Source organism: Kitasatospora sp. NPDC001664 (assembly GCF_053596675.1).
On record NZ_JBSFGS010000001.1, the window covers coordinates 108,052 to 221,540 of the forward strand.

Annotated in this window: 97 protein-coding genes and 1 riboswitch (2 of these 98 only partly in view); of the genes, 47 read left to right on the top strand and 50 right to left on the bottom strand. The window is 73.4% G+C overall.

Translation table 11 applies throughout. The annotated features are described in order from the left end of the window. The 9 genes from ACWCYY_RS00605 to ACWCYY_RS00645 form a co-directional block, all read right to left on the bottom strand. Positions 1-791 carry the 5' portion of a type III PLP-dependent enzyme gene (locus ACWCYY_RS00605; RefSeq protein ID WP_345279088.1) on the bottom strand. The gene continues 388 nt to the left of window position 1, outside the view, so only the first 791 of its 1,179 coding nucleotides appear in the window; it begins with the start codon at positions 789-791; its stop codon lies off the left edge, out of view. Further along, positions 791-2,500: an IucA/IucC family protein gene (locus ACWCYY_RS00610; protein ID WP_449794649.1), complete on the bottom strand. Its 1,710-nt coding sequence runs from the start codon at positions 2,498-2,500 to the stop codon at positions 791-793. The genes ACWCYY_RS00605 and ACWCYY_RS00610 overlap by 1 nt, the downstream gene beginning before the upstream one ends. Beyond that, positions 2,497-3,693 carry an MFS transporter gene (locus ACWCYY_RS00615; protein WP_449794650.1) on the bottom strand — a complete coding sequence of 399 codons (1,197 nt, stop codon included), beginning with the start codon at positions 3,691-3,693 and terminating at the stop codon, positions 2,497-2,499. Before ACWCYY_RS00615 ends, ACWCYY_RS00610 begins: the two co-directional genes overlap by 4 nt. Next, positions 3,690-5,471 (bottom strand): IucA/IucC family protein, encoded by a 1,782-nt coding sequence (locus tag ACWCYY_RS00620; protein ID WP_449794651.1) that lies wholly within the window; start codon positions 5,469-5,471, stop codon positions 3,690-3,692. The genes ACWCYY_RS00615 and ACWCYY_RS00620 overlap by 4 nt, the downstream gene beginning before the upstream one ends. Further along, on the bottom strand, positions 5,468-6,664 hold the full coding sequence (locus ACWCYY_RS00625) for an ATP-grasp domain-containing protein (RefSeq protein WP_449794652.1): 1,197 nt from the start codon (positions 6,662-6,664) through the stop codon (positions 5,468-5,470). Before ACWCYY_RS00625 ends, ACWCYY_RS00620 begins: the two co-directional genes overlap by 4 nt. An 84-nt stretch (positions 6,665-6,748) precedes the next feature. Further along, complete coding sequence (locus ACWCYY_RS00630; protein ID WP_380150525.1) at positions 6,749-7,735, bottom strand: ABC transporter substrate-binding protein; 987 nt, start codon at positions 7,733-7,735, stop codon at positions 6,749-6,751. Positions 7,736-7,832: 97 nt separating this feature from the next. Then, on the bottom strand, positions 7,833-8,645 hold the full coding sequence (locus ACWCYY_RS00635) for an ABC transporter ATP-binding protein (RefSeq protein ID WP_380150524.1): 813 nt from the start codon (positions 8,643-8,645) through the stop codon (positions 7,833-7,835). Next, complete coding sequence (locus tag ACWCYY_RS00640; RefSeq protein ID WP_345283393.1) at positions 8,642-9,697, bottom strand: FecCD family ABC transporter permease; 1,056 nt, start codon at positions 9,695-9,697, stop codon at positions 8,642-8,644. Before ACWCYY_RS00640 ends, ACWCYY_RS00635 begins: the two co-directional genes overlap by 4 nt. Then, the gene (locus tag ACWCYY_RS00645) at positions 9,697-10,656 is read right to left on the bottom strand and encodes a FecCD family ABC transporter permease (protein WP_449794840.1); all 960 of its coding nucleotides are present in this window, start codon (positions 10,654-10,656) and stop codon (positions 9,697-9,699) included. Before ACWCYY_RS00645 ends, ACWCYY_RS00640 begins: the two co-directional genes overlap by 1 nt. Positions 10,657-10,843: 187 nt before the next feature. Here ACWCYY_RS00645 and ACWCYY_RS00650 point away from each other — a divergent pair, with 187 nt between their 5' ends. Next, the gene (locus tag ACWCYY_RS00650) at positions 10,844-11,623 is read left to right on the top strand and encodes an iron-sulfur protein (RefSeq protein ID WP_449794653.1); all 780 of its coding nucleotides are present in this window, start codon (positions 10,844-10,846) and stop codon (positions 11,621-11,623) included. A 303-nt stretch (positions 11,624-11,926) separates the two neighbouring features. Here the strand turns inward: ACWCYY_RS00650 and ACWCYY_RS00655 are convergent, their stop codons facing one another. Next, entirely contained in the window at positions 11,927-13,123 is a 1,197-nt protein-coding gene (locus ACWCYY_RS00655; RefSeq protein ID WP_449794654.1) for an MFS transporter, read from the bottom strand. 267 nt (positions 13,124-13,390) lie between these two features. Continuing rightward, entirely contained in the window at positions 13,391-14,134 is a 744-nt protein-coding gene (locus ACWCYY_RS00660; protein ID WP_449794655.1) for a MerR family transcriptional regulator, read from the bottom strand. A 178-nt stretch (positions 14,135-14,312) separates the two neighbouring features. Between ACWCYY_RS00660 and ACWCYY_RS00665 the strand changes: the two genes are divergently transcribed. Genes ACWCYY_RS00665 through ACWCYY_RS00675 form a run of 3 tightly spaced genes read left to right on the top strand, consistent with a single transcriptional unit; the run spans position 14,313 to position 17,718 of the window. Then, entirely contained in the window at positions 14,313-15,890 is a 1,578-nt protein-coding gene (locus tag ACWCYY_RS00665) for a flavin-containing monooxygenase (protein WP_449794656.1), read from the top strand. Continuing rightward, positions 15,887-16,840 carry an alpha/beta fold hydrolase gene (locus ACWCYY_RS00670; protein ID WP_449794657.1) on the top strand — a complete coding sequence of 318 codons (954 nt, stop codon included), beginning with the start codon at positions 15,887-15,889 and terminating at the stop codon, positions 16,838-16,840. The genes ACWCYY_RS00665 and ACWCYY_RS00670 overlap by 4 nt, the downstream gene beginning before the upstream one ends. Next, positions 16,837-17,718 (top strand): SDR family oxidoreductase, encoded by an 882-nt coding sequence (locus ACWCYY_RS00675; RefSeq protein WP_449794658.1) that lies wholly within the window; start codon positions 16,837-16,839, stop codon positions 17,716-17,718. Before ACWCYY_RS00670 ends, ACWCYY_RS00675 begins: the two co-directional genes overlap by 4 nt. Before the next feature lie 86 nt (positions 17,719-17,804). Here the strand turns inward: ACWCYY_RS00675 and ACWCYY_RS00680 are convergent, their stop codons facing one another. From ACWCYY_RS00680 to ACWCYY_RS00700, 5 genes are all read right to left on the bottom strand, one after another. Further along, positions 17,805-18,236, bottom strand: coding sequence for a hypothetical protein (locus tag ACWCYY_RS00680; protein WP_449794659.1), 432 nt, complete (start codon positions 18,234-18,236; stop codon positions 17,805-17,807). A gap of 135 nt (positions 18,237-18,371) precedes the next feature. Beyond that, on the bottom strand, positions 18,372-19,013 hold the full coding sequence (locus tag ACWCYY_RS00685) for a hypothetical protein (RefSeq protein WP_449794660.1): 642 nt from the start codon (positions 19,011-19,013) through the stop codon (positions 18,372-18,374). A 12-nt stretch (positions 19,014-19,025) separates the two neighbouring features. After that, positions 19,026-19,937, bottom strand: coding sequence for a DUF6895 family protein (locus tag ACWCYY_RS00690; protein WP_449794661.1), 912 nt, complete (start codon positions 19,935-19,937; stop codon positions 19,026-19,028). Further along, positions 19,934-20,614, bottom strand: coding sequence for a hypothetical protein (locus ACWCYY_RS00695; protein WP_449794662.1), 681 nt, complete (start codon positions 20,612-20,614; stop codon positions 19,934-19,936). The genes ACWCYY_RS00690 and ACWCYY_RS00695 overlap by 4 nt, the downstream gene beginning before the upstream one ends. 238 nt (positions 20,615-20,852) lie before the next feature. After that, entirely contained in the window at positions 20,853-21,053 is a 201-nt protein-coding gene (locus ACWCYY_RS00700; protein WP_345283373.1) for a hypothetical protein, read from the bottom strand. A 161-nt stretch (positions 21,054-21,214) separates the two neighbouring features. Between ACWCYY_RS00700 and ACWCYY_RS00705 the strand changes: the two genes are divergently transcribed. Both ACWCYY_RS00705 and ACWCYY_RS00710 read left to right on the top strand, forming a co-directional pair. Beyond that, positions 21,215-21,988, top strand: a complete 774-nt coding sequence (locus tag ACWCYY_RS00705; RefSeq protein WP_345283371.1) for an SDR family NAD(P)-dependent oxidoreductase — start codon at positions 21,215-21,217, stop codon at positions 21,986-21,988. A gap of 121 nt (positions 21,989-22,109) precedes the next feature. Continuing rightward, positions 22,110-23,957, top strand: a complete 1,848-nt coding sequence (locus ACWCYY_RS00710) for an ABC transporter ATP-binding protein (protein WP_449794663.1) — start codon at positions 22,110-22,112, stop codon at positions 23,955-23,957. Here the strand turns inward: ACWCYY_RS00710 and ACWCYY_RS00715 are convergent. After that, entirely contained in the window at positions 23,930-24,598 is a 669-nt protein-coding gene (locus ACWCYY_RS00715; RefSeq protein ID WP_345283368.1) for a lysophospholipid acyltransferase family protein, read from the bottom strand. The two genes, ACWCYY_RS00710 and ACWCYY_RS00715, sit on opposite strands and share 28 nt — an antisense overlap. 131 nt (positions 24,599-24,729) lie before the next feature. After that, positions 24,730-25,758, bottom strand: a complete 1,029-nt coding sequence (locus tag ACWCYY_RS00720) for a helix-turn-helix transcriptional regulator (protein ID WP_345283366.1) — start codon at positions 25,756-25,758, stop codon at positions 24,730-24,732. A 99-nt stretch (positions 25,759-25,857) separates the two neighbouring features. Between ACWCYY_RS00720 and ACWCYY_RS00725 the strand changes: the two genes are divergently transcribed. Further along, a complete protein-coding gene (locus tag ACWCYY_RS00725) occupies positions 25,858-26,442 on the top strand; it encodes a TIGR03086 family metal-binding protein (RefSeq protein ID WP_449794664.1) in 585 nt (194 codons plus the stop codon). 178 nt (positions 26,443-26,620) lie between these two features. On the opposite strand, the gene ACWCYY_RS00730 is transcribed toward ACWCYY_RS00725, so the two are convergent. Further along, positions 26,621-27,649: a glycosyltransferase family 2 protein gene (locus tag ACWCYY_RS00730; RefSeq protein ID WP_380150523.1), complete on the bottom strand. Its 1,029-nt coding sequence runs from the start codon at positions 27,647-27,649 to the stop codon at positions 26,621-26,623. Between the two features lie 451 nt (positions 27,650-28,100). Here ACWCYY_RS00730 and ACWCYY_RS00735 point away from each other — a divergent pair, with 451 nt between their 5' ends. From ACWCYY_RS00735 to ACWCYY_RS00750, 4 genes are all read left to right on the top strand, one after another. After that, positions 28,101-28,955 carry a hypothetical protein gene (locus tag ACWCYY_RS00735; protein WP_449794665.1) on the top strand — a complete coding sequence of 285 codons (855 nt, stop codon included), beginning with the start codon at positions 28,101-28,103 and terminating at the stop codon, positions 28,953-28,955. Between the two features lie 141 nt (positions 28,956-29,096). After that, positions 29,097-29,366: a hypothetical protein gene (locus tag ACWCYY_RS00740; RefSeq protein WP_380150520.1), complete on the top strand. Its 270-nt coding sequence runs from the start codon at positions 29,097-29,099 to the stop codon at positions 29,364-29,366. Positions 29,367-29,588: 222 nt separating this feature from the next. Next, a complete protein-coding gene (locus ACWCYY_RS00745; protein ID WP_380150519.1) occupies positions 29,589-30,011 on the top strand; it encodes a YjbQ family protein in 423 nt (140 codons plus the stop codon). Positions 30,012-30,085: 74 nt separating this feature from the next. Next, positions 30,086-30,307: a hypothetical protein gene (locus tag ACWCYY_RS00750; RefSeq protein ID WP_449794666.1), complete on the top strand. Its 222-nt coding sequence runs from the start codon at positions 30,086-30,088 to the stop codon at positions 30,305-30,307. Between the two features lie 31 nt (positions 30,308-30,338). Here ACWCYY_RS00750 and ACWCYY_RS00755 read toward each other — a convergent pair whose 3' ends face one another. From ACWCYY_RS00755 to ACWCYY_RS00775, 5 genes are all read right to left on the bottom strand, one after another. Beyond that, positions 30,339-30,941 (bottom strand): hypothetical protein, encoded by a 603-nt coding sequence (locus ACWCYY_RS00755; RefSeq protein WP_449794667.1) that lies wholly within the window; start codon positions 30,939-30,941, stop codon positions 30,339-30,341. A 60-nt stretch (positions 30,942-31,001) separates the two neighbouring features. Next, positions 31,002-31,961, bottom strand: coding sequence for an endonuclease/exonuclease/phosphatase family protein (locus tag ACWCYY_RS00760; RefSeq protein ID WP_449794668.1), 960 nt, complete (start codon positions 31,959-31,961; stop codon positions 31,002-31,004). A gap of 173 nt (positions 31,962-32,134) precedes the next feature. Next, complete coding sequence (locus tag ACWCYY_RS00765; RefSeq protein WP_449794669.1) at positions 32,135-35,314, bottom strand: AAA family ATPase; 3,180 nt, start codon at positions 35,312-35,314, stop codon at positions 32,135-32,137. Beyond that, the gene (locus tag ACWCYY_RS00770) at positions 35,311-36,480 is read right to left on the bottom strand and encodes an exonuclease SbcCD subunit D (RefSeq protein WP_449794670.1); all 1,170 of its coding nucleotides are present in this window, start codon (positions 36,478-36,480) and stop codon (positions 35,311-35,313) included. Before ACWCYY_RS00770 ends, ACWCYY_RS00765 begins: the two co-directional genes overlap by 4 nt. Before the next feature lie 94 nt (positions 36,481-36,574). Then, on the bottom strand, positions 36,575-36,904 hold the full coding sequence (locus tag ACWCYY_RS00775; protein WP_345289065.1) for a hypothetical protein: 330 nt from the start codon (positions 36,902-36,904) through the stop codon (positions 36,575-36,577). 159 nt (positions 36,905-37,063) lie between these two features. Between ACWCYY_RS00775 and ACWCYY_RS00780 the strand changes: the two genes are divergently transcribed. From ACWCYY_RS00780 to ACWCYY_RS00790, 3 genes are all read left to right on the top strand, one after another. Next, positions 37,064-37,954, top strand: coding sequence for a hypothetical protein (locus ACWCYY_RS00780; RefSeq protein ID WP_449794671.1), 891 nt, complete (start codon positions 37,064-37,066; stop codon positions 37,952-37,954). Between the two features lie 157 nt (positions 37,955-38,111). After that, a complete protein-coding gene (locus tag ACWCYY_RS00785) occupies positions 38,112-38,708 on the top strand; it encodes a hypothetical protein (protein ID WP_449794672.1) in 597 nt (198 codons plus the stop codon). Between the two features lie 228 nt (positions 38,709-38,936). Continuing rightward, positions 38,937-39,695 carry an SGNH/GDSL hydrolase family protein gene (locus ACWCYY_RS00790; RefSeq protein ID WP_449794841.1) on the top strand — a complete coding sequence of 253 codons (759 nt, stop codon included), beginning with the start codon at positions 38,937-38,939 and terminating at the stop codon, positions 39,693-39,695. Between the two features lie 85 nt (positions 39,696-39,780). On the opposite strand, the gene ACWCYY_RS00795 is transcribed toward ACWCYY_RS00790, so the two are convergent. Together ACWCYY_RS00795 and ACWCYY_RS00800 are read right to left on the bottom strand one after the other, a co-directional pair. Further along, positions 39,781-40,908, bottom strand: coding sequence for a polysaccharide deacetylase family protein (locus ACWCYY_RS00795; protein ID WP_449794673.1), 1,128 nt, complete (start codon positions 40,906-40,908; stop codon positions 39,781-39,783). A 244-nt stretch (positions 40,909-41,152) separates the two neighbouring features. Beyond that, a complete protein-coding gene (locus ACWCYY_RS00800) occupies positions 41,153-42,961 on the bottom strand; it encodes an AMP-dependent synthetase/ligase (RefSeq protein WP_345289060.1) in 1,809 nt (602 codons plus the stop codon). Between the two features lie 332 nt (positions 42,962-43,293). Between ACWCYY_RS00800 and ACWCYY_RS00805 the strand changes: the two genes are divergently transcribed. The 5 genes from ACWCYY_RS00805 to ACWCYY_RS00825 all read left to right on the top strand — a co-directional run bounded on the left by ACWCYY_RS00805 (position 43,294) and on the right by ACWCYY_RS00825 (position 48,639). Further along, positions 43,294-46,200, top strand: coding sequence for a nitrate- and nitrite sensing domain-containing protein (locus ACWCYY_RS00805; RefSeq protein WP_449794674.1), 2,907 nt, complete (start codon positions 43,294-43,296; stop codon positions 46,198-46,200). Next, complete coding sequence (locus ACWCYY_RS00810; RefSeq protein WP_345283233.1) at positions 46,197-46,622, top strand: roadblock/LC7 domain-containing protein; 426 nt, start codon at positions 46,197-46,199, stop codon at positions 46,620-46,622. Before ACWCYY_RS00805 ends, ACWCYY_RS00810 begins: the two co-directional genes overlap by 4 nt. Positions 46,623-46,629: 7 nt before the next feature. Continuing rightward, positions 46,630-47,007 (top strand): DUF742 domain-containing protein, encoded by a 378-nt coding sequence (locus ACWCYY_RS00815; RefSeq protein WP_345283229.1) that lies wholly within the window; start codon positions 46,630-46,632, stop codon positions 47,005-47,007. Further along, positions 46,988-47,587: a GTP-binding protein gene (locus tag ACWCYY_RS00820; protein ID WP_449794675.1), complete on the top strand. Its 600-nt coding sequence runs from the start codon at positions 46,988-46,990 to the stop codon at positions 47,585-47,587. The genes ACWCYY_RS00815 and ACWCYY_RS00820 overlap by 20 nt, the downstream gene beginning before the upstream one ends. Positions 47,588-47,982: 395 nt before the next feature. After that, positions 47,983-48,639, top strand: coding sequence for a winged helix-turn-helix domain-containing protein (locus tag ACWCYY_RS00825; protein WP_380150515.1), 657 nt, complete (start codon positions 47,983-47,985; stop codon positions 48,637-48,639). A 55-nt stretch (positions 48,640-48,694) separates the two neighbouring features. Here the strand turns inward: ACWCYY_RS00825 and ACWCYY_RS00830 are convergent, their stop codons facing one another. Then, complete coding sequence (locus tag ACWCYY_RS00830; RefSeq protein WP_380150514.1) at positions 48,695-49,684, bottom strand: aldo/keto reductase; 990 nt, start codon at positions 49,682-49,684, stop codon at positions 48,695-48,697. Positions 49,685-49,764: 80 nt separating this feature from the next. On the opposite strand from ACWCYY_RS00830, the gene ACWCYY_RS00835 reads away from it, so the two are divergent. The 4 genes from ACWCYY_RS00835 (at position 49,765) to ACWCYY_RS00850 (ending at position 59,547) form a co-directional block, all read left to right on the top strand. Further along, positions 49,765-50,307: a group III truncated hemoglobin gene (locus ACWCYY_RS00835; RefSeq protein ID WP_449794676.1), complete on the top strand. Its 543-nt coding sequence runs from the start codon at positions 49,765-49,767 to the stop codon at positions 50,305-50,307. 36 nt (positions 50,308-50,343) lie between these two features. After that, a complete protein-coding gene (locus ACWCYY_RS00840) occupies positions 50,344-54,015 on the top strand; it encodes a BTAD domain-containing putative transcriptional regulator (RefSeq protein ID WP_449794677.1) in 3,672 nt (1,223 codons plus the stop codon). A gap of 242 nt (positions 54,016-54,257) precedes the next feature. After that, positions 54,258-58,136, top strand: a complete 3,879-nt coding sequence (locus ACWCYY_RS00845; RefSeq protein WP_449794678.1) for a Pls/PosA family non-ribosomal peptide synthetase — start codon at positions 54,258-54,260, stop codon at positions 58,134-58,136. Positions 58,137-58,167: 31 nt separating this feature from the next. Then, positions 58,168-59,547, top strand: a complete 1,380-nt coding sequence (locus ACWCYY_RS00850; RefSeq protein WP_449794679.1) for a M1 family metallopeptidase — start codon at positions 58,168-58,170, stop codon at positions 59,545-59,547. Between the two features lie 372 nt (positions 59,548-59,919). On the opposite strand, the gene ACWCYY_RS00855 is transcribed toward ACWCYY_RS00850, so the two are convergent. After that, entirely contained in the window at positions 59,920-62,073 is a 2,154-nt protein-coding gene (locus ACWCYY_RS00855; protein ID WP_449794680.1) for an MMPL family transporter, read from the bottom strand. 201 nt (positions 62,074-62,274) lie between these two features. Between ACWCYY_RS00855 and aspT (ACWCYY_RS00860) the strand changes: the two genes are divergently transcribed. The 4 genes from aspT (ACWCYY_RS00860) (at position 62,275) to ACWCYY_RS00875 (ending at position 68,302) form a co-directional block, all read left to right on the top strand. Beyond that, positions 62,275-63,948, top strand: coding sequence for an aspartate-alanine antiporter (aspT, locus tag ACWCYY_RS00860; protein WP_449794681.1), 1,674 nt, complete (start codon positions 62,275-62,277; stop codon positions 63,946-63,948). A 22-nt stretch (positions 63,949-63,970) separates the two neighbouring features. Next, positions 63,971-65,671, top strand: a complete 1,701-nt coding sequence (aspT, locus tag ACWCYY_RS00865; RefSeq protein WP_345286539.1) for an aspartate-alanine antiporter — start codon at positions 63,971-63,973, stop codon at positions 65,669-65,671. Between the two features lie 11 nt (positions 65,672-65,682). Further along, positions 65,683-67,332 carry a bifunctional aspartate transaminase/aspartate 4-decarboxylase gene (locus ACWCYY_RS00870; RefSeq protein ID WP_449794682.1) on the top strand — a complete coding sequence of 550 codons (1,650 nt, stop codon included), beginning with the start codon at positions 65,683-65,685 and terminating at the stop codon, positions 67,330-67,332. A 106-nt stretch (positions 67,333-67,438) separates the two neighbouring features. Next, entirely contained in the window at positions 67,439-68,302 is an 864-nt protein-coding gene (locus tag ACWCYY_RS00875; protein WP_345286535.1) for a universal stress protein, read from the top strand. Positions 68,303-68,337: 35 nt separating this feature from the next. On the opposite strand, the gene ACWCYY_RS00880 is transcribed toward ACWCYY_RS00875, so the two are convergent. Further along, positions 68,338-68,955, bottom strand: a complete 618-nt coding sequence (locus ACWCYY_RS00880; protein WP_345286534.1) for a TetR/AcrR family transcriptional regulator — start codon at positions 68,953-68,955, stop codon at positions 68,338-68,340. A gap of 131 nt (positions 68,956-69,086) precedes the next feature. Between ACWCYY_RS00880 and ACWCYY_RS00885 the strand changes: the two genes are divergently transcribed. The 4 genes from ACWCYY_RS00885 (at position 69,087) to ACWCYY_RS00900 (ending at position 71,955) form a co-directional block, all read left to right on the top strand. Further along, complete coding sequence (locus ACWCYY_RS00885) at positions 69,087-69,890, top strand: SDR family NAD(P)-dependent oxidoreductase (RefSeq protein ID WP_449794683.1); 804 nt, start codon at positions 69,087-69,089, stop codon at positions 69,888-69,890. Between the two features lie 100 nt (positions 69,891-69,990). After that, on the top strand, positions 69,991-70,617 hold the full coding sequence (locus tag ACWCYY_RS00890; RefSeq protein WP_345286530.1) for a Pr6Pr family membrane protein: 627 nt from the start codon (positions 69,991-69,993) through the stop codon (positions 70,615-70,617). Positions 70,618-70,651: 34 nt separating this feature from the next. After that, the gene (locus tag ACWCYY_RS00895; protein ID WP_345286528.1) at positions 70,652-71,146 is read left to right on the top strand and encodes a SigE family RNA polymerase sigma factor; all 495 of its coding nucleotides are present in this window, start codon (positions 70,652-70,654) and stop codon (positions 71,144-71,146) included. Beyond that, positions 71,143-71,955, top strand: coding sequence for a hypothetical protein (locus ACWCYY_RS00900; protein WP_449794684.1), 813 nt, complete (start codon positions 71,143-71,145; stop codon positions 71,953-71,955). The genes ACWCYY_RS00895 and ACWCYY_RS00900 overlap by 4 nt, the downstream gene beginning before the upstream one ends. On the opposite strand, the gene ACWCYY_RS00905 is transcribed toward ACWCYY_RS00900, so the two are convergent. The 5 genes from ACWCYY_RS00905 to ACWCYY_RS00925 all read right to left on the bottom strand — a co-directional run bounded on the left by ACWCYY_RS00905 (position 71,952) and on the right by ACWCYY_RS00925 (position 77,947). Then, positions 71,952-72,758: an SMP-30/gluconolactonase/LRE family protein gene (locus tag ACWCYY_RS00905; protein WP_449794685.1), complete on the bottom strand. Its 807-nt coding sequence runs from the start codon at positions 72,756-72,758 to the stop codon at positions 71,952-71,954. The two genes, ACWCYY_RS00900 and ACWCYY_RS00905, sit on opposite strands and share 4 nt — an antisense overlap. Before the next feature lie 70 nt (positions 72,759-72,828). Next, positions 72,829-74,877, bottom strand: coding sequence for a right-handed parallel beta-helix repeat-containing protein (locus tag ACWCYY_RS00910; protein WP_449794686.1), 2,049 nt, complete (start codon positions 74,875-74,877; stop codon positions 72,829-72,831). A gap of 53 nt (positions 74,878-74,930) precedes the next feature. Continuing rightward, a complete protein-coding gene (locus ACWCYY_RS00915; RefSeq protein ID WP_345280297.1) occupies positions 74,931-75,677 on the bottom strand; it encodes an SDR family NAD(P)-dependent oxidoreductase in 747 nt (248 codons plus the stop codon). A gap of 14 nt (positions 75,678-75,691) precedes the next feature. Next, on the bottom strand, positions 75,692-76,747 hold the full coding sequence (locus ACWCYY_RS00920) for an enolase C-terminal domain-like protein (RefSeq protein ID WP_449794687.1): 1,056 nt from the start codon (positions 76,745-76,747) through the stop codon (positions 75,692-75,694). Positions 76,748-76,756: 9 nt separating this feature from the next. After that, complete coding sequence (locus tag ACWCYY_RS00925) at positions 76,757-77,947, bottom strand: ROK family protein (RefSeq protein ID WP_449794688.1); 1,191 nt, start codon at positions 77,945-77,947, stop codon at positions 76,757-76,759. A 411-nt stretch (positions 77,948-78,358) separates the two neighbouring features. Between ACWCYY_RS00925 and ACWCYY_RS00930 the strand changes: the two genes are divergently transcribed. The 6 genes from ACWCYY_RS00930 (at position 78,359) to ACWCYY_RS00955 (ending at position 86,714) form a co-directional block, all read left to right on the top strand. Next, positions 78,359-79,321: a TauD/TfdA dioxygenase family protein gene (locus ACWCYY_RS00930; RefSeq protein WP_449794689.1), complete on the top strand. Its 963-nt coding sequence runs from the start codon at positions 78,359-78,361 to the stop codon at positions 79,319-79,321. Between the two features lie 113 nt (positions 79,322-79,434). Further along, complete coding sequence (locus ACWCYY_RS00935) at positions 79,435-80,997, top strand: ABC transporter substrate-binding protein (RefSeq protein ID WP_345280289.1); 1,563 nt, start codon at positions 79,435-79,437, stop codon at positions 80,995-80,997. A 3-nt stretch (positions 80,998-81,000) separates the two neighbouring features. Next, positions 81,001-81,945, top strand: coding sequence for an ABC transporter permease (locus ACWCYY_RS00940; RefSeq protein ID WP_380150510.1), 945 nt, complete (start codon positions 81,001-81,003; stop codon positions 81,943-81,945). Between the two features lie 4 nt (positions 81,946-81,949). Further along, positions 81,950-82,786 (top strand): ABC transporter permease, encoded by an 837-nt coding sequence (locus tag ACWCYY_RS00945; RefSeq protein WP_449794690.1) that lies wholly within the window; start codon positions 81,950-81,952, stop codon positions 82,784-82,786. Then, positions 82,783-84,396 (top strand): dipeptide ABC transporter ATP-binding protein, encoded by a 1,614-nt coding sequence (locus tag ACWCYY_RS00950; RefSeq protein ID WP_449794691.1) that lies wholly within the window; start codon positions 82,783-82,785, stop codon positions 84,394-84,396. Before ACWCYY_RS00945 ends, ACWCYY_RS00950 begins: the two co-directional genes overlap by 4 nt. Then, positions 84,393-86,714: an arylsulfatase gene (locus tag ACWCYY_RS00955; protein WP_449794692.1), complete on the top strand. Its 2,322-nt coding sequence runs from the start codon at positions 84,393-84,395 to the stop codon at positions 86,712-86,714. Before ACWCYY_RS00950 ends, ACWCYY_RS00955 begins: the two co-directional genes overlap by 4 nt. Before the next feature lie 13 nt (positions 86,715-86,727). On the opposite strand, the gene ACWCYY_RS00960 is transcribed toward ACWCYY_RS00955, so the two are convergent. Both ACWCYY_RS00960 and ACWCYY_RS00965 read right to left on the bottom strand, forming a co-directional pair. Continuing rightward, positions 86,728-87,057 (bottom strand): MoaF-related domain-containing protein, encoded by a 330-nt coding sequence (locus tag ACWCYY_RS00960; RefSeq protein WP_345280284.1) that lies wholly within the window; start codon positions 87,055-87,057, stop codon positions 86,728-86,730. A 102-nt stretch (positions 87,058-87,159) separates the two neighbouring features. After that, positions 87,160-90,468: a carbohydrate binding domain-containing protein gene (locus tag ACWCYY_RS00965; RefSeq protein WP_449794693.1), complete on the bottom strand. Its 3,309-nt coding sequence runs from the start codon at positions 90,466-90,468 to the stop codon at positions 87,160-87,162. A gap of 225 nt (positions 90,469-90,693) precedes the next feature. On the opposite strand from ACWCYY_RS00965, the gene ACWCYY_RS00970 reads away from it, so the two are divergent. Together ACWCYY_RS00970 and ACWCYY_RS00975 are read left to right on the top strand one after the other, a co-directional pair. Beyond that, complete coding sequence (locus tag ACWCYY_RS00970; RefSeq protein WP_345280281.1) at positions 90,694-91,134, top strand: GNAT family N-acetyltransferase; 441 nt, start codon at positions 90,694-90,696, stop codon at positions 91,132-91,134. A gap of 112 nt (positions 91,135-91,246) precedes the next feature. Continuing rightward, positions 91,247-91,558 carry a hypothetical protein gene (locus ACWCYY_RS00975; protein ID WP_345280279.1) on the top strand — a complete coding sequence of 104 codons (312 nt, stop codon included), beginning with the start codon at positions 91,247-91,249 and terminating at the stop codon, positions 91,556-91,558. 59 nt (positions 91,559-91,617) lie between these two features. Here ACWCYY_RS00975 and ACWCYY_RS00980 read toward each other — a convergent pair whose 3' ends face one another. Then, positions 91,618-92,013, bottom strand: a complete 396-nt coding sequence (locus tag ACWCYY_RS00980; RefSeq protein WP_449794694.1) for a ribonuclease domain-containing protein — start codon at positions 92,011-92,013, stop codon at positions 91,618-91,620. Between the two features lie 203 nt (positions 92,014-92,216). On the opposite strand from ACWCYY_RS00980, the gene ACWCYY_RS00985 reads away from it, so the two are divergent. Together ACWCYY_RS00985 and ACWCYY_RS00990 are read left to right on the top strand one after the other, a co-directional pair. Continuing rightward, the gene (locus tag ACWCYY_RS00985) at positions 92,217-93,455 is read left to right on the top strand and encodes an esterase/lipase family protein (protein WP_345280275.1); all 1,239 of its coding nucleotides are present in this window, start codon (positions 92,217-92,219) and stop codon (positions 93,453-93,455) included. 167 nt (positions 93,456-93,622) lie between these two features. Further along, positions 93,623-93,790, top strand: a riboswitch (cyclic di-AMP (ydaO/yuaA leader). 6 nt (positions 93,791-93,796) lie between these two features. Further along, positions 93,797-94,978, top strand: a complete 1,182-nt coding sequence (locus ACWCYY_RS00990; RefSeq protein ID WP_449794695.1) for a glycoside hydrolase family 16 protein — start codon at positions 93,797-93,799, stop codon at positions 94,976-94,978. Position 94,979: 1 nt separating this feature from the next. Here the strand turns inward: ACWCYY_RS00990 and ACWCYY_RS00995 are convergent, their stop codons facing one another. Beyond that, entirely contained in the window at positions 94,980-95,447 is a 468-nt protein-coding gene (locus ACWCYY_RS00995) for a hypothetical protein (RefSeq protein ID WP_345280271.1), read from the bottom strand. 81 nt (positions 95,448-95,528) lie between these two features. On the opposite strand from ACWCYY_RS00995, the gene ACWCYY_RS01000 reads away from it, so the two are divergent. Beyond that, positions 95,529-95,846 (top strand): hypothetical protein, encoded by a 318-nt coding sequence (locus ACWCYY_RS01000; RefSeq protein ID WP_449794696.1) that lies wholly within the window; start codon positions 95,529-95,531, stop codon positions 95,844-95,846. Between the two features lie 31 nt (positions 95,847-95,877). Here the strand turns inward: ACWCYY_RS01000 and ACWCYY_RS01005 are convergent, their stop codons facing one another. Beyond that, positions 95,878-96,672, bottom strand: coding sequence for an IclR family transcriptional regulator (locus ACWCYY_RS01005; RefSeq protein ID WP_380150508.1), 795 nt, complete (start codon positions 96,670-96,672; stop codon positions 95,878-95,880). A 189-nt stretch (positions 96,673-96,861) separates the two neighbouring features. On the opposite strand from ACWCYY_RS01005, the gene aceB reads away from it, so the two are divergent. Then, positions 96,862-98,514 carry a malate synthase A gene (gene aceB, locus ACWCYY_RS01010; RefSeq protein ID WP_449794697.1) on the top strand — a complete coding sequence of 551 codons (1,653 nt, stop codon included), beginning with the start codon at positions 96,862-96,864 and terminating at the stop codon, positions 98,512-98,514. A 136-nt stretch (positions 98,515-98,650) separates the two neighbouring features. Next, positions 98,651-99,037: an allophanate hydrolase-related protein gene (locus ACWCYY_RS01015; RefSeq protein ID WP_449794698.1), complete on the top strand. Its 387-nt coding sequence runs from the start codon at positions 98,651-98,653 to the stop codon at positions 99,035-99,037. Here ACWCYY_RS01015 and ACWCYY_RS01020 read toward each other — a convergent pair. The 11 genes from ACWCYY_RS01020 to ACWCYY_RS01070 form a co-directional block, all read right to left on the bottom strand. After that, positions 99,015-99,938 (bottom strand): hypothetical protein, encoded by a 924-nt coding sequence (locus tag ACWCYY_RS01020; RefSeq protein WP_449794699.1) that lies wholly within the window; start codon positions 99,936-99,938, stop codon positions 99,015-99,017. The two genes, ACWCYY_RS01015 and ACWCYY_RS01020, sit on opposite strands and share 23 nt — an antisense overlap. A gap of 34 nt (positions 99,939-99,972) precedes the next feature. Next, positions 99,973-102,252 carry a PE-PPE domain-containing protein gene (locus ACWCYY_RS01025; RefSeq protein ID WP_449794700.1) on the bottom strand — a complete coding sequence of 760 codons (2,280 nt, stop codon included), beginning with the start codon at positions 102,250-102,252 and terminating at the stop codon, positions 99,973-99,975. Positions 102,253-102,306: 54 nt separating this feature from the next. Next, positions 102,307-102,990, bottom strand: a complete 684-nt coding sequence (locus ACWCYY_RS01030) for a response regulator transcription factor (protein WP_449794701.1) — start codon at positions 102,988-102,990, stop codon at positions 102,307-102,309. 9 nt (positions 102,991-102,999) lie between these two features. After that, positions 103,000-104,496 carry a sensor histidine kinase gene (locus ACWCYY_RS01035; protein WP_449794702.1) on the bottom strand — a complete coding sequence of 499 codons (1,497 nt, stop codon included), beginning with the start codon at positions 104,494-104,496 and terminating at the stop codon, positions 103,000-103,002. Positions 104,497-104,673: 177 nt separating this feature from the next. Beyond that, positions 104,674-106,056, bottom strand: coding sequence for an 8-oxoguanine deaminase (locus ACWCYY_RS01040; protein ID WP_345280256.1), 1,383 nt, complete (start codon positions 106,054-106,056; stop codon positions 104,674-104,676). Positions 106,057-106,118: 62 nt separating this feature from the next. After that, the gene (locus tag ACWCYY_RS01045) at positions 106,119-107,579 is read right to left on the bottom strand and encodes a nucleobase:cation symporter-2 family protein (protein ID WP_345280254.1); all 1,461 of its coding nucleotides are present in this window, start codon (positions 107,577-107,579) and stop codon (positions 106,119-106,121) included. Positions 107,580-107,843: 264 nt separating this feature from the next. Continuing rightward, positions 107,844-108,764 (bottom strand): factor-independent urate hydroxylase, encoded by a 921-nt coding sequence (pucL, locus tag ACWCYY_RS01050; protein ID WP_345280252.1) that lies wholly within the window; start codon positions 108,762-108,764, stop codon positions 107,844-107,846. A gap of 28 nt (positions 108,765-108,792) precedes the next feature. Beyond that, positions 108,793-109,128, bottom strand: a complete 336-nt coding sequence (gene uraH / locus ACWCYY_RS01055) for a hydroxyisourate hydrolase (protein WP_345280250.1) — start codon at positions 109,126-109,128, stop codon at positions 108,793-108,795. Between the two features lie 48 nt (positions 109,129-109,176). After that, positions 109,177-109,680 carry a 2-oxo-4-hydroxy-4-carboxy-5-ureidoimidazoline decarboxylase gene (gene uraD / locus ACWCYY_RS01060; protein WP_345280248.1) on the bottom strand — a complete coding sequence of 168 codons (504 nt, stop codon included), beginning with the start codon at positions 109,678-109,680 and terminating at the stop codon, positions 109,177-109,179. A gap of 217 nt (positions 109,681-109,897) precedes the next feature. Next, complete coding sequence (locus tag ACWCYY_RS01065; RefSeq protein WP_345280247.1) at positions 109,898-110,275, bottom strand: helix-turn-helix domain-containing protein; 378 nt, start codon at positions 110,273-110,275, stop codon at positions 109,898-109,900. Then, positions 110,272-110,526 carry a thiamine-binding protein gene (locus tag ACWCYY_RS01070; RefSeq protein WP_345280245.1) on the bottom strand — a complete coding sequence of 85 codons (255 nt, stop codon included), beginning with the start codon at positions 110,524-110,526 and terminating at the stop codon, positions 110,272-110,274. Before ACWCYY_RS01070 ends, ACWCYY_RS01065 begins: the two co-directional genes overlap by 4 nt. A gap of 180 nt (positions 110,527-110,706) precedes the next feature. Here ACWCYY_RS01070 and ACWCYY_RS01075 point away from each other — a divergent pair, with 180 nt between their 5' ends. From ACWCYY_RS01075 to ACWCYY_RS01085, 3 genes are all read left to right on the top strand, one after another. After that, the gene (locus ACWCYY_RS01075) at positions 110,707-111,546 is read left to right on the top strand and encodes a TIM barrel protein (protein WP_345280243.1); all 840 of its coding nucleotides are present in this window, start codon (positions 110,707-110,709) and stop codon (positions 111,544-111,546) included. A 37-nt stretch (positions 111,547-111,583) separates the two neighbouring features. Beyond that, on the top strand, positions 111,584-112,471 hold the full coding sequence (locus tag ACWCYY_RS01080; protein WP_345280241.1) for a 2-hydroxy-3-oxopropionate reductase: 888 nt from the start codon (positions 111,584-111,586) through the stop codon (positions 112,469-112,471). Positions 112,472-112,776: 305 nt separating this feature from the next. Beyond that, positions 112,777-113,489, top strand: partial view of a glycerate kinase gene (locus ACWCYY_RS01085; RefSeq protein WP_449794703.1) — the 5' portion only. Its footprint extends 412 nt past the window's final position; the window shows 713 of its 1,125 coding nt (coding positions 1-713); it begins with the start codon at positions 112,777-112,779; its stop codon lies beyond the right edge, outside the window.

A 113,489-nucleotide genomic window follows, 5' to 3' on the forward strand; every position in this document is an offset into this window, starting at 1 on the left:
TCGATCCGCAGGGTCAGGCCGGGATGCCGGTCCAGCAGCTCGGCCAGGCCCTTGCCGAAGGAGGTCCAGTCGAAGCGGGCGCACGGGTCGGCGTAGTCGACCGCCATGCCGCCGCCGACGTTGACCTCGTGCAGGAGGAAGCCGTGCTCCTCGGCCAGCGCCGCCGACCAGGCCACCACCCGCTCGGCCAGGCCGAGTTGGGCGTCCGCGTCCAGTCCGCTGGCCAGGTGGGCGTGCACGCCGCGCAGCCGCAGCCGCTCGAAACCGGGCTCCGCCAGCAGCCGGACGCAGCGCTCGACCAGCGCCGGGTCCAGGCCGAAGGAGGTGGGCCGGCCGCCCATGGCCAGCTTCACGCCGTCCAGCGAGCCGTCGGTGACGGGGAGGTTGGCGCGCAGCAGCACGTCCACCGGCTCGACCGCCAGCGAGGCCAGCAGGCGCAGCTCGTGCTCGCTCTCCACGTGCCAGCGCCGCACGCCCAGCTCCAGCGCGGCGGCGATCTCGGCCGGGGTCTTGCCCGGGCCGCCGAAGGCCAGCGGGTGGTCCGGCACGGCGGTGTGCACATGGGCCAGCTCGCCGCCGGAGGAGACCTCGTAGCCGTCCACCGCATCGGCCAGGGCGGCCAGCACCGGCTGCTCGGGGTTGGCCTTGGCGGCGTAGTACAGCTCCACCCGCCCGGGCAGCGCGGCCCGGACGGCGGCGGCGTGGGCGCGGAGCGCGGCCAGGTCGTAGACGTAGACGGGGAACTGCTCGGGCGTCAGGGACGCCACCAGCTGCGGGACGGACTCGGTCATCAGACGCTCCAGCTCAGTGCGAGGACGGACTCGCCCAGCGGTGAGGGCAGCGGGACGTAGCCGGCCTGGCGGTCCGCCTTGCGCGCCCAGCGGGTCATCAGGTTGGCCTTGGCGGGCAGCGGCACCCCGGCGAGCAGGGCGGCCAGCCGCGGCGGGCAGCCGTGCGCGTCGGCGTACTCGCCGAGCACGGAGCGGAGTTCGGCCCAGAAGGCGGCCTCCGACCCCGGGTGCAGGTCGGCCAGGGCGGAGACGAACTCGGAGAGGTGGTTGACCACCAGGCAGTACACCACCCGGTCCCAGCCGCGCTGGGCGTCATAGGTCATCGGCCCGGCCACCTCGGGGGGCAGGGCGGCGAGCAGGGCGGCGTTCTGCTCGGGGAGCAGCTTGGTGCCCTCCAGGTCGCGGTAGAGCACCTGGACGGGGTGGCCCGCGGCGTCCACGCCGAGCAGCACGTTCTGCAGGTGCGGCTCCAGCACCACGCCGTGCTCGAAGTAGGCGGAGAGCACCGGCGGCACCGCCAGGCGCAGGTAGGCGCCCCACCACTCCAGCGCCTCGGCCGGACCCGAACCGCTCAGCAGGGAGCCGAGCTGGGCGGAGCTGGTCGGGTACTCGTCGGCCACCGCGGCGGCCAGCAGGGCGGTGGTGCCCGGCTTCAGGTGGCGCTCCAGGCCCTCGCGGACGATCAGGCCGAAGCCCTCGAAGAGCGAGACGTCCACCTTCCCGTCGGGCCCGGGCAGGGCCAGGGTGCGGAACGCGGGCTCGCGCAGCATCGCGGCCTCGGGGTGCTGCTCGGCCAGCCGGGCGAAGGGCTCGGCCAGCAGCCGGGTGAGGGTGACGGCGCCGGTCAGCTCGTAGGCGGCGTTCTTGCGCAGGCAGTTGGTGATCCGCACGTTCAGGCTGAACTTGAGGAAGGCGCCCGCGCCGTGCAGGGTGCGCACCGAGGCGGTGGCGGTGAAGTCCTCGCCGCGCTCGCCGAGGTCGATCACGTCGCCGCGCCCGATCGCGGCGGTCAGGCCGGGGTGGTCGTGCAGGAGTTCGTACTGCCAGGGGTGGGCGGGCAGCAGGGTGTAGCCCTCGGGCACCTCGCCCAGCGAGTCCAGCAGGGTGAGCGCGCCGGGGTCGGCGGTGTCCTGGGCGATGTACTCGCTGCGCACCGCGAGGTGGCGCAGGCGGAACGCCGCCCGGGCCTCGGGGGCGTAGTCGTCCCAGGAACCGCGCTCGGCGTAGCGGGACTTGGGGGCGGGGTGGAAGCGGTGGCCGAAGACCAGGGCCTGTTCGGACTCCAGGTAGCGGTCCGGGCCGGCGGCGGGGCGGCGGTCCAGGCCGTGGGCCACCCCGGCGCGGCTGGAGGCCAGCTGGGTGAGGAACTCCTCGTTGGTCACGCCGGTGCGCAGCGTGAGCTCGGCCTCGACGTGCCCGGCCAGCTCCTGCCAGGTCAACTCCCGCTCCTCGCCCGGGCCTTCCTGGAAGACCGGGCCGGTGAAGCGGTGCGCGCCGACCAGGGAGGTGCGGCGCAGCGCGACCCGCAGGGTCACGCCGCGCCGGGGCAGGCGCAGGTGCAGCACGCCGTCGGCGACGGCGCTCTGGTGCTCGGGGCCGGAGACCTCGCGGAGCAGGCAGTTGAGCAGGGTGTGCGCCACCGCGTGGTCGGCGGTGGGGAGTTCGGTGGGCGCCACGGACCGGAGGTCGGTGTCGGCGGGAGAGGTCATCGGTGGCTCCGGCGGGAGAGGAGGGCGAGGAGGGCGGCGGCCAGCGCGGCGACGGTGCCCGTCAGCACGGGGGCGGAGGCACCGAAGGCGCCGTTGACCAGCGCGGCCACCACCCCGGCGGCGACCGCGCCGCCCTTGGAGACGAATTCGAGCGAGCCGAACATGCGGCCCGGGGCCCGGCCGCGCGCGGCCTCGGCGGCGAGCACCGAGAGGCAGACCAGACCGAGGGTCAGGCCGACGCCGAGCAGCAGGCGGGCGAGGGTGAAGGTGAGCAGGGAGTGGGCCGGCCAGTGCGCGGCCAGGCCGAGCGCGACGAAGCCGAGGCCGACGGCCATCCCGGTGCGCGGCCGGTCGGCGAAGCGGGTGTGGACCCGCCCGGCGGCGGCCAGGTAGCACAGGTGCGGCAGGGCGAACAGCAGGCCGGTGACGGTCCCGTTGACCCCGGGCATCCGCTCCTCGACCAGCGAGACCAGATAGGGGAAGGAGATGATGGTGGAGAAGACGAAGCCGAACTCGAGGGCGTAGAGCAGCTTGAGCGAGCCGGCCGGCTGCTCGGCGGTGCCGCTCGCGGCGGCCTTCTCCGGCCGCTCGGGGCAGGCCGGTTCGGGCAGCAGCGAGAGCAGCGCGGCGGCGGCCAGCGGCAGCACCGCCATCACCAGGTACTGCCGGTGCGGGGATATCCAGGGCGAGAGCGCGCCGACCAGGATCGGCGCGGCCACCAGGGAGGCCCGGGCGGCGCCCTGCATCAGGGTGAGCGCCTTGGAGAGCTGGGAGCCCTCCAGCGCCGCGGCCAGGTAGCCGTTGGTGGCGGCGAAGGTGCCGCCGAGGAAGCCCTGGAGCACCAGTGCCACGGTGAAGGCGGGCAGGCTGTCGGCCCACCCGGCCAGCAGGAAGGAGACGGTGAGCCCGAGTTGGGCCCGCAGCAGCAGCCGCTTGCGGCCGAAGCGGTCGGCCAGCCGGCCCCAGAGCGGGGCGCCCAGGCCGCTGAAGACCGTCGGCACGATGTAGAGGACCCCGGCCCAGCTGCCGTCCGCGTCGCCGAGCCCGGGCAGGATCGCGGTGAGGAAGGGCGGCAGGCCGAGCGCGGCGAAGGAGGCCACGAAGTAGCAGGCGGCCACGGCGTGCACCTGACGGCGGTCCAGCCCGGCCGGAGCCGGGACCAAGACGGCGCGCTCGGCGGCGGCGGTGGTCATCGGGCGTCCGCCCGGGTCCCGTCAGCGCCGCCGTCGGCCTCCCGGGCCACTGTTCCGGGAACCCCGGCCCCGGCCGGGCCGGCTCCCCGAAGTCCTTCCCTCAGCAGGTAGTTGGGCCCGGAGGTGTAGTGCTTGTTGATGTCGGCGGCGCCCGAGCGCTCCTTGCTGAGCAGCGACCCGGCGGTGACCATCGCCTTCACCGGCAGCCGCTCGGCCTCCAACAGGCCGGCCCGCAGGCCCTCGCCGGCCGGGCCGATCCGCTCGACCCCGTGCTCCAGGGTCTCCCGCAGCAGGCCGAGGGTCTCCTCCAGCGGTGCCCGGCCGTGCTCGGCCAGTCCGAAGGCCAGCGAGGCGGTGCACAGGTGCCCGGTGATGGTGGTGAACAGGTCGGTGATCGCCCGGTCGGTCTCCGAGAAGGTCCGCGGGTCGGTGAAGTCCGCCGTGTGGGCGGCGAGTTCGCCGATCCGGGCGGAGTTCACCCGGGGGCCGTCGTTGTCCTTGTACAGCAGCCGCAGCCGGGTGGCGCCGTCCACGGTGTCCAGCACCAGCGAGGTGTTCTGCTGGTGCGACTCCAATGCGAACCCCAGCCCGTACAGTGCGGTCTGCCAGTCGATCAGCAGCTCCAGCAGCGCCCGGTAGAGCGCGAGCGCCGAGCCGCCGTAGAAGCGCTCGGCGAGCAGGTCGATCACCAGCCCGCCGGGGGCCTCGGCCAGCAGCGAGGCCAGCGGCACCGTCACGGCCCGCTCCAGACCGGCCGGGTAACGCCGGGTCAGCACGGCCACCAGCTCGTGGCCGGTGTGCGCGTAGCCCTGCTCGTCGGCGTGCAGGATCCGCTCGGCGAAGCGCGGTTCGCGGGCCAGGACGGCCTCGATCAGCCGCTGCCCGGCCGCGCCGTCCTCCAGCACCCCGGGCTTGATGGTGCGCCGGTTGCGCAGGCCCAGGGTGGCGGTGGCCAGCGGCAGCTTGAGGTGCCACTCGGGGTGTTCGACCAGGGCGACGGTGCGCATCGACAGGGTGGGCACCACCTCCAGGTACGAGGGCCCGGCCAGCACCGCGCCGGGGGTGGCGGCCAGCGCGTCCGCGGTGCTCAGCGGGTGCACCGGGAGCGGCAGGTGGGTGCCGGTCAGTTCGCCCAGCCCCAGCCGCTCCAGGGTCGGCCACCAGGCGGGGCGCTCCCCGAGGGTGTCCACCGCGAGCGCGCCGGCCGGCACGGCCAGCCAGCGCAGCTCGAAGGAGGGGTGGAACTCCGGTGCGTACTGCCGCAGTTCGGCGTCGCTCAGGCCGGAGCGGCCGCGCGCGGTCGGGTATACCGGGTGGTCGAGGAAGGCGGCCAGGGTGTCGAAGGCGAGCGAGGCGCCGAGGCCCTCCCAGTGGGCGGGGTGCTCGCCGTGGCGCAGCGCCAGCAGGTCCAGCACCTGGCCGTGGACGGCCTCGTGCAGCTCCATGGTGGCCAGGGTCTGGCGGCACTCCTCGGCGAAGCCCCGGTAGCCGTCCCGGTCCTGCGGGTCGGCCAGCTCGGCCAGATGGGCCAGGACGTCGTCCAGTGCGGTGAGTTCGCGGCCGTCGGCCAGCAGCAGCGGCAGCCGGGCGGTCCACTCGCTCTGGAAGCCGTCCGGGCGGACCGGCAGGGCCAGCGTCCCGGCCCGCAGCCAGGCGCCGTCGGCGCGCTGCTCCAGGAGGCTCTGGGTGCGCAGGCCGAGCACGTCCTCGCGCAGCAGGGCGCCGAGCACCCGCAGGGTCAGCTGCTCGGCGGCGGTGTGCAGCCGGACGGCGCTCATGCGCCGATCTCCCAGCGGTTCGCGGCGATGAACTCCGCCACGGTGCGGTCCACCGACGCCTGGTCGGGGCCGACCGCCCAGACCATGCCGAGGTAGTCCCGGTTGGTGCCGTAGTGGTCGTGCTTCTCGCCCACCCCGCGCACCGGGCGGTAGGAGAGCCGGACGCCGTCGACCTCGCCGTCGTACGGGCCGGGGGCGGCGTGCAGGGTGCCGGCCCGGTCGGCCAGCACGCCCTCGTTGCGGGCGCGCTTGTCGGTGCGGGCGCCGAGGTCGGCGGGGAGGGGGACGCCGAGGTGCGCGTTGAGCACGTGCTCGAAGAACGGGATCTCCAGCAGCTCGGCCAGCATCAGGTCGCAGGTGTCGCCGATGGCGCGGTAGTTGACCTCGATCAGGCGGGCCCGGCCGTCGGCCTGCACCACGAACTCGGTGTGGCAGGCGCCGAGGTTCACGCCGACCGCGTCCAGCTGGGCGAGCACCTGTGCGGTGACCGCCTCCGGGTGCGCGGGGACGTAGAACAGCACCTCCTCGATGAAGTTCGGCGGCGGCGAGAGCCGGGTGTGGAAGCCGCCCAGCACGTGCCGGGTGGTGCCGTCGCCGAGCGTCTCCAGGGTGTACAGCTCACCGGTCAGGAACTCCTCGACCAGCAGTACCGCCCCGGCCCGGCGGCCGCGGATCTCCCGGACGGCGGCGGCCAGTTGCTCCGCGTCCTCGACCAGGGTGACGTCCTCGCTGGCCACGCCCTCGCGCGGCTTGACCACGCAGGGGAACGGCGGGGTGAGGGCGGCCGGGTCGTCCTCCGGGGCCAGCTCGGCGGACCAGACCTCGTCCAGCCCGGCGGCGGCCAGGTGACGGCGCAGCTCGCCCTTGTTCTTGGCCCGGAAGGCGGCCTTCCAGTCCTTGCCAGGCAGGCCGAAGTACTCGGCGGCCAGTGCGGTCTGCACCTGGAGGTGGTCGCTGTTGCTGAACACCGCGTCGGGGGCCGGGAGCTGCGAGATCAGCCCGATCACCTCGCGGTGGTCCTGCACCGTGCACTCCAGCACCTCGGGCGCGAACTCCAGGCCCTCGTAGGCGCGTCGGTGCGCCTCGGCGTGGTCCGTGAGCACGGTGACCGTCAGGCCCAGTCTCGCCGCGGCGGGCAGGAATCCCTGGGTGACGGAGTCGGTGGGGTTGAGCGCGAGCAGGTACATCCGCATGCCGGAAGGTCCTCTTCGGGGTGAGGGGGTGGCGGGGGGAGGCGTGGTGTGGGCACGCCTCCCCGAACGGCCGGGTGGGGGTGACTACTTGGGCGCCTCGACGCCGGCGGCCTTGGCGATGTCGCCGAGCATCTGCTCCGCGGCCAGCACGCCGATGCCCGACATCCAGGTCTCGTCCGGCACGTTGAAGACCTTGTTGTTCTTCACCGCGTTCAGGCCCTGCCAGACCGGGTTGGCCTGGGTCTCGGCCTGCTTGGTCTTGCTCGGGTCGGTGGCGACGGTGACGAAGACCAGGTCGGCGTCGGCCTGGCTGATCTGCTCGGTGGAGATGTCCAGGATGTTCTTGTCCACGTCCTGCGCCGCCGGGCGGTTCAGGCCGATGTCCTTCAGCACGGTGCCGGAGTAGGAGGACTTGGCGTAGAGGCGGGTCGGGCCGGCCACGAAGCGGACCACCGAGGCGGTCGGGGCGGTGCCGCCGTTCTTGGCCTTGATCTCCTCGCCGAGCTTCTTGGCCTTGGCCTCGTAGTCGGAGAGCTTCTGCTTGGCCTCGGCCTCCTTGCCCAGGGCCTGGGCGTAGAGGGCCAGGTTCTCCTTCCACGGGAAGCCCGTGGTCTCGGCGAACACGGTCGGGGCGATGGCGTTGAGCTTGTCGTAGACCTTCTCGTGCCGGACCTTCGAGGAGAGGATCAGGTCGGGCTTGAGGGAGGCGATCAGCTCCAGGTTGGGCTCGGCGCTCGGGCCGACGTCCTTGGTGCCGGTGACCTTGCCGGACAGGTAGGCCGGGAAGCCGCCCTCGGTCTTCAGGTGCGGGGCGACCGCGCCGACCGGGGTGATGCCCAGCAGGACCACGTCGTCCAGCTCGCCGCTGTCCAGCACCACGACCTTCTTGGGCTGGGTCTTGATCTCGGCGGTGCCCATGGCGTGCTTGACGCTGCGCGGGAAGACCGCGGCGTCGGCGGCCTTCGAGCCCTCGGCGGCCGGCTTGGCGTCGCCCGACGTGGCGCTGGAGCCGCAGGCGGCGAGCGAGACGGTGAGGGCGGCGGCCAGGAGGACGGCGGGGGTTCTGCGCATGACGGGTTCCTTGCTGTGAGAGGTTTCGGGCAGGGTGGGGCGACCGGCGGCGCGGCGGGGGAGCCCGGGCCGGGAGTTCGGGGGGGGTGGGGGTGCGTCAGACGCGCGCCGGGCGGCGGCTCCTGGCGCGGGGGACGACCAGCGGGGTGCCGGTCTCGGGGTCGGGGACGACCTGGCAGGGCACCTGGAAGACGCTCTCCACCAGCTCGGCGGTGAGCACCTCGGCCGGTGCCCCGGCGGCCATCAGGTGACCGTCCTTCAGCACCACCAGGTGGTCGGCGTACCGGGCCGCCTGGCCGAGGTCGTGCAGCACCATCACCACGGTGCGCCCGGCCTCCTCGTGCAGGTCGGCGACCAGGTCGAGCACGTCCAGCTGGTGGCGCAGGTCGAGGAAGGTGGTCGGCTCGTCCAGCAGCAGCAGATCGGTGTCCTGGGCCAGCGCGAGCGCGATCCAGGCCCGCTGCCGCTGGCCCCCGGAGAGTTGGTCCACCGGCCGGTCGCGCAGCTCCGCCGTCCCGGTCCGGGTCAGCGCCTCCTCGACGGCGGCCTGGTCGGCGGCCGACCAGGGGCTGAGCATCCGCTGGTGCGGGTACCGGCCGAGCCGGACCAGCGACTCCACGGTGATCGCCTCGGGGGTGACGGGCTGCTGCGGCAGCAGGCCGAGCCGCTTGGCCAGCGCACGGGCGGGCATCCGGTGGATGTCGGAGCCGTCCAGGGTGACGGTGCCGGCCGCCGGGGCCAGCAGCCGGGTGAGGCCGCGCAGGAGGGTGGACTTGCCGCAGGCGTTCGGGCCGACGATCGCGGTCACCGCACCACCGGGCAGGGTGAGGTCCAGGCCGTCGACGATCACGCGGTCGCCGTAGCGCAGCTGGAGACCGGCGGTGGCCAGCTGGTCGGGCTTGACGGTCATGCGTTCCTCCCCTGGGGCAGCCGCCCCTGGCGGATCATCAGGACCAGCAGCCAGGGCGCACCGAGGGTCGCGGTGACGGCGCCGACCGGCAGGCCGTGGACGGGCAGCAGGTTGAGCACCGCGTAGTCGGAGCCGAGCAGCAGCAGGGCGCCGGTGAGCGCGGTCAGGACGAGGGTGCCCGGGGTGGGCGGTCCGGCCAGGAAGCGGACCAGGTGCGGCACCGCCAGGGCGACGAAGGAGACCGGGCCGGTCAGCCCGGCGGCCAGCGAGGCCAGCGTGACGGTGAGCAGCAGCAGGGCCAGCCGGGTGCGGTGCGGGTCCAGCCCGAGGCCGCCGGCCGAGTCGTCGCCCAGGTCCAGCACCGCGACCTGACGGTTCAGCAGGAAGGCCAGCACGGTGAGCACGGCGATCGCGGAGCCGCAGAGCTGGATCTCGGTCCAGTTCCGCCCGTAGAGCGAGCCGGTGGTCCACTGCATCGCGGAGGAGGCCAGCTCGGCCGGGAAGCGGACGATCATCAGGTTGACCGCGGCCGCGAGACCGGACTGCACGGCCAGGCCGACCAGGACCAGCCGGGTGACGGCGATCTTCGAGCGCCAGGCGAAGCCGCCGAGCAGCAGCGCGGCCAGCAGGCCGCCGCCCAGCGCGGCCAGCGGGATGAGCAGTTGCGAGGCGCCCAGCGCCAGCATCAGCACCGCGCCGAAGGAGGCGCCGCCGGTCACGCCGACCACGTCGGGCGAGGCCAGCGGATTGCGGAACAGACGCTGCAGCAGCGATCCGGCCACCGCCAGCGCGGCGCCCGCGATCAGGGCGGAGACCACCCGGGGGGCACGGAACTCCTGCACCACCAGCACGTCGCCCGAGTCGCCCAGACCGACCAGCGCGCGCAGCGCGTCCAGCAGCGGGAGCTTCACCTGACCGGTGCTCAGGGCCAGCCCGGTGAGCAGCACCAGAGCGGCCGTCAGGGCCAGGCCGATCAGCAGGGTGCGGCGGCGCTGCCGGGCGAGGGCGCCGCCGCGCGGGGAGGTGGCGGGAGCGGTGAGGACGCTGGTCATCAGCGGGCCGCCTTCCGGGCCAGGACCGCCAGCAGCGGGGCGCCGAGGAAGGCCGTGACGATCCCGACCTCGATCTCCGAGGGGCGCACCACCAGGCGGCCGAGCACGTCGGCGGCGAGCAGCAGCACCGGGCCGCCGATCATGCAGCCGGGCACCAGCCAGCGGTGGTCGTTGCCGAGGAAGGGGCGGAGCAGGTGGGGTGCGGCCAGCCCGATGAAGGCCACCGGCCCGGCCACCGCGACGGCGGTACCGGCCAGCAGGATCACCGCGAGCCCGCCGAGCACCCGGATCCGGGCCACCGGGACGCCCAGCGACTGGGCCGTCTCGTCGCCGAGCGCCAGTGCGTTCAGCGCGGGGGAGACCAGCAGGGCCAGCACCAGGCCGAGCAGCAGCAGCGGCAGCACCGGGTAGAGCACGTCCAGGCTGCGGCCGCCGATCGAACCGGCCAGCCAGAACCGGGCCTCGTCCAGGGTGCGGCGGCTGGCCAGCATCACGGCCGAGGTCCAGGCGGTGAGCACGGCGGTCAGCACGGTGCCGCCGAGGGCCAGCCGGACGGGGTCCAGGTCGCCCGAGCGGCGGGCCATCGAGTAGGCCAGCACGGCGGCGCCGGCCGCACCTGCGAGGGCGAACCAGACGTACTCGATCGGCTGACTCAGCTTCAGGGTGAAGATGGCCACCACCACGGCCAGGCTGGCGCCGGCGTTGATCCCGAGGGTGGTGGGGGCGGCCAGCGGGTTGCGGGTGACGCCCTGGGCGACCGCCCCGGCCGCGCCGAGCGCGGCGCCGACCGCGAGCCCGATCACCGTGCGGGGGACCCGCAGGCCGGTGACCACGTCGGCGTCGCCTCCGGTGAGCCGCCCTGACAGCGCGTCAAGGACGGTGCCCAGCGGGATCGGTCGCGTCCCGAGGGCGAGGCTGAGCGCCGTGCACAGCACGAGCGCGGCGAGACCGACGAGCAGGACGAGGGATCGCCTGGCCGCGGAGGTCCGCTGCGCCGGGGCTGTGGACTCCGGCTGGTCGGTGGTGAGCACAGGTCAGGATCTTAGGTTAGCTTGCCCTAAGTGAGTCAAGCCGGGGCTCGGCTCTTTCTCATCTCGCCCCGATGTCTATAAGGTGAGGCTCACCTTATTCGATCTAGGAGATCCGATGCTCCAGGTGGTGCCCGCAGCGCCCTCCGAGGCCGCCCGGCTGGCCGACGTGCTGCGCGAGGTGGTCGACGTCTGTGGGACGCTCCGTGTCCGGATCATCGAATCCGGCCAGGACGGGCCGACGGCCCGTCAGGGCTGGCTCCCGGTCTCCGAACTCCCCTTCCGGATCGAGGACCTGATCGCCGGTGAGGTGACCCGGATCACGGAGGAGCACGGCGCCGTCCCCCGCTCGCACGTGGCCGCCTCCCGCCTGCTGCACCACTACCTCTGGTCCGCCTGCCTGCTCTTCACCGGCCCCTGGTACCTGACCGGCCGGATCCCGGCGATCGACCCGTCGCAGCTCTGGATCTCCCCCGCGACGGGGGACCTGACGCTCCGTCCGGGCTGCTCCGCCCCCGGCGACGAGGACGGGCTCCGGGCCGCGGTGGCCGCCCACGTCACCCCCGTGCTGGAGGCCTTCCGGCCGCACGTGAAGCGTGGGGACCGCGCCCTGTGGGGGATGGTGACGGACGACCTGGTCTCCGGCATCTGGTACCTCGGCCGGATGCTCGGCCAGGAGGAGCACGCCGCCCGCACCGCCGCCGCCGTCCTCCCCGGCTCCACCGCCCCCTTCCCCGGCGGCGCCGACTTCCGCCGCCTGCCCGGCACCGAGGGCCGCACCCACCTCACCCGGACCCGCCTCGGCTGCTGCCTCTACTACGCCGTCAGCCCGCCCACCGCCTGCGTGACGTGCCCCCGCACCCCCGACGCCGAACGCGTCCCCCGTCTGGAGGCTTGAACCGTCCGGCAGTTGACGGAGAGCGCGAGGCGGTCTGTGCCGGTCGCGGTTGTTTCCCTACCGTGGTGCTGTCCGGCCTCCGCCACTTCCTGAGGGCGGCGGAGGCCGGCCGCACCAGGCCGCGCCAGGCTGCGCCCCGCAGGGGCGCGAGGCTCTGCTGATCTGCCGCTCCGCGGCGTGGGCGCGCAGGGGAACGGCAACACGTGCAACTGGCTCGTCTGCCCCGATCTCACGCTGGTCCGCCTTCCGTACTCGCGCAGTTCCTCGCGCCCCTGAGGTCGCTGCCTTCCGGGTCGTCCGGCGTCAAGCGACAGCGGGGCGGTAGCGGTCGGCGGTGGCGGTCGTGGCGGTGAGGAGCAGGGCGCCGAGGGCGAAGCAGGCCGTCAGGGTGAAGGGCGCGGTGGAGCCGTAGGACTCCGCGAGGCGCCCGGCGGCCAGGGTGCCGGCGGCCTGGGCCAGGGTGATGGAGCTGACCAGGGCGGCCATCGCCTCGCCCAACCGGGCGGTGGGGACGGTCCGTTCGACCAGGCCGAACATCGTGATCATCTGCGGGGCGACGGCCAGCCCGAGGCCGCCGACCGCCAGGGCCAGGCCGGTCACCGTGGAGACCAGCAGCAGCGGCAGCGCCGCCGCGAGCAGCAGCCCCGCCGACACCCGCAGTCGCAGCGGCAGGTCCCAACGGGAGGGCAGGCCTGCGGTGATGACGCCCGCCACCGCGCTGGTGCCGCCCATCAGGCCGTAGACCAGCCCGGCTGCCCCCGGGTGTCCGAAGGCCTCAGCGGAGGCGGTGACCCCGACCTGGACCGAGCCGAAGCAGGCGCCGAGCAGCCCCATCCCGCCCAGCAGCAGCGCGTACGGCACGCTCAACAGCCGCCCGGGTGACCGCTGTTGGGTCGCGTGGCCGGGCGCCGCGGTGGGGTGGAGCGCGAACAGTGTGCCGCAGACCGCGACCAGCCCGGCCGCGACCAGCAGCCCCGCCGCCGGGTCGATGAGGGTGGCGAGCAGGCCGATCACGGCCGGCCCGGCCGTGAAGCTGATCTCGTCCACGGTGCCGTCCAGCGAGAGCGTCGCCGAGGTCAACTCCCCGTCGCCGTCGGCCAGTCGGATCCATCGGCTGCGCGAGAGCGGCCCGATCAGCGGCACCGAGAGTCCGATCAGGGTGGCGGCGGCGAGCTGCAGCGCGAAGGCGGCGTCCAGCCGGGAGCCGAGCACCAGGCCGAGGATCGCCAGCGCGTTGACGAGGGCGGCGGGCAGGCCGATCCGGCGCTGGCCGTGCCGGTCGGCCAGCCGGCCGACCAGCGGGCCGCCGGCCGCCTGGCCGAGGGCCAGCACGCCGGTCGCGGCCGAGCCGCGCCAGACGCTTCCGGTGTCGTGGGTGACCAGCAGCAGGGCGCCGATCGGGCACATCGCGTTGGGCAGCCGGCCGAGCGCGGACCAGAGCAGGACCCGCCCGCCGGTCAGCCGTGCGGCGGTCGCGAACGTGGAGAAGACAGCGGCCATCCCAGCCCCCCGGGAGTCCGGGCCGGTCTCGGGGCGCCCGCCTCCCGTCCACCGGCCCTGAGGAGTGGTCATCCCGCGGGTGCGTGACCCGACCCTAGGCAACGGGGGTCGGGTGAAGGAACAGTGCGATCACCCAAGCAGGACACCCCCTGACGGACCGTGACAGGGGGCGTCCTACGAACCGGACGGGCCGCGACCCCTCACGGGCCGCCCGGCAGGACTACTTAGGTAACCCTAAGTTGGCTCCGTCCCGGTGCGCAAGCCGTCTCAGGATTCGATCAGCGCCCGGTACTCCGCCGTCACCCGGCGGTCCATCGCGAGGCCGAACTGGGCGTCCGCCACCGAGCGGGCCAGCGGCCGCAGCCGCTGCACCTTCTCGGCCAGCCGGTCCACCTCACCGGGCGTCAGCTCCGCCACGTGCTCCAGTGAGCCGAGCAGTTGATCGCGGATCAGCGAGGTGAACGCCTCCGCCATCGCGTCCGCGTACTCCTGCGCCCTCCGGCTGACCGTCAGCACCGCCTCCAGCGGGACGCCCTCGGCGACCAGTTCCCGGGTGGCGTCCATCAGCCGGCGGCTGACGTGGGTGATGCCGTCCTCCTCGACCGTGACGTAGCCCTGGGCGATCGACTCGGCGGTGGTGGTCTCGGTCAGCTGCTCGCCGAAGGCGTGCCGCAGCTCGTCCCAGCTGAGGTGGACCGGGGTCTCGTCGGACCAGGGCGCGGTGATCGCGTCCCGCAGCCCGATCAGCCCGGCCACGTCCTGCCCGCTCTCCCCGGCCCCGATCAACTCGGCGATCCCGCCCAGGGTGTGGCCACGCTCCAGCAGTTCGCCGATCACCCGCAGCCGCTCCAGGTGCCGCTCCCCGTACCAGGCGATCCGGCCCTCCCGGCGGGGCGGCTGGAGCAGCTTGCGCTCCCGGTAGAACCGCAGCGTGCGGGAGGTGATCCCGGCCGCCCCGGCCAGCTCCTCGACCCGGTACTCGCGCTCTCCGCGCCGCTGCTCGATCTCCACGGCGCCCAGCATAGGCGCGGTCCGGGTCGACGGAACCACGGAAAACCGATGCCGTCCGCCTTCTTCCACTGAGTGTCAGCAAGGACTACCCTGCCAATCGCGCCAGCAATCACTGGCGCGGTTCTAATGGAGCGGAGACGCCCGCCCCCAGCGCTCCCACCCCACAGGAGGCCGACGCATGGCAGCCAGCCCCAAGCGCACTTCGCAGGTCCCCGCCCCGGCACCGGAGCCCGCGGAGGCCACCGCGGAGCGGGTCCCGCACGTCCGGGTCGCCGTGGTCGGCTCGGGCTTCGGCGGCCTCGGCGCCGGCGTCCGGCTGCGCCGGGCCGGGATCACCGACTTCGTGATCCTGGAGCGGGCCTCCGCGGTCGGCGGCACCTGGCGGGACAACAGCTACCCCGGCTGCGCCTGCGACGTGCCCTCGCACCTCTACTCCTTCTCCTTCGCGCCCAACCCCGAGTGGCCGCGCAGCTTCTCCTTCCAGCCGGACATCCGCGCCTACCTGGAGCGCGTCGCCGACACCTTCGGCCTGCGCCCGCACCTGCGCTTCGACGCCGAGGTGCTGGAGCTGCGCTGGGAGCAGGAGCAGAACCGCTGGCGGGTCACCACCGCGGCCGGCACCTGGACCGCCGACGCCGTGGTCTCCGCGGCCGGCCCGCTGGCCGACCCGCAGATCCCCGACCTGCCGGGCCTGAAGGACTTCACCGGCAAGGTCTTCCACTCCTCCCGCTGGGACCACGACTTCGACCTGACCGGCAAGCGCGTCGCCATCGTCGGCACCGGCGCCTCGGCCGCCCAGATCATCCCGGCCATCCAGCCGAAGGTCGGCAAGCTGACGGTCTTCCAGCGCACCCCCGCCTGGGTCCTGCCGCGCAACGACCGCGAGATCTCCTCCGCCGAGAAGTGGCTGCACGCGGCCCTGCCGCCCACCGGCAAGCTGCGCCGGGGCCTGCTCTTCGCACTCCGCGAGCTCCAGGTGGACGCCTTCGTCCGCCGGCCCGGCCTGCTCAAGCTGGTCCAGCAGCTGGCCGTGCGCAACATCCACCAGGGCATCCAGGACCCCGAGCTGCGGGCCAAGCTGACCCCGGACTACCGGATCGGCTGCAAGCGCATCCTGCTCAGCAACACCTACTACCCGGCGCTCGCCGCCGCCAACACCGAGGTGGTCGCCAGCGGCCTGCGCGAACTGCGCGGCTCCACCCTGGTCGCCGCCGACGGCAGCGAGCACGAGGTGGACGCGGTGGTCTTCGGCACCGGCTTCCACGTCACCGACATGCCCATCGCCCAGCGGGTGTTCGGCGTGGACGGGGTCAGCCTGGCCGAGGAGTGGAAGGACGGCATGGAGGCGCTGCGCGGCTCCACCGTGCGCGGCTTCCCCAACCTGTTCTTCGTCATCGGGCCCAACACCGGCCTCGGCAACAGCTCGATGATCCTCATGATCGAGTCCCAACTGAACTACCTGATCGACGCGTTGACCACGCTGGACCGGATCGGCGGCGGCGCCCTGCAGCCCACCGCCCGGGCCCAGCGCCAGTGGAACCTCGAACTCCAGCACAAGATGGACCGCACCGTCTGGTCCACCGGCGGCTGCCTCAGCTGGTACCTGGACGGCAGCGGCAAGAACACCGTGCTCTGGCCCGGTTCCACCAGCTCCTTCCGCCGTGCCACCCGCCGGATCGACCTCGCCGAGTACGAGGTGGTCCGCCGCCCGGCGGTGACCGTTTCCGTGACGGACCCTCAGGAGGCCCTCGCATGACCGCACTTCCGCCCGACTGCGTGATGCCCGTCCCCGCGGAGGAGTACCGGATCCGCTCGGAGGACGGCCACTGGATCCACGCCGCCGCCTTCGGCCCCGAGGACGCCCCGCTGGTCGTGCTGGCCCACGGCTGGACCTGCTCCACCCTCTTCTGGGCCCCGGTCATCCGGCGGCTCGCCGCCGACCACCGGGTGGTCGCCTACGACCAGCGCGGCCACGGCCGCAGCGACGTCCCGCCCACCGCCGCCGGGTACTCCACCGCGAAGCTCGCCGACGACCTGGAGGCGGTGCTGCTGCGGGTGGTCCCGGACGGGCACCAGGCCGTGGTCGCCGGCCACAGCATGGGCGGCATGACCATCATGGCCGCCGCCGAACGCGGTGAGGTGGCCGCCCGCACCGCCGCCAACCTGCTCTGCTCCACCGGGCCGGGCGACCTGCTGGCCGAGCTGAACGTGGTGCCCGCCGCCGTGCCGCGGCCCCTCCGCTCCTTCCTGGGACGGCAGTTGCTGCAGTCCCGGATGCCGCTCGGCCGCTCCAGCGCCGTCAGCCGGGCCGCCCTGAAGTACGCCACCATGGGCCCCGACACCACCGCCGACCGGGTCGCCGCGACGGCGGAGGTGGTGCACGCCTGCCCGACCGGCGTCCGGTATCGCTGGTCCCGGGTGCTGGGCACCCTCGACCTCTACGCCCAGGTCGCCAAGCTCGCCGCCCCCACCGCGGTGCTGGTCGGCACCCACGACCGGCTCACCCCGCCGGTGCACTCCCACCGGCTGCTCTCCGCCCTGCCGGCCCCCGCCGGGCTGGTCGAACTGCCGCGGATCGGCCACATGGCCCCGGTCGAACGGCCCGCCGAGGTCGCCGACGAGATCCGCCGCCTGGCCGCCGCGCACCTGCCCGCCGCCGGCCTGCCCGCCGCCCGTCCCTCGCGCTCCAGGAAGGCCGCCTCATGAGCCCCCAGCTGAACGGTCAGGTCGTCGTCGTCACCGGGGCCGCCCGCGGCGTCGGCGCCCTGACGGCCCGCAAGCTCGCCGAACGCGGCGCCCGCCCCGCCCTGGTCGGCCTGGAGCCCGCCGAGCTCAAGGCCGCCGCTTCTCTCTGCGGTCCGTCCGCCACCTGGCACGAGGCCGACGTCACCGACCTCGCCGGGCTGCAGACGGTGGCCGGCGAGATCCTCGCCCACCACGGCCGGATCGACGCCGTGATGGCCAACGCCGGCATCGCCATCGGCGGCCCGCTGGTGGACTCCGACCCGCGCACCTTCGACCGCGTCATCGAGGTCAATCTGCTCGGCAGCGTCGCCACCGCCCGGGCCTTCCTCCCCGCCCTCACCGAGAGCCGCGGCTACCTGCTCCAGATCGCCTCGCTGGCCGCCATGACCCCCGCCCCGCTGATGGCCGCCTACTGCGCCTCCAAGGCCGGCGTCGAGGCCTTCGCCCACTCGCTGCGCGCCGAGGTCGCCCACCAGGGCGTCAAGGTGGGTGTCGGGTACCTGAGTTGGACCGACACCGACATGGTCCGCGGCGCCGACCAGGACGACGTCCTGCGCCAGATGCGCGCCCGCCTCCCCTGGCCGGCCAACAAGACCTACCCCCTGCCCCCGGCGGTGGACCGCATCGTCGACGGCATCGCCCGCCGCTCCGCCCACGTCTACGCCCAGCCCTGGCTGCGCGCCATGCAGCCCCTCCGCTGGACCCTCCCCACCCTGATCGCCGCCGTCGGCTCCCGCGACGTCGCCAAGCTCGCCCCCCAGCTCAAGGCCACCGCCGCCACCCGCCTCCGCCCCGTCGGCGCCGGCGGCGAAGCCGACACCACGCGCCCGGCCCACTGACCCCACGCCCGAGGGGCGGCCCTCCCGCTGCGTGCGGGAGGGCCGCCCCTCGGGCGTCCCCCTGCTGTCCGGCCAACCCTCACGGGCTACCCGTCAGTGTCGAGCCACCTGCCGTACTCGAGCGCGTCGTCCCGGACCGGACCGGCGACCGGCAGTCGCTTCCACCACCAGCCCTGGTCCTCGACCTCGTCGCCGGCGTTGCGCGCGACGAGCATCCGCGGATCGTCCTCCGTGAACGAGCGGTAGCGCTCGTCCGGCCCCCTGGCGGCCAGGGCCAGGGCCTCGCGCAACTCCTCCGGAGCGGCCCCGATCTCCCGCTCCACCCGGTCACGGAAGTACAGCGCCCCCGCCATGTCGTACGCGTTCCACCGCCCTGACCGCCCGGAGCCCTCCACGGCCCCCTCGGTCTCTGCGGCCAGACGGGCGACGTCCTGCGCCCAGAACTCCAACAGCTCCCGGAGCCGGACCGTCCGGTCGGGCGAGAGCCGCACCGCGGTCCCGTCCAGGAACTCTTCCAAGCGCTGCGCCTCGTGCCTCACTTGCCCTGTTCCGTGCCGGCGGACCTGATGTCCGTCGCTGTGTCGTTCCGGCAGTGGGTGTCGAAGTGTCGGCGCACCACCAGCAGGTTTCGCCGGTGGATGACGGTGGGTGCCTCAGCGTGCATGGCGGATGAAGTCCGGGACGCCTTCGGTGGCTGCCGGGTCGTGGATCGACCTGATGGCGGCGCCGTCCGGGGCGCGGAGGCGGGAGAGCGAGATGCCGTGCAGGCAGGCGTCGCACCAGAGGAGCCCGTAGCCGATCCGAGTGCCGGGGTCGACGACGTACCTGACGGCGAGTCGGTCCCGGGAGCAGTCCGGGCACGGGAGCGCGCCCGGGTCGCCCCGCAGGTCGGCCACCCGTCCCAGGGTCCGGACCCATGTGTCGTGGTTGGCCATCGGGTTCGGCTCCTGTCGTTGCCGTGCCTGTTCTTCCTTCATCGCCCCGGCCCGGCGCATCATCTCGTCGGCGAGGTGGTGCCAGGTCGGGCCCCAGCAGCGGAGGTCGGCGCCGGCGGTGTGCAGCAGGTCGGCGTCGTGCGGGCGTTGGAGCACGGCGAGGCGGAAGGCGAGGTTGCGGGCCCAGACCGGCAGCCGTCCCCAGTCCTCGGCCAGGACCTCCTCCAGGACGGCGACGATCTCGTCGGCGTCGGTGAAGGTGACGATCTCGACGAAGTCGGTCACCGGCTCTTCGAAGTGGACACCGGGTTCGCGCTCGCCGATGAACCAGCGGCAGATCTGCCGGAAGTCGGAGGGCATGGGACCTCCTGGTCAGAGGGCGCGGGCGAGGGTGAGGGTGCCGGCGATGACGGCGGTGGTGGCGGTGCGTTCGTGGTCGCGGAAGGCTTGGGAGGGGTCGGGGCTGACGGGGGTGGTGTCGCGGGGGGTGAGGCCGTTGGGGTGTTGGGCGGCGCAGAGGCGTTCCCAGGGGTCGAGGCCGCAGACCGGGGTGCCGGTGCAGGCGTCGGCGGCGAGGAGCATGGTGACCAGGTCCCACTGGCCGGTCTCCAGCCAGACGTCGACCCAGACCGGGAGCCAGGTGTGGAGGTAGCTGCGGAGGGGCTCGGGCATCCGGTCCGGTTCGGCGCCCCAGTCGGTGAGGTGGAAGGCGGTCTGGGCGAGGTGGTGGCCGGTGGACCAGTCGATGGTCCAGGGTTCGGGGGTGGCGCCGAGCCAGGTGGCGGCGGCCAGGGCGGCCCAGTCCGTGCGCTGGTGGGGGAGGCCGGTGATGCGGCGGGCGTTGGCCACGGCGAGGCGGTGGTGGGGGAGGAGTTCGACGGCGTCGGCGGCCCGCAGGGTGGTGAGGGTGCGCAGCAGTTCGTCCAACTCCCGGTGCCGGTACCCGACTCGGGCGAAGTGCGCGTAGGCCTCCAGCGGGTCGGTCGCCCGGGGGAAGCGCAACTGCCGTTCGTAGAGCAGGTTCCCGCCCTGGAGCTGGTGCCAGCAGAACTCGAGGGTCTCGCCCGCCGCCGCCTGGTCGCGGCGCCCGGCGACGCCGTCCCGCAGGACGAGCGAGGCGGCCAGGGCGGATTCGCCGAGCGGGGTGTAGGCGGTGTCGGGGGCGGACGGGTCCACGGTCGCGTCGGGCGGGAAGGCGCCGTGGCCGAGTTGGTGGGCCCGGTGCAGCCAGTGCAGGGCTCGGGAGGAGAGCTGCTGGGCGGCGTGCAGGAGGCGGTCCGTCATCGGATTCCCCGGGTGGCCAACAGGCGTTCGGTGATGGTGAGTTGGAGGGCGGTGCGGCTGCTTCCGTCGCCGGTGAGGCGGAGTTCGGCGAGCAGCGGGGGCAGTCGGAGGGCGGGCGGCAGCGGGCCAGGGCCGGGGTCGGGGAAGTGGGTGAGCCAGGCGCACCAGCGGAGCAGGCGCAGGGCGGTGCGGTGGTCGCCGCGGAGCGCGGCGCGGACGGTGCCTCGGGCCAGCGCGAGGGGTTCGCGGCGGACGGAGCGGTGGACGGGGCCGTCCAGGCCGGGCAGTGCGAGCGGTGCCAGCACGGCGAGTTGGGCCGACCAGCGCTGCCAGGAGTCGGCGGGGTCGGGGGTGCGGTCGGGCTGGGGGACGGGGTGCGCGGCGAGCAGGCCGGAGGTGTGGTCGAGCCAGGCGGTGGTGAGGGGGTCGGTGGAGGGCGGGAAGACGGTGAGGGCGGCGGCGAGGGCGGTGGCGGTGCGGCGGTCGGGGGCGGTGCGGGTGAGGAGTTGGGGGGCGAAGAGGTCCGGGCCGAGCAGGCGGAGCGCGGCGAGCTCGGCCGGGTCGGTGGGGTGGGGCGGGGTGACGGGGCGCTCGGCGCCGTCCAGGGCGTCCAGGACGCGGTCGGCGAGGCGCTCGGCGGCGGCGGTGTACTGGTCCCGCAGGACGGTGCTCGGCACGGGGCGACTCCTCGAACGTGGTGATGCCAGGGGCGCGGGGAACTGCGCGCAGGGGAACGGCAGCACGTGCAACTGGCTGACGTGCCCCGACCTCACGCTGGGCCGCCTTCCGGACTCGCGCCCGCGCGGCGGAGCCGCAGATCAGCAGAGCCTCGCGCCCCCGGAGGCGTGGCCACGTTCCGAGCGGGAGAAGTGTCCCCCTGGGCCCGGTGGGACGGCGGGCGCCAGGGGGACGGGGTCAGCCGCGTTCCTCGGGGGGTCTGACCGGGCGCCGTTCCGGGGTGGTCCTCGGGGTGAGGAGGAGGGCGCCGGCGGCCTCGGGACGGTGGGCCGGTGCGGCACTGAGCGTCGTCTCGCCCTCGGCCAGCAGGGCGGCCAGCGCGGCACGTGCGGCCGGGCCGGCGTCCGGTCTTATCCCGGTGCGGATCTGAGTGGGCATCAGATGTCTCCTGTTGTTCGGGTGCGGCGTCGACGTTGGCGCCGCACCCGACAACGCTATGAGCACGAATCGACCGGAATGCCCGGGGCGCGCCGGACGTGCCGTCAGATCGGCGGCGACGCGCCGGTGCACGGGTGATTACCGCCGGGTACGGTCGGTCCATGACGACTGTTCTCATCACCGGCGCGACCGCCGGCATCGGCGCTGCCTTCGCCACCCGTCTGGCCAAGGACGGGCGCGACCTGGTGCTGGTCGCCCGTGACGTGCGGCGGCTGGCCGACGCCGCCGCCGAGCTGACCAAGACGTACGGGGTCGAGGTCGAGGTGCTCCCGGCCGACCTGGCCACCGACGAGGGCATCACCGCCGTCGAGGACCGGCTGCGGGCCACCGTGAAGCCGGTGGACATCCTGATCAACAACGCCGGCTTCGGGAACCGCGGGGCGTACCTGACGGTGCCGCTGGAGCAGGAGCTCGACATGCTCAAGGTGCACGTCGAGGCGATCCTGCGGACCACCTCGGCCGCGATCCCGGGGATGCGCGAGCGCGGGTTCGGCGCCGTGGTGAACGTGGCCTCGGTGGCGGCCTTCCTGCCGCGCGGCACGTACGGGGCGACCAAGGCGTGGGTGGTCTCGTTCACCCAGGGCATCGCCCGGGACCTGGGCGGCACGGGCGTGCGGATGATGGCGCTGGCGCCGGGCTTCACCCGGACCGAGTTCCACCAGCGGGCCGGGATGGGCACCAAGAACGTGCCGGGCTGGGGCTGGCTCTCGGCGGAGCGGGTGGTGGACGAGGCGCTGGCCGACCTGGCGCGCGGGCGCTCGCTCTCGGTGCCGGGCAAGCGGTACAAGGCCGTGGTGGCGATCGCCCGGCTGCTGCCGAGCGGCGGCCTGGGCGGCCTGTCCTCCAAGGCGGCCCGGACGTACCGCACCGACTGAGCCCCGGGACCTGACGGCAGATCAGGATCGCAACTCATTATTAGCGCGCCTAACTATGAGCTATGCTCGGTACGCGGGCGGGACACCCCCTGCCCGCGTACCCGGCTCATGGAGGACGCCCGTGCGGCCCGACTCGGTCGACTGGACACCGCCCGCCAGGGAGAAGGACGAACCGCGCCCACCGGCGCAGTGGCGCCGGATCCTGGTCCTGTTCCGCCCCTACCGGTGGCGGCTGCTGCTCGTCGGGCTGCTGGTGGCGGCGTCCGCCGTGGTCTCGGTGGTGACGCCGTTCCTGCTCCGCGCGGTGCTGGACACCGCCATTCCGCAGGGCCGCACCGGGCTGCTCACCCTGCTGGCGCTCGGCATGGTCGCGACCGCCGTGGTCAGTTCGGTCTTCGGGGTGCTGCAGACGCTGATCTCCACCACCGTCGGCCAGCACGTCATGCACGACCTGCGCACGGCCGTCTACCGGCACCTCCAGCGGATGTCGCTGGCCTTCTACACCCGCACCCGCACCGGTGAGGTGCAGTCCCGGATCGCCAACGACATCGGCGGCATGCAGTCCACCGTCACCTCCACCGCCACCTCCCTGGTCTCCAACCTGACCGGTGTGGTGGCCAGCGTGGTCGCCATGGTCGCGCTGGACTGGCGGCTCACCGTGGTCTCGCTGCTGCTGCTCCCGGTCTTCGTCTGGATCAGCCGCCGGGTCGGCAACGAGCGCAAGAGGATGACCACCCAGCGGCAGAAGCAGCTGGCCGCGATGAGCTCGGCCGTCCAGGAGTCGCTGTCCGTCAGCGGCATCCTGCTCGGCCGCACCATGGGCCGCTCCGGCTCGCTCTCCGACGACTTCGACCGGCAGTCCGCCGACCTGGCCGACCTGGAGGTGCGCACCTCGATGGCCGGGCGGTGGCGGATGGCCACCATCGGGATCGTGATGGCCGCCATGCCGGCCGTCATCTACTGGGCCGCCGGGATGGCGGTCGCGGGCGGCGCGCCGTTCGTCTCGATCGGCACCCTGGTCGCCTTCGTCTCGCTCCAGCAGGGGCTGCTGCGGCCGACCGTCAGCCTGCTCTCCACCGGCGTGCAGGTGCAGACCTCGCTGGCGCTGTTCCAGCGGATCTTCGAGTACCTGGACCTGCCGGTGGAGATCGCCGAGCCGGCCGAGCCGGTCCGCCCGGCGGCCGTCCGCGGCGACGTGGTCTTCGAGGGCGTGGAGTTCCGCTACCACCCCGAGCAGGAGCGGCCCACGCTGACCGGCATCGACCTCAAGGTCCCGGCCGGCGGCTCGCTGGCCGTGGTCGGCGAGACCGGCTCCGGCAAGACCACGCTCAGTTACCTGGTGCCCCGGCTCTACGACGTGACGGGGGGTCGGGTGACGCTGGACGGCACCGACGTGCGGGAGCTGGCCTTCGACACCCTGGCCGGGGCGGTCGGCGTGGTCTCCCAGGAGACCTACCTGTTCCACGCCTCGGTGGCGGACAACCTGCGCTTCGCCAAGCCGGGGGCCACCGACGAGGAGCTGGAGGAGGCCGCCAGGGCCGCCCAGATCCACGAGCTGATCGCCGCCCTGCCGCAGGGCTACGACACCGTGGTCGGCGAGCGCGGCTACCGCTTCTCCGGCGGCGAGAAGCAGCGGCTGGCGATCGCCCGCACCGTGCTGCGCAACCCGCCGGTGCTGATCCTGGACGAGGCCACCAGCGCGCTGGACAACCAGACCGAACGAGCGGTCCAGCAGGCGGTGGACGCCCTCTCCGAGGGCCGTACCACCATCACCATCGCGCACCGGCTCTCGACCGTCCGCCGGGCGGACCAGATCGCGGTGCTGGACGGCGGACGGGTGGCCGAGCTGGGCACCCACGAGGAGCTGCTCGCGCTGGACGGGCGGTACGCGGCGCTGCTGCGCCGCGAGCTGCCGGCCGGGGTCGAGGGGGAGACGGAGCGTCAGGCCGCCATCGGGCGCTCGTTGTAGACCTCGGCCAGCTCCTGGCCGGAGAGCTCGTGGATCGCCGCCATCACCCGGTCGGTGACCTCGCGGCGGGCCCTGGCCGAGCGGGCCTGGCCGTGCAGCTCGTCGAAGTGCAGCGGCTCGCCGAAGCGGACGGTGACCTTCTTCAGACGCGGAACGCGCTTTCCGACCGGCAGGATCTCCTGCGGGCCCTCCAGCGCCACCGGCACCACCGGCACCCCGGCGGTCAGCGCCAGCCAGGCCACCCCGGTCTTGCCGCGGTAGAGCCGGCCGTCCAGCGAGCGGGTGCCCTCGGGGTAGATGCCGAAGGCCTTGCCGTCGTTCAGGATCTCCAGCGCCGACTCCAGCGAGGCCTGGGCCGAGCGGTAGGTGCCGCGCTCGACCGGCACCGCGTTGATCGCGGTGAAGAAGGCCTTCGAGAGCGCGCCCTTGAGGCCGGTGCCGGTGAAGTACTCGGCCTTGGCCAGGAAGAACACCTGGCGCGGCGCGGTCAGCGGGATCACCACGCTGTCGACGAAGGACAGGTGGTTGCTGGCCAGGATCACTCCACCACCGCGCGGCACGTTCTCCAGCCCCTCGATGACGGGGCGGTAGACCGCCTTCGCCAGGGGCTTGAGCACGAGCTTGGTGATGAGGTTGATCATCTGGTCTCCCTGGCCGGCCGGTGGTCGCACTAAGTTCCCGCCCGGTAACTTCGGACGAGGCCAGTCCGCAGGTTACGTCATCGACCCGGCCGCCCGTCCACTGCTCCGCTCCGTGGACGGTGCGATCCGCGTCACGCCGGGCGGTGTGGAATGTCCGTGTTGGGGTGCTCTTCTGACGGATCGTCGCCCTCGCCCTGCGCAGCGGAGTACATCCGCAGGGTGTCGGCCGCCGCCCGGGCCAGCAGCCGGCGGGCCTCCGGCGGCGTCAGCACCTCCACGTCGGTGCCGAACGGCAGCAGCGTCCGGGCCTCCTCGAGCGCCCCGAAACCGAACTCCGCCAGCACGTGTGACGGACCGTCCGCCACCGGCGGGCCGAGCAGTGAGGAGGCGTGGATCCGCAGCAGCAGGTCCAGCCGCCGCCGGTGCACCCGGGCCCGCACCCGTACGTCGTCCCGCTGCCGCTCCACCCTCGCCCGCAACCCGCCCCACACCTCGGCCAGCCCCGCCCCGTCCCGCCGCCGCACCGGCACCCCGGTACTGCGGGCCCGCAGCACCCGGTCGGCGCGGAACAGCCGCGGCTCCCCGTCCAGGTCCGCCACCAGGTACCAGACGCCCGCCTTGCTCACCAGGCCGTACGGGTCCACGGTGTACGCGCTCGGCCCCGTCGCCCTGCCGTGGCGGTAGTCGAGCTCCAGGCGGCTGTCCTCGAAGACCGCCCGCTGGAGCTCGCCCAGGTCGGCCGGGCCGGGCGCGGCCGGACCCTTGGCCCAGCGCGCCGGGTCGACCAGGATCCGCTCGCTGATCCGCTCCGCCTCCGGCCGGTGCGGCGCGGGGAGCGCCGCCATCACCTTGCGCAGTGCCGGACCGATCGCCCCGCCCAGGCCCAGCGCGTCGTGCGTGCCGTCCGTCGCCAGCACGAACAGGGCCCGCGCCTCGTCCGCGGTCAGGCCCGTGACGTCGGTGCGGTAGCCCGGCAGGAGGCGGATCCCCCCGTTGCGCCCGCGCTCGGCGAAGACCGGCACCCCGGCGGCGGAGAGCGCCTCCACGTCCCGGTACACCGTGCGGACGGAGACCTCCAGGCGCTCGGCCAGCTCGGAGGCCGGCACCAGCCCGCGGGTCTGGAGCAGCAACATGATCGACAGCAGACGGTCGGCTCGCACGGGGATCAGCGTAAAACCTGACAGTGGATGGCAGGTAATGGCGGCAGAGTGCGCTCCGTCAGCCCGAGGAACCACTGGAACCCGAGAGGTCCGATCACCATGGACACCAACGCCTTCGACCCCCGTCCCGACTACCTGCGCGCCCTCGAACAGCTGGAGAAGCTGCTGCTCCTGGTCGCCCCCGAGCAGCTGGAGCGGCCGACCCCGTGCGACGGGTTCGACCTGCGTGCGCTGCTCGGCCACACCGTGGGCGGCGTCCACCGGATCGCCTACGTGGGGGAGGGCGGGTTGAGCCTGGACGTCGCCGCCTCGGTGGGCGAGGTCGGTGACGGGGAGTGGGCACAGGCGCTCGGACGGGCGCGGGAGCGGGCGGCGGCCGCCTGGGCCGAGGACGCCAAGCTCGACCGCCCGTCCTCCGTGCCGTGGGGCACCATGCCGGGCCGCTTCGCGCTGGGCGGCTACGTGATGGAGGCCGTCACCCACACCTGGGACATCGCCCAGGTGGTCGACCCCGCCGCCCAGTTCGACGAGGAGCTCGCCCTCGGAGCCCTCGCCGTCGCCCGCCAGGTCCTCCCGGCGGACGGCCGCGACGCCACCGTCCCCTTCGGGCCCGTCCGCCCCGCCCCGGCCGACGCCGGCCCGACGGCCCAGCTCGCCGCCTGGCTCGGGCGCGACGTCCGGTAACCCTCGTGGGGCTGGAGGAGGGGGCGCGGGTGGTTGCGCCCCGCAGGGGCGCGGGGAACTGCGCGCGGGGGAACGGCAGCACGTGCAACTGGCTGACGGCGGTTCAGTTGCCGGTGGGCCGCCTTCCGATTCGCGCAGTTCCTCGCGCCCCCGGGGTGACCACTTTCCTCGTGCCGGCCTACCGCTTGATCGCCTTGCGGAGCCTGCCCGGGAGGGTGCCGCCGCGGCGGAGCTCGTTGTAGGCGATCCGGGAGTTGCGGGCGGCGAGGCGGTACTGGATGCCGCGGATGCCGCCGGGGAAGCGGTAGCCGGCCGGGCGGTGGCGGGCGAAGTGGGCGGCGATCCGGGCGAAGAAGTCGGGCCGGAGTTCGGTGGGGACCAGCCCGGGGGTGTCGTAGACGGTGAGGGCCTGACGGACCGTCCGGTCGAAGACCAGCTGTCGCATCGCGGGCCCCGGGTCGTTGCCCGGCCGGTCCAGCGTCGCGAAGATCGCGTCGTACTGGGCGAAGGCGTCGGCGTGCTTGGGGGAGGCCGTCGCGGTGATCGCGCCGGGGCGCCCGCGCCGGTAGTTGTAGCAGGAGCGGTCGAGGTAGCGCAGCCGCCCGGTGAGCAGTGCCGGGTAGGTGACGGAGATGTCCTCGTAGAACCCGCGCCCGAACTCCACGCCCAGCCCGAGCAGGAACTCCCACCGGAAGACCTTGTTCCAGACCGACATCACGCTCTGGAAGAGCGCGGGGTGGTCCGCCGCCCGGCAGCCCGCCTCCAGCGGGGAGCCGCGCAGCACGTGGCCCCAGGGATTGGGCTCGGTCGCGCCGTCGGGGTAGACGTGGACGAAGTCGGTGAGCAGGACGTCCACGGGGTGCTCGGCGGCGGCCTCCTTGCGCAGCTCCGCGAGCAGTGCGTCCAGCGTGCCCTCGGGCACCCAGTCGTCGCTGTCCACGAACCAGACGTAGGTCCCGGTGACCTCGGCCATGCCGGCGATCCGGGCGCCGCCCAGGCCCTGGTTCTCCGTCAGGTGCAGCACCTTGAAGCGGGAGTCGCGGGCGGCGTGCGCGTCCAGCAGGGCGCCGCAGCCGTCGGGGGAGAGGTCGTCCACCGCGATGACCTCGACCTCGCCGTCCTGCGGGCCGTCGAGCGACTCCAGGCACTGGGGGAGGAAGCGCTCCACGCCGTGGACGGGCAGCACGATGCTGAGGAGGGGGCTCACGCTGGTTTCACTCCGTGGGGATGCCGGGCCGAGCGGTTGGCGACCGGGTCTGGCGCCACTGTACTGAACCCCGGGAAGGGCCCCGAAAAGGCGACCGCCGGTGCACGCGCCGTGCGAGCGCGGGCACCGGCAGTCCGGTGTTGGCGGTCCGGCCGACCCTCAACGGCCGACCGCCGGTCCCGTCCACCAGGAGCGAGCCGGGCCGCCGCAGCGTCGAGACGGCCGGACAGTGGCTCACCTGGTGTCGGAAGTTCAGTTGTTCAGCTCACGTTCAGCTGTCGAATTCATTCGACCGGAGCTGGCCCGCCTTTCGGCGTCGGTAGAGATATTGCTTGTAGGTTTCGGCCGCGTCAATCCCCTGAATGTGTTCACTTCTTGAATCTTGCGTGACTCGTTGTCGTGAGCCTGCCGGGCTCTTATATTGACGACAAGTCTCACAAGGGAGGGTGCGATGGTCAGCCCGGTCCTCAAGGCGCTGATGGTGGCGCCGCTGGCGCTCGGCGCGGCGTACCTCTTCGTGCTGCTCACCCTCTTCCCAGGCTCCACCGGCACCCTGTTCGCCTGGCAGATGTCCCCGGTCTCCGCCGCCCTGCTCGGCGCCGGGTACGGCGGCAGCTGCGCCATGTACGTGCTGGCGCTGCGGGCCCGCCGCTGGGTGGACATCCGGGTGGCGGTGACCGCCGGGGCGCTCTTCATGCCGCTGGCCGGGCTGGCCACCCTGCTCGGCCGGGGTTCGCTCCAGCTCACCGGCGGGCCGCTGCTCGGGGTGCTGGCCGCCTGGGGCTGGGCCGCCGTGCACGCCGGCGCCCCGCTGCTCGGCCTGATCGCGCTGGCCGCCCAGTGGCTGGCCCGGGAGGAGCGTCCGCCCCGTCCGCCCCGGCTGCCCTGGTGGGTCGCCGGGCCGGTCACCGGCCACGGCCTGGGGCTGACCGTGATCGGCCTGCTGCTGTACGCGGTGCCGGGTCTGGCGGTCCGTCACTGGCCTTGGGCGGTGGGCCAGTTGGAGGTCCGGATGCTCGGTGCCTGGTGCCTGGTCTTCGGGGCCGCACTGCTGCTCACCTGGGTGGAGGCCGAGTTGCGCCGGGTGCGGAACGGGATGGCGGCCTTGCTGGTCACCGGGACGTTCGGCCTGGTCGGCCTGATCCGCGAGGCGGGGCAGGTGAGTTGGGGCCAGACCGGCGCCTGGGCCGTGGTGCTGGTGCTCTGCGCCTTCCTGGGCCTCGGCCTCTCCGGACTTGGGGTCGGATGGATGCTCGATCCGGCCCTGCCGCAAACCCCTCCTGCTCCGGTCGATGCGCACTCGTGATCGATCGCGACCGGATCTGGTGCGGCGTCAGTTCGCCGCGCACGATACGGTGGCAGATACACCAGGACGGTTGCGCGGACTCCGGCACTCGCGGATAGTCTTCGCCTCACGGCCCTGGCGCCTCGTAGGGGTGGGAAACTGATGGAACACATGCAAGTGCGGCCCCGACCCCGGGTGCCGGCGATCCAGTGCGGTGTCGGCTCGACCGGCCGCCGCCTCGACCGCCATCTCTCGGTGCTCGGCGCTCCGGCGATCTCTGCGGTGGACACCGCCGAGGCGCTCGGCCTGATAAGGGAGCTGACGCCCCGTGGCGTCACGCCTCCGGCGGCCGTGTCGCGACGGAGCACGCGGGTGTTGCTGCTCGCGCCGCTGCGGCGGCTCAAGCGGAGCCTGTTCGGCAGCAGGGGCTGACCGCCCCCGCCCCGGACGACCCGGCAGACCTGACGGTCCGCCGGGTCGCTTGCATGCGCCGATCCTGCCGGAAGCGCGGGGGCGGCAGCACGTGCAACTGGCTTGCCTGCCCCGATCCGGTACTCGGTCGCCTTCCGATTCGCGCAGTTCCTCGCGCCCCCGGCGGCGCTTCCCGGGGTCGTCATCCGACCCGTGAACACGGGCGGTGCGAGGATGGGCGGCATGTCCGACAGCTTCTCCACCATGACCTTCGAGATCACCACCGGCACCGGCGAGGTCGCCCTCGACATCACCGACCGCTGCTCGGCCTTCCTGGAGTCGGTCGCCCCCGGGCGGGACGGCCTGCTGAACGTCTTCGTGCCGCACGCCACCGCCGGCATCGCGGTGATCGAGACGGGAGCCGGCAGCGACGACGACCTGCTGGCCCTGCTGCGCGACCTGGTGCCCGCCGACGACCGTTGGCGGCACCGCCACGGCAGCCCCGGTCACGGCCGCGACCACGTGCTGCCCGGGCTGGTCGCCCCGCACGCCACCCTGCCGGTGGTGGGCGGACAACTCGCCCTCGGGATCTGGCAGTCCGTGGTCCTGGTCGACACCAACGGCGACAACCCCCGGCGGACCGTCCGGCTCTCCTTCCTGGGCTGAGGGCGCTCCCGGGCCCGGGAGGTGACGGAGTGCGGACCGATCGGAGCGCGCGCCGCCGCCGTATCGTGGGCGGCATGAGCGAGGAAGACGAGAGCGTCCGGGAAGCCGTCGCCCAGTGCGAGGTGCCGCCGCGGGTGGACGCCCTGGCGGCGCTGACCCCGGCCACCGGGGACGGGCCGCGCGCGGACTGCGTCCAGTGCAGCGAACCGACCGAGTACCCGGCCGACCACCCGGGGCTGACGCTCTGTCCGGTCTGCGCCTGGCAGGAGGCCCAGCGGGTGGCCTGCTCGGGCTGACGGGGGCCGGAGCCCTCGGCCCCGGGCGCCGTCAGCCGAGGGCGGTGCGGAGGCGTTCGAGCTCGTCGGCGCGGCGGTGGTCCTTGGGGCGGCCGATGGCGCGCCGCATCCGGATCAGGTCGTCCAGCGCCGCGTAGCGGACGGTCAGGCCGTCCGCCGGGTCGGTGGCGGTCAGGGCGCGGGTGAGGCAGCCGGTGGTGTCCAGGCCGCCCCAGGGGAGGGCCGGGGTGCAGAGGTCGCCGGTGACGCCGCTGACGCGGTAGGCGGCCTGAGGGCGGGTCAGATCGGGCAGCTCGGTGCAGTCGGCGGCGGACAGCGCCTCGTGCAGGGCGCGCGCCTCCTCCGGCGAACCGTCCCAGAGCAGGTCCAGGTCCCCGGTCGGCTCGGCCGAGCCGTGCAGGATCCCAGCCACCTGGCCGACCAGCACCGCGCGCGAACCCGCCGCGTGCAGGGCACGGAGGAAGGGGAACGGGTCGAAGCCCAGCGCCCCGTCGGTGGCGAAGGTGCCGTCGGTCTCGTCGGCGGCCTCGGCCGCCCGGCCGGTGGGGATCCGGTCGCGGGTCAGCTCGGCGGTGCGGCGGACGGTCTCGTGCAGCCGTGCGAGAGGTGAGAGGGCAGTGGGTGGAGTGGTCATCCCGCCATCCCACCACCGCGGCGTCGGTGCGGGGGCCGGTTCGCCGTGGCCGGGTGGAGGTCAGCGGGTGAGGCGGGCGGTCACCGGGAGGTGGTCGCTGCCGGTCGCGGGCAGGGTCGAGGTGGAGAGCGCGCGCAGGCCGCGGCTCAGTACCTGGTCGATCCGGGCCAGGGGTGCGGAGGTCGGCCAGCTGAAGTCGAAGCCGGAGCGGGCCGGGGTGAGCCGGGAGGTCAGCGGCCGCAGGCCCCGGTCGTCGAGGGTGCCGTTGAGGTCGCCCATCAGGACCACCTCGTGGATCGGCTCCGCACGCAGGGCGGCGGCGAGGATGCGGGCGCTCTCGTCGCGGCGGGCGCTGCCGAGGCCGGCGAAGCCGAAGCGGATCGAGGGGAGGTGCGCCACGTAGACGGCGAGCGCGCCGTCCGGCGTGCGGGCGGTGGCGCGCAGGCCGCGCTGCCAGCGCGGATCGGTGAGGCCCGCCGGGCGGAGGTCGAGCGCGCGGGCCTCGGTCAACGGGAAGCGGGACCACAGGCCGACGCTGCCGAAGACCGCGTGGTGGGGGAAGTCCGCCGCCAGCACCGCCTGGTAGGCGGGCAGGGCGGCCGGGGTCAGCTCCTCCAGGGCGATCAGGTCGGGCCGGGCCCCGGCCAGCGCCCGTGCGGTGCCGCCGGGGTCGCGGTTCTGGTCGCTGACGTTGTGCTGCACCACCGTCAGGGTGCCGCCCGCCTGCGGGCGGTGCGGGATCAGCAGGGGACCGAAGGCCAGCGCCCAGGCGGTGGCCGGTATCAGCACGGCGAGCGCCGCGCCCCGGGACCGACGGACCAGGGCGCAGAGCAGCAGGGCGGGCACGGCCAGGCCGAGCCACGGCAGGAAGGTCTCCAGCAGACTGCCGAGGCGGCCGATCCGGTTGGGCACCAGGCGGTGACCGAGGATCAGGAGGGCGACCAGCATGGCGGCCGAGACGGTCAGCCCGCCGCGCCTGCGCCACGGCCACTGCCACCGCCACGTCCTCCGCACCGCCACCGTCCGCTCCTCCCGGGCCCACCGTGGGCAACGCGGAGGGGGACGCGTACGGAGTGATCTTCGGTTCCGTGGGGTGTGGCGACAGGAGTGGGGACGGAGGCGTGGGTGGGGATCCTCGGTTCCGTGCGGGTCGAGTAGGAGTGGCGGCGGGGGTGGGGGCGTGGGCAGAGCCGTCAGGGGCGCTCGCGGGTGGTGAGGCGCAGGGTGGAGCCGTGGCGGCCCTTGTGGACCAGGAGCTGGGCCGGGATGCGGGAGCGCAGGTCGGCCACGTGGCTGACGATGCCGACGGCGCGGTCGCGTTCGCGCAGCCCGTCCAGCACGTCGAGCACCTCCTCCAGGGTCTGCTCGTCCAGGCTGCCGAAGCCCTCGTCGATGAAGAGCGTGTCCAGTGGCATGCCGCCCGACTCGTCGGTGACCACGTCGGCCAGGCCGAGGGCCAGGGCCAGCGAGGCGAAGAAGCTCTCGCCGCCGGAGAGGGTGGAGGTGTCCCGGTCCTGGCCGGTCCAGGCGTCGACGACCCGGAGGGAGAGGCCGGAGCGGCGGTTGCCGGAGGCGCGGCCGTCGCTGTGGACCAGGGTGTAGCGGCCGCCGGACATCCGCAGCAGCCGTCCGCTGGCGGCGGCCGCGACCTGCTCCAGCCGGGCCGCCAGCACGTAGGACTCCAGGCGCATCCGGAGCACGTTCTCGGTTGAGGTGCCGGAGGCCAGTTCGGCCAGCCGCTTGATCTGCTCGTACCGGGTCAGGGTGGGGCCGAGGGCCTCGACCAGCGCGGTCAGTCGACGCCCGAGCCCGGCCAGGGCGGTGACCCGGTCGGCGGCGGCGCTGTCGGCGGCGGAGGCGGCCCGGAGCCGGGTGAGGGTCTGCTGCTCCTCCTGCCGGGCGGCGGCCGGATCGGCCGGAGGAAGGGCCGCAGCGGCCACCAACTCCGGCTGGGCCAGGCGGTGTTCGATCAGTTCGCGGTCGGCGCGGGCCCGCTCCACCCGGGCCCGCAGCGCCTCCCGCTCGGCGGTGGGCAGCAGCGCGGCCCGGGCCTCGGCGGGGGAGGCGAACCCGGCCGAGGCGCTGACCTCGCCCAACTCGGCCCCGGCGTCCGCGAGTCGGGCCGCCGCCTCGGCCCGGGCGCGGGTGGCGGCCAGGGCGGCGGCCACCGCGTCGGCCAGTGTGGCCAGGGCGGCGGCCCGCGCGGCGACGCTGGGGGCGCCGCCCCGGGCGTCGGCGACCCGCGCGGTGAGCCGCTCCCGCTCCTCGGCGAGGGTCTGCAGCTTGCTGGTGAGGGCGGCGGCGCGGATCCGAGCCTGCTCCTGCTCGGCCTGGCGGGCCTGCTGCTGATGGGTCAACTGCTCGGCCTGACGCTGGAGTTGCCCGAGCGCGTCGGCCTCCGCGAGGGTGCGGCGCAGCGCGGCGTCGGCCTCGGTGAGCGCGTCGGCCAGCTGCCCGGCGGAGTCCTCGCCGGCGGTGGCGGCGGCCGCCGCCTCGGCCACCCGGAGCGCGGCCAGCTCCTGGGCGGCGGTGTCCCGGTGCTGCTCGGCCCGCTGCTGCGCGGCCCGGGCCCGCTCCTCGTCGGCCTGGCCGACCGGCGCTCCGGTCGGCTGCGCGGGGGCGGGGTGCGCGGTCGCTCCGCAGACCCGGCACGGCGCGCCGTCGGCCAGCTGGGCCGCCAGCTCGGCTGCCATCCCGGCGAGGCGGCGCTCCCGCAGGTCGAGGGTGTGCTCCCGGGCGTCACCGGCCCGCTCGCGCAGGGTGGCCAACTCGCCCTCGGCGGTGGTGATCCGGCCCCGGAGGCGGTCCCGCTCGGCGGCGGCGGTCAGCCGGGCGCGGAGCTCCGCGCGGCGGGCGTCCAGCTGCTCGACCCGGGCCTCGGCGGCCCGGGCGGCGGCCTGCTGCTCCTGGAGCTCCTTGAGGCGGGTGTCGAAGTCCAGCAGCCAGTCGGCGGCGTCGTCCGCGGCCTCCTGCGCGAGGCCCAGCTGGTGGTTGGTCCGCTCGGCCTCGCGCAGGGCCTCGGGGAGGCGGCGTTCGTCGGCCCGGGCGGCGTCGAGGCGGCCGAGGTCGGCGCGCAGGCCGCGCTCCGCCTCGGCGAGGCGCTCGGCCCCGGCCCGGTGGAGCGGGGTCCGCGCGTCGGTGGCGGCGCGGACCGCCGCGGCCTCGGCGCCGACGGGAAGGTCGGCTCCGGCCGGGGTGGGCGCGACGCGGTCCTGCCCGGTGGGGTCGCCTTCCTCGATGGGATGGCCTTCCCCGGCCACGGCCGGCCCGGTGGGGCCGTCCGCCCCGGCCGGGGCCTGCTCGGCGAGGGCCGTGCGGGCGCGGTGCTCGGCCGCCTCGGCGGTGGCCAGGGCGGTCGCGGCGGTGGCGTGATGCCGCAGGACGGGCTCGACGGTGGCGGCCTGCTGGGCGACGGCGAGCCGGTCGGCGTCCCGCTGGTGGGCCTCGGCGCCGAGCGCCGACTGCTCCGCGGCCCGGACGGCCTCGGCGTGCCGCTGCTGACGCTCCGCCAGTTCCTGGGTCGTACGGAGCCGGGCCCGGGCCCGCTCGTGCGCCTGCTCCGCCCCGGCCAGGGCCAGCGAGGCCACCGTCGAGCGCTCCGCCGCGTCGGTGCGCAGCAGGGCGGCCCAGCCGAGGAAGGCCGCCGGCCCGGCCGACTCCGGGACCCAGGCGGTGAGCGGCTCGGCGGACGGCCCGGCGGCCTGCTCGGCCCGGGTGGCCAGCGCGTGCAGCTGCTGACGGTCGGTCCGGACCACGGCCTCCTGGCGGGTCTTCTGCTCGGTGAGCCAGCGCTCCACCTGCTCGAAGCGGCCGGTGTCGAAGAGCTGCCGGAGCAGCTTGGCCCGCTCGTTGGCGTCGCCCCGCAGGAAGCGGGCGAAGTCGCCCTGCGGCAGCAGCACCACCTGGCAGAACTGGTCGCGGCTCATCCCGATCAGCCGGTGGATCTGCTCCCCGGCCTCCTGGTGCGAGCGGCTGACGGCCCGCCAGCCCGGTGCGCCCTCCCCGGCGTCCGGCACCCACTCGCTGAGCAGGGTCTCCGGCTTCTCCGGCGTCATGCCGGTGCCGCGCTTCTTGGGGCGCAGCTGCTCGGGCCGCCGCACCACCTTCAACCGCTGCCCGCCCAGGGTGAGTTCGACCTCGACCTCGGTGAGCAGGCCGGGCTCGGCGTGGTCGCTGCGCAGCGGGTTGCCCTTGCGGGCGCCGGGCACCTCGCCGTAGAGGGCGAAGCAGACCGCGTCCAGCACGCTGCTCTTGCCCGCGCCGGTGGCGCCGCGCAGCAGGAACAGGCCGGAGGCGCCGAGCTCGTCGAAGTCCACCTGCTCCGTGGCGGCGAACGGGCCGAACGCGGTGATCCGCAGCCGGTGCAGCCTCATCGGGGCAACTCCTGCTTCTGCTGGTCGAGTTGGCGGACCTCTTCGAAGGCCTGGCGGAGCCAGTCCCGTTCGGCGGGGTCGGCCTCGGTACCGGGCCGGACGTGCCGGACGAAGCCCTCGGCCACCTCCTGGTCGGTCCGGCCGCTGACCCGCGAGGCGTAGGACTCGGGCCGCTCACCCTCCACCGGCTCGGGGTCGAAGAGCAGTTGGAGGGTGTGCGGGAAGCGGGTGCGCAGCTGCTCCATCGGCTTCGCCGGGCGGGCCGGATCGGTCAGGGTGGCCTGCACCCAGGAGCCGGTGTGCTTCCCGTACTTCTCGTCCTCGAGCAACTCGTCGAGCCTGCCGCGCAGTTGGGCCAGCGGGCGGGGCACGGGGGTGTACACCCGCTCGGCCTCCACCGAGCCGTCGGCGGCCAGGTCGACCAGCCACATGCTCTTGCGGTGGGTGGTCTCGGAGAAGGAGTAGGCGAGCGGCGAGCCGCTGTAGCGCAGGTGCGGGGCGATGGTCTGGCAGCCGTGCAGATGGCCGAGGGCCACGTAGTGCGCCCCGTCGAAGACCGCCGAGGGCACCGCCGCGATGCCGCCCACCGTGATGTCCCGCTCGCTGTCGCTGGCCTCGCCGCCGGCCACGAAGGCGTGCGCCAGCACCACGGCCCTGGTCCCCTCCGGCCGCCCCGTCAGGTCCTCCCGGACCCGGCCCATCGCCGCCGCCAGCACCTGCTCGTGCCCGCCCTTGGCCAGCCCGAACCGCTCCCTGGTCAGCGCCGGCTCCAGGTACGGCAGACCGTAGACCGCCACCGGCCCGTGCTCGTCGGCCAGCACCACCGGCTCGGCCACTCCGCCGGGGTCGGTCCGCAGGTGGATCCCGGCCCGGTCGATCAGCCCGGAGGCCACGCCGAGCCGGCGGGCCGAGTCGTGGTTCCCGCTGATGAAGACCGTCGGCACGCCCAGCTCCGCGAGCCGGTGCAGCACCTCGTCGAACAGCTCCACCGCGTCCAGCCCCGGCAGCGCCCGGTCGTACACGTCCCCGGCGACCAGCACCGCCTCGACCCCGCGCTCCTCGACCACCTCCACCAGGTGCTCCAGGAAGCCGCGCTGCGCGGCGATCAGGTTCTCCCGGTGGAACGACCTCCCGAGGTGCCAGTCCGAGGTGTGCAGCAGTCGCACGTACCCAACCCCCACACGTCTCGCACTCACCAGGACCGTCCCCGAGTATCCCAGCTCGCGCCGACAACCCGGGAATCCCGTGCCCGCCTCCGGCTCAGCCGCGCTGCCAGAACTTCTTCGGCTTCTCGGCCGGCGGAGCCTTTTCGGAGAGAACCAGCTCCGCCACGCTGACCTGGAGGTGGCGCGTGGACACCCGGGCCCGCTCGTCCCAGTACTCGTAGCTGAGCTCCACCAGCCAGCTGGTCGGAGACCTCCGGAAGACCAGACGGCCGTCCTTCTCGCGCGAGCCGACCGTCCGGCACAGTTCCTCGGCCCGGGCGACGGCCGCGTCGCGGTCACCCTCCACCGCGACCTTCTGCGTCAGGACCCAGGTGTTGTCGCCTCCCAAGGATTCGCTCTGCTCGACCAGCACGTACCAGCTCATGGTGCTCTCCCCCGTGATCCGCTCGACCCGCTGGAATCTACCGGGCGGGAAGGGCCTCGTTCGGACGGTTGCTCCATGTGTTCTGTCGGTGACCGTGTGTACGTTTCGGTCGTCGGCACCCGTCGGGGGTCGGCGGTTCGACCCTGGGAGGGGATCTGCATGGCCAGGAAGTACGGGGCGCGGCGGCGGACGGCGGGGCGGCGGGCCTGCGGGGAGGTGCGGCAGACGGTCGCCCTGGCGGTGGCGACGGACGCGGCGGCGTACGCGCGGCTGCGGCGGTGCGGGCTGTTCGAGGGGGTGGACTTCGGGGCGTACCTGCGGTGCACGGAGGGCCGGCTGCGGGCGCTGCGGGGGACGGGGGTGGACGTGCACCTGCGGGTGCTGGAGCCGGTGGACTTCGAGGACTTCTGCGCGGAGCACCTGCTGGACCCGGCGGATCCGGTGGCGGAGGTGGCGTACGCGGCCGATCCGGAGCTGGCCGGCGAGCCGTTCGCCTACGCGGGGGAGGGGCTGGCGGAGCTGCTGCCGGTGCTGACGGAGGATCACCGGGCGCGGGTGCGGATCTCGATCGGGTGCGCCGCGCTGCTGGCGGCGGTGGGGTGGGAGTCGAGCCCGCAGGAGCGGGTGGCGGCGGTGCTGGGGTACGTGTCGGAGGTGGTGCTGGCGCTGGCCGAGGGCGCGGGGGACGGGCGGCACCGGCTGACGCTCCGTTCGCTGGGGCTGTTGGACGGCGAGGAGCTGACGGCGGTGGCCGGGCTGGTGGTGCGGGAGGGGCTGCCGGACGGGGTGGGGCGGGAGGTGGAGGCGTTCTGCGTCACGCTGGCGGCGGCGGTGGCGGGGTGCGGCTCGGGGGAGTTGATGCTGTACCGGGCGGACGGCGCGGTGCACGGGTGGGTGCTGGTGGACGGCTGGCTGCGGCCGATGACGGCGGCGGAGACCGGCGCGGTGCTGGAGCTGGGGGCGGCCGGGGCCGGGGTGCTGGGGCCCGAGCTGCCGGTGGGGGAGGGCGGGGTACTGGGGTGCCCCGGCTTCCCGCTGCCGATGCCGTGACCGTCCCGGGGGTGGCCGGGAGCTGAACCCCGGGCGGACTGCCGTGCCCCGGGCGGCGGCCAGGACTGTTCATCGACCGAATGTTCGGGGAAGATCAACAGTCGGAGGCATCGACTCCGAATCGCCGCCGGCACCCGAGACCGAGGGAGGGGGACGCATGGGCAGCATCGAGTACAGCGCGGAGATCGCCGAGCTGCTCGGCCGCGTCCGCCGCCGCCCCACGGCGGGGTGGCCCTGGCGTCCGGGCGAGCCGGTGCCGCAGGGGCTGCCGGTGAAGCAGTCCTGGGGCTGGCTGTTCGTGCCCGACGGCCGGGTGCTGACGCTGGTGAACCCGCGCGACGGGGTGGTCAGCCTGCCGGGCGGTTCGCTGGAGCCGGAGGACGCGGGGGATCCGGCGCTGGCGCTGGCCCGGGAGGCGGGGGAGGAGGCGCAGGCCGTGATCGGCACCGCGCACTACCTGGGCTACCTCTACGACCGGATCGGCTCGGCCAACGGCGGCCACGAGTGCGCCCGGGTCCGGATGGCGGCCCCGCTGCACGCCGTCGGGCCGACGGCTCCCGACCCGGCCTCGGGGCGACACTACCGCCGTCTGCTGGTGGCGCCGGGGCTGGCGGTGGAGCTGCTCGGCTGGGGCGGGCCGGGCCTGCGGCAGGCGCGCGCGGCGGTGGAGGTGGCCGTCCGGCGGCTGGGCATACCCGCGGCCGCCAACGAGACCATCGAGGAGCTCCCGGCGGACGGCGCGGTCCTCGGCTGAGACCCGGAGCCGGAGCCGGCCGCGAGCCGCTCGGGGATGAGCGGGAACTGACACCGCGTCGGACTGACGGTGTCACACGGGCTAATCCTCGCAACAACTTTGGCATGGCCACTATCCGGCGTAGCTACTCCCTGGTATCAAAAATGTGACCCGCGTCACGTGACCTGTGTCACTCCAGTGGAGGTGCCCGTGCGTCCAGTCCGTGCTGTCTCCGTCGCCCTCTCGGCGATGCTGCTCACCCTGACCACCCTCGTCGTCGCCCCCGCGGCCCACGCCGCCGGGGCCCGCTACGTCGCCCTCGGCGACTCCTACTCCGCAGGGGTGGGGGCGGGCAGCTACACCAGCGAGAGCGGTAGCTGCAAGCGGAGCACCAACGCGTACCCGTACCTGTGGAAGAACGCCAACGCGCCCGCCTCGTTCTCCTTCCTGGCCTGTTCGGGGGCGAGAACCGGTGACGTGCTGGCCAACCAGCTCGGCACCCTCAACTCGACCACCACGCTGGTGTCGATCACCATCGGCGGCAACGACGCCGGCTTCGCCAGCACCATGCAGACCTGCGTGCTCAACTCCGAGAGCGCCTGCCTGACGGCGGTCGACAACGCGAAGGCGTACGCGACCAACACGCTGCCCGGCAAGCTCGACCAGGTGTACGCGCAGATCCGCAGCAAGGCGCCGAGCGCCAAGGTGGTGGTGATCGGCTACCCGCGCCTCTACAAGGTCGGCGGCGACTGCGTCTTCGGCATCGGCGACACCAAGCGGGCCGCCATCAACAGCGCGGCGGACCTGCTGGACGACGTGATCTCCAAGCGGGCGGCCAACGCGGGCTTCACCTACCGCGACGTCCGGGGCCTGTTCACCACCCACGAGATCTGCGGCTCCGGCGCCACCTGGCTGAACTCCACCGTGCTCCCGGTGGACGAGAGCTACCACCCGAAGGCGTCCGGCCAGTCCGGCGGCTACCTGCCGGCCTTCTCCGGCGGCGTGTGAGCCGTCCGGTAGACGGCGTGAGCCCGTACCCCCTGCCCCGAGACGCGGGCGGCGGGGGGTACGGGCTCTGCGGCGTGAGGGATCGTCAGGGCAGGTAGGAGCGCAGGCCGCCGACGGTCAGACCGGCCGCGGTGACGTCCGCCAGGGCGCGCTGGAGGTCGGTGGCCAGCGTGTCGGAGAAGTGGAAGATCACCACGTCACCGGCCTGGAGGCCGCCGCGGTAGCTGGTGGAGGCGCCCCAGCTGTAGTCCGCGGTGGCGGTCATCACGGTGCGCAGGCCGCAGTTGGCGGCGGCCTGCAGGGTGTCGGCGTTGAAGGCGAAGTACGGCGGGCGGAAGACCTTGGGGGCGGTGCCGTACCGCTGAGCCACGGCGTCCCGGGCGGTGCAGATCTCGGCCTGCTGCTCGGCGAGCGGCAGGGTGGTGAGGTCGCGGTGGGAGACGCTGTGCACCTCCACCGAGCCGCCGGTGCCGGCCGAGGTGACCCGCTTGAAGAAGTCCGGCTCGAAGCCGACCGGCATCGGCAGCGGGAAGGCGGTGACGGGCAGCTTGTTGGCCTCGACGAAGTTCACCACGTCGGGGGTGCGCTGCCAGCCGTCGTCCACGGTGAAGAAGACCTTCTTGTCCTGGACGGCGGCCGGGTAGGGCACGTTCCAGGTGGCCCAGGCCGGGTCGACGGCCGGGCCGCTGAGCTCCACGTCGTCGGCGGAGAAGGCGCCCTGCTCGTACCAGCCGTGCAGGTAGAGGCGGACGGTGGAGGCGTTCGGGCCGGTGGTGAAGCGGGTGGTGAGCTTCTGCCAGCCGCCGTTGGTGGTCTCGGTCCAGGACGGGGCGACGTCGTTGCCGGTGCCGGTGGCGCCGAGGAAGACGTAGTTGCCGCGCACCCAGGCCGAGTAGCTGTAGGTCGTGTTGGGGCGCACGGCCACGGTCTGGGCGCACTCGCCGTTGCTGTGGTCGTTCGCCGGGGTCACGGTGAGGCCGGCTGCGCCGGTGCGGGCCGCCGTGTCGCGGATGAACGCCTCGCCCGGGACGCACTGCCAGCCCGGGATCGTGCCCCAGTCGGCCAGCGGCAGGGTGGTGGTCTCGAAGCCCGGGTTGGTGGCCAGGTTGACGGCCGGAGCGGTCTCGGCGTGCGCGGCGGTGGGCCCGGCGGCGCCGAGGACCGTGAGGGCGCCGACGGTGGCGCAGGCGATCCGGCGCAGAGAGGTGTGCACGAGTGAACTCCTGTGTGGGGGAAGGACGCTGCACTCCCCGGAGGGGCGGGGAAGAGGGGACGGCCCGCCGCACGTCCGGGCCGGGCCTGGGTACCGGCCGGGGCCCCACATTGGACTGGACCAGACGGCCCGTCAAGGGTGCGCGGGCCCGGCGGGGGCACCTTGCCCCGGCTTGCCCGATCATGCCCCCGGCATCCCGTCACCACGGTTCGTCCACCTCCCGGAAACGGAAGCGTCACGGCCGTCAGCCCGTGTACAACTCCTCGACGTCGTCCGCCCAGTGGGCCAGGATGGCCGAGCGGCGCAGCTTCAGCGAGGGCGTCAGCAGGCCCTCCGCCACGGTGAACTCCCGCGGCAGCAGCCGGAAGGCGCGGATCGACTCGGCCCGGGAGACGGTGGAGTTGGCGGCGGCGATGCCGCGCTGCACCTCGGCGTGCAGCGCCTCGTCCGCCAGCACCGCCCAAGGATCGAGCTGGGCCCGGCCGTTGGCCTTCAGCCAGTGCGCCAGGGCCAGCGGGTCGAGGGTCAGCAGGGCGGCCACGTAGGGGCGGTTGTCGCCGACCACCAGGCACTGCGAGATCAGCGGATGGGCCCGGACGCGCTCCTCCAGCAGCCCGGGCGCCAGGTTCTTGCCGCTGCTGGTGACGATCAGCTCCTTCTTCCGGCCGGTGATGGTCAGGTAGCCGTCGCGGTCCAGCGCGCCCAGGTCCCCGGTGGCGAACCAGCCGCCGTGGACGGCCGGTTCGGCGTGGTTGAGGTAGCCGGCGAAGACCGTGGGGCCGGCCACCCAGACCTCGCCGTCCGGGCCGATCGCCACCTCGGCCCCGGGCAGCGGCCGGCCGACCGTGCCGGCCTTGGTGCGGCCCGGCGGGTTGGCGGTGATCGCGGCGCCGGTCTCGGTCAGGCCGTAGCCCTCGTAGACGGTCATCCCGGCCCCGGTGAAGAACAGGCCCAGCTCGCGGCCGAGGTGGGAGCCGCCGCACATCAGGGCCCGGGCCCGGCCGCCGAAGACGGCCCGCAGCCGCTGGTAGGCCAGCCGGTCGTACCCGGCGTGCCGCAGCCGCAGGGCGGGGCCGGGGCCGGGGCCGGTGGAGAAGGCCCGCTGCTCCCGGGCGGCGGCCCACTCCACGGCCACCTGCCGGGCCTGCTCGAAGAGTTCGCCGCGCCCGGCCTCCTCGGCGGCCTGCCGGGCCCGCTGCGCCACCTTCTCCAGCACGTACGGCACCAGGTGCAGGAAGGTGGGCCGGAAGGAGGCCAGCGCGGGGAGCAGCGAGTCGGTGGTCAGCTCGGCGTGGTGGCCCAGCCGGATGCCGCCGCGCACCGCCGCGATCTGCACCACCCGGCCGTAGACGTGCGCCATCGGCAGCATCAGCAGGGTGGCCGGCTGCCCGCCGCCCTCGGCCAGCACCTGGGCCCAGCCGGTCAGCAGCGCGTCCGCCTCGGCGGCCAGGTTCCCGTGGGTGAGCATGCAGCCCTTGGGGCGGCCGGTGGTGCCGGAGGTGTAGATGACGGTGGCCACCGAGTCCGGGGTGACGCCGAGGCGCTGACGGTGCACCAGGGAGTCGGGCAGGCCGCGGCCGTCCCGGGAGAGCTCGGCCACGCAGTCCTGGTCCAGCTGCCAGATCGCGGTCAGCCCGGGCAGCGCGTCGCAGACCGCGCCGACCGTCATGGCGTGGTCCTCGTGCTCCACCACGCAGGCCACCGCCTGGGTCTCGGCCAGGATCCAGCGCACCTGCTCGGGGGCCGAGGTCGGGTAGACCGGCACGGGGACGGCGCCGACGGACCAGAGCGCGTAGTCGAAGAGGGTCCACTCGTACCGGGTGCCGGACATCACCGCGACCCGGTCGCCGTAGCGCACCCCGTGGCCCAGCAGTCCCTTGGCCAGCGCCAGCACCTCGTCGCGGAAGCGCAGCGCGGAGAGCGGACGCCAGCCGTCCGGCCCGGGAAGGGCCAGCTGCACCAGTCCGGGCGTCCGGTCGGCGGTGTCGTACAGCGAGTCCGCCAGTCCACCGACCGCCGGGGGAGGGGCCGCCGGTCCGCTGAACTGCCGCAAGGCCACCCCCGTCCGCCCCGGCCCGTGGGCCGGGCCCGCCGCCCCGGCGCGGCATGCGGCGAAGCTACCGGATCGTCGCGGCCCTGCCCAGAGCTGCCGCACCGTCAGGCACTCTTGGCACGTGCCGGTGTCGCGCCCGGCAGGACAGACCTGTGCAAGTGTCAGAAACCGGGAGGAACATCACCGTTTGGTTCCGGCTGGCCATTCGACCCTTCGAACGAGTGGTCAGGGAGTAGTAAGGTGACGCAGATCTCGGGCAGAGGACGTGCCCGAACACTCCTTTCCGTGTCCATGACTGGCCTCCCGCACCCCCTCCCTGCACCGAGGACTCCATGCGTCTGCGCAGCAGCTCGATCCGCGCGAAGATGATCGCGCTGCTCTTGGTGCCCATCGTCGCCCTCACCGGTCTGTGGGTGTACGCGACGATGGTGACCACCGGCGACGTCTGGGCCCAGCTGGACGTCTCCACCGCGTACCGGACCTTCGGCACCCCCACCGACCAGTACGCCCGCGACGTGCAGAACGAGCGCCGGGCCGCGGTGCTCCGGCTGGCCGACCCGCGGGACAAGGAGCTCCAGGAGCGCTACCTCCAGGCCCGGACGATCACCGACCGCTCGCTGCAACTGCTGCGCTACCAGGCCGACTCCTCCGACAAGGGGAAGCTCGACGCGGTGCAGCGGCTCCGGCTGACCGAGATGCTCACGGCGGCCGACGGCCTTGCCCCGTTGCGCGACGTGGTGGACCAGCGCCTCAAGGACTGGGACGTGGTGGTCACCGAGTACAGCAAGCTGGTGCTGCCGGTCTTCTCCTTCCGCTCCGCCTTCGTCAGCCGGCAGACCGGCCAACTGCCCCGCCAGGGAATGGTCCTGACGGAGCTGGTGCGGGCCCGTGAGTACCTCTCCCAGGGCGAGACCGGCATCCGGGCACTGCGGCTGATGCTGGACCTCAAGGAGGCCAGCCCGAAGGACCGGCCCGAGCCCACCCCCGCGATGTACCAGGTGGCCAAGGACGCCCTCCACAACGAGCAGGCGCTGTTCACCGTCTACATCCCCGAGTTGGACGAGCAGGACCGGGTCGACTACCTCGCCGTCCGCAACGGCAACAGCCTCTCGGCGCTGGCCGAGTCCGAGGGCCTCTTCCTCGGCTCGCCGGACCCGCGCCAGGCCGTGCTCGGCATCCCGCCGGTCTCCTGGAACGGCCCGGCCGAGAAGGGTCTGGAGGAGCTGGCCACCCTCAACACCCGGCTGGTCGGCGAGATCGGCGCCCGGGCCCGCTCGTACGCGGTGAACCAGCTGGTGCGCGGCGGCATCGCCGGTCTGATCGGCCTGATCGCGGTGGTCGCCTCGGTGGTCATCTCCTACCGGATCGGCCGGGGCCTGGCCCGCGAGCTGATCGGCCTGCGCAACTCCGCACTCGAACTCTCCGGCACCCGCCTGCCCGCCGTGATGCTCAAGCTGCGGCGCGGCGAGCCGGTGAACATCGCGGCCGAGGCGCCCGAGCTGGAGTTCGGCCCGGCCGAGATCGGCGAGGTCGGCCGCGCCTTCAACCAGGTGCAGCGGGTGGCCGTGGAGGCCGCCGTCGAGCAGGCCGAGCTGCGCCGCGGCGTCTCCGCCGTCTTCGTGAACCTGGCCCGCCGGAGCCAGGTGCTGCTGCACCGTCAGCTCACCCTGCTGGACACCATGGAGCGCCGCACCGAGGACCCGGCCGAGCTGGAGGACCTGTTCCGCCTCGACCACCTCACCACCCGCATGCGCCGCCACGCGGAGGGCCTGATCATCCTCTCCGGCGGCTCGCCGGGCCGGGCCTGGCGCAAGCCGGTCAGGATGGTGGACGTGGTCCGCGCCGCCGTCGGCGAGGTCGAGGACTACGCCCGGGTGATCGTCCGTCCGTTCCCCGGTACCGGACTGCTCGGCAGCGCGGTCGCCGACGTCACCCACCTGATCGCCGAGCTGGTGGAGAACGCCGCGGTGTACTCGCCGCCGCACGCCCAGGTCACGGTGCAGGGCGAGGTGGTCGCGCACGGCTTCTCGCTGGAGATCGACGACCGGGGCCTCGGCCTGAGCGAGACCGCGCTCGCCGAGATCAACCAACGCCTGGCGGTGGAGCAGGAGTTCGACCTCGCCGACACCGACCGGCTGGGCCTCTTCGTGGTCAGCCGGCTGGCCCGGCGGCACGGCATCCGGGTGCACCTGCGGCCCTCGCCGTACGGCGGCACCACGGCGATCGTGCTGATCCCGCGCGAACTGCTGGCCGAGGCACCCGACCTGCTGGCCGAGCCGACCGCAGCCCCCCGCCAGGCCCCCGCGCCGACCCCGGGCCGCCCGGACCTGGCCGCGGTCCCCTCGCCCGCCGCCACCCCGTCCACCGCGCCGCCCGCTGCCGCGCCCGCCGCGTTCGGCCGCCCCGACCTGGTCGCGGTCCCGGACCCGTCCCCGGAGGACACCGGAGGGCCGGAGGGCGGCAACGGTCGCCGCCGCGGCCAGGCCGCCGAGGAGCTCGCCCGCGCCAACGGCCGTGCGGCCGGCGGCCCCCGCCCCTCGGCCGCCGACCCGGCCCGCACCCCCGGCGGCCTGCCCCGGCGGCGCTCCGGTGGCCCCGCCACCCCCGGTGCCCCCGGCGGCGGCCCGGTCCTGGTCCCCGCCGACTCGGTCGGCACCGGTCGGCACCGCCGCGCGGACAGCCCCCGCGAGGACGGCTCCGCGCCGTCCCCGGTGCCCGGGCCGTCCCCGCTCGGCGCACCGCCCGCAGCCGCACCTCCCGCCGCCGCACCTCCCGCCGCCGCACGGCCCGTTGCCGCACCGGCCGGCGGTCTGCTTCCCCGGCGGGTCCGGCAGGCCAACCTGGCACCACAGTTGAAGGAGGCGGCCCCCGAGCCGGAGCAGAGCTCGCGCGAGCGCTCGCCGGAGGAGGCCCGCTCGGCCTTCGCCTCCTTCCAGCGCGGCTACCAGCGCGGCCGGGGCGACCGGCTCCAGCCCGCCTCGCTCACCGTCGTCCCGGACCCGGTGCCCGGCACTCCCGGCGGTACCGTCGTGCCGCCTCCCGCCGTACCCTCGACCGGGCTGCCGTTCGCGGTGGCCCCGGGCGGCCGACGCGCCGAACTGGCGTCCCCGCCACGGCCCCAGGCCCTCCCGGCCGGGCCCACCGGCTCCGTGACACCTGCTCAACCCGCACAGCCCGAGCAACACGCACAACACGTACGGCCCGCACAGCCTGCACCAACGGAAGGAAACCGATCATGACCGCTACGGCACAGCCGTCGGGAGAGCTGAACTGGCTGCTGGACGATCTGGTGGGGCGGGTCGCGGCGCTGCGGCATGCGGTGATCCTCTCCAGCGACGGCCTGGCCACCGGCGCCTCGCAGGGCCTCGGCCGCGAGGACGCCGAGCACCTGGCCGCCGTCGCGGCCGGCTTCCACAGCCTGGCGAAGGGCGCCGGGCGGCACTTCCAGGTCGGTGGTGTCCGCCAGACCATGGTCGAGCTGGACGAGGCCTTCCTCTTCATCACCGCGGCGGGCGACGGCAGTTGCCTGGCGGTGCTGAGCGAGGCCGAGTCCGACGTGGGCCAGATCGCGTACGAGATGGCCCTGCTGGTCAAGCGGGTCGGCGAGCACCTGTCCGCCGAGCCGCGCACCGATTCCGCCGTTCCGCCGCCGGGGAGATGACCGTCAGATGACCGTCGAGGATCAGTGGTTCGACGACGAGGCCGGGCCGGTGGTCCGGCTGTTCTCGATGACCCGGGGGCGGACCAGGCCCGCCGAGGAGGGGTTGTTCGACCTCATCTCGCTGATCACCGCCGTGCACCGGGACGGGTCGGGCGAGTCCGACCTGGACCTGGAGCACCGGGCGATCCTCGACCTCTGCCGCGACGAACCGCTCAGCGTCGCGGAGTTGGGCTCGTTCACCGACCTTCCGGTGAGCCTGGTCCGGGTGCTGCTGGGCGATCTGCACGACTCCGGGCTGATCTCCGTCACCCGGCCCGTTCCGCTCGCCCAGCTGCCGGACGAGCGTCTGCTGCGAGACGTGATCAATGGCCTCCGTGCACTCTGACCGACCCTTGGGCCCTGCTTCGCCGTGGAGCTCGGTGGCGGTGAAGATCCTGGTCGCCGGCGGCTTCGGGGCCGGCAAGACCACCCTGGTCGGCGCGGTGAGCGAGATCCGCCCGCTGCGCACCGAGGAGCAGCTCACCGCGGCCGGCGAGCGGGTGGACGACACCGCCGGGGTGGAGGCCAAGCGGACCACCACGGTGGCGATGGACTTCGGCCGCCTGGACCTCCGCCCCGGGCTGTCGCTGTACCTCTTCGGCACCCCGGGTCAGGACCGGTTCTGGTTCGCCTGGGACGAGTTGGCGCACGGCGCGCTCGGCGCCGTGGTGCTGGCCGACACCCGGCGCCTCGCCGACTGCTTCCCCTCGGTGGACTTCTTCGAGCGGCGCGGCATCCCCTTCGTGGTGGCGGTGAACTGCTTCGAGGGCACCGAGGTCTACGCCCCCGGGGACGTCCGCGAAGCGCTCGACCTGGACCCCGGGGTGCCGGTGCTGCTCTGCGACGCGCGGCGCCGGGAGGACGGCAAGGAGCTGCTCGTCCGGCTGGCCGAGCACGCCCTGGAGCGGCGCTATCCCACACCTTGAGAATTCGTCCCACGGAGTGGACGTTTTGTGTCAACCGGCTTGCCGCCGGGGCGGTCCGCATGGAACGCTCATGCGGACAGTTCGTCGCGGCGTTCCCGGGGGGAGGTACCAGAGCATGGCAGCAGTGCAGTACTGCGCGGTGAAGCAACCCGCGCCGGTGATCCCGGTCCTGACCATGCGTCGGTACATCGACCAGGCGCTGTGTTCCAGCGCCTGTTGTCGCTGACCCCGGGCCCGACCGCACGTCGTTCGAAGCCCGGTGCCGCCTCCAGGTGAACGGTCCCTTCCGTGCGCCCCCAGCTTGGCGGCACCGACTTTCTTTCTCGGCTGAACGTGCACAGCCGGCCCGCCCGTGCGACCACCACCCATTCCGTCACACGCGAAAGCGGCACACCATGTCTTCCTCCACCGCCACCCTGACCGCCCCCTCCGCCACCCCGCACCTGCGGGCCCTGCGCTCCGTCACCTCGCCCGCCGAGCGCCGCCACGTGGCCGCCGTCCCGGCGCCCACCCAGCAGCTGCTCACCGCGCTGCCCGAGGGCGCCACCGTGGTGGCGGCCCTGCCCCAGTCCGCCATCCCGCAGGGCCTGTTGGCCCAGTACGGCGCCCAGTTCCCCGGCGTCGAGACGGCCGGCCACCCGCTGGTCGGCTACCTGGTGCTGGTGCCGGCCGGGGAGCCCGCGCCCGCCGCCCAGCTCGCCGCCGTCCCGGCCGCCGTCCCGTCCGCGACCACCCCGTCCGCCACCGCCCCGTCGGCCCGCCCGGGCCGCGGCATCGTGGTGGACGCCGAGCGCCGCAGCGCCCACGTCGACGGGCGCCTGCTCGACCTCACCTACCTCGAGTTCGAGCTGCTCGCCCACCTCACCGCCCACCCGCAGCGGGTGCACACGCGCGACCACCTGGTCACCGCGGTCTGGGGCTACGGCCACGTCGGCGACGGCCGCACCGTGGACGTCCACGTCGCCCGGCTGCGCCGCAAGCTCGGCGCGGCGCACCGCGACAGCATCGTCACCGTCCGCCGGGTCGGCTACAAGTACACCCCGGCGTCCTGATCCGGGGCGGTGCCGCCCGGGGGCTGCTTCCCCGGGCGGCACCGCCTCCTTCCGCTCAGCGGGTCAGCGCGTCGATCTCCGCCAGCTCCTCGGCGGTGAGCGGCCCGGCCGCCAACGCGTCCAGGTTCTGGTCGAGTTGGGCCACGCTGCTGGCCCCGATGATCACCGAGCAGACCCGCTCGTCCCGCAGCACCCAGCTCAGCGCCAGCTGGGCCAGCGACTGCCCGCGCCGCTCGGCCACCTTGGCCAGCGCGCGCAGCTGCTCCAGCTTCGCCCCGGTCAGCGCCTCCTCCTTGAGGAAGTGCCCGACCGACATCCGCGAGCCCACCGGCACCTCGCCGGAGAGGTAGCGGTCCGTCAGCAGGCCCTGGGCCAGCGGGGAGTAGGCGATCAGGCTGGTCTGCGTCTCGCCGACGGCCTCCAGCACGCCGTCCTCCACGCCCCGGTCCAGGATCGAGTACCGGGCCTGGTTCAGCAGCACCGGAGTGCCCAGCTCGCGCAGGATCGCCACCGCCTCCCGGTGCTGCTCCGCCGGGTAGTTGGAGATCGCCGCGTACAGCGCCCGACCGGAGCGCACCGCCGTGTCCAGCGCCCCCATGGTCTCCTCCAGCGGAGTGGTGGGGTCGTAGCGGTGCGAGTAGAAGACGTCCACGTAGTCCAGGCCCATCCGGCCCAGCGACTGGTCCAGGCTGGCCAGCAGGTACTTCCGGCTGCCGCCGTCCCCGTACGGGCCGGGCCACATGTCGTACCCGGCCTTGGAGGCGATGAACAGCTCGTCCCGGTACGGGCGGAAGTCCTGCGCGTACAGCGTCCCGAAGTTCTTCTCGGCGCTGCCGTACGGCGGGCCGTAGTTGTTCGCCAGGTCGAAGTGGGTGACGCCCCGGTCGAAGGCGCGGCGCAGCACCGCGCGCTGCACCTCCAGCGGCTGGGTGTCGCCGAAGTTGTGCCAGAGGCCGAGCGACACGGCGGGGAGCAGCACCCCGCTCCGTCCGGCCCGGCGGTAGGTCATCGAGGAGTAGCGGTCAGCGGCGGGGAGGTAGGTCATGGCAGCATCCTGCCAGCTCAGGTCGGTGGGCGGGACCTATTACCCTGCCGCGTTCCGCGGCCCCGGCATAGCCTTGCGGCGTGGACCGCACCGACATCCGGGACCGCGCCGATCTGGAGCTGCTGCTCCGCCGCTTCTACGGCGCGGCCTTCGCCGACCCGCTGATCGGCCCGTACTTCACCGCGCTGGCCGGCACCCGGCTGGAGCGGCACCTCCCGCACATCGCCGACTTCTGGGAGCGGGCCCTGCTCCGGACCGCCGAGTACCGCCGCGACGTCTTCGAACCGCACGCCGTCCTGCACGCCCAACAGCCGCTGACCGGCGAACACTTCGGCCGCTGGGTCCAGCTCTGGCAGGCCACCGTCGACGGCCTGTACGCCGGCCCGCGCGCGGAGCGGGCCAAGGCCCAGGGCCAGCGGATCGCGGTCGCCCTGCTCAGGCGTCTCTCCGGCGAGGACCCCGCGACGGGCGGGTCGGGCGGCTTCGTCCCGCTCAGCGCGGTGCTGCTGCGCAGCGGGGCGGGATCGACCGGCTCCGCATCGGTGCCGACCGACTCCGCACCGGTCCGGCACGAACGGTCGGAACCGTTCGCCGACGAGGCGTCGGCGGGCCTCCGGGGCTGATCGGGACCCTACGTCAGGGCGGGTTAAGCTCGGGCGATGGAGCGGAACGCGGGGGCGGTGCGGGTCCGGGTGCTGGGGGCGCTCGGGGCCGAGGTGGACGGGCGGCCGGCTCGGCTGGGCGGTCCGCACCAGCGTGCCGTGCTGGGGCAACTGCTGGTCGTGGACGGGGCCGTGGTGCCCGCCGACCGCTTGGTGGAGGGTCTGTGGCAGGGGCGTCCGCCGGCCAAGGCGAGTGCCTCCCTGCAGGCGTACGTGTCCAATCTGCGGCGGCTGCTGGAGCCCGGGCGCGGGCCGCGCGAGGCGGCCCGACTGCTGGTCAGTGAGGGCCCCGGGTACGCGCTGCGGCTGCCGCGCAGCAGTGGGGCGCTGGATGCCCGGGACTTCGAACGGTTGCTGGTCCGGGCCCGCGAGCTGCGGCGCCCCGGCCCGGCCCGGGAGGGGCTGGGGCTGTGGAGCGGAGAGGCGTACGGGGAGTTCGCGGACCGGCCGTGGGCCCTCGGGGAGGTCGCGCGACTCGGTGAACTACGGCTCTCGGCACGGGAGTTGCTGATCGAGCTGGAGTTGGAGCGAGGGGACTCGGCGGTGGCCGTGCCGCAGGCGCTGGCGCTCACCGAGGAGCACCCGTACCGGGAGGAGGGCTGGCGGCTGCTGGCCCTCGCCCTCTGGGCCGGGCACCGGCAGGCGGAGGCACTGGACGCCCTGCGGCGCGCCCGTACCCTCCTCGGCGAGGAGCTCGGCCTCGACCCGAGCCCGGCCCTGGCCGACCTGGAGTCGGCCGTCCTGCACCAGCACACCGAGCTGCTGCCGCCGCGAGCCAGAGGCCGGGTCCGACTCAACGGACCGACGGGGGAAGGTGGTTCGGCCGACGGAGGTGGGACGCCAGGCTCCGGCGACGGTGCCCGGCCCGGCGGCGTGCGGAGCGGTGGCGGGGCGGGCCGGGAGACCGTGGCCGACGGCGTCCCGCTCCCGCGAACGGTCGGTACCGGCTTCGCGACCGCCGTCGCACCCCTGGCCGACCGACCGGCCACGGGCCTGCCCGGCTCCGCTGCCTCCGTCCGCCGGGACGCCGGGCCCCAGGTGGCGCCGGAGACGGTCGGAGGCGTCGGCGCGGTCCGGCTCCCCTTCTCGCCCGGTTCGGGTGGTCCCGAGGTGTTCGTCGGGCGGGAGGACGAGCTGCGCACCGTGCGCGGGACGGCGGCCCAGGTGGCCGGGGGCGGCAGCGGGGTGGTGCTGGTCAGCGGTGAGGCGGGGGCCGGGAAGAGCACGCTGCTGCACCGCCTGCGGGTCGAACTGGCCTCCGACGGATGGCTGGTGGCGGCCGGGCGGTGTCCCGAGACGGAGGGGGCGCCGGCGGCCTGGGCATGGACGGAGGCGCTGCGGGCGCTGGCGGCCGCCAGTGCCCCGGGCCCGGCGTTCGCCGGTCTGCTGGCGCCGCTGCTGGAGACCGAGGGGCCGTCAGCCGCGCCGGGCCCGGAGGACGCCCTCGCCGGGCGGTTCCGGCTGCACCGCGCGGTGGCCGACTGGCTGCGGGCCGCCACCGCCACCCGCCCGGTGGCGCTGGTCCTGGACGACCTGCACGCCGCCGACCGGGAGACCAGGGCGCTGCTCGGCGAACTGGCCACCGGCCCGGCCGTCCCCGGACTGCTGCTGATCCTGGCCCACCGCCCGGGGGAGGGCGAACTCACCGAGACGCTGGGCCAGTTGGCCCGCCTCTCGCCGCGCCGACTCCCGCTGGGCGGGCTGGCCCCGGCCGAGGCCGGGCGGCTGGTGGAGGCGGTCTGCGCGGCCCCGGTCCGACCGGAGACGGTGGCCGCGCTGGCCGAACGCACGGGCGGCAACCCGTTCTACCTCCGGGAGAGCGCCCGCCTGCTGGCCGCCGAGGGGGCGCTGGTCGCCGTCACCGAGGTGCCGCAGGGCGTCGGGGACGTACTGCGCCGCCGCTTCGACCGGCTGCCGCCGGAGACCCTGGAGGTGCTCCGGCTCGCGGCGGTGGTGGGCCGGGAGGCGGAGGTGGACGTCCTGCTGGCGGCCGTCGCCCAGCACGAGCCGCAGACCGTACGTCAGCACGCGGTGAGCGACATCCCGCAGTACGGGCCACTCACCGCCCCGCACCGGACCCAGGGCGACGAGGACGGCCTGCACGCCGCCCTGGAGACCGCCCTGGGCGGAGGACTGCTGACCGAACCCGGCCCCGGCGTGGTCCGGTTCACCCACGCGCTGGTCCGCGACACCCTCTACAGCGACCTCACCCGCCTGCGCCGCTCCCGCCTGCACGGCCGGGTCGCCGAAGCCCTCCGCACCCGCCGCCCCACCCAACTCTCGGCCCTCGCCCACCACTTCGCCCACTCCGCGAGCCCGGCGACCGCCCACCTGGCGGTGGAGTACGCCGTCCGCGCCGCCGAGGCGGCCGAGCGCCGCTACGCCCACGAGACCTGCGCCGCCCTGCTCCGCCAGGCCGTCGAGCTGCTCGACCTCGTCCCCGCCGAGCTGGTGGACCATCAGGCCCGCCGGATCGAGCTGCTCGGCGCGCTGCTGCGGGCCCAGGTGCGGGCGGGGGCGATCCGGGCCGCGCTGGCCACCCGGGCCTCCGCCATCCAGCAGGCGCGGGAGAGCGGACGGTTCGAGCTCTCCGTCGCCGCCTGGACCTCCTGGACCGAGCCGACCCCGTGGGTGGCGCACGCCTACGGCACGGTCGACCACGCCGCCGTCGAGGCCCTGAACGCGCTCCTCGCCCGCCCCGACCTGCCACCCGCCACCCGCTGCCACCTGCTCGACGCGCTCTCCTACGAGCTCGACTGCTCCGGCAGCCCGGAGGGTTGGGCGGCGGCCGCCGAGGCGGTGGCGATCGCCCGCCGGGAGGGCGATCCGGTGCTGCTGGCGCACGCCCTGGCCGCCCAGGCCCGGGTGCACGACTACGAGCTGCAGATCGAGCTGCGCACCTCGATCGCCGTCGAGCTGTCCGCGCTCGCCACCGAACACGACCTGCCCGCCTACCGCTGGCTGGCCGAGCACCTGTGGTGCACCGCGGCCGCCGTCCGCAGCGACTTCGCCGGGGTGCGTGAGCACGCCCTCGCGGGGCTGCGGATCGCCGAGGCCTACCACCTCCCCGAACTGGTGGACGTGGGCCGCTGCCAGCTCGGCATGCTGGCGCTGATCGAGGGCCGGGAAGAGGAGGCCGACGCCCGCTTCCAGGCCGCCATCGCGGGCCTGTACTCCCGGGACTCGATCCACGCGGAGGGCTTCGACGCGCTCTACCGGCTCACTCGGGCCTTCCAACGCGGCATGCTGGTCGAGGAGTTGCCGCTGATCGAGCGCGGCGCCGAGCTCTACGGCCCGCTGGTGGAGGACATCCGGGCACTGGCCCTGCTGCAGGCGGGCCGCCCGGTGGAGGAGGTGCGGGCCACCCGGGTCGAACGGCTGCCGATCCCGCCGGACTACTACCGCTCCTTCTTCCTCACCCTGCGGGCGCTCGCCGTGATGGCCCTGGACGAGCGGGAGGAGGCGGCCGGGGTCTACGCCGACCTGCTGCCGCACCGCGGCATGGTGGCCGGGGCCGCCTCCACCTCCATCGCGCTGCGCCCGGTCTCGCTCACCCTCGCCGAGCTCGCCACCTACCTGGACGAACCCGAACAGGCGGCCGCGCACCGCCGGGAGGCCGAGGAACTGATCGCCCGGCTGCCGCGGCAGGGGGCCTCCCTGGCGCGCTGACCGGCCGCAGCATGAACGACGGACGAACTCGGCAGGAACTCCCGGACAACCGGATGTGCCGTCCGCCACAGGGCCCGGGCACGCCCCCGGGGTCGCTCCGGCGGGCTGCGGAGGGCCGGATCCCGCAGGTGGGAGGCATCGATCGGGTGCGTACTGACGGTGCGTCCGATCGGGGACGCACGGAGCCCGGAGGTGATCCACTCGACGGGCGCCGTCACCATGACGCATTAGCATCGTGTCACATGGCCGTGCTGACACAGGTGACGACACCGCAGGATGAGGGGACCGGGCCCACCGCCCGGTACGTGGCGGGGCCGGTCCCCGAGCCGCGCACCCTGCTCGACGTGCTGGCGGCGACCACCCGCGCGCACCCCAACGAGCCCGCGCTCGACGACGGCGGCGCCGTCCTGACCTACCGCGCGCTGGGCGCCGAGATCGAGTCCGTGCGGCGCCGGCTGGCCGCCGCCGGGATCGGCCGCGGCGACCGGGTCGGCATCCGGGTGCCCTCCGGCAGCAACGACCTCTACGTCTCCATCCTCGGCGTGCTCGCTGCCGGTGCCGCCTACGTCCCGGTGGACGCCGAGGACCCGGACGAGCGGGCCGAGCTGGTCTTCGGCGAGGCGGAGGCGGTCGGCGTGCTCGGCGCGGGCCGCGCGCTGGCCCTGACGGGCCGTCAGCCCGGCGGCCGCACCGGCGAGGTGCCCGCCACCGGCGATGACGCCTGGATCATCTTCACCTCCGGCTCCACCGGCAAGCCCAAGGGCGTCGCCGTCACCCACCTCAACGCGGCCGCCTTCGTGGACGCCGAGGCCGCGCTCTTCCTCCAGGAGGAGCCGATCGGCCCCGGCGACCGGGTGATGGCCGGGCTCTCGGTCGCCTTCGACGCCTCCTGCGAGGAGATGTGGCTGGCCTGGCGGCACGGCGCCTGCCTGGTGCCGGTGCCCCGCTCCCAGGTGCGCGGCGGCGCGGACCTCGGCCCCTGGCTGGCCGAGCAGGAGATCACCGTGGTCTCCACCGTCCCGACCCTGGCCGCGCTCTGGCCGGCCGAGGCGCTGAACGAAGTGCGGCTGCTGATCTTCGGGGGTGAGGCCTGCCCGCCCGAGCTGGTGCAGCGCCTGGTCACCGAGGGCCGCGAGGTGTGGAACACCTACGGTCCGACCGAGGCCACCGTGGTGGCCTGCGCCGCGCTGCTGGACGGCGAGGGCCCGGTCAGGATCGGCCTGCCGCTCCAGGGCTGGGACCTGGTGGTGGTCGGCCCCGACGGACAGCCCGTGAAGATGGGCGAGACCGGTGAGCTGGTGATCGGCGGCGTCGGCCTGGCCCGCTACCTGGACCCGGCCAAGGACGCGGAGAAGTACGCGCCGCTGGAGTCGCTCGGCTGGGAGCGCGCCTACCGCTCCGGCGACGTGGTGCAGGCCGAGCCCGAGGGCCTGCTCTTCCTCGGGCGCGGCGACGAGCAGATCAAGCTCGGCGGCCGCCGGATCGAGCTCGGCGAGGTGGACGCGGCGCTCCAGGCGCTGCCCGGGGTGGCCGGCGCGGCCGCCGCCGTGCGCACCGCCAAGGGCGGCAACCAGCTGCTGGTCGGCTACCTGGTCACCCAGGAGGGCTTCGACCGGGCGGCCGCCGTGGAGCGCCTGCGGGCCGAACTCCCGGCCGCCCTGGTCCCGTTGCTCGCCCCCGTCGACTCCCTCCCCACCCGGACCTCCGGCAAGGTGGACCGCAACGCGCTGCCCTGGCCGCTGGCCGACCTCGAACCGGCGGGCCCCGTCGAGCAGTTGTACGGCACCGAGGCCTGGCTCGCCGAGCAGTGGGAGGAGATCCTCGGCGTACCGGTCGGCAGCGCCCGGGAGGACTTCTTCGCCATCGGCGGCGGCAGCCTGGCCGCCGCCCGGCTGACCACCCTGCTGCGCGAGCGCTACCCCTCGGTGGCCGTGGTCGACCTCTACCAGTACCCGACCCTGCGCAAGCTCGCCCGCCACCTGGAGCAGAGCGGCCAGGGCGACGGGAAGCAGCGCGAGATCGCGCCCGTCCCGGCCCGCGCCAAGCTGCTCCAACTCCTGCTACTGGTCCCGCTGTTCACCCTCACCGGCCTGCGCTGGGCGACCGGCCTGCTGGCGCTGGGCAACGTCCTGGCCTGGTTCGGCGACTACCCGTGGGCGCCCACCGCCTCCTGGTGGCTGATCGGCGCGGCCGCCGTCCTGCTGTTCAGCCCGCCCGGCCGCCTCGCCCTCGCGGCCGGCGGCGCCCGGCTGCTGCTGCGCGGCGTCGGCCCCGGCCGCTACCCGCGCGGCGGCTCGGTGCACCTGCGGCTGTGGACCGCCGAACGCCTCGCCGAGGTCAGCGGCGCCACCTCGCTCTCCGGCTCCTGGCTGGTCCGCTACGGCCGGGCGCTCGGTGCCAAGATCGGCGAGGACGTCGACCTGCACTCGCTGCCGCCCGTCACCGGCCTGCTCAAGCTCGGCCGCGGCGCCGCCGTCGAGGCCGAGGTCGACCTCTCCGGTCACTGGCTGGACGGCGACCGGCTGGAGATCGGCGCCGTCAAGGTCGGCGCCGGCGCCGTGGTCGGCACCCGCTCGACCCTGTTGCCCGGCGCCAAGGTCGGCAAGGGCGCCCAGGTCGCCCCCGGCTCCGGCGTCACCGGCCAGGTCCCCACCGGCCAGCGCTGGGCCGGCGCACCCGCCGTCAAGCTCGGCAAGGCCGAGCGCAACTGGCCCAAGCAGCGCCCGCCGCGCAAGCCGCTCTGGTCCGCCCTGTACGGGATCAGCGGCCTCGGCCTCACCCTGCTCCCCGTCCTCCCGCTGGCCGCCGCGCTGCTGGTGACGGGTCAGTTCGTCCACCCCGGCGACGGCCTCCAGGACGCGCTCACCGGCGCCCTGCTCGCCCTCGTCCCGGCCACCCTGGCCTACGGCCTGGTGCACGCCGGGCTGCTGCTGGCCGCCGTCCGCCTGCTCTCGATCGGGCTGGAGCCGGGCGTCCACCCGCTGCACGGCCGGATCGCCTGGCAGGCCTGGACGGTCAGTCAGCTGATGGACCAGGCGCGGGAGATCTTCTTCCCGCTCTACGCCGGGCTGATCACCCCGGTCTGGCTGCGCGCGCTCGGCATGAGCATCGGCGCCCGGGCCGAGGTCTCCACCGTGCTCGCCCTGCCCAGCCTGACCACCGTCGGCGACGGCGCCTTCCTCGCCGACGACACCCTGATCGCCCCGTACGAGCTCGGCGGCGGCTGGCTGAAGATCGGCCAGGCCGAGATCGGCAAGCGCGCCTTCCTCGGCAACTCCGGGATGACCGCCCCCGGCCGCGCGGTCCCCGACCGGGGCCTGGTCGGCGTGCTCTCGGCCACCCCGAAGAAGGCCAAGAAGGGCAGCTCCTACCTGGGCATGCCGCCGGTCAGGCTGCCCCGCTCGGCCGACCAGGCCGACCAGAGCCTCACCTACGACCCGCCGGCCCGCCTGCTCTGGGCCCGCGGCCTGGTCGAGGTCTGCCGCTTCGTCCCCGTGGTCGCCTCCACCGGCCTGCTGGTGCTGGTGCTGGCCGCGCTGGCCGGACTGGCCGGGGCGCTGCCGCTCTGGGCCGTCGCACTGCTCTCCGGCCCGGTGCTGATCGGCGCCGGCCTACTGGCCTGCGCCGTCTCGGCGGCCGCCAAGTGGCTGCTGGTCGGCCGCTTCAAGGCGGTCGAGCACCCGCTCTGGAGCGGCTTCGTCTGGCGCAACGAGCTGGCCGACACCTTCGTCGAGGTGCTCGCCGTGCCCTGGCTGGTCGGCGCCGTCCCCGGCACCCCGGTGCTCAACCTCTGGCTGCGCTCGCTCGGTGCCAAGGTCGGCCGCGGCGTCTGGTGCGAGAGCTACTGGCTGCCCGAGGCCGACCTGGTCACCCTCGGGGACGGGGCCACCATCAACCGCGGCTGCGTGGTGCAGACCCACCTCTTCCACGACCGGATCATGCGCATGGATACTGTGGTCCTCCACGAGGGGGCCACCCTGGGCCCGGGCGGCATCGTGCTGCCCGGCAGCTCGGTGGGCGCGCGCAGCACCCTGGGCCCGGCCTCGCTCGTGATGCGGGCCGAGTCGGTGCCGGCGGACACCCGCTGGCTGGGCAATCCGATCGAGGCCTGGCAGTCCTGACGGTCCGTCTGGAGCAGGAGCGTACGAAGCGTTGAGTCCCAAGCAGGCGCCGGCCACCGGTGTCGACCCGTACTTCCCTGAGCACGGGGACCCGCGCTACCGGGTGCACCGCTACGAGCTGACGCTCGACTACCGGCCCGGGCCGAACCGCCTCGGCGGCTCGGCCCGGATCCTCGCGGTGGCCGGCGGCTCGGCACTGGCCGAGTTCGCGCTCGACCTGGCCGACTTCCGGATCGGCCGGGTGCTGGTGGACGGCAAGGCCGCCCGCTACACCCACCGGGGCGGCAAGCTCCGCATCCGCCCGGCCAAGGCGCCGGCGGCCGGAGCCGCGTTCACCGTCGAGGTGCACTACACCGGCAACCCCAAGCCCGTGCGCAGCCCCTGGGGCGGGCTCGGCTGGGAGGAGCTGGAGGAGGGCGCCCTGGTGGCCAGCCAGCCCATCGGCGCCTCCTCCTGGTACCCGTGCAACGACCGGCCCGCCGACAAGGCGAGCTACCTGATCTCGATCACCACCGCCTCCCCCTTCACCGTGGTGGCGACGGGCCGGCTGCTGGCCCGCACCAGCCGCTCCTCCTCCACCACCTGGGTCTACGAGCAGGCCGCCCCGACCTCCAGCTACCTGGTCTCGGTCTCGGTCGGCCTCTACGAGACGGTCCGGCTGGTGGAGGGCGGCGACCCGGGCGAGACCCGCCGCTCGGTCCCGCAGACCGCGTACCTGCCGCCGCGGCTGCTGCCCGAGTTCGGCACCGACTTCGGGCGCCAGACCCGGATGATGCACCTCTTCGAGGAGCTCTTCGGCCCCTACCCCTTCGGCGAGTACGCGGTGGTGGTCGCCGACGAGGAACTCGACGTCCCGGTCGAGGCCCAGGGCCTGGCCACCTTCGGCCGCAACCACCTCGGCGGGCAGCGCGGCTCCGAGCGCCTGGTCGCCCACGAGCTGGCCCACCAGTGGTTCGGCAACAGCGTCACCATCGCCGACTGGCGCCACATCTGGCTGAACGAGGGCTTCGCCAAGTACGCCGAGTGGCTCTGGGCCGAGCACTCCGGCGGCCGCAGCGCCGCCGCCCACGCCGCCTCCGCCCACGCCCTCCTCGCCGGCCAACCCCAGGACCTGGTCCTCGGCGACCCCGGCCGCCGCCTCATGTTCGACGACCGCCTCTACCAACGCGGCGGCCTCGTCCTGCACGCCCTGCGCGCCGCCGTCGGCGACCAGCCCTTCTTCCGCCTCGTCCAGGACTGGGCCGTCCTGAACCGCCACGGCGTCGTCTCCACCACCGACTTCCTGGCCCACGCCGACCGCTACGCGGCAACCCCCCTCGACACCCTCTTCGACACCTGGCTCCGCCGCCCCGAACTCCCGCCCCTGCCCGCCCTCCCGCCCCCGCGGCCGGCACACCCGCCGCAGGTGTAGCGGACCGACGCACCGACGACGTGAGGTCCCGCCCGGCCGCGACGGCCGGGCGGGACCTTGCGGTCACCGAGAGGGGCTCAGTGAGATTGCCCCGGCACCGCGCGACACCGGCGGTTGCCGTCGCCGTCGTTGCCCCCTCCCTGGTGCTGTTCGGCAGGGAGTCTGATCCGGGCCCTTCACCGGCACCTGGAAGCTTGCGCACCTCGACGACGCCGAACCCGGAATGTTCGTTACGCTTGGCGGTTACCACCGTTCGGGCAGGCCCTGCACGACCTACATCGCGTTCGCCGCGAGCGACGGTGAGCCGGTGCTCTCCACCACGGTCCACCGACCCACCCGGCCGCCGTTCCGGAGGGTCGGGCTGACGCTCGGTCAGACGGTGACGGGCTCGCGGGGGGTGGGGGCGGGCTGGTCGGTGCCGTGCTCGATGTTGAGTTGGGGGAGGAGGCGGTCGAGCCAGCGGGGGAGCCACCAGTTGGCGCGGCCGAGGAGGGTCATGGTGGCGGGGACCAGGACGAGGCGGACGACGGTGGCGTCGACGAGGACGGCGGCGGCCATGCCGACGCCCATCATCTTGACGGTGACGTCCGGGTCGAGGGCGAAGCCGATGAAGACGGCGACCATGATGGCGGCGGCGCTGGTGATGACCCGGCCGGTGGCGGAGAGGCCGCGGACCACGCTGCCGTGCGGGTCCTTGGTGACCAGCCAGTCCTCGCGGACGCGGGCCAGCAGGAAGACCTCGTAGTCCATCGAGAGCCCGAACAGCACGGTGAACATCAGGATCGGCACCCAGCTGGAGACCGGCACCGCGTGCGGCAGCCCGAGCAGCTCGGCGCCGAGGTCGGTCTGGAAGACGGCGGTGGTGACGCCGTAGGCGGCGGCCACCGAGAGCAGGTTCATCGCGGCGGCCTTGACCGCCAGGACCGGGGCGCGGAACAGCAGGGTGAGCAGGATCAGCGAGAGGGCCACCACGAAGGGCACCACCACCCAGAGCCGCGAGGCCAGCCGGTCGGAGATGTCGGCGAAGGAGGCGACCACGCCGGTGGCCTCGGCCCCGGCGGGAAGGACGCCGCCGCGCAGGCGGTCGAGGAGTTCCTTGGTCTTGACGTCCTGCGGTCCGGTGGTCGGCTGCACGGTGAGGACGGCGGCGTCCCCGGCCCGGTTGACCACCGCCGGGGTGACGGCGGCGACGCCCGGGGTGGAGGACAACGTGCCGGTCAGGGCGGGGAGTTCGGCGGAGGGCAGGGTGCGCAGGTCGACGGCTATGACCAGCGGGCCGTTGGCTCCGGGGCCGAAGGCGGCGGCGGTCAGGTCGTAGGCCTGGCGGGTGGTGTGGTCGGCGGCCTGGCTGCCGGCGTCCTGCGGCCAGGTGCGCATGCCGAGCACCGGCGCGGCCAGTGCGAGCAGGACGACCAGCGAGGCCAGCGCGCCGGTCAGCGGGCGGCGGCCGATCAGCCGGGCCCAGCGTTCGGTGCGGGTGGGCTCCGTCGAGCCGGTGCGGGGTGCGGTCACGGTGCCGGGCTGCCAGCCGAGCCGTTCGGCCTTGCGCAGCAGCCGCGGCCCGGCCATCGCGCACAGGGCCGGCACGAGGGTGAGCGAGGCCAGCATCACGGCGCCGACCACCACGAGGGTGGCGTAGCCGAAGGAGGAGTAGACGGAGAGCCCGGCGAGGCGCAGGCCGAGCAGGGAGACCAGGACGGTGGCGCCCGCGATCACCACCGAGGAGCCGGCGGTGGCGGCGGCCTCGGCGGCGGCCTCGCGGGGCGTCAGGCCGCGGCGCAGGCCCTCGACGTGACGGCTCACCAGGAGCAGCGCGTAGTCGATGCCGACGCCCAGGCCGACCATGGTGGCCACGGTCGGGGCGGTGGCGCTGATGTCGGTGACGGCGGCCAGCAGGGTGGTGAGCGCGGTGCCGAGGCCGAGCCCCGCGAGGGCGACCAGCAGCGGCAACCCGGCAGAGACCAGGGTGCCCAGGGCCACCACCAGGATGATCAGGGCGGCGATCACGCCGACCATCTCGGCGGTGCCGTCGGGGGCGGAGAAGTTCTCCGGCAGCTGGCCGCCGAAGGCGACCTGGAGCCCGGCGGCCTCGGTGGGCGCGGCGGCGGAGCGCAGCGCGTCCAGCCCCTCGGAGCCCTTGAAGTCGGTGACGGGGACGGAGTAGTCGACCTGGATCAGGGCGGTGGCGCCGTCGCCGGAGACCACCGGGGCCGCGGCCGAGGCGGCGTGCGGGAGGGCGGCCAGCCGTCCGCGCAGCTCGGCCAGCGGCTGCTCGGATATCCGCTGCCCGCCCCGGTCGTGGACGACCACCCGGGCGCCGGCGCCGGAGAGCTCGGGGAAGCGTTCGCGCAGCAGGTCGGCGCCGGCGGTGGAGCGGGTGCCGGGCACCCGGTAGTCCTCGCGCGGCTCGCCGCCGAGGGTGCCGGCCAGGGTGAGGGCGAGGGCCAGCAGGAGGAGCCAGCCGAGCAGGGTGCGCCAGGGCCTGGCGGCGGCGGAGCCGCCGAGGCGGCCGAGGAGTGAGGACATCGCGGTTGCCTTCCGGCGGAGTATCGGTCAGGGCCAGCCTGGGGCGCGCGACTTGGAGCTCACTTGGGGTGGTTCGTGGCCGTCCTCCAAGCGACTGGTCCGAACGGAGTGTCAGGAACGGACATAAGCTGACAATTAGGATCTAATCGCTCTCATGATCCGACCTTGGTCTGAACCCCCGTCAGAACGGGGGTGCCGGAGTTGAGCCTGCTCCGGGAGAACGCCGTCCTCGCGCTCTTCGCCTGCCTGGCCCTCGGCTACCTGATCGGCAAGCTGAGGGTCGGCCCGATCCAGCTCGGCGGGATCTGCGGCACCCTGATCGTCTCGATGCTGATCGGCGCCCAGAAGGTCTCCGTCAACGCCGACGTGAAGAACGTGGCCTTCGCGCTCTTCATCTTCTCGCTCGGCTACATGGCCGGCCCGCAGTTCGTCGCCAACCTCAACGCCAAGGGCCTGCGCTTCGGCGTGCTCTCGGTGCTGGAGGCGGGCGTGGTCATCCTGATGGCGATCGGCTTCGCCACCGGCTTCGACCTGGACGTGGGCACCGCCTCCGGCATCCTGGCCGGGGCCGCGACCGAGTCCGCCGTGGTCGGCACCGCGCAGGAGGCCATCTCCAAGCTGACCGGGATCACCCCGGACCAGTCCCAGGAGCTGCAGGCGCACGTGGCCACCGCGTACTCGGTCTGCTACCTCTTCGGCCTCGTCACCATCGTCATGCTGACCAGCCAGATCTTCCCGATGCTGATGCGGATCAACCTGGCCGACGCCAGCCGCGAGATCTGGGAGCGGATGCGCGGCGGCGACGCCGGGCTGGAGGCCGGGGAGCAGGCCGCGCTGCCGGCCCTGGTCGGCCGCACCTACCTGGTCTCGCAGGGCGAGGGCAGCAAGGTCGGCGACTTCGAGGCGGCCGAGCGGCAGCTGGTCTCGATCGAGGGCGTCAAGCGCGGCGACCAGGTGCTGACCGTCGAGCCCGGCCTGCTGCTGAAGCGCGGGGACCGGGTCCTGGTGGTCGGCACCCGGGAGGCCGTGATGGACGCCGGGCACGAGCTCGGCCCGGAGACCTCCGGGGTGCCCGGCCTGGACAGTCCGCTGGCCGTCCGGGACGTGGTGGTCACCCGCAAGGAGCTGAACGGACGGACCGTCAACCAGCTCCGTGCCGCCGAGCCGGAGGCGGTCGGCGGAGTGTTCCTCACCAGCGTCCAGCGGGTCGACCACAACCTGCCGGCCGTCGGCGAGACCGAGCTGCACCAGGGTGACACCCTGACCGTGGTCGGCGCCCGCGCCAAGGTGGAGAAGTTCGCCGCCAAGGTCGGCGCGACGGTCCGTCAGGACACCGCCGACTACATCTACATCAGCCTCGGCATCTGCCTGGGCGTGCTGCTGGGCATGATCACCATCCACGCCGGGGACGTCAATCTCGCCCTCGGCACCGGTGGCGGCTGCCTGATCGCCGGCCTGTTCTTCGGCTGGCTGCGGGCCCAGCGCCCGACCTTCGGCGCCTACCCGCCGGTGGCCGCGCAGACCGCCAAGGACCTGGGCCTGGCCATCTTCATCGCCGTCACCGGCATGGCGGCCGGCCCGGACGCCGGGCCGCTGCTCAAGCAGTACCCGGTGCTGCTCCCGGCCGCCGGGATCCTGATGGTGCTGATCCCGGCCTTCCTGTCGTTCTTCGTCGGCCGCAAGCTGCTGAAGATCGAGAAGCCGATCCTGATCGGCGCCATCGCCGGCCAACAGTGCTCCACCCCCGCGATCACGGCGGTGAGCAACGTCGCGCAGAGCAGCGTGCCGATGCTCGGCTACACGATCACCTACACCATCTCGAACTTCCTGCTACCGCTCACCGGCCCCGTGCTGGTCGGCATCATCGGCCTCTGACGAAGGAGCGCGAGGGACCACGATGGACTGGATCACCGACCACGTCTTCAAACCGTACCCAGAGCTGCTGATCTTCCTGACCATCGCCATCGGCTTCCTGGTCGGCAAGATCCGCTACAAGGCCATCGGGCTGGGCGCCGTGACGGGCTGTCTGATCGCCGGGCTGTTCACCGGCTGGGTGACCGAGGTCAGCGTGAACGGCACGGTGAAGTCGGTGTTCTTCATCATGTTCCTGTTCGCGCTGGGCTACAAGGTCGGCCCGCAGTTCTTCCGCGGGCTGAAGAAGGACGGCCTGCCGCAGGTCTCGGTGGCGGTGGTGGTCTGCGTCACCGGCCTGCTGGTCTGCTGGGCCTTCGACGAGATGCTCGGCTACGGCCCGGGCCTGGGCGCCGGCCTGCTGGGCGGCGCGCTCACCCAGTCCGCGGTGATCGGCGTCGCCCAGGACGCCATCGCCAACATCCAGGGCCTGACGCCGGACCAGATCACCGCCGAGCAGAACCTGGTGCCGGTCGGTTACGCCGTCACCTACCCGCTCGGCACCATCCTGTGCGCGGTGCTGCTGGCCAACATCGCGCCCCGGCTGCTGAAGAGCAACCTGGCCGAGGACTCCCGGCAGCTGGCCATCGAGCTGGACGCCCCCGAGTCCAACCCCGACCTGGCCGAGGGCTACTACGAGGTCGTGCTGCGCGCCTTCACCGTCGCCGGGAACGGCCTGGTGGGCCGGACCATCGACGACATCGAGGCCCAGCAGAAGGAGCAGGGCCGCCGGATCTACATCACCCGGGTGCGGCGGGACGGCGAGATCCTCGACCACACCCAGCAGACCGTCATCCAGCAGGGCGACTCGATCGCGGTCTCCGCGCTCCGGCACGACCTCGTCGACTTCGACCCCGTCCGGCACATCGGCCCGGAGACGGACGACGCGGGCCTGCTCAGCTACCAGACCGAGCACCTGCACGTGGTTGCCGCCAACAAGGAGCACCTCGGCAAGACCGTCGCCCAGCTGCGCCGCGAGCCCTTCATGGTCGGCGTCTTCGTGGACAGGATCTACCGGTCCGGCTCGGAGTTCCCGTACCGGCTCTCCACCGAGCTGGAGCGCGGCGACACCCTGGTGCTCACCGGCCCCAAGCGGCTGGTCGACCCGGCCACCGCGGCGATCGGCAAGCCGGTGCCGACCAGCTTCGCCACCGACATGATCTGGGTCGGCCTGGGCATCTTCCTCGGCGGCTGCATCGGCATCCCGGCGCTCACCGCCGGCGGCGTGCCGATCTCGCTCTCCACCTCCGGCGGTGCCCTGATCATGGGTCTGGTCTTCGGCTGGATCCGCGGCCGCTACCCCACCTACGGCAACGTGCCGCCCGGCGCCCAGTGGTTCATGGACACCTTCGGCCTGTGCGCCTTCGTCGCCATCGTCGGCATCAACGCCGGGCCGAGCTTCAGCAGCGGTCTCTCCCAGGCGGGTTGGGGCCTGCTGGTCTGGGGCGCGGTGGCCACCGTGATCCCGCTGATCGTCGGCGTCCTGGTCGGCCACTTCGTCTTCAAGATCCGCACCCCGATCCTGATGGGCGTGGTGGCCGGTGCGCAGACCACCACGGCCGCCATCGGCGCCATCAACGAAGAGTCCAAGTCCCAGATCCCGACGCTCGGTTACACCATCCCGTACGCGGCAGGCAACGTCCTGCTGACCATCTGGGGCGCCATCATCGTCGCCCTGCTCGGCTAGGAGAGAGTCACGTGAGCAAGCCTTCGATCAGCCGCGAGGAGATCCAGCGGCTGTCCAAGCTGAGCCCGTTCGAGCTGAAGGGCGAGTTCATCCGGCTCGCCCAGGCGTACCAGGCCGACCAGCCGGGCCAGAAGGACAAGTCCACCTCGCACATGCTCAACGCGGGCCGTGGCAACCCGAACTGGATCGCCACCGGCCCGCGCGAGGCGTACCTGGCGCTCGGTCACTTCGCGCTCTCCGAGAGCCGCCGGGTGTGGACCGCCGACAACCTCGGCGGGATGCCGGAGAAGCACGGGATCGCCGAGCGCTACGACCGCTTCGCCCGCTCGCACCCCGAACTGCCCGGCATCGAGATGCTCACCGCCTCGATCGGCCTGGCCGTGGACCGCTTCGGCCTGGACCGGGAGGAGTTCATCCACGAGCTGGCCGACTCCCAGGTCGGTGACAACTACCCGGTGCCGGACCGGATGCTGGTCAACGCCGAGCAGATCGTCCGCGGCTACCTGCACCAGGAGCTGATGCAGAACAAGCAGCCGGCCGACCAGCTCGACCTGTTCGCCACCGAGGGCGGCACGGCCGCGATGTGCTACATCTTCGACTCGCTGATGAAGAACGGGATCCTCAAGAAGGGCGACAAGATCGCCTTGATGGTCCCGGTCTTCACCCCCTACATCGAGATCGCCGAACTCGACACCTTCGACTTCGACGTGGTCAAGGTCTCGGCCTCGAACTTCGCCGAGACCGGGGTGCGCGGCTGGCGCTACCCGACCGAGGAGGTGGCCAAGCTGGAGGACCCGTCGGTCAAGCTGGTCTGCCTGGTCAACCCCTCCAACCCGCCGTCGCTGGCGCTCTCCCAGCGGGTCGCCGACCAGATCAAGCAGATCGTCGCGACCAAGAACCCCAACCTGCTGATCGTCACCGACGACGTCTACGGCACCTTCGTCAACGGCTTCCGCACCATCGCCGCCGACCTGCCGCGCAACTCCCTGCTGGTGTACTCCTACTCCAAGCACTACGGCTGCACCGGCCACCGCCTTGGCGTGATCGGCCTGCACCGGGACAACGTCATCGACGAGATGCTGGCGAAGCTCCCGGCCGAGGAGAAGGCCCGGCTCGCCAAGCGGTACGGCACCCTCACCCTGGAGCCGGAGAAGATCCGCTTCATCGACCGCCTGGTCGCCGACTCCCGGCAGGTGGCGCTCAACCACACCGCCGGGCTCTCGCTGCCGCAGCAGGTGCAGATGACGCTCTTCTCGCTCTTCGACCTGCTCCCCGAGGGGCAGGCCTACAAGGCCAAGGTCCAGGCGATCGTGCACCAGCGCCTCGCCCTGCTGCTGGAGGGTTCCGAGATGAAGATCGCGGACGACCCCCAACGGGCGGGTTACTACATCGAGTTGGACCTCCAGGCGGAGGCCGAGCGGGTGGCCGGGCCGGAGTTCGCCGAGTTCCTGCTGAAGAACTACGAGCCCACCGAGCCGCTCTTCCGTCTCGCCGAGCAGACCGGCGTCGTCCTCCTCAACGGCGGCGGCTTCGACGGCCCCGAGTGGTCTGTCCGGGTCTCCCTCGCCAACCTCGACGACCTCGACTACCTGAAGATCGGCCACCACCTGCGGCAGATCTTCCTCGACTACCGCACCGAGTGGGAGCAGTCCAAGGCCTGACCGCCGCACCGCTCCGAGGAGCCCCCGCCGTCCCGACGGCGGGGGCTCCTCGCGCGCTCGGGGCGCATGCTGGAGGCAGGGGCAGCGGACCCCTCCGGAGGCGGCCATGGAGATCAGACCCCCAGCGGGCGTGGTGGTCGGGGTGGACGGCTCGGCGCACGCCGCGGCCGCCGCGGAGTGGGCGGCCCTGGAGGCGGAGCGGCGGCAGTGCTCGCTGCACCTGGTGCACGCGGTCGAGACCGGCACCATCACCGTCCCGCCCCGCTCCGGCGCCGCCCTCACCGACCTGATCCTGAAGAACGGGCAGGAGGTGCTGGACCTGGCGCTCGCCGAGCTGGGCGCCGCCCATCCGTCGCTGCGGCCGACCGGCGACGTGGTGCCCAAGGACCCGGCCGCCGCCGTGGTGACCGCCGCCGAGCACGCCGAGCTGGCCGTGGTCGGCACCCGGGGCCACGGCGGCTTCGCCTCGCTGCTGCTCGGCTCGGTCAGCCTGCGGGTCTGCGCGCACGCCGGCTGCCCCGTGGTGGTGGTCCGGGGCCGCGCGGGGGACGGGCACCAGGTGTTGGTCGCGGTCCGCGAGGAGCGGGACGCCGAGGCGGTCCGGTTCGCCGCCCGGGAGGCGGAGCTGGCCGGGCTCCCGCTCCGGGTGCTGCACGTCTGGTCCCCGGTGGTGGCCGACGTGACCAACGCCGCCCCGATGCTGGACGAGCTCGGCGAGGAGTCCGACCTGCACCGCCAGCTGCTGCACCGCACGGTGGACCCGGTCCGCACCGAGTTCCCCGGGCTCGACCTGGAGGCCGAGGACTTCTCCGGCCCTGCGGCCGCCACCCTGGTGGACGCCTCCGCGGAGGCCGCCCTGGTGGTGATGCCCCGTCACGCCCCGGCCCCGCGGCTGGGCCTGCGCTTGAGCACGGCCGCGCACGCCGTCCTGCACCACGCCCACTGCCCGGTGGCGATCGTGCCGGTGTGACGGGGCCTCAGGAACGGAACCCCGGCAACAGGGCCTCAGGACCAGAGCCGCAGTCCGGCGGTCAGTTCGCGGACGCAGCGGGCGGCCAGTTCGGCGGCCTGCTCGGGCGGGGTGTCCTCGGCGGCCCAGGTCTCGGTGGCGACCCGCATGGCGGTGTTGGCGGCGGCGGCCGCCAGGCGTAGTTCGAGCGGGTCGGTGCCGGGCGCCGCCAGGGTGGTCAGGACGGGGACCAGGGCGAGTTCCGACTCGTGGTGGACGCGGTGCCAGACCGCCAGCAGGTCGGGCTCGGCCGGGGCCTGGCGGAGCAGGCCGCGGACCCAGCCGAGCACCTCGGGCGGGAACTCGGGGGAGGGCGCCATGGCTTGCCGGGCGGACCGTTCCAGCGCCTGGGGGAGCGTCAACTCCGGCGGACTCAGGGCCAGTTCGCTGATCCAGTGCCGGACGCCGCCGGCCAGCAGCGGGGCGACGGCGTCCTCCTTGGTGCGGAAGTAGCGGTAGAAGGTGCGCAGCGAGACCCCGGCCGCCCGGGCGATGGCCTCGGCGGTGCAGCCGGCCGCGCCGTGCTCGGCGAACAGCCGGGCGGCCGCGAGGGCGATCTCCTGCTGGGTGGCGGCCTTGCGGCGCTCGGTGAGGGAAGGGCGGTGGTCGGACACCCTCCGAGTCTAGTCGGTCACCGTGCACGACCGGCCGAAATGGCATGGAGTGCGTTATTGGCACAACGTGCCATCCAGGCGTACCGTGAAGTCGAAGTCCGAGATCCGGCACAACCCCGCAGGAGAGCACCATGAACCGCTTCGACGGCCGCCGCGTACTGATCACCGGCGCCGGTTCGGGCATCGGCCAGGCCACCGTTCGCCGCGTCCTGGCCGAGGGCGGCATCGTGGTCGGCGCCGACATCGCCGAGCCCGGCCTGGCCGCCACCCGCGAGCTGGCCGAGGCCGACGGCACCGCCGACCGCCTCACCACGCTCACCGTGGACATCGGCGACGAGGCCTCCGTCATCGAGGGTGTCGCCCGGGCCACCGGCCTGCTGGGCGGCCTCGACGTGCTGGTCAACGCGGCCGGCATCCTGCGCTCCGAGCACACCGACCGCACCGGCCTCGACCTGTGGAACACGGTGCTGCGGGTCAACCTCACCGGCACCTTCCTGATGACCCGTGAGGCGCTGCCCGAGCTGCTGGCCTCCGGCCGCGGCGTGGTGGTCAACTTCAGCTCCACCTCGGCCACCTTCGCCCACCCGTACATGTCCGCCTACGCCGCCAGCAAGGGCGGGGTGCAGTCCTTCACCCACGCCATCGCCGTCGAGTACGCCAAGCAGGGCCTGCGCGCCGTCTCGGTCGCCCCCGGCTCGATCAGCAGCGGCATGACCGACGCCTCGGGCAGCAGCGGTCAGAACCGCGGCCCCGGCCTGCCCGCCGACGCCGACATGTCGCTCTACGCCAAGCTCACCCCCGCACTGCAGTCCGGCAACGCGTACAACTTCGCCGGGCCCGAGACGGTGGCCGGCGTGATCGCCATGCTGGCCTCCGACGACGGCGCCTTCGTCACCGGTACCGAGGTCCGGGTGGACGGCGGCACCCACGCCTGACCCGGCCGGCGGAGCACCCGACACACCGGCTCGGGCTGCCGCCCGATCCACCGTCACGCCCGTGATGATGAGAACCGTCCCGAGCGAGAGGCGGTGCCCCGTGCCGGAGCGGGTGCTCAACGGACTGCGGTTGGCCTTCGGCCTGCTGACGGTCACCGCCCTGGGTTTCCAGCTGTACCGGCTGGGCGTCCAGGGCGGTTCCGTCGGCAACTTCTTCAGCTACTTCACCATCCTCAGCAACGTGCTGGGGGCGGCGGTGTTCCTGGTAGGCGGCGTGCGTGGACTGCGCGGGGGGAGGCCGGTGCCCGACCTGCTGCGCGGGGCCGCCACGCTCTACCTGACCATCACCGGCCTGGTCTACCTGGTCGCCCTCCAGGGCCTGGGCCTCGGCCTCACCCTGCCTTGGGTCAACGACGTGCTGCACCGCATCATGCCGCTGGTGGTCCTGGCCGACTGGCTGGCCGCCCCGCCGCGCCGCCCGATCGAGTACCACCGCGCCCTGCGCTGGCTGCTCTTCCCGCTGCTCTACCTGCCCTACACGCTGATCCGCGGCCGCATCACCGACTGGTACCCGTACCCCTTCCTCGACCCCGGCCGCCACGGCGGCTACGCCCGGGTCGCGGTCGCCTCGGCGATGATCACGGTCGCGTTCCTGGGGATCGGTGCCCTGCTGGTGGTGATCGGCAACCGGCTCGGCGCCCGCGCGCGATCCGGTCGTACGAGCTGACAACCTTTCACCGGCCCCACCGCGTCTGTCCGTCGTGAGTCGAGAATCCGAGGACGCCGCCTACGCGGCATTCGTCGAGGCCGCCTGGCACCGGCACCTGCGCACCGCGACGCTGATCACCGGCGACCGGCACCGCGCCGAGGAGCTGCTCCAGGACTGCCTGGTCAAGCTGTACGTCCGCTGGCGCCGCGCCGCCACCGACGACCCGCACGCCTACCTGCGGCGGATGCTGGTGAACGGCAACGTCAGTTGGTGGCGCCGCCGGCGCCGCGAACTGCTCACCGACGCGCCCCCGGACGCCGCCGCCCCGGTGCGGCCCCCGGAGGAGACCGAGGAGCTTCGCCGGGCGCTGCTCGAACTGCCCGAGGGCCAACGGACGGTGGTGGTGCTGCGCCACGTCGAGGACCTGTCGGAGAAGGACACCGCCGCCGCGCTGGGCTGTTCGGTCGGCACCGTGAAGAGCCAGAACGCCCGGGCGATGGCCCGGCTGCGGACCACCCTGCGGGATCACCAGGAGGCCACCCGATGAGCGTGCACGATGAGGAGCGGGTGGTCGAGGAACGGGTGGCCGAGGGCCTGCGGGAACTGGCGGCCCGTCAGGAGGTCAGCGGGCCGGTCCCGGTGGCCGAGCTGCTGCACCGGGGCCGCCGCGGCCGCCGGCTGCGCACCGCCACCCGGGTGGCCGCGGCGGCGGTCGGCGTCGGTGCGGCGCTCACCGTGGCGGTCGCCCTGCTGCCGGCCCCGGCGGCGACCGGGCCGGGCCTCCCGGCGCTCCCGGCGGTGTCGCCGAGCGCGGTGGCGACGCCGAGCCCGGCCGCGAGCTCCCCGGCACCGCTGCCGACCACGGGGCCGGAGCTGCTGGAGGCGCTCCGCACCCGGATCCCGGCCGGGTTGAGTACCGGCACCCCGTGGGTGCCGCAGCAGTCGTCCTACCAGAAGTACGTCGGCTTCCAGCTCCGGGCCGGCACCGCCACCGGCAACCTCCGGGTCGACGTCAGCCGTCCGACCACCGGTCCGCTCCGTGCGGCCCCCTGCGCGATGGCGAACTGCACCGACACCGACCTGCCCGGCGGCGCGCAGCTGCAGCTCTACCTGCCCGCGCCGGCCGCGGGCGGCGAGCAGGACTGGCGGGCCACCGTGCGCCGCCCCGACGGCACCATGGTGACCGTCAGCTCCGGGAACATCCCCGGCCCCGGCGAGGGCCCCGGGGTCCACCCCAACGCCCCGCTGCTGACGGGCCCGCAGCTGACCGAACTGGCCGTCGACCCGCTCTGGCACCAGGTGGCCCTGACCCTGACCCAGCGACCGGACCGCCCGACCCCGCCGGCGAACCCCTAGCGGACGCCGTCCGCCCGGAACAGCCGCCCGGAGTCCGGGTGGTCGGCCGTGGTGGCGGTGGTGATCCAGAGGGTGCCCGCGTCGTCGAAGGCGCAGGCGGTGGCGCGGGGGACGGGGACCTCGACGGTGGCCAGCAGGGTGCCGGTGGGGGAGAAGCAGTGCACGGCGTGGCCGCCCCAGAAGGCGATCCAGAGGTTGCCCTCCGGGTCCAGGGCCAGGCCGTCGGGCTCGCCCTGGTACTGCGACAGGTCCAGGGTGCGGACGGTGGCGCCGAGCGGGCCGTGCTCGGGGTACTCGTACAGGGTGGCCCGGTGGCTCGGGCTGTCGATGTGCCAGAAGCGGTCCGGCTCCGGCCAGCCGAGGCCGTTGGGGATGGCCAGGCCGCCGAGCAGCTGCCGGACGGTGCCGTCCGACTCGCGGCGGTAGAGCCGTCCGTCGGTGCGAGGCTCGGCGCGCTGCATGGTCCCGGCCACCATCCGGCCGAACGGGTCGACGGCGCCGTCGTTCATCCGGCGGCCGGCGTCCTCGGCCTCCACGGGGGTGGTCAACTCCGGGGTGCCGGTGGCCAGGTCGAGGGTCTCGAAGCCGCGCTCGGTGGCCAGCAGCAGGCGGTCCGGGCCGGCCGGGGCCAGGCAGCCGGGGGTGACGTCCAGGCGCAGGCCGTCGGTGCGGCCGGTGGCCGGGTCGAGCCAGCGGATCTCGTGGTCGGGGATGCCCAGCCAGTACAGCCGCTGTGCGTCGGCGTCCCAGCGCGGGCCCTCGCCCAGGGTGAGCCGGTGGCTGTCGGCGGGTTCGGCACGCATGGAGGTCTCCTCGGGAGCGCGGGGTGCCGCCCCGCACCGGTGTCGGTGCGGGGCGGCCGGGTGGTGGGGATCAGTCGAGCGGTTGGACCAGTGGATCGTCAACTGCGAAGGTCGCGGCGCCGGTTCCCGGCTGCACCCGCAGCCGGAGCCGGTCGGCCGGGCCCGACCCGGCGGTGAGCCGGGCGGTGGCCAGCGGCACGTCGTCGACCAGCAGGTCGTACGTCCCGGTGGCCGGGTGCAGCAGCAGGGCGACCCGGAGCCAGATCCCCGGCGGGTAGGCGAACGGCGCGTCGGTCCAACTCCCGTTGTCCGTCAGGGCGGCACTGCCGTTGGCCGCCAGGCTGAACTGCGCCACCGGCGCCCCGGCGGCGTCCAGCAGGTGCACCCCGAGCGGGGCGCCGGTCTGCCCGGCCCGGACCCGCAGGTCCACCCGGGTCTCGCCGGAGACGGCGGGGAAGGTGCGGACGGCGTTGACCTCGGTGGCCTGGCGGGTGAGCAGCAGGGAGTTGCCGTAGCCGCCGCCCGGGTCGGCGCCGACCACCGCCCCGGCGGCCGGGCCGGTGACGGTCCACCCGGCGGGGGCGGAGCCGGCCGGGTCGGTGTTGAAGTGGGCGGCCAGGGTCGGGGCGGTTACCGAAGGGCCTTGGTACCAGCCGGTGTTGGCCCCGCCCGCGCCCAGCGCCGAGGAGCCGGCCAGCAGGCGGTAGCCCCAGGGGTCGGCCAGCTCGCGGCCGGAGAGCAGCGGGGCGCCGGTCACGGTGTTGGTCGCCCCCGCCGGGGTCGGAACGGCGTAGAACACGTTGTGGTCGATGGTGAAGGCCGGGTCGTTGAGCGTCCAGCCCACCGTTCCCGAGCTGCCGTGCTTGGCGACGATGTTGTCGGTGAAGCGGACGTCCAGGGTGGCGTTGGTGCCCTCGGTGACGATCTGCTGGCTGATGCCGTCGGCGAGGTAGATGGTGTTGTGGTGGATCCGGCCGTTCTTCAGCGCTCCCGGGCAGACCTGGAAGCCCCGGGCCCGGTCGTTCACCGAGACGTTGTGGCGGATGGTGAAGTTGCTGGTCGGGGTGTCGTAGGGGCAGAGCAGGAAGAAGCCGCCCTGGTTGTCGTGGGAGTAGTTGTACTGGAACACCACCCCGTCGGTGGAGTGGTCCACGTCGTAGGCCATGCCGTCACTGGTGGTGCGGCCGCCCGAGGTGTCGTTGTACTGGAAGGTCACGTCCACCGAATTCGCGGTCCACATACCGGCGTTGGGGGAGCCGGAGCGGACGTTGAAGCCCTGCAGCAGGTTGCGCTCCACCAGGGTCTGCTGTCCGGTCATCGGGGCGATGCCGTCCCCGCCGATGTCCCAGAGCCGGTTGCCCCGGATCTCCAGGCCGGTGGACGGGGCCCAGGGGGCGGAGCAGAGGCTGTTCCAGAACGCGGCCAGCCGGGTGTTGCGGCACCAGTTGGACCAGGTGTAGATGCCCTGGCGGTCGACCGCGTGGATCCGGTTGTCGAGGATCTTCAGCCCGGTGAAGGCGGTGGGGGTGGTGGAGCCCTTGGCCTCCACCACGATGCCGCCGGAGGCGTCGGCGTACTTGCCGGTGCCCGCGCCCGCCCCCGTGACGGCGGGCAGCTTGCCGCGCACGTCGTGCACGTCCAGGCCCTGGAGCACGATCCCGGGCAGGGTGCCCGTGTCGGTGGCCCGGACGTACACACCGCGCCGGGTGGACCGGTTGTCGCCCGGCGCGCTCAGGTCGAGGTTGCGGACCTCGACGTACGCCAGGTCTGCGAGCAGCACGGCCTCGGTGCCGCCGTCGGCGTTGACGGCGGGGAGCGGGCCGGTGCCGTAGGCGTCGACGGTGACCGGCGCGGCGGCGGTACCGGAGCCGACCGGGGTCAGGGTGCCGCGGCAGGTGGAGCCGCGCTTGAGGCGGAGGGCGCTGCCGGGCGTCAGGGTGAGGGAGTTGACGGCGGCGAGGGTGTTGTACGGGGAGGACTGGGTGCCGGTGCCGTTGGTGGCGGCGGAGCAGTCCAGGTAGGCGGTGACCGGATCCGCTTCGGCGGCGGCCGGGACGGCCAGGGTCAGGGGCAGAGCGGCGGCGAGGGCCGCGGTGAGCAGCCGGAGGCGGCGGGACACTCGCCCTCCTGGGTGATGGACACGGAGCTCTCTTCTCGGTTGGTGACGGACCCTCAGCGCAGCAGCGCCTCGGGGAGCATGGCGGTCGCCCCGCCGTCCACGGCCAGGCAGGTGCCGTTGACGAACGAGGCTTCGTCGCCGGCCAGGAAGGCCACGGCGCGGGCGACTTCGGCGGCGGTGCCGTGGCGGCCGAGCGGATTGGCGCGCAGCAGGGCCGGGCCCAGCTGCGGATCGCTCCACACGTGCCGGTTCCGCTCCACCGGTACGAAGCCCGGGGCCACCGCGTTGCACCGCACCCCGCGCGCGCCCCACTCGACGGCCACCGCCCGGGTGAGCGCCAGCAGCGCCGCCTTGGCGGCTGCGTAGGCGGCGAAGCCGGGGACGGCGCCGTGGGCGTGCGGCGAGGCGATGTGCACGATCGAGCCCGGGGTGCCGGGCGGCAGTGCGCGCAGGAAGGCGGTGTCGAAGTGGCGGGCAGCGGTCAGGACGGTGTGCAGCATGGTGTCCCAACTCCCGTCGTCCTGCTGGTCGAGCGGGGTCGGGGTGCCGGAGAACGCCCCCTGCACCAGGATGCGGGCGGGGCCGCCGAGGGCTTCGGCGGCGGCCAGCGCGGCGGCGCGGGTGGCCGGGTCGGTGACGTCGCCCCGGACGGGGGTGACCCGGTCGGCGGCGGGGACGGGGGCCAGGTCGACGGCGACCACCAGGGCGCCGCGGGCGGCGAGTTCGGCGGTGACGGCGGCGCCGATGCCGTGGGCGGCGCCGGTCACGACGGCGATCCGGTCGGCGAGGGGGAGGGGCACGGTGCTGGTTCCTGTCAGGTCGGGGTGTGGGGGTGCCAGTGGCCGGGTGCGAGGTCCAGGCCGAGGCCGGGGCCCTCGGGGAGGGTGAGCCAGGGGCCGTCCGGGGTCTCGGCGGGGTGCACTGCGTGGCGCCGCCAGGAGGCCTCGCCGAACGCGAACTCGCTCTCCACGGACGGGCCGAGGGCCACCGCCAGGTGCAGTCCGGCGGCGGTGGCCACCGGGCCGGACGGGCTGTGCAGCGAGACCCCGGCCCCGGCGGCCAGGGCCTCCTCGGCGAGGGCGCGGGCGGCGGCGAGGCCACCGGCGTGCTTGACGTCCGGCAGCAGCCAGCCGAGGCCGGCGCCCAGGGCGGGGCGCACCTCGGCCGGGGCGGTGGCGAACTCGCCGCCGGCCAGCGGGGCGATGCCCGCCTCGCGGACGGCGGTGAGCCCGTCCAGCGGGGCCGCGTCCTCCAGCCAGCGGAGGTCGAGGGCGCGCAACTGCGCTGCGGTTCGCAGCACTTGGTCGATGGAGAGCAGCGCGTGGGCGTCCACCATCAGCTCGGCGTCCGGGGCCGCCGCCCGGACCGCCCGGGCCCGGGCGAGGCCGCCGCCCAGCCGCTCCCCGTCCGGGAGGCCGTCGAACGGCGCGCACTTGAGCGCGGTGTACCCGGCGGCCACGGCGGCGGCCGCGACCTCGGCGAACTCCTCGGGGGTGCGTCGGCGCAGCGCCCGGTTCAGGTTGGCGTACCGCCGCACCGGGCGTGCGGCCCGGCCGCCGAGCCACCGCCAGAGCGGCACCCCGGCCCGCCGCGCGGCCAGGTCGGTGAGGGCCTGCTCCAGCCCGCCGCGGACCGTCCTCGCGGCGAACCGCCGTTCTCCGGAGGCCAGTTGATCGAGCAGGGCCAGCGCATCGCCGCCGGACCCGCCCTCGGCCAGCCGCTCCGTGACCGACGGCCACAGTGCTTCGGCCCCGGGCCCGGCATCGGACCACTCGCCGAGCCCGAACGCCCCGTCCGCGTCGCGGACCCGCACCACGTCCCACGAGGTCCGCGCGGACACACGGGCGCGGAACAGTTCGACGGTGAGCACGGAGGCCTCTCAGGGAAGGTGGTGGGTGAGGGGGTCGGAGAACCAGGCATTGAGGAAGACGGCGGCGGAGGCCAGGACCAGGGCGTGGTCGCCCAGGCCGGAGGGGACGAGGCGGGTGGCGGCGGCCGGGCCGAGGGAGCTGTGGCGGGCCAGTTCGGCGCGGACGTCCGGGAGGTACTCCGGGGTCTTCAGCGGGCCGCCCGCCAGGACCAGCAGCTCGGGGTTGACCAGGTCGAGCAGGACGGCCGCCGCGCGGCCGACCGAGCGGGCGCGGGAGCGCAGCAGCCGGATCGCCCCGAGGTGGCCGTCGCGGGCCAGCCGGACCAGGTCCTCGAAGGACTCCTCCTGGCCCACCATGCCTTGCCCGCGAGCCAGTTGGAGGACCGAACCGTCGGCCAGCACGGCCTGTAAACAGTCCGAGGCGCCGCACCCGCACAGCACTCCCTCGACCCCCGGCAGCCGCAGGTGGGCGATGCCGCCGGCCGCCGAGCGCGGGCCGCGGTGGATCCGACGGCCGACGGTGAAGGCGGCGCCGACCACGTTGCCGACGAAGAGTTCGAGCAGGCTGTCGGTCTCCTGCCCGGCGCCGTACCAGCCCTCGGCGAGCGCGAGCGCGCGGACCAGGGCATCGAGCCGGACGGGCGCGTCGAGCCGTTCGGCGAGTGCGGCGTGCAGCGGGACGTCGTGCCAGCCGAGCGGGCCGTGCTCGACCACCGTCCCCGACTCGGTGTCGACCCAGCCGCCGGTGGAGACGCCGATGCCGAGCAGCCGCCGGTGCGACTGCCAGGCCGTCAGGTCGGCCAGGGCCTCAGCCAGTTCGTCGACCAGCTCGCGCGGGTCGGTGGACCCGCGTGGCACGGCCCACTGGGCCAGCACCCCGCCGCGCAGGTCGACCAGGCCCAGGGTGGTGCGCAGCACGCCGATGTGCACCCCGGCCACGGCGGTCTCCTCGACCGGCAGGTCCAGCGGGATCCGCGGCCGCCCGGTCGCGCTCGGACCCAACTCCGGCTCCATCTCGACCAGTTGGCCGCTGTCGGCGAGCCGTCCGGTCAGCCGGGAGACGGTGCCGGCGGAGAGTCCGGTGAGTTCGGCGATCCGGTGGCGGGGGAGCGGGCCGTGGGCGAGCACGGTCCGCACCACGGCGGCGGCGTTGTGCCGCGCACTCTCCGCAGGGACCGCGCGGGTCGTGGGGGTGGTCATCGGAGGCTGCCTCCCTTCGAGTTAATTTCGTTGAGAAAGTTAATGCGACAACAGAAGGAAGGACAAGCCCCGCCGAGGCCCGCCATCCGCCGCAACACGGCGCAACGAAGCCGCAACACCCGCTCCCACCAGGCGAGATGGTGTTTGACAGACCGGCTCGCGGTCACCACGATGATGCCCAGAAACCGAGCCGCAGTTCGAGCGAGTGACCGAAGGAGGAGCGATGACCGTCCGCATGTGCCGTGCCCTGTCCGCCTCCTGTCCCTGTCGCCGCTGCCGCTGTTCCCGCTGACGCCGCTTTCGTCCGCGCCCCGTCGCGCCGCTCTCCACGCTTCTCCTCCGCCGCCGGCCCGTGCCGTGCGCTGCCCGCCGTGCCCGAGCACGCCCCTTCACCAGAACCGAGGGACCGTCATGACCACTGCCGTCTCCACCCAGCTGAACCTCACCCCGGCCGCCGGCCGGATCGGCGCGATCGTCCACGACGTCACGCTCGGCGGCGACCTGCCCGCCGAGACGGTGGCCGCGATCGAGGCCGCGCTGTACGAGCACAAGGTGCTCTTCTTCCGCGGCCAGCAGCACCTGGACGACGCCGGACACGAGGCCTTCGCCCGTCTGCTGGGCCAGCCGGTCGGCCACCCGACCGTCCCCAGCGCGGACGGCCGGTACATCTTCGAGCTGGACGCCACCAAGGGCGTGCGGGCCAACAACTGGCACACCGACGTGACCTTCGTGCCCTCCTACCCGAAGGCCTCCATCCTGCGCTCGCTGGAGCTGCCGCCGGCCGGCGGCTCCACCGTCTGGGCCAACACGGTGGCCGCGTACGAGGACCTGCCGGCCCCGCTGAAGACGCTGGCCGAGAGCCTGCGCGCCGTGCACACCAACGACTACGACTACGCGGCCTCGCTGGCGCTCACCCCGGAGCTGGCGGACAACAAGGAGGTGGCCGAGCTGTTCCGCTCGGTCTTCGTCTCCACCGCCTTCAAGACCGAGCACCCGCTGGTGCGGGTCCACCCGGTGACGGGGGAGAAGACCCTGCTGCTCGGCGCCTTCGCGCAGAAGATCGTCGGGGTCTCGGGCGCCGACAGCCGCGCCCTGATCACCCTCTTCCAGCGCTACGTCGAGCGCCTGGAGAACACCGTCCGCTGGGACTGGTCGGTCGGCGACGTGGTGATCTGGGACAACCGCGCCACCCAGCACTACGCCGTCAACGACTACGGCGACGAGCCGCGCCTGGTCCGCCGGATCACCCTGGACGGCGACCTGCCGGTCGGCCCGGACGGGCAGCCGAGCCGCCTGCTGGAGCCGGCCGACCCGCCGGCCGTGGCGGGCATCGTCCCGGCCGAGCAGCTCGAAGCCGCCGCCCTCAACTCCTGACCCGCGTAGGTCTCCTGACGCCGTGACGACGGCGGTCCCGGCCGCCGTCGTTACTTTCGGCACCGAACAAACCATCCCCCACGAAGCCACCCCTCGATGAAGGACACGGAACGATGACCACGCTCTCCCGCCGCTCCCTCCTGCGCGGCTCCGTCGCCGCGGCCGGCCTGCTCTCGCTGGCGGCCTGCCGCTCGGCGGCCGAGAGCGCGAGCACCGCCGCCTCCCCGTCGGGAGGTCCGCGCCGCGGCGGCACCCTCGCCATCGCCACCACCATCGACTTCACCCCGAGCCTGCTCTTCGCCCAGAGCGCCAACACCCTGGTGCAGCGCCTGGTCTTCAACACCCTGACCCGCTACGACGACCAGCTGAAGCCGCAGCCCGAGCTGGCCACCTCCTGGCAGCTGGCCGCGGACGGCAAGGGCATCACCTTCAAGCTCCGCGACGACGTCACCTTCCACAACGGCCGCAAGTTCACCGCCGACGACGTCATCTTCGCCATCAAGAACCTCCAGAACCCGGTCCGCTCCGCCCAGTTGAGGACCACGGCGGCCACCGTCACCGAGTTCACCAAGAACGGTGACCACGAGCTGACCCTCACCCTGGCCCACCCGGTCTCCAACCTCTTCGACCTCTTCGAGTTCATGATCATCACGGACTCGGCCACCGTCGAGGACGCCGTGGCCGGCAAGGCGCTGGTCGGCACCGGCCCGTTCGTCTTCGGCAAGCGCACCCCCGGCTCCTCGATCACCTTCACCCGCAACGACAAGTACTGGAACCCGGGCCGCCCCTACCTGGACGGCGTGGAGATCCGGGTCATCCCGCAGGCCGACTCGCTGGTGGCCTCGCTGAAGACCGGTCAGAGCCACCTCTCCTACCACGTGCCCGGCAAGGACCTGGCCGGGCTCAAGGCCTCCGGGCAGTTCCAGCTCAAGCCCTACGACACCGGCTCCGGCGCCTACTACATCGGCGTCAACGTCAGCGCCGACCAGGTCAAGGACAAGCGGGTCCGGCAGGCCATCTCCTGGGCGGTGGACCGCGAGCGGCTGGTCCAGCAGGCCCTCGGCGGCTACGGACTGCCCTCCGCCGCCCCGTGGCCCAAGTCCTCGCCCGCCTACAGCGACGCCAACGCCACCAAGTACCGCCACGACCCGGAGAAGGCCAAGGCACTGCTCGCCGAGGCCGGGGTCACCGGCCTCACCCTGCCGTTCGCCCACTCCAACACCCCGGACGGCATCGCCTTCGCCCAGATCATCCAGCACGACCTCAAGCAGGTCGGCATCGAGACCGTGCTCCAGCCGACCGACTCGCCGACCATGCAGAAGCAGCTGATCTCCCAGACCATGCCCGCGCTCTGGACCCTCGGCCACGGCTTCGCCCAGCTCCACCCCGCCACCCTGGCGGTCAGCGCCTACCCGTTCAACGAGGCCAAGAACAGCTCGCACTTCTCCTCGCCGGCCTACACCGACATCGTGCAGCGCGCCTGGAAGCGGCCCGACGCCGACAGCCCCGAGGCCAAGGCGCTCTACCAGCAGATCACCGACATCCTGCTGGACGAGGAGTTCGTCATCGACCTTGCCATCGGCGGCCAGATCGAGGTGGCCGGGCCCAAGGTGCGCGGCGCCACGCTCAACAAGTTCACCTACCTCAACCTCGACGACGCCTACCTGACGGCCTGACGGATGCGCACCTTCCTGCTGAGGCGGCTGCCCTCCGGGCTGCTGGTGCTGGCGGCCGCCTCCTTCCTGATCTTCTCCATCCTCCGGCTGATCCCCGGCGACCCGGCCACCAGCCTGGCCGGGCCGGACGCCGGCCCCGAGGCGGTCGCGGCCATCCGCACCCGCCTCGGGCTGGACCAGCCCTTCCTCTCCCAGTACCTGACCTGGCTCGGTGACCTGCTGACCGGCCACCTCGGCCCCAGCTACGCCATCGGCGGCGAGGTCGCCACCCTGATCGGCGACGGCCTCGGCGCCACCGTCGAACTCACCCTCGGCGCCCTGGTCCTGGTCGCCCTGATCGGCCTGCCGCTCGGGGTGATCGGCGCCACCGTGCGGCGCGGGCCGGTGGCCGCCGCGGTCCGGGCCTTCACCACCACGGTGCTGGCCGTGCCGCCCTTCGTCACCGGCGTGCTGCTGGTGCTGGTCTTCGCGGTGACGCTCCGTCTGCTACCCGCCGGGGGCCACGAGTCGATCCTCGACCAGCCCGACATCGGCCTGCAGTACCTGCTGCTGCCCGCGCTCTGCCTCGCCCTGCCCAGCGCCGCCATCCTGGCCCGCTACCTCAAGGACGGGCTGGAGCGGGCGCTGGCCGAGGACTACGTCCGCACCGCCACCGCGCTCGGCGTCTCCCGACGCCGGATCGTCTGGCGGCACGCCCTGCCCAACGCGCTGCCGCCCGCCGTCACCGTGCTCGGCCTCCAGGTCGGCCAACTCCTCGGCGGCGCCGTCCTGGTGGAGGCCATCTTCGCCTGGCCCGGCCTCGGCCAGCTCGCCGAGCAGGGGGTGCTGCGCCGCGACTACCCCGTGGTGCAGGACCTGCTCCTGCTGCTCGTCGCCGTCTACGTCGCGGTCCAGCTGCTCACCGACCTGGTGTACACGTGGCTGGACCCCCGGATCAGGTGGGAGTGACCTGATGTCCACCGTCTCCCTCGCACCCCGTCGCAGCTTCCTCCCGGCCGGGCTGCACACCCTCCGGGGCACCGCAGGCCTGGCCCTGGTCGGACTGGTCGTGCTGGCCGGGCTGTTGGCCCCCGTGCTCACCGACGCCGACCCGCTGGCCCAGAGCGGCCTGGCCCTGGCCGGGCCGAGCGGGGCCCATCCGTTCGGCACCGACGACCTCGGCCGGGACCTGTTCAGCCGGGTGCTGCACGGCATCCGGGCCGACCTGCTGATCAGCGTGGTGGCCGTCCCCGCCGGCGCCGTGCTCGGCTGCTCGCTGGCCCTGCTGGCCGCCACCTCGCGCGGCGCCGACGTCGCCGTCCAACGGGTCTTCGACCTGCTGCTGGCCTTCCCCGGCCTGATCCTCGCACTGGCCGTCACGGCCGTCCTCGGCCCCGGCCGCTGGCCAGTGATCATCGTCATCGCGCTGGCCGAGATCCCGGGCTTCGGACGGCAGTTGAGGGCCGGAATCCTGGTCCAGCGCGAGCGCGAGTACGCCCTGGCGGCCCGGCTCGGCGGCGCCTCGAAGGCCCGGGTGCTGCTGCGCCACGTCCTGCCCAACGCCACCGACCCGCTGATCGTGCAGGCGGCCATCGCCTTCTCGCTGGCGGTCTTCATCGAGGGCGCCATGAGCTTCCTCGGCGTGGGCCTGCGTCCGCCGGAGCCCTCGCTCGGCGGCATCCTCAGCCAGTCGATGGCGTACCTGTCGAGCCACCCGACCTTCGCCGCCGCGCCGCTGGTCGTGGTCACCGCCCTGGTGCTCGGCTTCACGCTGATCGCGGAGGCACTGAACGAAGGGATCCGACGATGACGGCGGTACTGCCGGAGACCACGGTCGCCACCGTGCTCCAAGTCACCGATCTGCGCGTCGAGTTCGACGGGGCGGAGGCCGTCTCCGGGGTCTCCTTCGAGCTCGGCGCCGGGGAGACGCTCGGCATCGTCGGCGAGTCCGGTTCCGGGAAGTCCACCACCGCGCTGGCGCTGCTGCGGATGCTGCCCGCCGGCGGGCGGGTCTCCGGCGGCTCGATCGAGCTGGGCGGGCAGGACCTGGCGCAGCTGGACGAGCCGGAGCTGCGTGGGCTGCGCGGCCGCCGGATCGCGATGATCTTCCAGGATCCGATGTCCTCGCTCAACCCGGTGCTCACCGTCGGCCGCCAGCTGGACGAGGCGCTGCGGGCGCACGGCCGGTACCTCGCCAAGGCCCAACGCGCGGAACGCGCTGCCGAGTTGCTCGACCTGGTCGGCATCCCGGGTGCGGCCGGCCGGCTGCGGGACTTCCCGCACCAGTTCTCCGGCGGCCAGCGTCAGCGCATCATGATCGCCCTCGCGCTGGCCGGTGACCCCGAGGTGCTGGTGGCCGACGAGCCGACCACCGCCCTCGACCCGACCGTGCAGCGGCAGCTCCTCCTCCTGCTGGAGCGGATCAACCGCGAGCGCGGCACGGCCCTCGTCCTGATCAGCCACGACCTCGGCGTGATCGCCCAGACCTGCCGGCGGGTCCTGGTGATGCACCAGGGCAAGGTGGTCGAGCACGGCCGCACCGAGGAGGTCCTGCGCAGCCCGCAACAGCCGTACACCCGACAGCTGTTGGCCGCCGTCCCGCGCCTCGAAGCCCCGTCCACCGCCGCCGCCAACTCCACCCCCGGCCCCGAGCCGCTGCTCACCGTCCGCGAGGTCACCAAGACCTACGGCCCGCGCCGCCGCCGGGCCACCGCGCTGGCCGGCGTCAGCCTGGAGCTGCACCCCGGCGAGACCCTGGGCCTGGTCGGCGAGTCCGGCTCCGGCAAGTCCACCCTGGCCCGCGCCCTGGTCCAGGCCCACGCGCCGAGCACCGGCACCATCAGCTACCGCGGCGAGGAGCTCACCCGCTCCAAGGTTGCCCGCCGTGAGGTCCAACTGGTCTTCCAGGACCCGTACTCCTCGCTCAACCCCCGGATGACGGTCGGCCAGATCCTGGCCGAGCCGCTGATCGCGCACCGCCTCGGCACCCCCGCCGAGCGGGCCGAGCGGGTGGGCGAACTGCTGGCCCAGGTGGGGCTCGACCCCTCCGCCGCCGAGCGGCACCCACGCGCCTTCTCCGGTGGCCAGCGCCAGCGGATCGGCATCGCACGGGCCCTGGCCCCCAACCCCTCGGTGCTGATCTGCGACGAGCCGGTCTCCGCCCTGGACGTCTCGGTCCAGGCCCAGGTGCTGGAGCTGCTCTCCGGCCTCCAGCGTGAGCTGGGCCTGGCCGTCCTGTTCATCGCCCACGACCTCGCCGTGGTGCGGCAGGTGAGCCACCGCATCGCCGTGATGCACCGCGGCCGGATCGTCGAGACCGGCCCCGCCGACCGGGTCGTCACCGACCCGCAGGACCCGTACACCGCCGAACTGCTCGCCGCCGTACCGCACGTGAGCCACCATGACCGGAGCGCCGCATGACCACCACCCGCCGTGACCCCTACGCCGGCTTTCCCGGCACCGTCGGCCGCACCTTCGGCGAGTCCACCGCCGCCTGGCCGCCCCGCCGCCGGGCCCGGACCGGGGCGCCGAACGTCGTGGTCGTCCTGGTCGACGATCTCGGCTACAGCGACATCGGCCCGTTCGGTGCCGAGGTGCCCACCCCGACGCTGGACCGGCTGGCCGGGAACGGCGTCAAGCTGGCCAACTACCACACCATGCCGCTCTGCTCCCCGGCCCGCGCGGCCCTGCTGACCGGCCTCAACCCGCACCGGGTCGGCTACTCCTTCGTGGCCAACGCCGACCCGGGCTTCCCCGGCTACGGCATGGAGGTGGCCGGGGACATCCCCACCCTGGCCGAGCTGCTGCACGACAGCGGCTACGCGACCTACGCCGTCGGCAAGTGGCACCTCACCCGGGACTCCGCCTCCAACGCCGCGAACGACCGCTCCAACTGGCCGCTGCAGAAGGGCTTCGACCAGTACTACGGCGTGCTGGAGGGCCTGACCAGCCTGTTCCACCCGCACCAACTGGTGCGGGACAACAGCCCCTTGGACATCGACGAGTTCCCCGACGGCTACTACTACACCGACGACATCACCGACCAGGCCATCTCGATGGTCAAGTCGCTGCGCGCCCACGACTCCGAGAAGCCCTTCTTCCTCTACCTGGCCCACAACGCGGTGCACGGCCCGCTCCAGGCCAAGTCGGAGGACCTGGCCCGCCACCGGGGCCGCTACGACCGGGGTTGGGACGAGCTGCGCGCCGAGCGCTTCGCCCGCCAGCTGGCCGCCGGGCACTTCCCGGACGGCACCCGGCTGCCCGAGCGCAACGGCGAGGCCGGGTACGACGTCCGGCCCTGGGACGAACTCACCGAGCCCGAGCAGAAGTTGTACGCCCGCTACATGGAGGTCTACGCGGCGATGGTCGACAACGTCGACCAGAACCTGGGCCGTCTCACCGACACCCTGGCCGCGCTCGGCGAGCTGGACAACACCATCATCCTGTTCACCTCGGACAACGGCGGCACGGGGGAGGGCGGCGCCGAGGGCACCCGCAGCTACTTCAGCCGCTTCGTCCACCACCCGGCGCTGCCCGCCGACTGGAACCCGGACGTGGAGCGGGAGGTGGAGCTGATCGGCGGCCCGCAGAGCCTGGTGCACTACCCGCGCGGCTGGGGCATGGCCTCCAACACCCCCTTCCGCCTCTACAAGGGCCAGACCTACGCGGGCGGCGTCCGGGTGCCCTTCGTGCTCTCCTGGCCGGCCGGACTGCCCCGGGCCGAGGGCGACCCCGGCGTCCGGACGCAGTACCAGTACGTCACCGACGTGCTGCCCACCATCCTCGAACTCGCCGGGGTGGAGCGGCCGGTGGAGCGCCACCGGCAGAGCGTGCAGGAGCTGGACGGGATCTCCTTCGCCTCCGTGCTGCGCGCACCGGAGGCCGACTCCACCCACACCGAGCAGTACTGCGAGATGACCGGGAACCGCAGCTACTACCGGAACGGCTGGAAGCTGGTCACCCTGCACCGCCCGGGCAGCCCGTACGACGACGGCGAGTGGGCGCTCTACGACCTGCGCACCGACCCGACCGAGACCACCGACGTCTCCGCCGAATTCCCGGAGGTGGTCAAGGAGTTGGCCGAGGCCTGGGAGGACGCGGCCTGGCGCAACGGGGTCTTCCCGCTGGCCGACCGCTCCGGGGGCCTGGCCCTGCGCCACCCGGAGGACGCCGGGCTGCGCGCGCCGCTCACCCTGCTGGCCGGCACCCCCGAGCTGGAGCGCTACCGCTCCTCCCGGCTGATCGCCTTCCGCTCCTTCGAGGTGGTGGCCGAGCTCACCGAGCACCGCGCGGGCGACCAGGGCGTGCTGGTCTCGCACGGCGACCAGGGCGGCGGCTACAGCCTCTACGTGGAGGACGGTTCGCTGCGGCTGGCCTACAACCAGTACGGCGAGCTGTTCGAGGCCGACGGCGGCCCGCTGGAGCCGGGCGCCCGGACGGTCGGCCTGCGGGCGCACGCCGTGGCGGACCTCAAGTGGGAGTTCGAGCTGCTGGTGGACGGCGAGGTGACGGGCCGTCTGGGGCCGGTCCACCAGCTGATCGGGATGGCCCCGTTCCAGGGCATCAGCGTCGGGGTCGACCGCAAGTCCCCGGTCTCCTGGCCGGTGTACGAGCGCCACCGCAGCTTCCGCTACGGCGGCCGGCTGCACGCGGTGACCTACCTGCCGGGCGAGCCCGCCCCGTACGACCCGGAGACGGTGGCCACCGCGCTCAAGGAGGCGGCCGCCGCGTTCGAGTGACGGGGTCGGCGGGTCAGGACTCCGGGGTGAGCGAGCCGGTGTGCAGCTCGCCGACCCGGCCGCCCTCGCCCTCGTAGGTCCAGAAGGCACGCACCGTGAGCCGCGTCAGGTCCATCACGTGGCTGACGGTGATGCCGCCCTTCTCGGTCCAGCTGACGAAGTAGACCGCCGGGGCCACCTCGGCCACGTGCAGGGCGACGTCCTCCCACTGCCCGGCCGACTCGCCGAGGCCCTCCCAGCGCAGCCGGGTGCCGTCCGCCGAGTACGTGTTGCGGAAGGCGGCGCCGTTGTCGACCTGGAACAGGTAGGTGTGTCCGGCGAAGGCGGGCAGGGGCGCGGTCATCTCGGGAGGCGTCCTCGTCTGGTGGCTACGGCTGGCGGGTGGGTACGGACGGCGAGCCGCCCGTACCGACCAACCTATCGGACCACCGGCCCGGAACGTCGACTACTTCAGGTACGGGCCGTCCGCGCCGACCTTGCCCGGGGCGGCGTTGGCCCCGCCCAGGTCGAGCACGTAGACGCGCAGGTTGCCCTTGCCGGAAGCGGCCACCGCGAGGGTGCCGTTGGTGACGTTCTTCACGTCCCCGGTGACGGCGTCCTTGTAGGTGCCGTTCGGGATCCCGGAGAAGGTGGCGGCATTGGTGACGGCCACCAGGGCGAAGCTGTCCGTCCCGTTCGCGGTGTACCGGCGCTTGAAGGCCATGTCGCCGGAGACCCCCTGAGTGGAGTACTGCCCCAGCTGGAGGGCGGGCACCGCGCGGCGGATCTGGTTGAGCCGCTGGAGTTGCTTGACCAGCGGCTGCTGGAGCGTGGTGGCCACCGGGCCGGAGGCCGAGGAGACCACCGAGAACTGGCCGGCCGTCACCTCACCGGCCACCTTGTCCCCGTAGTACGCCCGCCCGGTGCCGGCCAGCGGGCAGGTCGGGCCGCAGTCGATCTGCTTCCCGGCCTGGAACTCGATCTCCGAGCCGTAGTAGAGGGTGGGGATGCCCCGGAAGGTCCACATCAGCGCCATGTTCTCGGCCCAGGCGTCGGTGCCGCCCGCGTAGCGGGTGCTCGACTTGTTCGGGCCGAAGTCGTGGCTGTCCACGTAGACCACGTTGTAGGTGGCGTCGTTGGTGGAGTCGTCGCTGTCCTTGCCGTTGTTGAAGGCGTTGGACGCGTCACCGAAGTTCATGTGCATCCGCATGTCGATGATGTTCATGCCGGAGAACTTCGAGTGGTCGGGCGCGTGGTACTCGTTGCCGTTGAGCACCGCGTTCGTGGAGGTCGGCTGGTTGCCGGTGCCCATGGTGTTCTCGTAGGCGAACTGGTCGAGCGCGGCCTGCACGTCGTCCGAGGTGTACTCCCTGCGCTCCTTCCAGGTGAAGAACTGGGCGGAGTGGTTGACCGACCCGCGGTTCCACCTGTCGTTCACGAAGGCGCCGACCTCGCCGAAGACGAAGAAGTCGTTCGCCTTCTCCGGGCCGAACTTCCGTGCCACCTCCTCCTGGATCGCGGGCAGGAAGCGACGGTTCCAGGTGACGCGCGGGATGTGCACGGCGGTGTCGATCCGGAAGCCGTCCACGCCCATGTCGATGTACTTGTCGTAGGCCCCGATCAGGTACTGCTGCACCACCGGGCTCTCGGTGTTGAAGTCGGCCAGGTCCTCGTGCAGCCAGCAGGAGCGGGAGTCCTCGCCCTCCCAGTTCCCGATCCAGCAGGCGTGGTAGAGCGCCTTGGGGAACATCCCGGTGGTGGCGCCCGGCCACTGGCAGTTGTAGATGGTGTAGCCCTCGGGGCTCCTGGCACCGGTCGGCTTGCCCCAGTTGAGGCAGGTGTTGCCGCTGGGCTCGGCCGTGGACCAGAGGTCGCCGTTGTAGTACGACTTCCCCGAGACCGGGTCGACGGTCAGGCCGTCGTACTCGAAGCCGGAGTTGGGGGCGTCGTAGTACCAGCTCCACTGGCTGTCCCGGACGCCGTAGACGGTCGGGGTGAACAGGCCCTTGGCGCCCCAGCGGGAGCTGTGGTTGTAGACCACGTCCTGGTAGATCTTGACGCCCTTGGCGTGCGCGGCGTTGATCAGGTCCTGGTACGAGGCGCCGGCCGACTCCAGGCGCGGGTCCACCTTGTAGAAGTCGTACCCGTGGTACCCGTGGTAGTCGTAGTCCGAGCGGTTGAGCACCACCGGCGTGATCCAGATCGCCGAGAAGCCCAGCGCCTTGACGTAGTCCAGCTTCTGCACCAGGCCCTTGAAGTCACCGCGGAACATCGGGTCGGCGTTGGCCGCGTTGCCCGACTTCACGTCCTGGCTGCCGCCCCGGTTGTTGGAGCTGTCGCCGTCGTAGAAGCGGGCGGTGAGGACGAAGTAGATCGGGTCCTTGCGCGGGTCACCGCCCAGCGGGGCGCCGGCGGCGGGGGCCGGCTCCGCCGTGCCGGTGGCGGCGCAGGCGGGCGGAGCGGAGGCGGTGGAGAGGTTGCCCGCCGCGTCCTTCGCCCTGACGGTCCAGCAGTAGGAGGTGGTGGGCTCCAGGCCGCTCTGCGAGTACACGGTGGAGGTGGTGTCGACGACGGAGCCGCCCCGGCTGCCGCCGGTACGGGTGACCTGGTAGCCCGTCACGCCGCGGTCGTCGGTGGCCGGGTTCCAGGTGAGCACGGTGCCGGTGCCCGTGGCGGAGGCGCTGACGCCGGTCGGGGCCGTGGGGGCGGTGGTGTCCGGGACGGCGGTGGCGCAGGGGTCGGTGGCGTCGGGGGTGACGGTCTTGTCCTTGACGGTGCTGTTGCCGCCGCGGAGCTGGTAGTTGACGCCGTTGTTGTTGTCCCAGACGCCGTTGCCGTTGTTGAAGACGGCCTGCCAGGTGGTGGCGGCGCCGAGGCTGACGGTGCGCTTGACCCAACCGGTGCAGGCGGCGGTCATGCCCGTGCCGGGGGAGGTGGTCCAGGCGCCGCCGGTGGGGGCCCAGTGCAGGTTGACGGTGGACCAGCCGACGCTGGTGGTCGAGTACCAGACGGTGGCCTCGGTCGCCGGGGTCGGCGTCGTGGTGGGGGTGGGCGTCGGCTCCGGCGTGGTGGTGCCGCAGGGGTCCGAGTGGGCGACGACGCCGTCCTTGACGGTGATCGAGCCCGTCCCCAGCTGGTAGTTGGCGCCGCCGTTGTTGTCCCAGGTGCCGGCGCCGTTGTTGAAGGTCGCCTGCCAGGTGGCCGCGTAGCCGAGGGCCACGGTCTGCTTCACCCAGCCGGTGCAGGCGGCGGTCATCGCCGTGCCGGGGGAGGTGGTCCAGGTGCCGCCGGTGGGGGCCCAGTGCAGGTAGTACGCGGGCCAGTTGCGGCCGGCGGTGGAGTAGAACACGGTCGCGGAGGTGGGGGTGGCGGCCGCGCACGGGTCGGTGGTGGTGACGGTGCCGCCCGAGACGGCACTGGTGCCGCCGGCGAGTTGGTAGTTGGCGCCGTTGCGGCTGTCCCAACTGCCCGAGCCGTTGGTGAAGGTGGCCTGGAGACCGGTGGCGGCGCCGAGGTCGACGCTCTTCTTGAACCAGCCGGAGCAGGCCGCCTCCATGGCGGTGCCGGGCGGAGTGGTCCAACTCCCGCCGGTGGGGGCCCAGTGCAGGTAGACGGCGCTCCAGGTGGTGGCGGGCTTGTAGTAGACGGTCGCGGTGGTGGCCGCGTTGGCGGTGAGTGCGGGCAGCAGGGTGGCCAACAGCCCTGCCACGACGGCCAGTACGGCGGCCAGTGGATGGCGGGATCGCCGGGGGCGGCGTGCGACTTCACGGTCCACGGAGGGACTCCTCGAATGCCTGACGGGTGGGGGAGGAGACGCCCCCTCCGGCGACGGCACAGGGGTGGGGCCCTGCGGCGCACGCCACCGACCGGAGTTGACGCTCCGTCTTGCGCAAGACTCTGCAAGATGTTTCAGGAGGGTACTCGTCCGTAAATCCCCCGTAAAGGCCCGACGTCAGGTCCGGAGGCGAGGCCCCGGGTCCGGCGCGATAGCGTGCCGGGCATGGCGGACTGGGATCTTCGGCAGGCATCGGCTTCGGACGTCGAGGCGGTGGCCGAGCTGCGCGCGACGGTGCTGCGACCGGATCTGGAGCGGCTCGGCCGGTACGACCCGCAGCGCGTCCGGCAGCGGCTGCGTGACGGGTTCGACCCGGGCCACACCTGGGTGATCGAGGTGGCCGGCGAGTTCGCCGGCTGCGTGGCCCTGCGGCCCGCCGCGGACGGCTGCTGGCTGGAGCACTTCTACCTTGACCCGCGCCACCAGGGAGCCGGCGTCGGCTCGGGCGTGCTGGGTCGGCTGCTGGAGCAGTGCGACCGCACCCGCACCCCCGTCCGCCTCAACGTCCTCCAGGGCAGCCCGGCCCGACGGCTGTACGAACGCCACGGATTCACCGTCGAGACCGAGGACCCGGTGGACGTCTTCATGGTGCGGGAGCTGCCGTGAACGCGCCGGTGCGGCGGTGGACGATCACGCGGATCGGCACTGGACGCGGTGGGGGCCGGGTGCCATGATCGCGCTGCGCTCCGGAGCGTGTCCGGGGTGCGGGGAGCGAATCGTGAAGGTGTATCTCGCAGTTCCGCCTCTGCTGGTGGCGGTCTTCCTCGCCGGGTCGGGGATCGCGACGCTGACGCGGGGCTGGATGCTCCCGCTGAACCGGAGGTACGTCCGCCGTCCCCGGCTGCACGGTTGGGCCCAGCTGGTGTCGGCCTTCGCCCTGGTCTGGCAGGCGGTGTTCGGGCTGCTGGTCGGCGAGTTCGGCTTCCGGATGGGCCTGGTGATGATCGGCAACGTGTTCTTGCTGGTCGGGTTCGGCCTGATGGGGCTCAGTCAGCGTGCGCCGCGTCCGGCGCGGCCCGTCCCGAGCTGACCGCGCGACCGCCCGCCCCCGGGGAAGTGGGGCGGGCGGCCGGTGGGTGAAGTGGGGCGTCAGCAGCCGAAGTTGACCTTGTAGAAGGTCGCGTAGTGGTCGGCGGTGTAGTAGTCCTCGTGGAAGACCTTGCCGGTGACGATGCGGCGGGCGCCGCGGGTCGAGGAGCCCGGGGTCTTCACGGTGTACTCGTGGTAGTAGCCGGTGGTCTGCTTCGGGAGCACGCCCTCGCGGTTCTGGAAGACGATGCCGTCCTGGCTGTAGGGGAACGGGCCGCCCTGGTCGATCAGCTTGACGGTGGTGCGGCCCTCGGCCGGGAGGGCGGTGTGGCAGATGCTCCCGCTGACGGTGGCGGAGGCGTCGGTGGCGAACACGGCGGTGGGGGCGAGGGTGAGCAGACCGACGGCGGCGACGGAAGCGGCACGGGTCTTCAACGCGCGTAGAGTGATTCGCATGTTTTTCAGTCTGAGGGTTTGTCAGGTCCCGGAGGAAGCGTTGCGGAAACACTTCACCGACGGGTAACTCGCCGTGAATCCACGTGACTTGTGGGTTGCCGCCATGCGGCGCAGGTGCCGGATGTGTGACCGTGCCATGGGGGAGCGGTGCCGGTCCGCCTACCGTGGCCGGACCCCTGCCCCCCACCAGGCTGGAGCTCCCTGTGAGACGACTCCTCGTACTGCTGCTCAGCTGCGCCGCCCTGGCGCTGGGCCTCGGTCCGGCCGCCGCCGCGACCCCCGCGTACCTGAAGCTGGAGGCGACGTACTCCGCACCCGGCAACGGCTGGGCCAAGGTGGAGCGTTGGTACGACACCACCACCGGGTTCCGCGCCGAGCAGTTCCCCGCGGACGGCCGCGGTGACCAGGACGGCGCCCGGGTCAGCTACTTCGGCGGGGTGAAGCGCCCCTCCTCGGCCCGCTTCCTGCTCTACTCGGCCGCCGGCTGGGACACCGGCGCCAAGTCCGCCGTCCTGCTGGTGCACGGGGCCAACGACAACGCGGACCGGGCCTGGGCCAACCCCGCCGAGAGCGGCAACTGCGGTGCGGCGAGCTGCCCTTCGACCGGGCTGGCGCAGCAGCTGGCCGCCGCCGGGCACCGGGTCTTCGCGATCGGGTTCGCCCACAAGCACGGTGACAACCTGATGCAGGCCCAGGCGGTCGGGGACGCCGTCGCGGTGATCCGGGACCGGCTCGGCGTGGGCCAGGTCGACCTGGTCGCCTGGAGCAAGGGCGAAGTGGCGGCCCGGAGTTGGGCCTCCTCGGTCCGGCCGTCCTGGGGGCGGGCCTACCCCGGAGACGTCCGCCGGCTGGTCACCCTCGGTGGCCCCAACGGCGGCCTCGACTACGTCTACGCCCACGGCTGGAGCTTCTCGCTGGCCACCTGGCCCGCCTGCGGGGGCACCGCCAACGCACCCTCCCCGCACCTCTGGATGACCTGCTACGGCACCTACACCTCCCAGCCCTGCCTCGGCGTGCTGCCGGTCAACGGCTCCGACTGCTTCCCCGGCCAGCGCCAGCTGCTGGCCCGCTGGGACGGGCGGTACGGCGTGGACCAGCTCACCCAGGACTGGTGGACCACCTACTACGGCGGCCAGGGCTACTACACCGCCGGCCAGGGCATCCAGGCCGCGATCGACGCCGGTTCGCTGATCGCCCCGCTGCAGGCCGCGGGCACCCCGGCCGCCGTCCCGGCCTACCTGCTGGCCGGCGGCTCCGCCGACCTCCCCGGCCTGCTCAACGAGAACCGCGGCCCGAGCGACGGCATCGTCCTCACCGCCAGCGCCCTCGACACCACCGGCATCCGGACCGTCGGCGGCACCAGGCTGCTCACCGACCTCAACCACCTCGAACTCGGTTGGGCTCCGGCCGCCGCCGCCCAGGTCGCCGCCTGGCTGTCCTGAGGAGCGGAACGGTATCCGCCCAAGGGGTCGGCTGCGACCGGTGGGCCGGGTCCTGTGAGGGACGTCTCGTTGTCGCTCGGCGGGTCGCCGCCTAGCCTGCAGGGAGTTGTCCGCGTACGAGCGGACGCCGTCGCCGGGGCGCCGAGTCCTGCCTGCCCGTCGACGGTCACTCGACCACACCGAGTACGGGCAGGAGCGGGGGAACCAGGTCAGTCCGTGACCCCTGCCCGCCCACTCGGCGCAGGGGCACTCGGGGTGAAGCCGCTCACGGGCGGCCGGGCGTTCCCTCATGCCCGAACCCGACAGCTCACCTCGCAGGCGTCGAAAGAGGACTCCTGCCCATGCGCTTCTCCGTCACTCCCGCGCGCCTCGGCGCGGCCGCCCTGGTGGCCGTCCCGCTGATCGCCGCCGCCCCGCTGGCCGGCCAGGCCGAGGCCGTCACCGTCGTCACCCAGGACCGGCTCAGCCCGAACACCCTGGCCGCGGATGTGGCCGGCCGGGCCAGCCTGACCGTGCACTCCGGCTCCTGCTTCACCGCCAAGACCCTCGGCGTCGGCGTCCGGGACGCGGCCGGCCGCAACCTCGACTTCCCCGGCAACGCGAGCAACGTGCGGATCTGCCCGGGCGGGGTGACCTTCACCAGTGGCGCCCGGGCGCTGCCGGCCGGGACGTACACCCAGTTCGGCTTCTGGCAGGACCAGAACGGGGGCTGGCACAACCTGCCGTCCCGTCAGCTGACCGTCGGCGGTGCCTCGGTGACCCCGACCCCGACCCCCACGCCCACTCCCACGCCCACTCCGACGCCCACCCCGACCCCGACCCCGGGTGGTTCGCCCGTGCCGGGCAAGGCGCTGACCTGGTCGGAGGAGTTCGACGCTCCCGTCGCGCTCGGCAGCAAGTGGGTCAACGACCGCAGCAGCAGCTACCGTTACGGCAACCACAACCCCGACGACAACAAGCTGGACTGGCTGAACCCGTCCGGCGTCTCGGTCGCGAACGGTGTGGCCACCTTCACCGCCAAGCCCTCCGCGCACACCCTGGAGAACGGCAAGCAGGCCTGGGACACCGGACTGCTCACCACCGAGTACTCCTCGCAGGGCTTCCAGGTGCGGACCGGCGACTACGCCGAGGCCCGGGTGCAGCTGCCCTCCGAGGCGGGCGCGTGGCCCGCGCTGTGGACCTGGAAGAACGGCAACGGGGAGATCGACACCTTCGAGTACCACCCGGACAACGCCGCGCTGCTGGAGCTGACCAACCACGTCAGGTCGGGCCAGAAGTACCTCACCGACGCCACCGCGATCGGCCACGAGAAGTGGGTCACCATCGGCACGTACTACGGTGCGAACTCCGTCGACTGGTACGTGAACGGCGTCAAGGTCTTCTCCGACAACCAGGGCGTGGGGGCCGACTGGTCCGCCTACCTGATCCTCAACCTCTCGGTGGGTGCCGGGAAGTACCACCCGGCGCCGTCCGGCACCGCACCGATCGACTTCGCCGCGGACTGGGTCCGCGTCTACCGCTGAGTCAGCTCACGGAGAGCGTGAACGGCGTGGAGTTGTTCGTGAGGTCCGTGTCGTCCGCGCTGACCACCGTCACCTGCCCCTCGGCCGTCGTGCCGGGGGGCACGTCCGTGTCCACCCGGACGGGGGCGAGGACCGTCGCGGTCCGGTACTGAGGCAGGCCGGCGCCGAAGGTGCAGGTCAGCGCGTGGTTCCCGGCCGTGAGGGTGCAGTCGGTCGGGAAGGTCGGGCCCTCGAAGGTGAAGCCCTCGGGGACCGTCAGCACCACCGTGAAGGGCGACTCGGTCCGGTCGGGGCCCCCGTTGGCGACGAATCCGTGCACCGTCGTGGTGCCACCGGGTGGAGCCGCCTCGGGGTCCAGCCGGACCACCTCCAGGTCCGAGTTCGAGGGCGCCGCGCTCGCCGGCACGGTCACCCCCAGCACCAGCGCTGCGGCTGCGGCCAGCACCACCGTCAGCTTCCGTCCACCCATGGTCCACTCCGTTCGCTCTCCGTGTCGCCAACTGCACAGAATGTATCGGCAGAGTGTCCGGGAGAGATGGAGGTGCGGACGGTGTCCGGACAGGTGTTGAGCGAGGTCTCCGGGGTGGTCGGCCCCGAGAAGGAGGCCCAACTCGTGACGTCGTACCGGGAGTTGGTGGCAGGGGCGCTGCCGGAGGGGCTGATCAGGACGGAGCTGCTGCGCGGCCCGGGTGGCCGCTGGCGGGTGCAGAGCCTGTGGCGGGACAAGGCCACCCTGGAGGCCGTCCGGGCGGATCCGAAGCTGGCCGCCGCGCCGCGGCTGTTCCGCGAGGTGGGCGTGGAGCCGGAGCTGACGGTCTTCCAGCTGACGGCGGCACAGGCGGGCCCGCCCGACCTCGATCCGGACTGAGGCCGGGAGGTCGGGCGGGCCTGACCTGACGTCAGGGGGCGAGGACCTGACCGAGTCGGGTCGCGATCTGGCGCATCACGGGGACCAGCGAGCTCTCCCCGGCCTGTGCCTCCAGGGCCCGGATCCGGGCCTCCGGGCCGGAGACCGAGAGGGCGGTGGGGGTCGGTGCGCCGGGGACGGCGACCGCGATGCAGCGCACGCCGATCTCCTGCTCCTGGTCGTCCACCACGTAGCCGGAGGCCCGGGCGTGGGCCAGTTGGGCGAAGAGCTCGTCCGGGTCGGTGACGGTGTACGGCGTGTGCGACTGGAGCGGCTGGGTGCCGAGCACCGCGCGGGCCTCGGGCTCGTCCAACTGGGCCAGCAGCGCCTTGCCGACGCCGGTGCAGTGCGGCTGCACCCGGCGGCCGACCTCGGTGAACATCCGCATCGAGCGGCGGGACTGTACCTGGCCGACGTAGACCACCTCGCCGCCCTCCAGCACCGCGAGGTTGGCGGTCTCCCCGGTGGCCTCCATCAGCTCGGCCAGGTACGGGCGGGCCCAGCTGCCCAGCAGGCGGCCTGAGGTCTCGCCGAGGCGGATCAGCCGCGGGCCGAGGGTGTAGCGGCGGGCGGTGTCCTGGCGGACATAGCCCTGCTGCACGAGGGTACGGATCAGGCGGTGGATGGTCGGCATCGGCAGGCCGGAGCTGGCGGAGAGCTCGCTCAGGGTCGCGATGCCGCCGGAGTCGGCGAGTGCTTCGAGCAGCTGGAAGGCGCGCTCGACGGACTGGACGCCGCCGCCGGCTCGCTCGGCCCCGGACGGTGCTGCAGCGGGGGTGGTGGCCACCGGCGTTCCCTTCTGCTGTGGAGGAGGAGTAGAGTCCCGGCGATCTACCTCAACAAACCGTTGAAATTCTGTATCGCGGAAACTAGTCTCCACCTTACAGAACCGAACCCGCCAGTAGGTGGGTCGGTATCGAGGAGGCACCCACCGGAGCCTCCCTGCTGGCTCAACTGTCCAAGGAGTGTTCTGCCCATGGCTGCAGACCAGGACCCCGTCGGCGCCCCCTCCGCCGCTCCGGTCGTCACTGTCGCCGGTCCGCGCGTCCCCCGCAGCGAGGAGGTGCTCACTCCCGAGGCCGTCTCCTTCGTGGTCGGCCTCCACCGCGCCTTCGAAGGCCGCCGGCAGGAACTGCTGGCCCGCCGCAAGGCCCGGCGCGCCGAGATCGCGGCCGCGGGCACCCTCGACTTCCTCCCGGAGACCGCCGAGGTCCGCGCCGGTGACTGGAAGGTCGCCCCCGCTCCCCGCGCGCTCCAGGACCGCCGGGTCGAGATCACCGGCCCGACGGACCGCAAGATGGTCATCAACGCGCTCAACTCGGGTGCCAAGGTCTGGCTCGCCGACTTCGAGGACGCCACCGCCCCCACCTGGGAGAACGTGGTCAGCGGTCAGGTCAACTTGATCGACGCCTACGAGGGCCGGATCGACTTCACCACCGAGGCCGGCAAGTCCTACGCCCTCAAGCCCGCCGCCGAGCTGGCCACCGTCGTGGTCCGCCCCCGCGGCTGGCACCTGGACGAGACCCACCTGCTGGTCGACGGCGCGCCGGTCTCCGGCGGCCTCTTCGACTTCGGCCTGTACTTCTTCCACAACGCGGCCCGGCTGATCGCCAAGGGCGAGGCGGACCCGAACTCGGGCCCGTACTTCTACCTGCCGAAGACCGAGAGCCACCTGGAAGCCCGGCTCTGGAACGAGGTCTTCACCCACGCGCAGGCCGCGCTCGGCATCCCGCACGGCACCATCCGCGCCACGGTGCTGATCGAGACCATCACCGCCGCGTTCGAGATGGACGAGATCCTCTACGAACTCCGCGACCACGCCGCCGGGTTGAACGCCGGCCGGTGGGACTACCTGTTCTCCATCGTGAAGAACTTCCGGGACGCCGGGGAGCACTACATCCTCCCGGACCGGAACTCGGTCACCATGGCCGCGCCGTTCATGGCCGCCTACACCCGCCTGCTGGTGCAGACCTGCCACAAGCGCGGCGCCCACGCGATCGGCGGCATGGCCGCCTTCATCCCCTCCCGCCGCGACCCCGAGGTCAACGCCGCCGCGCTGGCCAAGGTCAAGGCCGACAAGGACCGCGAGGCCGGCAACGGCTTCGACGGCTCCTGGGTCGCCCACCCCGACCTGGTCCCGGTCGCCCGGGCCTCCTTCGACGCGGTGCTCGGCGAGCGGCCGAACCAGAAGGAGAACCCCGGCCCGGCCGAGCCGGTGACGGCCGCTCAGCTGCTGGACATCGCCGGTGCGGGCGGCAGCTGCACCGAGGCCGGACTGCACAACGCCGTCCAGGTCGGCGTCCGCTACATCGAGGCCTGGCTGCGCGGGCTCGGCGCGGTCGGCATCTTCAACATGATGGAGGACGCCGCCACCGCCGAGATCTCCCGTTCGCAGATCTGGCAGTGGATCCGCAACGACGTGGTCCTCGCCGACACCGGCGAGAAGGCCAGCGCCGAGCTGGTCCGCCGGCTGGTGGCCGAGGAACTGGACGCGCTGAAGGCCGAGCTGGGCGAGGCCGCGTACGCCGGTGGGCGCTGGGCCGAGGCCGCCCGGCTGTTCGAACAGGTCTCGCTGGCCGAGGAGTTCGTCGACTTCCTCACCCTGCCCGCGCTGCCGCTGCTCGACTGATCACCAATCTAGCGAGGCGCGGCCGCCCTGCCGCCTGCCGTGCTGGAGCACTGGCCGCGCCGATTAGTACGAACCGTACGGCCACCCTCGGAAGCGGGTGGCCGTACGGCCTTGTCACGGAAGGAACTTCACGCACATGGCACGCATCTTCTTCAACGGCCAGGCCATGGTCGGCGGCCCGTTCCACGCCTCGGTCGCCGACGTGCTGATCGGCCCGGTCAGCACCGCCCCGGGATACCGCTTCTTCTCGATCCGGGACGAGTGCCCCGGCCTGCTCGCCGACCCGACGGTGGAGACCGCCATCGAGGGCGAGCTGTACGACGTCGACCTGGCGCACCTGCGCGACGTCATCCTCCCCGGCGAGCCGGCCGAACTGGAGCTCGGCGTCATCGAGTTGGCCGACGGCTCGGCCTGCCTCTCGATGCTGCTGGCCCGCGGCCAGCTCGAGCGTGGCGTGCACCAGGAGATCACCGGCTTCGGCGGCTGGCGCGCCTACCTCGCTACGCTGGGCCGCACCGCCTGACCGGGTGACCGTCCGGCCCGGCCAGCAGCCAGCTGCCGTCGCCGAGCGGGGTGATGTCGTAGGAGTCCGCGCTCCCGGAGGCGAACGGGGTGATGGTGCCGGTGGCCAGGTCGACCAGGTGGTCCCGGTGCCACTCCTCCTCCGTCTCCTCGTCCTCGCCCATGATCGTGACCACCGCGGTGGAGTCGGTCAGGTAGCCCCCGTTCCACTCCACGACGCCCTCCTCGCGGTCGGGCTCGAAGGCGTCGACGGTCAGGGTGAGCAGCTCCTCGCCGCCCGGGTAGCGGTGGAAGGTCACGTCGGTCTGGCTGTGATCCACCGTCATGAACTGGGTGCCGTCGGGCGACAGCTCGATCAGGCAGCGGTCGTGCCACGGGTACTGGAACACCTCCAGCCGGCCGCCCAGCAGCCGGGCCCGGAAGGTGGCCACGCCGTCCTGGCCCTCGCCGAGCTCCAGCAGGACGTGGCCGTCGGTGGGGTGGAAGTACTGCGAGCCGCCGTGGCCGACGGTGCCCAGCTCCACGGCGTCGAGCCGCTCGCCGGTCGCGGCGTCCAGCACCTCCCAGTGGTCCAGCAGGCCACGGTCGGCCATCGCGTCGGGCCGGTAGACCCAGACCGTCCGGCCGTCGGGGGAGTACGCGCAGTCCGGCCGGTGGCCGTACGGGCTGGTGGAGTGCGGCTCCAGCAGGTGGCGCCAGAGCTCGGTGCCGTCGGCCGAGACGCACACCACGGCGTTGAGGGTGGTGTAGCAGGCCCGCCCCAGGTCCGAGGTGACCGAGGTCGAGATCGGCTCGTCACCGGCCACCGGCAGGAAGCGGGCGACCGGGACCAGCTCGCCGGGCCCGCCGGCGAGGTCGTACACGTGGATGACGTCCTTGAGGACACGGGTGGTGTGCTTCACGCGCCGCAGGCTACCGCCGCCCGCCGACAGCCCGTCAGGGGTCGGTCAGGCGGGTGGTCTCGGCGTCCAGGTGGGTGCTGAACTCGGACTGGCGGACGTAGCCGCGGTGGTGGTGGCCCCGGATGACGGGGAGGTCGCTGCCGGGGCGGCGTTCGGCGGTGGGCGGGTCGGGGAGCCAGACGTCGGTGATGCCGGGGGTGGTGAGGGGCTGGCCACCGAAGGGGTCGGTGGCGCGGTGGAAGTTGGCCCAGGTGGGCGGGGTGGGGAAGCGGGTCAGCCGGGCGGCGGTCGCGGCGTCGGCCAGGTGGCGGGGGAACCACCGGCGGTAGAGCCGGGGCACGGGGTTGCCGTAGGTGACCACGGACAGGCGGGCGCCGGTCTCCGGCGCGGTGCCGGCCAGCCGGGCCACCGTGGCGGTGACGATCACCGCGCCCTGGCTGTGCCCGAGCAGCACCACCGACCCGCCCCGCGAGGTCAGGTGCCGTACCCGCTCGGCGAGTTGGGGCACCGCCTGCTCCGCGTAGCTGGGCGGCGCGTACGGGTGGAAGGCCCGCGGCCAGAAGGTGGCGACGTCCCAGACGATGCCGACCACCCGGCGGGTGTTCTGGTCGGCCAGGGACTGACGGACCAGGAGGAGCAGCAGCACCGGCCCGAGCACCAGGATGGTCCCGGCCAGCGCCGCGCTGGGCGCGGGCAGGCCGGTCCAGATCCGGGTGGGATCCGGCTTGGGGCCGCCGGTCCAGGCCAGTCCGTAGCTGATGCCGAAGGCGATCGCCGAGGCTCCGAGCAGGACGGCCGCGCCGGAGGTCAGGCCCTCCATCCGGCGCAGCAGCAGCTCGCCGTTGCGCTTGCGTCGCAGCACCTCGGCCAGCCAGAGCCCGCGCGGGCTCTCCGGGTGCGGCGCCGGGGCGCGCAGCCGGAGGGCGGGGCCGCGCTGCTCCCAGAGGTCCAACTCGTCGTCCAGGCCCACCGGGTGGCGCAGCCGGTGCCAGAACCAGACCAGGCCGAACCAGGCCGTCAGCAGCACCATCCCGTCGATGCTGTACCGGGCCAGCACCTCGGAGCCGGGCAGGATCTGGACCTGCGTCACGGCCGCCGCGCCCTTCTCCCCGGGCGGGCTGAGCCAGTGCGCGGCGGAGAGCGCCACGCCCGACCAGATGGCGAACAGCAGGCCGCTGCTGACGGCGACGGTGGTGAAGGAGGGCGGCAGCCGGGGCAGGCCGCGCTGCCCGGCGGAGCGCTTGGCCCACCAGGCGCAGAACAGCATCGCCGCTCCGGCGGCGTAGAGCACCAACAGCAGCAGGTTGAAGAGTTCCAGCAGGTCCGGGGTGCCGATCGCGGCCCCGCTCACCCCGGCCGCGCCCTCCCGGCGTGAGCTCGGCTGGACGGCGCAGAGCAGCATCGCGGCGGCCAGCAGCACGGTGGTGGAGGTGCAGGCCACCCGCCGGGAGATCCGTCCGCCGGCCAGCCAGGCCCTGGGGCGGTCGCCGAGCGCTGCGGCGGCGAACAGCAACAGGCCCAGTACGGTGAGCAGTTCGAGGGCGGTCAGCAGCCCGGTGGCCCGGCCGCCGGTGCGCGCGGTGCGCAGCACCACCAGGGTGAGCAGCAGCAGGGCCGAGCAGGTGTGCACCGTGCGGTGGCGGGTGGAGTAGGCACCGCCCTCCCAGAAGCCGGGGTCGGTGAGTTCGGCACGGGCCAGGTCCCGGTGGGCGGGGCGGTCGTTCTCTCCGCCGGTGCCGTCCCCGGCCTCCCAGCGCCGGTTGGGGCTGGTGCCGACGTGCAGCAGCAGCACCAGCAGGGCGGGCAGCAGCGCGGCCACCGCGACCGCGACGTAGGGGCGGTCCTGGAGTTGGAGGGCGTGCCAGAACGGCTGGGCGCGGCAGTTGGCGACCGCCAGGCACTGCCAGGCGGCCTGGTCGACCAGCACGTGGGTGAGGAACAGCAGGTAGGTGGCGGTGACGCAGAGCGCGATGATCCGCACCATGGCCTGCTGGAACCGGACCTGGCGCGGCCCGCCGTGGGCCATCCAGCCGGCCGTGTTGACGAAGGCGAAGGGCAGCAGCAGGAACCAGAGCGCGGTGGCCCAGGAGCGTGAGGTCAGCCCGCCCCAGGAGTACACCTCGCGGTGCCGCCCGGACGGCCGGGCGTCCCGCCCGCGCCAGATCCCGGCCAGCTTGGAGCCGGTGACCTGCCGGGCCTCCGGATCGTCCAGCACCTCGGCCGGCCCGGAGCCGCCGACCCCGTGCACCACGAGTTCGGTGACCCCGCCCTCGTCCACGTCGGTCGGATAGTCGTGGTCCTCCCCGCCGCCCATGCCGCACCCCCGGAGCTCGCCGTGCTGGAACTCTGGGTCAGGGTGGGGGAGTTGTCAACGGAGTTCCCGGCGGTCGGCCAGCCGGTAGCCGACGCCCCGGACGGTGTCGATCCCGCAGCGGGCCCCGGCGGCCAGCAGCTTGCGGCGCAGCGCGGCCACGTACACCTCGACGATGTTCAGGTCGCCCCGGAAGGCGTGGTCCCAGACCGCGTCCAGGATCTCGGTCTTCGGCACCGCCAGCCCGGCCCGGTGGGCCAGACACTCCAGCACGCCGAACTCCTTGGTGGTGAAGTGCAGTTCGGCTCCACCGACCCGGCAGCGACGGGTGGCCGGATCCACCGTCAGGTCACCGACCGTCAGGACGGCGGGGCGGCCGGCCGCGCCCCGGCGGATCAGCGCCCGTAGCCGGGCGGTCAGCACCACGTAGGAGAAGGGCTTGCCGAGGAAGTCGTCCGCCCCGCTGTCCAGCGCCTCGGCCTCGTCGTACTCGCCGTTCTTCGCGGTCAGGATCAGCACCGGGACGGTGGAGCCCCGTTCGCGCAGCCGTCGGCAGATCCGGAAGCCGTTCAGCCCGGGCAGCATCAGGTCCAGCACCACGGCCGCGTACCCGCCGCTCTCGGCCAAGGCCAGGCCCTCCAGGCCGTCGCCGACCACGTCCACCGCGTAGCCCTCGGCCCGCAGGCCCCGGCTCAGGGAGTGGGCCAGCTCCTCCTCGTCCTCCACCAACAGCAGTCGCATCCGGTCAGCCTAGGAGACAGCCCCCGGGACGGGGAGGCTGACCACCAGCTCGGCGCCCCGGCCGGTGGCGGGGGCCACGGCGGAGGCCGTCCCGCCCAGGCCCTCGGCGATGCCGCGGACCAGGGCCAGGCCGAGCCCGGAGCCGCCGTGCTGACGGTCGCGCGACTCGTCCAGTCTGACGAAGCGTTCGAAGACCCGTTCCCGGTCGGCCTCGGCGATCCCGGGGCCGTCGTCGGCCACCGTCAGCTCGGCCGTGCCGTCGGTGACCCGCAGGGACAGCGTGATCCGCGAGGTGGCGTACCGCTCGGCGTTGTCCAGCAGGTTCCCCAACAGCCGCCCGAGCAGCAACTCGTCGGCGGGGAGCAGGAGTTCGTCCAGGGCGAGCACTGTGGCCGGGCGCCCGCCGAGCAGGGCCCGCTCGGCGAGCTGCTCGGTGATCAGGTCGTGCAGCGGGGTGAGCCGGTCGGTGACGGCCTGGCCGTCGACCCGGTGCAGCAGCAGGAGATCGGCGGTGAGCCGCTCCAGTCGTTCGGCTCCGGCCACCGCGGTGCGGGCCACCGGCGGCCAGTCGGCCCGCTCGGGGTGGGCCAGGGCCACGTCCAGCGAGCCGCGCAGCACCGCGACCGGGGTGCGCAGTTCGTGCGAGGCGTCGGCGACCAGCCGGCGCTGCTCGGCCAGCGCGTCCGCCAGCCGGTCCAGGGTCTCGTTGGTGGTGACGGCGAGGCGGCCGATCTGGTCCCGGGACGGCGGGACGGGCACCCGTTCGTGCAGGTCGCCGCCGCCGATCCGGGCCATCTGACGGCGGATCGCCTCGACCGGCCGGAGCGCGAAGCCCACCACCAGCCAGGCGACCAGCGCCACGAACAGCGAGCCGAGCGGCAGCACGTAGCGGAGCAGCGCGGTGGTGACCGCGGCCGCGTCCTCCCGGGCGGCGTTGTCGTTCACCAGGACGAAGGTGGTGACCTGCTGGGCGGGGAGGCCCTTGCGGCCGGTCAGCGTCTCGAGGGCCGCGGCGTCCCAGACCTGGCCGGTGCGCCGCTGGAAGACCACGTCCCGGCCGACCAGGTCCGCACCCGGGCTGTTCGGCATGGTCAGCAGGACGCCGGCCGGCACCCGCAGCTCGACCTCGTCGCTGCGGCCCTTCAACAGAACGGTGCCGGCCGGGTCGTTCGGGTCGACGGCCGGCGGCATCGGGTGCAGTGCCGGGCGGAGCGCGTCGATATCGCCGAGCACCGCGTGGTGAAGCGCCCAGCTGCCGTCGGCCAGCATCAGCAGGTAGGAGGTCTGGGGGTACTTCCACTGCAGGGTCCGGTCCCGGTCGAGGGCCGGCACCGCGTCGTCCAGCGCGTCGGCGTCCTTGAGCGCGGTCAGCTTCGCGGGGGGCAGGCCGGCCCGGTAGCTCTGCTCGCCGACCCACCAGGTGACCACGCCGAGCACCACGGCGGTGGCCAGGGCCGCGGCCAGCGCCGCCCGTAGGCGGATCGGGAGCATGCGGAGCAGTCGCACCGGTCCCCTCCCGCCTCGTTCGAACGGCCGTCAGCCTGGCACGGCCCGCCGTGCGGTGGCAACGTGGGGGTACGGGACGGCCCCGGACTCTCGCCGTGAGTCCGGGGCCGCCTCCACCCCGAGGGGTGGATCCGGGTGCCGCGCCGTCCCTGACGCGGTCCCGGAGTTGAGGGGGGATCAGCCGCGCGAGGCCAGCTCGCGGGCGGCGCGGGCCGCGTTCTGCGCGATCCTGTCCTCGTTCACCGTGGTGAGCAGGCCCTTCTCGACCACCGGGTTGCCGTTGACCAGCAGCAGGGCCAGCGGGGGCAGGGCGCCGAAGGTGAGGGCGGCCACCGGGTCGGCGATCGAGGAGTGCATCACGCCGTCGATCTTCCAGAGCGCCAGGTCGGCCAGCTTGCCGACCTCGATGGAGCCGATCTCGTTCTGACGGCCCAGCACCCGGGCGCCGCCCATGGTGCCCAGGCGCAGCGCCGAGCGGGCGGTGAGCGCCTTCGGGCTGCCGTGCAGACGGTTGATCAGCAGCGCGTTGCGCAGCTCGGTGCCGAGCTCGCCGGACTCGTTGGAGGCGGTGCCGTCCACGCCGAGGCCGACCGGGACGCCGGCCTGCAGCATGTCCGGGACGCGGGCGATGCCGGCCGCCAGACGGGCGTTGGAGGACGGGCAGTGCGCGACACCGGTGCCGGTCTCGGCGAACTTGGCGATGTCGGAGTCGTTCATGTGGACGCAGTGCGCCATCCAGACGTCCTCGCCGAGCCAGCCGGTGGACTCGAAGTAGTCGGTGGGGCCCATGCCGAAGAGCTGCTTGCAGAACTCCTCCTCCTCGGCCGTCTCCGAGCCGTGGGTGTGCAGCCGCACGCCCTTGCGGCGGGCCAACTCGGCCGACTGCTTGAGGAGTTCGGTGGAGACCGAGAAGGGCGAACAGGGCGCGATGGCCACGTGCAGCATCGAGCCGAAGGAGGAGTCGTGCCACTTGTCCACGGCCGCCTCGGAGGCGATCAGGATGTCCTCGGTCTTCTCCACCGCGTGGTCCGGCGGCAGGCCGCCGTCCTTCTGCGAGCGGTCCATCGAGCCGCGCAGCGCGGTGAAGCGCATGCCGAGCTCCTGGACGGCCTCGATCGAGGCGCCGAGGATGTCGCCGCCGCCCTGCGGGAAGACGTAGTGGTGGTCCGAGGCGGTGGTGCAGCCGGACTTGAGCAGGGCGGCGGTCGAGCCCTGGGCGGCCGCGTGCACCAGCTTGTCGTCGATCCGGGCCCAGGTCGGGTAGAGCGCGACCAGCCAGTCGAAGAGGATGTTGTCCTGGGCCAGGCCGCGGGTGATCCACTGGTAGAAGTGGTGGTGGGTGTTGACCAGACCCGGGGTGACCAGGTGGCCCTCCCCGTTGATCCGGCGCACCACGTTGTCCAGCCACGCGGGGGCGGGGCCCGCACCGACCGACTCGATCTTGTTGCCGAGCACCACGACGTGGCCGCGGGCGTACTCGGTGTCGTTGGCGTCGACCGTCGCGATCGCGACGTTCTCGATCACGATCCGCTGGTCGGCGGGCGGGGGCTGGACTGCCATGGTGTGTCTCCTATGGGGGGAGGGTGCGGGGCGCGCAGTGAGCGCTGTGCGCCCCGCACCGTTCAGGACGGCGTCGCCGTTGACGCCGCGCCGTGCGGACTTCCCTGCGGGGCAGGGCGGTTCGCACCGACGTGGTGGAAGAGAAGGTTGAGCAGGACGGCCAGGACGCAGCCGGCGGATATGCCGGAGTGCATCAGCGTGCGGACGGCCTCCGGGAAGGCGTCGTAGAAGGTCGGGGCGGCGATCGGGATGATGCCGACCCCGAGCGAGACCGAGACCAGGATGGTGTTGGCGCTGGACTGCATCCCCGCCTCGGCCAGGGTCCGGATGCCGCTGGCCGCGACCGTGCCGAAGAGCACGATCCCGGCGCCGCCGAGCACCGGCGAGGGCACCAGCGAGACCACCGAGCCGAGCACCGGGAAGAGGCCGAGCAGGATCAGGATCCCGCCGCCGGCCGCGACCACGAAGCGGCTGCGGATGTTGGTCAGTGCCACCAGCCCGATGTTCTGGGCGAAGGCGCTGGCCGCGAAGCCGTTGAAGACCGGGCTGATCGCGGTGGCCAGCCCGTCGGCCCGCAGGCCGGCGGCCAGGGTGGGCTCGTCCGCCTCGCGCTCGACGATCCGGCCCAGGGCCAGCATGTCGGCGGTGGACTCGGTCATCGAGACGATCATCACGATGCAGATCGAGACGATCGCGGTGACCTCGAAGACCGGGGCGCCGAAGTGGAAGGGGGAGGGCAGGGCGAAGACCTTCGCCTCCGAGACCGCCCCGAAGTCGGCCAGCCCGAGGGGGAAGGCCAGCGCGGTGCCGATCGCGAGTCCGATCAGCAGCGAGAGCTGCTGCCAGAAGCCGCGGAGCAGCTTGTTGCAGAGCACCACCGCGGTGAGGGTGAGCGCGGCGAGACCGATGGCCTTCACGGAGCCGTAGCCGGGGGCACCGGGGGTGCCGCCGCGGGCCCAGTTGACCGCCACCGGTAGCAGGGACACCCCGATGAGGGTGATCACGGTGCCCTGGACGACCGGTGGGAAGAACCTGATGAGCTTGCAGAACCACGGTGCCGCGAGGAAGCACAGGATCCCCGCGACGATCACCGCGCCGAAGATCACCGGGAGCGCGTCCTGAGGGCCGTGCTCCTTGGCGATGGCCAGCATCGGTGCGACGCCGGCGAACGAGACGCCGTTCACGAACGGCAGCCGTGCGCCGATCTTCCAGACGCCCAGCGTCTGGAGGAGGGTGGCCAGGCCCGCGGTGAACAGGCTGGCCGAGATGAGCAGGGCGAGCTCGGTGGGGGACAGGCCCACACCGGCGCCGACGATCAGCGGGGGTGCGACCACACCCGCGTACATCGCGGCGACGTGCTGGAGTCCGGTGGTGAAGAGCTTCACCGTGGGCAGCAGCTCGTCCACGGGGTGGACCGGGCGGCCGGCCGGGTCGTCGGGGAGGTTCGGTGACGCTCCGTCCGGCCGCTCGGGTCCTTCCGGGGTGGAACCGCCGTCAGTGGTTCGGGTGTTGGGGAGTGCCATGTCGAGCCCCTCTTGTGCTCGTGACTCCCGGCGTGCCCGTGGCGCTGGAGAATGCCCGAGGGCGGGACGGCGGTGCAAGGGTCCCTCGGGGTGTTCCTCCGGCTCCCCGGGCCGGCCGCCGCGAGGCGAGCACGATCTCCGGTAGGTGGGGGTGGAGAAACAGGTGGAGCGGGCGGAGCGGGCCGTCCGGCACCGTCCGGCCGGGTGCGGCCGGGGGGTGCAGCGGTGCTGGACGACGGTCATGACGGTGCCTCAGCTCGGCGATCAGGCGACCGGGATGACCGGGGTGACGCCCTCGCGGTGCACGGTGCCCTCGATCAGGCCGTACATCCGGTCGGCGGCGTAGTAGACCTCGTTCTCGTTCTTCAGGCCGAAGGGCGAGAGGTCCACCAGGAAGTGGTGCTTGTTCGGGAGCTCCAGGCGGACCTCGTCCACCTCGGCCCGGTTGTTCAGCACCCGGGTGCCCATCCCGTGCAGGGTCTGCTGCAGCGAGTAGGAGTAGGTCTCGGCGAACGCCTCCAGCAGGTGGCGCTTGACGTGCTGGTACGAGCGGTTCCAGTTCGGCTCGGCCGAGCCCTCGGTGCCGTCGAAGGAGTACTTCCACCGGGCCGTCACCTGGGTGGCGAGGATCCGGTCGTACGCCTCCTGGAGGGTGGTGTACTTGTCCTTGATGTAGCCCCAGAACTCCGAGTTGGTGGAGTTCAGGACGGTGAGGTCCTTGAGGCCGGAGATCACCGACACGGTGGTGCCGTCGTAGACGATCTCACTGGTGCGCACCTCGCCGCCGTTGCGGACGAAGGAGTGGCCGACCTCCTCGGAGCCGATGAAGCGGGCCGAGTTGTCCGGGGTCTTGATCCGGTCCCAGGTGTACTCCTCGATCCGGATCCGGGCGCTGTGCACCACGCCGCGCTCGGTGTTGTCCACGAAGTGGCGGGCCAGCTGGATGCCGAAGGCCTCCGCGGACTCGATGCCGTACTCCTTGGCGAAGGCGTACACGGTGTTCTTGGTGGTGTCGGTGGGCAGGCAGTTGGCGTTCGAGCCGGTGAGGTGGACGTCGTCGAACTCGCCGCGCAGGGCGACCGAGACGTTCAGGTCCTTGATCTCGTGACGGGTGGAGTCACGGTAGACCCGGACGATGCGGTTCTCCGCCTTGCCGTACTGGTTCTGACCGAGCACGTGGGCCATGACGGCTCCTAAGGGTTCCAGCGGTCTACTAGCTTCCGCGGTAGACCGAGTATCCGAACGGGTTGAGCAGCAACGGCACGTGGTAGTGGTGCTGCGCGGGCGCGACCGTGAAGACGATCGAGACCTCGGGGAAGAACGGCGGCTCCTCGGACTTCTTCGCGTAGTAGGCGGAGGTGTCGAAGAGCAGCCGGACGACCGAGCCCGCCTCCACGGCCGGCAGGTCCTTGGCCCGGCCGTCGGAGTCCGTGGCGGAGGTGCCGAGCACCTGCCAGCCACCCTCGGTGTGCAGTGCGAGCTCGACCGGGACGCCCTCGGCCGGGCGGCCGAGGCTGGTGTCGAGCACGTGCGTGGAGATGCCAGTCATGGGTTGAATGACCTTACTGATGGCAGGAGTTGACGTACTGGCGGGAGTTCAGGACTCGTCCAGCAGTCGGTTGATCCGGATGTCGTTGATCTTGCGCAGCTCGCCCCGGACGATCTCCGCCTCGGTGGCGGCGTCGTTCGGGAAGCGCTCGCGGAGTGCGGTGAGCATGGTGTCGGCCGTGCGGCCGGTCGCGCAGATCAGGAACACGTGGCCGAACTTCGCCTCGTAGGCGGCGTTCGCCCCGTGCAGTTCGTCGAGGAGTGCGGAATCGACTCCCCGGATGCCGGCCTGCTCCCGCTCGGAGGTGGCGTCGCCCGTCTTGGGCTTGCCGATCCGGGCGTGGCCGGCCATCGCGTCGTTCAGGTCCTCGACCGTCAGCTTCGCCATCGCCGCCTCGTTGGCGGCGAGCAGCTCGGCCCGGTCGGACCACGGCCGGGTGTCCGCCACGAGGGCGGCCCAGCTGGGGCTGGAGCAGATCTCCAGCAGGGTCTCCGTCAGCTCGGCGGCGGGGGCCGCCGCCAGAGCGTCAAGAGCGTCGATGGGGCTGGTCACGGGTGGGCCTCCTGAAGAGTGGTGCCACCCGGAAAAGCTAGATCCGCCACCCGTAGCCGTCAACACTTTGTTGAACTGTTGGTGGTTACGTTTTGGGCCAAGTGCTCTGACCGGCCCTTTTGGTGTGCGATTCGCCAAGTGTGCCCGGTCCGCCGTGTCGGCAAGACTGGGCGCGGCGCCCCGGCCGCAGCCAGTGGACGGGGCGGACAGCGTCAGGTCAGCCCTTCGAACCGTCCTGTCGGTTCAGGTAGTTGTACACCGTGAACCGGCTGACGCCGAGGGCGCTGGCGACGGTCTCCACGCCGTGTCGGACGGTGAAGGCGCCGCGCTCCTCCAGGAGGGCGACCACGCGCTGCTTCTCGTACCGGTCCAGCTCGGTCAGCGGACGCCCGTCGAACTGACGGGTCATCTCGGCCAGCAGACGGTCCAGTGCACTGCTCAGGTGCGGCAGTCGGACGGCGATCGCCGCCCGGCCCTCCCACTCCAGCACCACGTCGTCCGGGCGGGCCTCGTCGAGCGCGACCTCGGTCGCGCCGACGGCCTCCAGCAGCGGCTTTATCGCCGATGCCAGCGGGTGATCCAGGGCCTCGCTCACGCGCTACCCCCTCCTTCCTCTTCCTGGTCCAGCACGCTGACCTGGACGGAGATCCGGGTGGCGCCGGCCGCCAGGGTCTCGCGCAGCAGCGTGGTCACAGCGGTGACGACGTCCTCGGCCTCGCCCCGGGCGTCGGTCCCGAAGGGGCCGACCGCCACCTCGAGTCCGGCGTCGGTCACCGCCTTCAGGGCCGCCTCGGCGTGCTCGGGGAACGTGTCCCGCTCGAACGGTTCTGTCGTGAACTCCACCATCAATCGCACCTGGTCACTCTATCGATCAGGCGTTTTGGCGGAAGGGGCAGGACTCGACGGAGAGCTTCAACAAAATGTTGCGAGCGGTCTTGACGGTCCATCGGACGGCAGGGCAAGCTTCCATCAAGCAGAATCCGTCTTCCGGATCGTGGAAGTCTCGGATCGGAAGAGTGAAAGGTGATGGGCGTGACTGCCGCTTCCCAGCACACGTACACGGTCAACCTGTCGATCCTGTTCAGCGAGCTCCCGCTCCTGGAGCGCCCCGCCGCCGCCGCGGCCGCCGGCTTCACCGCCGCCGAGCTCTGGTGGCCCTTCGGGGAGAACCACACGCCGTCCGAGGCGGAGCTGGACGCGCTGCGCAAGGCGTTCACCGACGCGGGCGTGCAGCTGACCGGCCTCAACTTCCTGGACGACCTGACCAAGGGCGCCCGCGGCACCGTCTCCGTCCCGGCCGAGCGCGAGCGCTTCCGGGAGAACCTGCCGGTGACCGTCGCGCTCGCCGAGTCGCTGGGCACCAAGGCGCTCAACGCGCTCTACGGCAACCGGGTGGAGGGCGTCTCCGCCGCCGAGCAGGACGAGCTCGCGCTGGAGAACCTCACGCTGGCCGCCCAGGCCGCGCACTCGATCGGCGCCGTGCTGCTGATCGAGACCCTGAACAAGGTCGAGTCCCCGGACTACGCCCTGCTCTCCGCCGAGGCCGCGATCGAGGTGGTGGACAAGGTGAACGCCGCCACCGGCCTCGGGAACGCGAAGTTCCTCTGCGACCTCTACCACCTGGCCCGCAACGGCGAGGACCTGGCCGAGGTGATCACGAAGTACGCCGACCGGATCGGCCACGTGCAGATCGCCGACACCCCGGCGCGCAACGAGCCCGGCACCGGCGAGCTGGACTTCGAGGACCTGTTCGCCCGCCTCACCGCCGCCGGCTACACCGGCCGGATCGGCCTGGAGTACAAGCCGTCGACCGGCGTCTCCGCCGACAGCTTCGAGTGGCTCCCGCGCGAGCTCCGCTCCAACTGACCCTCACATTCCTCCCCGCACCAAAGGACGTATCGCGATGAGCCGCAAGATCGCCTTCATCGGCCTCGGCATCATGGGCAGCCCGATGGCCGCCAACCTGGTCAAGGCCGGCCACCACGTGACCGGTTACAACCTGACCCAGCCCCAGATCGACGCCCTGGTGGCGGCGGGCGGCCACGGCGCGACCTCGATCGCCGACGCCGTGAAGGACGCCGAGGTCGTCATCACGATGGTCCCGGCCGACCCGCACGTGGAGCAGGCCATCCTCGGTGAGGGCGGCGTGCTGGAGAACGTGGCCCCGGGCACCCTGGTCATCGACATGTCCAGCATCACCCCGCAGACCTCGATCAAGGTCGAGGCCGCCGCCAAGGCGAAGGGCGTCCGCACCCTGGACGCCCCGGTCTCCGGTGGCGAGGCCGGCGCGGTCGAGGCCGTGCTCTCCATCATGGTCGGCGGCGAGGCGGCGGACTTCGCCGAGGCCAAGCCGCTGTTCGACGCGCTCGGCACCACCGTCATCCACGTCGGCCCGGCCGGTGCCGGCCAGACCGTGAAGGCGGCCAACCAGCTGATCGTGGCGGTCAACATCCAGGTCCTGGCCGAGGCCGTGGTCTTCCTGGAGAACGCGGGCGTGGACCTGCCGGCCGCGCTCGACGTGCTCGGCGGCGGTCTGGCCGGTTCCACCGTGCTGAACCGCAAGAAGGGCAACATGATCGACCGTCAGTTCGCCCCGGGCTTCCGGATCGACCTGCACCACAAGGACATGGGCATCGTCACCGACGCCGCCCGTGCCGTCGGTGCGGCCCTGCCGGTCGGCGCCGTGGTGGCCCAGCTGGTCGCCTCGGCCCGCGCCAACGGCGACGGCTCGCTGGACCACTCGGCCCTGCTCCGCGGCGTCGAGCGCCTCTCGGGCCGCGAGGTCAAGTAACCCCATAGCTCCCCCTGGCGGCGTGTACCTGTCCGGTCGTGCCCGCGTCGCCAGGGGGCCACAGTTCGGTCGGCCGACGGGTCCGGTGCTCATCCACCCGTCCGCCGACCGTGCCAAGCCGGCGGTGCGCTCGGTCCTTCGGTCGTTCCGAGCACCAGCGCCGCCCGGCCCCCTCCCCGCCGAGGGGAGCCCCCCGTACGTCGGAAGCGGAGCGGGGGGAACGGCGGGGAGGGGGTCGCACCCCGGTCATTCCGGGCAGATGATCGGCCTGACGACGTATCGAGCGCGAGCAACGGAGAGTCCCCATGGGTCACATCGTGGTAGCCCCTGACAAGTTCAAGGGCACCCTGGAGGGCGCCGAGGTCGCCGCCAGGATCGCGGCCGGCATCCGCCGGGTGGCCCCCGGTGCGGACATCCGCGAGCTCCCGGTCGCCGACGGCGGCGAGGGCACCCTGGCCGCCGCGCTGGCCGCCGGCTTCAAGAAGGTCGCCGTCAAGGTGGCCGGTCCGACCGGCCTGCCGGTGGACGCCGCGATCGCCCTGCGCGGGGACACCGCCGTGGTCGAGCTCGCCCAGGCCAGCGGCCTGGCCCGGCTCCCCGGCGGCCGCACCGCGCCGCTCGCGGCCGGCTCCTACGGGGTCGGCACCCTGATCGGACGGGCCGTCAGCCTGGGCGCCAAGCGGATCGTGCTGGGCCTCGGCGGCAGCGCCTGCACCGACGGCGGGGCCGGCATGGTCCAGGCCCTCGGGGTCGGCCTCTACGACGCCGACGGCCTGGAGCTCGCCCCCGGCGGCGCCGCGCTGCGCAAGCTGGACCGGATCGACCCGGGCACGCTGGCCGACACCCTGAAGGGCGTCCAGGTCGTGGTCGCCTGCGACGTGGACAACCCGCTGCTCGGCCCGCGCGGCGCGACCGCCGTCTACGGACCGCAGAAGGGTGCCGACGGCGACGACCTGGTGATCCTGGAGGAGGGCCTGACCCGCTGGGCGGACGTGGTCCGCGGGGTCAGTGGCAAGGA

Coding starts and splice junctions, on each gene's coding strand:
- ACWCYY_RS00610 (WP_449794649.1), bottom strand. CDS start 2,500: ATGACCTCTCCCGCCGACACCGACCTCCGGTCCGTGGCGCCCACCGAA.
- ACWCYY_RS00615 (WP_449794650.1), bottom strand. CDS start 3,693: ATGACCACCGCCGCCGCCGAGCGCGCCGTCTTGGTCCCGGCTCCGGCC.
- ACWCYY_RS00620 (WP_449794651.1), bottom strand. CDS start 5,471: ATGAGCGCCGTCCGGCTGCACACCGCCGCCGAGCAGCTGACCCTGCGG.
- ACWCYY_RS00625 (WP_449794652.1), bottom strand. CDS start 6,664: ATGCGGATGTACCTGCTCGCGCTCAACCCCACCGACTCCGTCACCCAG.
- ACWCYY_RS00630 (WP_380150525.1), bottom strand. CDS start 7,735: ATGCGCAGAACCCCCGCCGTCCTCCTGGCCGCCGCCCTCACCGTCTCG.
- ACWCYY_RS00635 (WP_380150524.1), bottom strand. CDS start 8,645: ATGACCGTCAAGCCCGACCAGCTGGCCACCGCCGGTCTCCAGCTGCGC.
- ACWCYY_RS00640 (WP_345283393.1), bottom strand. CDS start 9,697: ATGACCAGCGTCCTCACCGCTCCCGCCACCTCCCCGCGCGGCGGCGCC.
- ACWCYY_RS00650 (WP_449794653.1), top strand. CDS start 10,844: ATGCTCCAGGTGGTGCCCGCAGCGCCCTCCGAGGCCGCCCGGCTGGCC.
- ACWCYY_RS00655 (WP_449794654.1), bottom strand. CDS start 13,123: ATGGCCGCTGTCTTCTCCACGTTCGCGACCGCCGCACGGCTGACCGGC.
- ACWCYY_RS00665 (WP_449794656.1), top strand. CDS start 14,313: ATGGCAGCCAGCCCCAAGCGCACTTCGCAGGTCCCCGCCCCGGCACCG.
- ACWCYY_RS00670 (WP_449794657.1), top strand. CDS start 15,887: ATGACCGCACTTCCGCCCGACTGCGTGATGCCCGTCCCCGCGGAGGAG.
- ACWCYY_RS00675 (WP_449794658.1), top strand. CDS start 16,837: ATGAGCCCCCAGCTGAACGGTCAGGTCGTCGTCGTCACCGGGGCCGCC.
- ACWCYY_RS00685 (WP_449794660.1), bottom strand. CDS start 19,013: ATGCCCTCCGACTTCCGGCAGATCTGCCGCTGGTTCATCGGCGAGCGC.
- ACWCYY_RS00690 (WP_449794661.1), bottom strand. CDS start 19,937: ATGACGGACCGCCTCCTGCACGCCGCCCAGCAGCTCTCCTCCCGAGCC.
- ACWCYY_RS00700 (WP_345283373.1), bottom strand. CDS start 21,053: ATGCCCACTCAGATCCGCACCGGGATAAGACCGGACGCCGGCCCGGCC.
- ACWCYY_RS00705 (WP_345283371.1), top strand. CDS start 21,215: ATGACGACTGTTCTCATCACCGGCGCGACCGCCGGCATCGGCGCTGCC.
- ACWCYY_RS00715 (WP_345283368.1), bottom strand. CDS start 24,598: ATGATCAACCTCATCACCAAGCTCGTGCTCAAGCCCCTGGCGAAGGCG.
- ACWCYY_RS00725 (WP_449794664.1), top strand. CDS start 25,858: ATGGACACCAACGCCTTCGACCCCCGTCCCGACTACCTGCGCGCCCTC.
- ACWCYY_RS00735 (WP_449794665.1), top strand. CDS start 28,101: ATGGTCAGCCCGGTCCTCAAGGCGCTGATGGTGGCGCCGCTGGCGCTC.
- ACWCYY_RS00740 (WP_380150520.1), top strand. CDS start 29,097: ATGGAACACATGCAAGTGCGGCCCCGACCCCGGGTGCCGGCGATCCAG.
- ACWCYY_RS00745 (WP_380150519.1), top strand. CDS start 29,589: ATGTCCGACAGCTTCTCCACCATGACCTTCGAGATCACCACCGGCACC.
- ACWCYY_RS00750 (WP_449794666.1), top strand. CDS start 30,086: ATGAGCGAGGAAGACGAGAGCGTCCGGGAAGCCGTCGCCCAGTGCGAG.
- ACWCYY_RS00755 (WP_449794667.1), bottom strand. CDS start 30,941: ATGACCACTCCACCCACTGCCCTCTCACCTCTCGCACGGCTGCACGAG.
- ACWCYY_RS00765 (WP_449794669.1), bottom strand. CDS start 35,314: ATGAGGCTGCACCGGCTGCGGATCACCGCGTTCGGCCCGTTCGCCGCC.
- ACWCYY_RS00775 (WP_345289065.1), bottom strand. CDS start 36,904: ATGAGCTGGTACGTGCTGGTCGAGCAGAGCGAATCCTTGGGAGGCGAC.
- ACWCYY_RS00780 (WP_449794671.1), top strand. CDS start 37,064: ATGGCCAGGAAGTACGGGGCGCGGCGGCGGACGGCGGGGCGGCGGGCC.
- ACWCYY_RS00785 (WP_449794672.1), top strand. CDS start 38,112: ATGGGCAGCATCGAGTACAGCGCGGAGATCGCCGAGCTGCTCGGCCGC.
- ACWCYY_RS00790 (WP_449794841.1), top strand. CDS start 38,937: ATGCTGCTCACCCTGACCACCCTCGTCGTCGCCCCCGCGGCCCACGCC.
- ACWCYY_RS00805 (WP_449794674.1), top strand. CDS start 43,294: ATGCGTCTGCGCAGCAGCTCGATCCGCGCGAAGATGATCGCGCTGCTC.
- ACWCYY_RS00810 (WP_345283233.1), top strand. CDS start 46,197: ATGACCGCTACGGCACAGCCGTCGGGAGAGCTGAACTGGCTGCTGGAC.
- ACWCYY_RS00815 (WP_345283229.1), top strand. CDS start 46,630: ATGACCGTCGAGGATCAGTGGTTCGACGACGAGGCCGGGCCGGTGGTC.
- ACWCYY_RS00820 (WP_449794675.1), top strand. CDS start 46,988: ATGGCCTCCGTGCACTCTGACCGACCCTTGGGCCCTGCTTCGCCGTGG.
- ACWCYY_RS00825 (WP_380150515.1), top strand. CDS start 47,983: ATGTCTTCCTCCACCGCCACCCTGACCGCCCCCTCCGCCACCCCGCAC.
- ACWCYY_RS00830 (WP_380150514.1), bottom strand. CDS start 49,684: ATGACCTACCTCCCCGCCGCTGACCGCTACTCCTCGATGACCTACCGC.
- ACWCYY_RS00840 (WP_449794677.1), top strand. CDS start 50,344: ATGGAGCGGAACGCGGGGGCGGTGCGGGTCCGGGTGCTGGGGGCGCTC.
- ACWCYY_RS00845 (WP_449794678.1), top strand. CDS start 54,258: ATGGCCGTGCTGACACAGGTGACGACACCGCAGGATGAGGGGACCGGG.
- ACWCYY_RS00855 (WP_449794680.1), bottom strand. CDS start 62,073: ATGTCCTCACTCCTCGGCCGCCTCGGCGGCTCCGCCGCCGCCAGGCCC.
- aspT (WP_345286539.1), top strand. CDS start 63,971: ATGGACTGGATCACCGACCACGTCTTCAAACCGTACCCAGAGCTGCTG.
- ACWCYY_RS00875 (WP_345286535.1), top strand. CDS start 67,439: ATGGAGATCAGACCCCCAGCGGGCGTGGTGGTCGGGGTGGACGGCTCG.
- ACWCYY_RS00885 (WP_449794683.1), top strand. CDS start 69,087: ATGAACCGCTTCGACGGCCGCCGCGTACTGATCACCGGCGCCGGTTCG.
- ACWCYY_RS00900 (WP_449794684.1), top strand. CDS start 71,143: ATGAGCGTGCACGATGAGGAGCGGGTGGTCGAGGAACGGGTGGCCGAG.
- ACWCYY_RS00905 (WP_449794685.1), bottom strand. CDS start 72,758: ATGCGTGCCGAACCCGCCGACAGCCACCGGCTCACCCTGGGCGAGGGC.
- ACWCYY_RS00925 (WP_449794688.1), bottom strand. CDS start 77,947: ATGACCACCCCCACGACCCGCGCGGTCCCTGCGGAGAGTGCGCGGCAC.
- ACWCYY_RS00930 (WP_449794689.1), top strand. CDS start 78,359: ATGACCACTGCCGTCTCCACCCAGCTGAACCTCACCCCGGCCGCCGGC.
- ACWCYY_RS00935 (WP_345280289.1), top strand. CDS start 79,435: ATGACCACGCTCTCCCGCCGCTCCCTCCTGCGCGGCTCCGTCGCCGCG.
- ACWCYY_RS00940 (WP_380150510.1), top strand. CDS start 81,001: ATGCGCACCTTCCTGCTGAGGCGGCTGCCCTCCGGGCTGCTGGTGCTG.
- ACWCYY_RS00945 (WP_449794690.1), top strand. CDS start 81,950: ATGTCCACCGTCTCCCTCGCACCCCGTCGCAGCTTCCTCCCGGCCGGG.
- ACWCYY_RS00950 (WP_449794691.1), top strand. CDS start 82,783: ATGACGGCGGTACTGCCGGAGACCACGGTCGCCACCGTGCTCCAAGTC.
- ACWCYY_RS00955 (WP_449794692.1), top strand. CDS start 84,393: ATGACCACCACCCGCCGTGACCCCTACGCCGGCTTTCCCGGCACCGTC.
- ACWCYY_RS00960 (WP_345280284.1), bottom strand. CDS start 87,057: ATGACCGCGCCCCTGCCCGCCTTCGCCGGACACACCTACCTGTTCCAG.
- ACWCYY_RS00970 (WP_345280281.1), top strand. CDS start 90,694: ATGGCGGACTGGGATCTTCGGCAGGCATCGGCTTCGGACGTCGAGGCG.
- ACWCYY_RS00980 (WP_449794694.1), bottom strand. CDS start 92,013: ATGCGAATCACTCTACGCGCGTTGAAGACCCGTGCCGCTTCCGTCGCC.
- ACWCYY_RS00990 (WP_449794695.1), top strand. CDS start 93,797: ATGCGCTTCTCCGTCACTCCCGCGCGCCTCGGCGCGGCCGCCCTGGTG.
- ACWCYY_RS00995 (WP_345280271.1), bottom strand. CDS start 95,447: ATGGGTGGACGGAAGCTGACGGTGGTGCTGGCCGCAGCCGCAGCGCTG.
- aceB (WP_449794697.1), top strand. CDS start 96,862: ATGGCTGCAGACCAGGACCCCGTCGGCGCCCCCTCCGCCGCTCCGGTC.
- ACWCYY_RS01015 (WP_449794698.1), top strand. CDS start 98,651: ATGGCACGCATCTTCTTCAACGGCCAGGCCATGGTCGGCGGCCCGTTC.
- ACWCYY_RS01025 (WP_449794700.1), bottom strand. CDS start 102,252: ATGGGCGGCGGGGAGGACCACGACTATCCGACCGACGTGGACGAGGGC.
- ACWCYY_RS01030 (WP_449794701.1), bottom strand. CDS start 102,990: ATGCGACTGCTGTTGGTGGAGGACGAGGAGGAGCTGGCCCACTCCCTG.
- ACWCYY_RS01040 (WP_345280256.1), bottom strand. CDS start 106,056: ATGGCAGTCCAGCCCCCGCCCGCCGACCAGCGGATCGTGATCGAGAAC.
- ACWCYY_RS01045 (WP_345280254.1), bottom strand. CDS start 107,579: ATGGCACTCCCCAACACCCGAACCACTGACGGCGGTTCCACCCCGGAA.
- pucL (WP_345280252.1), bottom strand. CDS start 108,764: ATGGCCCACGTGCTCGGTCAGAACCAGTACGGCAAGGCGGAGAACCGC.
- uraH (WP_345280250.1), bottom strand. CDS start 109,128: ATGACTGGCATCTCCACGCACGTGCTCGACACCAGCCTCGGCCGCCCG.
- ACWCYY_RS01070 (WP_345280245.1), bottom strand. CDS start 110,526: ATGGTGGAGTTCACGACAGAACCGTTCGAGCGGGACACGTTCCCCGAG.
- ACWCYY_RS01075 (WP_345280243.1), top strand. CDS start 110,707: ATGGGCGTGACTGCCGCTTCCCAGCACACGTACACGGTCAACCTGTCG.
- ACWCYY_RS01080 (WP_345280241.1), top strand. CDS start 111,584: ATGAGCCGCAAGATCGCCTTCATCGGCCTCGGCATCATGGGCAGCCCG.